The following is a 115,343-nucleotide window of genomic DNA, read 5'->3' on the forward strand; positions in this document are numbered from 1 at the left end:
AAAAGAATTGGTTGCGGGAGCCGGATTTGAACCGACGACCTTCGGGTTATGAGCCCGACGAGCTACCATACTGCTCCATCCCGCGTCCGTTGTTTAAAGCGCTTATGTTCTCATTAGTGGCACATGGTGCTACTGCTGAGGAATCATCACTGCTTCAAAGCGGGGCGAACTATATCGACAAGGATGCGCGAATGCAAGCAGGAATAACCTATTGTCGCCTAAGCGTTCATTAAAACAGCGAAATGCTGAGTGTTCATACGTATAAGGGGAATTATCATCGACAGTGTGCATAACTTTTTATCTTTTAATGTTTGGACAAGGTATAATGGCGAATTGATTTTTACAGTGTGTCTATCTATCCATGTTGAATTTTTTTGCTGCGGCCCCTAGAGGCTATGAATACGCATTATCGCTTGAATTAGCTGAACTTGGTGCAAGTGAAGTGAAAGAGAGCGTTGCGGGTGTCTATTTTTCAGCTTCACTCGAGCTTGCTTATCGCATTACCCTTTGGTCACGTGTAGCGAGCCGTATCATACTCGTTATCTATAAAGGCCCCTGCGAAACCCCTGAGCAGCTGTATAACGCTGCTTACTGCATCGATTGGCAAACGCACTTTTCAAATAAAAGCAGCTTCAACATCGACTTTCATGGTGTTGGTGGTTTTATTAAAAATTCACAATTTGGCGCGCTGAAAGTAAAAGATGCGGTAGTTGACCGTTTTAGAGATGATGGTTTGAATCGACCCGATGTTGCTCGTGTTGATGCTGATTTCAAAATTGATGCCCATTATCGCCGCGGCCAAATAACCTTGGGGATAAACTTCTCTGGTCCTGCGTTACATCAACGTGGTTATCGCGCGACAACGGGTGAAGCACCGCTAAAAGAGAACTTAGCCGCAAACATGCTGGTCAGAAGTGGCTGGACGCAATCAAAGCAAGATCTGCTTGACCCATTTTGTGGTAGCGGCACCATCTTAATTGAAGCGGCAATGGTCGCCTGTGATATCGCACCGGCTTTATATCGACAACGATTTGGTTTTCAAAAATGGCTGCGTCATCAAGACAAAGTGTGGGACGAGCTTCTGGAAGAGGCCAAAGCAAGAGCATCATTAGGTGTGAATCGCTGCGAAGTAAAATTCTTTGGTTCAGACATTGACTCACGCCTTGTGGCATTGGCAAAGCGTAATGCGCAAAACGCCGGTGTTGCCGAGTTGATTGAGTTCTCCGTTTCTAACGCGCTAGATGTTAAGCCTCCTGTGACCAGTGGTTATTTAATCACTAACCCACCTTATGGTGAGCGTCTCGGTACAGTGACCTCATTGCTGCAGCTTTATTATCAACTGGGTGATCGGTTTAAGAGTGAATTTGGCGGTTGGCAAATTGCCGTGCTTAACAGCGATATCGAGCTGTTATCTGCATTGAAGCTCAAAGCGGATAAGCAGATGAAGATGTATAACGGCGCATTAGAGTGTGCGTTCAACTTGTATACACTGCATGCCCAAAGCACACGACGTATTGATCCCAGTAAAGTGCTTCAGCAAGGCGGGGAAGTCAGTGAAGTTGCCACGTCATTTGCCAATCGTGTCAAAAAGAATTTTAAACAACTTAGCAAGTGGGCTAAAAGAGAGGGCATAGATAGCTATCGTCTTTACGATGCTGACATCCCTGAATACAACGTTGCTGTAGATATTTATGTTGATTATGTGGTTATCCAAGAGTACTCAGCGCCAAAGGATATACCAGAAGCCGTCACCAAACGTCGCTTAACTGATATTTTGTTGGTGTTGCCAAATGCTATTGGTGTGGATCCAGACAAGATTATCCTTAAGACGCGTGAGCGCCAAAAAGGGACCAATCAATATCAAAAACTCGATGCGAAAAAGCTAGAACTGCACACCTTAGAGTACGGTGCTAAATTCATTCTGAATTTGAAAGACTATCTCGACACTGGACTGTTCTTAGATCATCGTTTGACCCGAAAGTTGGTTGGTGAAATGTCAAAAGGTCGCGATGTACTGAACCTTTTTGCCTATACAGGCACAGCATCGGTACATGCTGCGCTAGGTGGCGCTAAGTCTGTAACCACTGTCGATATGTCAAATACTTATCTTAACTGGGCGCAGGAGAACTTTGCTTTGAACGGTTTGTCTGGTCGTCAGTATCAGTTTGTACAAAGTGATTGTTTACAATGGATAGCCAATAGCCAAGATAAGTACGATCTGATATTTATCGATCCGCCGACCTTCTCTAATTCTAAGCGCATGGAAGATTCGTTTGATGTGCAACGTGATCACGTGAGTTTGTTGACCGGATTGGTGAAATTGCTGGCTGATAAGGGCGAGCTGGTTTTTTCCAATAATAAGCGCAAATTTAAAATGGATATAGACGCACTGTCTGCGCTGGGACTGTCAGTTGAAAATATTGATAATAAGACGCTACCGCTAGACTACAAACGTAATCCCCAAATCCATAATACTTGGTTGATTAAGCATGCCTAATGAGGCGGCTTTTACCCTGTTTCACACAGATATGTGCCATCTGTGTGAACAAGCCCAAGAATTAATTGCATCATTAGGCATCATGTACAACACACAAGATATTTGTGAATCAGACGTTTTAGCTGAGCGATATGGGACCCGAATCCCAGTATTGATGCGCCAGCGTGATCATGCCGAACTAAATTGGCCGTTTGATATTGCACAGTTAACGCAGTTTATAGGAGCATAATTTGAGTCTCGTTCGTATTAACAATGGTTCATTGGCCTACGGTTATACGCCGTTATTACAAAAGGCAGATTTTACCATTGAGCCAGGAGAGCGTGTTTGTATTGTTGGCCGTAATGGCGCTGGTAAATCGAGCTTAATGAAAGTGCTTTGTGGTGAGGTATTACTTGATGAAGGTGAGTTTAATATCGCCAGTGACATCAAAGTTAGTCGCTTACAACAAGATCCACCGAAAGCAGAGAAAGGCACTGTATACGCCTATATTTCCGCAGGTCTGCAAGAGGTGGGAGAAAAGCTAGAGCGCTATCACCAGCTTTCACATGATGTAGGGACCGCTGCGCCAGATGAAATGGAACGCATGCTTAAGCAGATGGAGCGTCTTCAGTCAGATATTGACCACCTTAATGGCTGGCAACTTGATACACGTATTAATCAGACCTGTGAATTGTTAGCGTTGGATGCCGATGCTAATTTGACCAGTTTGTCCGGTGGATGGCAGCGTAAAGTTGCGTTAGCCCGAGCGCTCGTTAGTGAACCTGATCTATTACTCCTCGATGAGCCAACTAACCATTTGGACATCGACACCATTGAATGGCTAGAAGAGTTTTTGCTGAGTTATCGCGGTGCTATCGTATTTATCAGTCACGATAGGGGCTTTATTCAGCGTATGGCAACGCGTATTGTCGACCTTGACCGTGGTGTCGTGACTTCATGGCCTGGTAGCTACCAAACTTACTTAGATGGTAAAGCCGAGTGGTTGCGCGTCGAAGCCGAGAAAAACGCCCAGTTTGATAAGAAGCTCGCCGATGAAGAGGTGTGGATACGCCAAGGGGTTAAAGCTCGTCGCACCCGTAACGAAGGGCGCGTGCGTGCTCTTAAAGCCTTGCGTGCAGAGCGTATGGAGCGCATCAATCGCCAAGGCGGTGCAAAAATGGCCGTAGCAGACACCGAGCGCTCAGGTAAACTTGTTTTCGATATTGAAAATCTCAATTTTAATTTACCAGAGAAAAACCTAGTTAAAAATTTCAGCACATCAGTGATGCGTGGGGACAGAATCGCCTTAGTGGGCCCTAACGGTTGCGGCAAGTCGACGTTGATAAAATTGCTAATTGGACAACTCGAAGCGCAGTCGGGTGAAATAAAGGTAGGGACTAAGCTTGAAGTGGCTTATTTCGACCAATATCGTGAAGCGCTCGATCCTGAGAAGACCGTTGAAGATAACGTAGGTGAAGGCAAGAAAACAGTAACCATCAATGGTCAAGACCGCCACATCTTGAGTTATCTACAAGATTTTCTCTTTTCGCCAATGCGTGCACGTACCCCAGTTAAAGCACTATCGGGCGGCGAGAAAAACCGTTTGTTATTGGCGCGGTTATTATTGCGCCCTGCAAACCTCATCATTCTTGATGAACCAACAAACGATCTTGATATTGAGACCTTAGAGTTGTTAGAGTCACTGCTGACTGATTATCAAGGTACTTTGTTGTTGGTAAGTCATGACCGTGCCTTTATCGATAATACGGTAACCAGCTCTTGGTGGTTTACCGGTAACGGTGGCTGGAGTGAGTATGTTGGTGGTTATCAAGATGCCGTTTCTCAAGGAGCCAAATTTTATTCTGAGGAACCAGTTGCCACAAATGCTGTCCAACCTCAAGTTGCAGCGCCTGTTGCGCCGACAGTGGCCAAAGTAGAGAAGAAACTGTCGTATAAGTTGCAGCGCGAACTTGAAGCCTTACCTGCAAAAATGGAGCAATTTGAGGCCGATATTGAAACGTTACAACAGGTGATTAGTGAACCAGATTTTTATGCTCAAGAGCAAGATATTGTGAGCAGCCGTTTAAGCGAACTTGCTGAACTAGAACAGCAATTAGAAGTTTGTTTTGAGCGTTGGGAAGAGCTAGAAGCCCTCAAGTAAGCGAAATAATAATAGGAATTTAGTTAATGAAGTTGAAGTTTGAGAAAGCCTTGTCGTTAGTGGCTGTAGGAGTTATAGGCGCATTACAAACCGCTTATGCAGCACCTGTTTATGAGATCCAGAATATTGAAGACTATGATCTTAATGGCACCATTGAAGCCACGCGAAATGGTTACGGCATGTTCGTCAATCAGGACGAGAAAATGGTCGGGATCTCAAAGGGTAAAAAGAAGCTTGAGGTTAATGATGAAGATGGCGGTGTCATCGATATTGAGGATGGCATACCACCTGAAGAGCTAGTGAGTTATTCGATCAACAAGCCGATTTTGGCAAACAACTTTACTTTTATCGCTGACGGAAATGGCGCTGATGGCAGTTGGTTGCCGACATTTGAGTCTGTATTTGGCACCACTCCACCCAAAGATACCGATGAAGATGTGCCAGAGACGATCAACTCTATCAATGCTTATTACTATGGTATTAATAACGGTGGTAATAAAGTGGGGGCTTATACGGCTCCTGAGCAAAAAACAGAGTTTACTGGTGAGAGAAATTCAACGAACCAAGACCAAGAGTATTGGTATTATCGTGAGTTTGAAGAGCGTGGCTTTATTAAGACTGCCGCTGGTGCAGAGCTGCCGCTTGTGCCGCCTTATACGGTATACACCAAAGACGATACTAATGTCACGGTAGGTGGTGTTTCGGTCGCCGCCGCGATCAATGATAATAACCTTGTGACAGGTTATGCTACTACAGAACTGTCCAAGACGAGTCAAGCAAATGTCGATAAGTGTATTTCTGGTGAAGATTATCCAATAGATGTCTGTTTGCAAATAGCTCAATATCCAGACTCTAGGGGCTATAAGGGTATTTTGTATCAAACGCGTGCATTCTTGTGGCAGTTTGATGGTACCGATGTCACACCAACTGAGCTACCTTTAGGGCTGACGTCTACATCTGATACTGTGTTTACCGCGCAAGGGTTAGGGCTGAATAGTCAAGGCACAGTGGCAGGGCGTTCACATGTTTATCGTAATAACGATAAAGATAAACTTGCCTTTGACGCCGCCTATTGGACCAAAGCCGATGATGGTAGCTACCAGTATAATTGGGTTAAGATGAGTAACGATCAGTTGTCTTCTATCGCCTACGATATAAACGACAACGGTATTTTGGTCGGTAGTTACCGACAGTATTTAGAAGGCTATCCACGTGATAAGTTCTTCTATTTAGACACTAACGCTGAAAATCCAGAATACGTCACCCCTAATGACTTTTATGAGACTATTTCTGATCTGGGTTCTCGACCAAGAGATATTAACAATAAAAATCAAGTGGTTGGCTACATAGAAACCACCCATGAAAAAGAAAAGCCACGGGTGAAATCGGGTTTCTTATTTGATAAAACGACCGACGAGTTTAATGACTTAAATGATCTTTTAGTTTGCGAATCTAAGGGCTATGAGCAAGACTCAAGTGGTAATTGGATGCGTCATAGAGTCAAAGTCACTGACGGTACTGGCGAAGAATTAACATACAGTAGTGAGATCCGTATTGTTGAGGCAAACAGCATCAATGAAGAGGGCACAATTGTCGGTACAGCGTTTATTCGTAAGCCTTCTTATCAGTTTGATACAGACGGTAAGCTGATCATTGGTGAAAATGGTTTACCTCTGTTTGAATTAAATGCAAATGGAGAGCCTGTAACGTCGTACATTCCACGTATGGTGGTGCTAAAACCTTCAACATCGGGTGCGGCATGTACAGTTAAAGATGATGACAACTCAGGTAATGAAGATTACGTTCGCAAAGGTGCTGCCAGCTTTGCTTGGTTATTTGCACTGCCACTGATCTGGTTTAGACGTCGATTTTCGCGTTAATGCTAGTTAGAACTTATTGAACTAAAAATCGAGGTAAATGCCTCGATTTTTTTTAAATAATGAACTCATAAGGTTAAAAAATAACCGTCAATAATCACGATTTTTTGATTGATCTCGAGTAAAAAACGTTCTATTTCTATGAGTGAGGCTTCGGCTTCTAGGATTGAGAAACAGAGGATGCTTGCATGAAAAGACAAAAAAGAGATCGTTTAGATAGAGCTTTTTCAAAAGGATTTCAGGCTGGGATTGGTGGCCGCTCTAAGGAGAATTGTCCTTATTCAACGTTAGACTCTAAGTCACAGTGGTTGGGGGGCTGGCGAGAAGGTATTGATGGTCGTCTCAGCGGACTGTTTAATAAGTAATGCGAAGTTTGCCCTCATAAATGAGGGCATTTTTATGTAGGGTACAAAGTTAATGTGCGTTAAGCTATGGAGAAATTAGAAGCTTGAAGTGTCAGTGAAAATACCCACTTTCAAATCTTTTGCTGAATAGATTTCACGTCCATCAACTTCCATTACCGCATCAGCAATGCCCATAACAAGTTTTCGGTAGACTTTACGCTTAATAGTCAGCTTGTAAGTGACTTTTTTTGCATCGGGTAAGACTTGGCCTGTAAATTTCACTTCGCCAACACCTAGCGCACGTCCTTTGCCCTCAGCACCTTCCCAACCTAAGAAGAACCCAACAAGCTGCCACATGGCATCTAAACCTAAGCAACCAGGCATAACAGGGTCAGTTTCAAAGTGACAGGCGAAAAACCACAATGACGGATCGATATCTAGCTCAGCAACAATTTCACCTTTACCAAACTCACCGCCATCTTCATTAATTTTAATAATACGATCGATCATCAACATGTTGTCGATAGGCAGGCGAGGTGAGTTTGCGCCAAATAGGCTACCGTGGCCACAAGCCACTAAATCTTCTTTACTGAAACTGTTTGCTTTATTCATTATCCACTTCAACTCTAGCAATTTGAGCTGCCAAGATTAGCGAACACGTGTACGCTAAACAACTCCGATCAGCTAGAAAGTTTCAATTTATCGAGCCACTTGGCAAAAATGGAGCGATCGTCATCAGGGTAACCCGCCAGTCCTTCTAATCGAGCTTGCACTAGCCCATACAGGGTTTCATCGGGGAATTGACCATCTTCGTCAGCAATGCCTGCAGGGTGCTTCATGAGGATAGTCACAGCTTCATCAATATGCTCGACTTGATAGAGATGAAACTGTTTTTGGCTGATAGCATTGAGAACTTCACGTTTAAGATTCAGCTGTTGCACGTTGGATTTGGGTAATATCACTCCCTGAGAACCCGTGAGTCCCCGTCGTTGACATAGGTCGAAGAACCCTTCAATTTTTTCGTTCACGCCACCAATAGCTTGAACTTGGCCAAATTGATCAATAGCGCCAGTGGCAGCAATCCCCTGATCTATGGGTTGTTCTGCAATCGCTGACATTAGCGCGCAATACTCAGCCAGCGAGGCGCTATCACCATCAATCTCTTGATAAGACTGTTCAAAAACAATGTTGGCATTGAGGTGCAGTGGTGCATCTTTACCGAAAATACGGTACAAGCATGATGATAAGATCATTAAGCCTTTTGCATGGATGTTACCGCCTAGTTCTGACTTTCTTTCGATATCGGCAACTTCACCGTCACCATAGTGAACCGATGCGGTAATGCGAGCAGGTTCACCATAACAATACTCTGCTGCATCGAGTACGGTTAACCCGTTGATTTGGCCTATCATGGTGCCTTGAGTTGGCAGGTTGATAAAATTATCGTCGAAACTCTGTGCTGAAAGTTTTTGCGAGGCATTATGACGATGAGTTTGCTGTGTTAATGCATATTGAATGGCGGAATCATCGATGATGTCGGTGTCATTATAGGCGCAGGCTTGCTGTAATAGCTGAACCATGGGATCGGTCATTAATGACAGATGCTTTTGGTGGTCGGCTAAGCGTGAACTGAAAGCAAATATGGGGGCTAAAGCTGATTGGACTAAGGTGATATGACTCTCTTTTGCCAATGCAACTAACCACTCTAGGTAGTCATGCTCGGTATGCTCAGGCAGTGCTATCTCATCAACAAGTTCACCTAACAGAGGAAATGCTGAACTAAATGACCGCTCTTCTACGTAGGACACGCTATATAGTGCACTGCTACCCACCAAGACAATTTTGCAATTCAGTGGGATAGGTGGCAGTTTTGGGTGCACGGTATATTGTCCCGTGTTGGCAATACCGAGGATTAGTTCCCATAAAGGCTCTCGTTTCCAGAGCGATTCGGCGCAGATGAACAGATAGTGTGCGTTAGCTAATGCGCCCCCATGATAGGTCTCTTTACCATCAGATGATAGGTGACCAATAAGATCTCGGCGTTTAATATTGCCACTTAAGTATTGGTAGGTCGCGTTAGTTTCACTAATGCAGGCATCACTCGATTCACCTTGCCATAGTAACTGCTGTTTCTCAGCGTCAACTATTTGGTTTAGAAAAAGCTTTGCTGGTGCAGGCTGGCTTGCCACCAGTGCGGCAATGAGTGGTTGCCTGTCAATACTGCGTTGATCGGCCAAGTACATGTGCTGTCCTTGGGTTTTCGTTAGCAATGTAAAAGCATCTAAGGTTCTTGCTTGTCCTAATAGTCTCGCATTGGGGTCATAAGCGATATCTGCAATAAGGGGGATGGTAAAATCAGGAGACAGTGATGCGTTAGGAATTGAATTGGCGTTCATATGAGGGAGCTTTATTTAAACATCGTCAGATGTTAACACAAATTTACTGTCTCTCTATGTTGTTTATGCTTCAGCTGGAACTGTTAGGCTTGATTCGACGTCATCGATCCCGGTTTTAGATAACGTTTAGTTTGAATTATGTGCAGTTGAGGTGTTTTTTACTTTTAAGGGTTTACAAGTCTCCTCGATGCTTATAATATTCGCCGCGTTCGGAGAGATGGCAGAGTGGTCGAATGCACCGGTCTTGAAAACCGGCACGGGTTTATAGCCCGTCTAGGGTTCAAATCCCTATCTCTCCGCCACATTAAGACAAAGGGCTTCCAGTAATGGAAGCCCTTTTTCGTTTTAAGCTTCGACGTGAGCGACTTATCTCTCCTTGAGAATGGAGGTTGTTTGCACCTTGGGTTCCTCTTTGATAAATGCCTGTCCAATCAGCTTCACATTAAAAGGGCTACCAGCAGAGTTATCTTTGCTTTGCATTCTCACTCTGAATGAATCGCCGCTTAAGCTCATTTCCCCATCATAATAATTGTCATATCAGTGCAGTTAGCACGCTTGTTAATACTTTAGTCTACTTATTAACATTTTTGTCGACAATATAGCCGTTTAAAGTTGAATTATTGCCTATATCACTCTATATTGTCGACAACGTAAATAATTAGCTAGGTTTAACCATCTGATGACAAGCCCCGTTAAACAGCCCGTTACCGCAGCAGATAAGACCTTTTATCAACTCAGGTTAGATATCGTCGAAGGCGAAATTACGGCTGGCTCTAAGCTAAGTGAAACTGAATTGTCGACAAAGTATGGCGTCAGCCGCGCCGTGATCCGTGAAGCGATAAATCGGTTAGAGTCGTGTCATATTGTTGAGCGTAAAGCCAATGTTGGTGCAAGAGTCGTGGCGTTAACCGCTGACGGGCTTTTAGCGTTATACCAAGTACGAGAATCCCTAGAGGGTATGGCTGCACGATTAGCGGCAAAAAATATGACTGACGGTGAGATTAACGAACTGGAAGCCTTACTTAACAGCCACTTTAAAGATGTAAAACAGGGGGAGTCATACTATCAAGAGGCGGGTGATGTGGATTTTCATTATCGCATCATACTTGGCAGTAAAAATAAGCACCTTATCGCGATGCTATTTGATGGCATTTATCATTTAGTCCGCATGTATCGAGTGCAGCTGGGTATGGCTGGTCCGCGGGTAACAACCGCTTTTGATGAACACAAGCATATCGTACAGGCGATAGCTAACCGAGATGAAGAGTTGGCAGAGATGTTAATGCGTCGCCATATCATGTATTCAAAAAATAATATTCATAGCAAGCTTTCATAAATCAAACATTAAGAGGAATCGAGCATGAGCGCAGGTAAAAAGTTTCGTCAAGCGTTAGCCGACAATAAGCCACTGCAGATTGTAGGCACGATTAACGCCTACTCAGCCATGATGGCTAAACAGATAGGCCATAAGGCTATTTACCTATCCGGTGGTGGGGTGGCCAATGCTTCCTATGGATTACCTGATCTAGGGATGACCTCACTTAATGATGTGATTGTTGATGTGCAGCGAATTACCGCCGCTTGTGATCTGCCGCTTTTGGTGGATATCGACACGGGATGGGGTGGGGCATTTAATATTGCCAAAACTATCCGCGACATGGAAAAAGCGGGCGCAGCGGCAGTGCATATGGAAGACCAAGTTGCGCAAAAACGCTGTGGTCACCGTCCTAATAAAGAGATTGTGTCAACAGAAGAGATGGTGGATCGTATTAAGGCTGCGGTTGATGCTCGCACCGATCCCGATTTCTTTATCATGGCACGCACCGATGCATTTGCTCAAGAAGGATTAGAAGCGGCTATCACAAGAGCCAAAGCTTATATTACGGCAGGTGCCGACGGTATTTTTGCCGAAGCGGTACAAACTGAGGCGCATTATCGCGCTTTTGCCGAAGCACTGGATGTCCCGATTTTGGCTAACATTACCGAGTTTGGGCAGACTGAACTGTGGAATAAACAGCAGCTAGGAGACTGGGGAGCAGACATGGTGTTATACCCTCTGAGTGCCTTCAGGGCGATGAATAAAGCGGCTGAGAATGTCTATAACGCCATTCTCAACGATGGTGATCAAAAAGCCGTTGTCGACACCATGCAAACGCGTATGGATCTTTATGATTATCTTGGTTACCACGATTACGAGCAGAAGCTAGATAGCCTATTTGCTGAAGGTAAGAATAAGTAATACAACAGCAACAATGTAAACCCTACAACTTTAGCCTTGTGCTAGGGGCAGATAAAAATAATAGGAATAAGTTATGGTTGATAAGAAATTAAGTGGCGCAGGCCTTCGTGGTCAAAGCGCAGGTGAAACAGCCCTGTGTACCGTGGGAAAATCAGGTTCTGGTTTAACCTATTGTGGTTACGATGTTTCTGATTTGGCAGATAATGCTACTTTCGAAGAGGTGGCCTATTTACTCTTTAATGGTGAGTTGCCAACCGCTGCGCAGCTTGATAGTTATAAGAGTGAGTTAATGGTGCTGCGTGATCTGCCGCCAGCACTTAAAAAGGTGCTACAACTTATTCCTGCTGATGCTCACCCAATGGATGTGATGCGCACGGGGTGCTCATTTTTGGGTAATTTAGAGCCTGAAAATGATTTCTCTACGCAACATCAAGCGGCCAATCGCCTGCTAGCGGCATTCCCTGCCATCATGTGCTATTGGTATAAATTTAGCCATGATGGGGTTGAAATCGATTGTGTCACCGATGAGGATTCAATTGGTGGTCATTTCTTAAAACTACTTAATGGCACTAGCCCATCGGCGCAACATCGCCGTGTGATGGATGTGTCGTTAATTCTCTATGCTGAGCATGAATTTAACGCTTCAACCTTCACTGCCCGTGTTTGTGCTTCGACTTTATCTGACATGTATTCGTGCATTACAGGTGCTATCGGTTCACTGCGTGGCCCCTTACATGGTGGTGCTAATGAAGCCGCAATGGAGATGATTCAGAAGTTTAGTTCACCTGCCGATGCCAAAGAGCAGATGGCTGGCATGTTAGTGCGTAAAGAGAAGATCATGGGCTTTGGCCATGCTATCTATCGCGAGTCAGATCCGCGTAATGTCATTATCAAAGCTTGGTCGGAAAAATTGGCTCATGAGTTTGGCGATACCTCTCTTTATGATATTTCAGTGGCATGTGAAGAGTATATGTGGGACACCAAAAAGCTGTTTTGCAATGCCGATTTCTTCCACGCTTCGGCTTATCACTTTATGGGCATCCCCACCAAACTGTTTACACCAATTTTTGTCTGTTCACGCCTTACAGGTTGGGCGGCTCACGTGATGGAGCAACGTGCCAATAACCGTATTATTCGTCCTAGTGCGGATTATGTTGGTGCTGAGCCGCGTAAAGTTGTGCCGATCTCCGAGCGTTAGTCAGCCAGAGCAAGCGGCCTATGTTGTAGCGCTTGCTCCTTCTCTATGCACCAATTTGCCATGAAAATTATATTCAATGGATGATGTTATGAATACTACCCATCGTAAACCGCTTCCGGGAACCCAACTCGACTATTTCGATACGCGCAGCGCTGTTGATGCCATTACAGCAGGTGCCTACGACAAACTTCCCTATACCTCGCGAGTATTGGCAGAAAACTTGGTTCGCCGCTGCGATCCAGAAACACTCGACGCTTCATTAACCCAGCTTATTGACCGCAAGCGTGATCTAGACTTTCCGTGGTATCCCGCCCGCGTGGTGTGTCATGACATTCTCGGTCAAACTGCACTGGTTGATTTGGCAGGACTTAGGGATGCCATTGCTGAAAAAGGTGGTGACCCATCGGAGGTTAATCCTGTCGTTCCAACCCAATTAATTGTTGATCACTCCTTGGCGGTAGAGCATGCAGGTTTCGAAAAAGACGCCTTTGCCAAAAACCGAGCGATTGAAGATCGTCGTAACGAAGACAGATTCCACTTTATCAACTGGACTAAGAAAGCGTTTAAAAATGTTGATGTTATCCAACCGGGTAACGGCATTATGCATCAAATTAATTTGGAGAAGATGTCGCCGGTTGTGCAAACAGTTAACGGTGTAGCCTTTCCTGATACCTTAGTGGGTACTGACAGCCATACCCCTCATGTTGATGCACTTGGGGTGATCGCCATAGGTGTTGGTGGGCTCGAAGCAGAGAATGTTATGTTAGGTAGAGCCTCTTATATGCGTCTACCGGATATCATTGGTGTCGAGTTAACGGGGAAGCGACAGCTTGGTATTACTGCAACTGACATCGTTTTGGCCCTCACCGAGTTTTTGCGTGGTCAGAAAGTCGTCTCATCTTACTTGGAGTTCTTTGGCGATGGCGCAGCGGAGTTAACCTTAGGCGACCGGGCGACCATTTCCAATATGACGCCAGAGTTTGGTGCGTCGGCTGGCATGTTCTATATCGATCAGCAAACCATTGACTACTTGACGATCACTGGTCGTGACAGTGAGCAAGTTAAGTTAGTAGAGACCTATGCCAAACAGACTGGCCTGTGGGCTGATAGCCTTAAAAATGCTCAATATGAGCGTGTGCTAAAATTTGACCTGTCGACGGTTGTACGCAACATCGCGGGTCCGTCAAACCCCCATCGCCGTGTCGCCACCTCAGACCTTGCTGCACAGGGCATTAGTGGTGTGGTGGAAAATGAAGCGGACTTAATGCCTGATGGTGCGGTTATCATTGCCGCTATTACAAGTTGTACTAACACCAGTAACCCACGTAACGTGATTGCAGCAGCGCTATTGGCCAAGAAAGCGAATGAGCTGGGGCTAACCCGTAAACCTTGGGTGAAAACCTCATTTGCCCCAGGCTCTAAAGTGGCACAACTTTACCTGGAAGATGCCAAACTCTTAGGTGAGCTTGAACAGTTAGGTTTTGGTATTGTTGGTTTTGCTTGCACCACCTGCAACGGCATGAGCGGTGCGTTGGACCCTGCGATACAGCAAGAGGTGATAGAGCGCGATCTCTATGCGACGGCTGTTTTATCAGGCAACCGAAATTTTGACGGTCGTATTCACCCATATGCGAAACAAGCCTTCTTGGCATCACCACCATTGGTTGTGGCCTATGCCATTGCTGGCACGATACGCTTTGATATTGAAAAAGATGTATTGGGTACCGATGCGTCGGGCACACCGATACGCCTTAAAGATATTTGGCCGAGCGATGAAGAGATTGATGCGATTGTTAAAGCGAGCGTTAAACCTGAGCAGTTTAGAGAGGTCTATACGCCGATGTTTGACCTCAAAGTCGATTACGGTGAGCAGATTAGTCCACTCTATGATTGGCGCCCACAGAGCACCTATATTCGTCGCCCACCCTATTGGGAAGGTGCTTTGGCGGGGGAACGCTCACTTAAAGGAATGCGACCACTAGCGGTACTTGGCGACAATATCACGACTGATCACCTCTCACCTTCTAATGCTATTTTGGCAAGTAGCGCAGCGGGTGAATACCTGAGCAAAATGGGCTTACCTGAGGTTGATTTTAACTCTTATGCGACCCATAGGGGAGATCACCTGACGGCGCAACGTGCAACGTTTGCTAATCCTAAGTTACTCAATGAGATGGTGCAGAATAATGGCGAAATAAAGCAGGGCTCTTTTGCTCGTATTGAGCCAGAAGGCCAAGTTACGCGTATGTGGGAAGCGATTGAAACCTATATGGATCGCAAGCAGCCACTGATCATTGTCGCGGGTGCTGATTATGGCCAAGGTTCCTCAAGAGACTGGGCCGCTAAAGGGGTTCGCCTTGCGGGCGTTGAAGCGATTATTGCCGAGGGATTTGAGCGTATTCATCGCACCAACCTCGTTGGTATGGGGGTATTGCCGTTAGAGTTTGTTAACGGTGAGAACCGCCATACCTATGGTATTACTGGCAGTGAGACCTTCGATGTTGTGGGTGAACCCACACCTAGAGCTTTGCTCAAGGTGGTGATGAATCGTGCCAATGGTGAGCGTGTAACGATCCCGGTAACGTGTCGTCTTGACACTGCCGATGAAGTACTCGTCTATCAAGCGGGGGGGGTACTGCAACGCTTTGCGCAAGATTTTTTAGAAGCAAAAAAGGCTTGATAGCACTGTGCTGGCTGTTACGCCATGAGAGCCAGCACATAAAGCCCATAAAAAGGAAAGTGAAATGACTCAGCTAAAAATTCCTGCAACGTATATGCGCGGCGGCACCAGTAAGGGGGTGTTTTTTGCGCTCAATGATCTGCCTGCTGATGCGCAAACACCGGGCGAAGTAAGAGATGCCTTGCTACTGCGCGTCATAGGTAGCCCAGATCCCTATGGTAAACACACCGATGGAATGGGCGGTGCCACCTCCAGTACCAGTAAAACGGTGATTTTATCTAAAAGTGAAAAAGCCGATCATGACGTTGATTACCTATTTGGTCAGGTAGCTATCGACAAGCCCTTTATTGATTGGAGTGGGAATTGCGGCAACTTGACGGCTGCGGTGGGCGCTTTTGGTATCAGTAATGGCTTAGTAGATAAAAGCCGCTTACCAACAAATGGAATTGCCCAAGTACGCATTTGGCAAGTAAATATTCAAAAAACTATTATTGCTCACGTGCCAATGGTTGATGGCGCGGTGCGAGAAACTGGCGACTTTGAACTGGACGGTGTCACTTTTCCAGCGGCTGAAGTACAGGTCGATTTTGTTGACCCTGCCGATGGAGAAGGCGATATGTTCCCCACAGGTAACTTAGTTGACACATTAGATGTCCCCGGGATTGGTAGTCTATCTGTCACTATGATCAATGCGGGCATCCCCACCATTTTTCTCAATGCCGATGAAATCGGTTATCAAGGCACAGAGCTACAAGAAGCCATTAACGGTGATGAGAAGGCGTTAGCCATGTTCGAAACCATTCGTGCTCATGGTGCCTTGAAAATGGGGCTTATCGACGATATTGAACAAGCACAAATGCGACAGCATACGCCAAAGGTCGCATTTGTGGCGGGTCCGCAGGCCTACATATCGTCTAGCGGTAAAGCAATTGCCCAGACCAATATCGACCTGTTAGTGCGTGCGCTGTCAATGGGCAAACTACATCATGCCATGATGGGCACAGCCGCTGTAGCGATAGGCACTGCCGCAGCGATTCCGGGCACGCTTGTTAATTTGGCTGCGGGTGGGGGTGAGCGCGAAAGTGTGATCTTTGGTCATCCGTCTGGCACTTTAAAAGTGGGTGCTCAAGCGCATCAGTATAATGGGCGTTGGCAAGTAAACAAAGTGAGTATGAGTCGCAGTGCACGCGTGTTAATGGAAGGCTGGGTTAGGGTTCCTAATGCAATAAGTTAACTTGTGTTGTGGCAAAAAAGGATGCGTTAATGCATCCTTTTTTTATGCCTAGATTCGACAAGTGATGATATTTCTCAACAGCGGTCCTATAGCCAGCATTGCGCCTATTTCATTAACAATCCTATCACTTCAGTGGCCAGAATTGGCGGGGTTATGTCGCTTAGGTGCAATATTCAAAAATTATGGATTAGTAAAAGTTAACTTAATGTGATCGCTGGCACGCTATTAGATGATTTGGCGGTTATGTTTGTTTTGTATTGTGGAAAATCGAGTCGGCGTCATTGTGTTGCTCTAAGCGTTTAGAAGTATTGCTTTAGTTCTTTATTGTCTTTATGTCGCCACAATGCGTCAAAGGGTTTGGTATGTTGCTTGTTCTGTATCATGAACAAAAAGTGAAATAAAAGACTTATAAAATAAACATTTAGCTCACGTTTATTCATAAAAATGCCACAAATATGGGTATTATTTGCTATTATGTTTGTCAGCGAGATTATATCGTTCGCTATCAAAGAATATGATGGTTAATAAAAAAGATAATCTAGGGGTTGATGTAATGACAAATAAAATACTTAAAGGACTAGTCGCTACTGCAGTATTGGCAGCACTTGCTGGTTGTAATAGCAGCGATGATGATAAAGCGCCGACAACATGTGCCGAAGCTGGCGATGCGTGTACGACCTTTGCTGTTCTTCACACTAACGATAACCATGGCCGCTTTTTTGAAAATAAATATGGCGAATATGGTATGGCGGCTCGTAAGACGTTGATTGATCAAATCCGCGCTGAAGTTGAATCAAACGGTGGCGAAACGTTACTACTTTCCGGCGGTGATATTAACACTGGTGTACCAGAGTCAGATCTACAGGATGCACGTCCAGACTTCGTTGGTATGAACCTGATTGGTTACGATGCAATGGCTGTTGGTAACCATGAGTTTGATAACCCGCTATCAGTTGTAGATATGCAACGTGATCTTGCTGAGTTTCCAATGTTAGCCGCTAACATTTATGACAAAGAAACGGGTGAGCGCTATTTCGATGCTTATAAAGTATTCGACGTCAATGGTGTGCGTATTGCTGTAGTCGGTCTAACGACTGAAGATACGGCTAAAATCGCTAACCCAGAGTTTATTGGTGGCCTTGAATTTACCGATCCTAAAGAAGAGCTTAAGAAAGTTATTAAGCAGATTAAAGATGCGAATGAAGCTGATTTGATTTTTGCAACGACTCACATGGGTCATTATGCAGACGGTGTTAATGGTAACAATGCCCCTGGTGATGTTGCATTGGCTCGCGCTATGGCTGAAGGTGAGTTAGCTGCCGTTATCGGTGGTCACTCTCAAAACCCTGTTTGTATGGAAGGCAATGTCTACGACCCTGAATTTACACCTGGTGGAGAGTGTAAGCCCGATGTGCAAAACGGCACATTCATTATGCAGGCTCATGAATGGGGCAAGTATGTCGGTCAAGCTAACTTTGAATATTTCAATGGTGAGCTACACCTAGCAAGCTACAAGCTGATCCCTGTAAACTTGAAAGAGAAGAACGAAGCAGGTGATCGCGTTCATATTGGTGAGCCTATTACGCCAGACGCGACTGTGCTTGAAGTGATGCAGCAGTATCAGGACAAAGGTCAAGAAGAGCTATTAGAAGTTATCGGTTCTACCGATGATAAACTTGAAGGCGACCGTGGTGTTGTTCGTAATCAACAGACTAACTTAGGTCGTTTACTCGCTGAAGCTCAGCGCACGAAAGTGGCAGCAGACTTTGCGGTAATGAATTCGGGCGGTGTGCGTGATTCAATTCAACCTGGCGAAATTACCTATAAAGATGTTCTGACTGTGCAGCCATTTGGTAACTCTATCACCCTAAGCACATTGACAGGTGCTGAAGTAACCGATTATCTAAATGTGGTTGCAACGGTTGATGTAGGCGAGACAGGTTCTGGTGCATATCCACAGCTAGTTGGCATTAAGATGGATGTTGATTGTGAAGCTAAGACTGTAGCTATCAGCGACATCAATGGCAAAGGTTATGCCGCTGATGCGACATATACGTTCACGGTTCCTAGCTATAATGCTGCTGGTGGTGACGGTTACCCAGTACTGACGCCTGTGATGACTGGCTATGTTGATGCAGAGGTATTATATACTTACATTAAGAATACTGGTGACATCAAGGCTGCAGATTATGCGCCAGTTGCTGGTGATATTCAGTTCTTAAACAGTAAGAGCCCATTAGCTTGTAAGTTCTAAGCGACAAGATAAGTGTGCAAAAAAGGCAGCCAATAGGCTGCCTTTTTTTATGTCTGCTATATCTATTACCGTCTTACTCTTAGGTAAATAATTTAAAATTTTTCACTTTATGGGTTGAAAAGGATTTTCGCTATCCGCATATAGTGATTATGAGACGCTCGATGAGGTCTCTAAGTTAAATGAACATTCAGCGCCTTCGGGGCTGCAAGGTTTAACTCAACAATGACTCGGTGCGATACCCAGTAAACCAGATAAGTTTGCTATATCGGCCATTTAAAATTGATATTGCTTAATACAAGGATATACAGATGCGTAATTATGACTTAACTCCTCTATACCGAAGTGCCATTGGTTTCGATCGTTTAGCCCAGCTAGCAGAGCATGCTGCTTCGAACAAAGGCAATTCAGGGTACCCTCCTTATAATATCGAGCTGCTAGATGAACATAGATACCGTATTACCATGGCGGTGGCAGGATTCTCGATGCAAGAATTAGATATTACCAGTGAAGGTGACAAACTGGTTATCAAAGGGACTAAAGCCGAGCAAGATACCGAGCGTAAGTATCTGTATCAAGGTATTGCCGAGCGCGGTTTCGAGCGCACATTTCAGTTGGCAGATTATGTGACTGTGGTGGGTGCAGATTTAGAACATGGCTTACTTAATATCGATCTTAAGCGTGAGATCCCAGAGGCACTTAAGCCGCGTAAAATCGAGATTGGTACTACTAGGTTAATTGATGCCGAGTAATTAACTCAGCTAAACCCTGGATGAGAAAAGGAAGCGACCGCTTCCTTTTTCGTTTCTACGATGAGTCACGACACAGAATCATTCTTACTAAACGTGTCTGGCTCTATGTATATCTATCAGATAAAACAACTTTTTTTACATTCACTTTAATAATATTTATCCCCACTAAGTGGCATTAATCTATAATTTCATCCATGATGAAATGAGACTAAAAAGTAGGGGTAATTATTGGGTGCGCGGAACAATCCGATCTATTTATTTGCTTAGTTTAATCATCAGCGCTGGTGTAAATAGTGCCCGAGTGGTTGCTCAACCAGAGACTGAACAGTCGTTGGTGGCACAGCATTGGGTTGACTCTGAGTTACAGCCTTCCACTCTTTCACGGGATGAACAGTTAAGAGAACTGCAATGGTTTATCAACAGCAGTCTGCCTTATCAAGGCATGGAGATCCGTGTCGTATCAGAACGTATCTTGACCCATTGGTATGAAGCCAATGTGCTCGCAAAAGCTTTTTATGAGCTCACGGGTATAAAAGTGGTGCATGAGTTAACTGGCGAAGATGATGTCATACAAAAATTATCAGCGCAGATCCAAACCAATCAGAACCTCTACGATGCTTATATTAATGATAGCGACTTAATCGGTACCCATTTTCGCTCCGAACAGGTGGTGGCACTTTCTGATTTTATGGCCAACGAGGGTCAAGCTGTTACGCTTCCAACGCTTGATCTACAAGATTTCATGGGGATTAAGTTTACGACCGCACCAGATGGCAAGCTCTATCAACTTCCTGATCAGCAGTTTGTAAACCTCTACTGGTATCGCCATGATTGGTTTAGCAATGTCGCTTACCAACGCCAGTTTTTAGCTAAGTATGGTTATGCGTTAGGTGTGCCACAAAATTGGCAAGCCTATGAAGATATCGCAGATTTTTTTACTAATGATATTAAAGAGATTGATGGGAAACGGGTATATGGCCATATGGATTACGCTAAAACTGATCCCAGTTTAGGTTGGCGTATGTCGGATGCATGGCTGTCAATGGCGGGGGTTGGGGATGTAGGCTTGCCCAATGGGCTGCCCGTCGATGAATGGGGCATTCGCGTCGAAAACTGTCGACCTGTCGGTGCCAGTGTGAGTCGCGGTGGGGCATTAAATGGGCCAGCAGCTGTTTATGCGATCGATAAATTTGTCTCTTGGCTTAACTTGTATGCGCCACCAGAGTCGAGCTCACTGAATTTTACCCAAGCGGGTGAATGGCCGGGTAAGGGCGTGATTGCGCAGCAGATATTTTGGTACACCGCGTTTGTTGCCGATCTTACTGATCCGAGCCTTGCGGTGATGAATGAAGATGGTACCCCAAAATGGCGCGTTGCTCCTTCGCCTGTGGGTAAATATTGGCAAAAAGGGATGAAGTCGGGTTACCAAGATACCGGGGCGTGGACGCTTCTTAAAAATACCCCCTTAAAAAGACAGCAAGCGGCGTGGTTATATGCGCAATTTGTGGTGTCTAAAACAGTTTCGCTTAAAAAGACGTTAGTGGGTTTAACACCCATACGCCATTCAGATATACAGTCGGACGTCATGACGAAAAAGGCGCCATATCTAGGGGGGCTGGTAGAGTTCTATCGCAGCAATGCCCGAGAAGTTTGGACCCCGACAGGTACTAATGTACCTGATTACCCAGGGTTATCGCGTTTTTGGTGGCAGTACATTTCAAAAGTAGTGGAGGGGACGTTAAGCTCCCAGCAAGCGTTGGATCAATTTGCCACAGCTGTTGATAAACACCTGGATATGCTTTCAAAGCGTTCCTCTCACCCCTGTGCACCAAAACTGAATGATAAGCAACCGGCTCAATTTTGGTTGCAACAAAATGGCTCGCCTAAACCGGTGAATCTTGATGAGCCAAAAGGCAAGACCTTGCCTTTTGAGGAGGCAATAAATGCATGGTACTAGACGCATTGTTAACGCGTTGCTGTACTTGATTCTGGCAAGCTTTGCGGTGCAGGCTGAGCCCGTTAAGGTGCTTACCTATGATGTTGCTCCCTTTGCGTTTACAAATGGCGAGCAGAACCAAGGTTTGTTGATTGAAGTGCTTGATGAGCTGTTTAAGCGTTCAGAACTTGAGTATATGGTGCAGTTTCTACCGTTAAAGCGGGCCATCATTAGTGTCGAGCACGACAATAATACTTGTGTATTACCCATAGAGAGAAGTCAAGAACGTGAAGTCCATTTCCAATGGATAAGCCCGGTATTAGTGTCTCGTTATGGGCTGTTTGACTTGCCTGAGTCGCAGATCTATTTGACCACACTCGAGGATGCCAAACCTTATGTTATTGGCAGCTTTCTAGGAAGTGGTGTCGGTGAATATCTCAAAGACTTTGGTTTTCGGGTCGAGTTAACCTCGTCAAATCGTCAAAACGTCAACAAGTTACTGCGTAAGCGGATTCCTTTTTGGGCGGCTGAGTTAGTGAGTGCCAATCACTTAATGAAAAAAGCTGGGGTTAACTTGACCCCAGAGCTGGTGTTTTACACCTCGTTACGGGCGATGGCTTGCAATAAAGAGATGGATTTCAAAAAGGCTGAAGCGTTACAAGCGAGCTTGTTGAGCATGTATCACGATGGTTTCTTGACGGCACTCTATGCGAAATATGGCACAGAAATTTAAACCGCGAATCGCTTTCGTTTAAGAAGAGTTGGTTCGCGGTAAAAACTAACCTGTCAGTTACCGACTTACCCCTTGTTCAATGGCTTCTGCTAAATACTCGCTAAAATCATCACCATGATTGGCTAACATTTTTGGAAACATTGAGATGGGCGTTAGTCCTGGGAAGGTGTTAATTTCGTTTAATAAAATTTCATTCTCAGGCGTTAAAAAGAAATCAATTCTTGATAGATGACGTAGCTTCATTCCATCAAAGACCTTAATGGCATACTCGCGAATACGCTCTGCAATCTCGTCACTGACATCAGCCACGACTTGGGTGGTGGCTTGGCTATTGGCAGCATACTTTTCATCAAAGGTGTAAAAGGTGTCTGCGGAGCAGATCACTTCGCCCGGCAATGTGGCTACAGTTTCTCCACGATATTGGTATACCGCTACTTCTAACTCTCGAGCACGGATGGTTTTCTCTACAACAACATAAGGTGAAAAGCTAAATGCTTCGGTTAAAACAGCGCTAATATCTTGTTGTTGATCGACGCGGTAGCAGCCGACGGAGGAGCCTTGTGAAGCCGCTTTAACGAAGATTGAGCCCCACTGTTGAAACGCGGCTTCTGTCTGTTTAATGGCATTATCATCCAGCTGGTTTAAAAAGATGTAAGGCGTATTAGGGATCCCCAACGCGCTAAACCACATCTTTGCGGTGATCTTATTAAAACAGTTACTTGAGCCTTCAGAGTCACAACCAAAATAGGGTAATTTGATCAAATCAAAGTAGGATTGGATATCTCCGGTTTCACCAGGGAAACCATGGATACAGGGGATCACATAATCGACTGGCCATGGAGCGATGCTTTCATCGTCAAAGCGGATCACCTTTTGATTAGTGAGCTCGCAGGGCTGGTCCGTTTTGGTGCGATACTGCCCATTGCCATCTAGCTCAACTCGTAACACAGACACGTGAGGCAGTTTTGCTAGTGAGGTTTCGAAATAGTTAGCCGACAACAGTGAGATTGCATGTTCATCTCCACCGCCACCACACAAAAGCAATAGATTGGTCGGACGCATCTTTTCTCCATAATATCCAGTACATTTATACCCAAGGCCACTATGACGCGCTGAGGAATTTATGCAAGTTTTGCACGCTTACTTAGGTCTCAATTGCTGGTTTTCTATCCTAGGGAATAGGTTTTAGCTAACTTGCCCAAGGGGTCTCATAGATGGCTTGGTAAGTGTTTTGTTTTAGTAAGGTTACACCGACTGCACTAAGGAACAGGGTTTGCCCTGGTGTCAGTGCCTCCTGTGCATAAATGAAGTAGGCCGCTCGTTGACGTTGGGGATAAGCTTTAAAATATTTTGCCCGTTCAATCAGTAGCCAGCGAATAAATATTTCGCTACTTTCTAGCCCCAAACCGATAAACACCAAGTCATTGCTAAATAGGATCTGTAGCCAGGTTGAGCTGCCGTTCCAATGGCTGAGATCGTCATTGGCAAAGAGTCGTCCTTTGCCCCCTTTATGCAGCAGTGCCCGTGCTCGTTCGACCGACCCCATATAATGGCTTAGCCCAAGCCTTACGCTACGAGCATAACGTTGCATGCCGTTAATATGCCAAATTGCAAAGGCATTGGTGGGATCATCAAGGTTATGTGGTGCAAAATGGCTGCCCCAAGGATAGTAATCGGTAAATCGCTTAGGGTTGCTATGATATAAGTTGAGCCCCTGATCGGCACTGAGGGTTTCTTCAAAATTAGTGGTCAAGATAGGGGCATTGTGTGCCTTAGCCCATTCAACAATGGCGTTATGGTGAGCCGTGGGTTGCCAATCTGCCATCAATGCGCAAAATGCTTTTTGCAGCGATACATCTTCGCTGTGATTGATAAGCGTTAAAGAGTCGTAGAACTCTGTCAGGGAGATACCGTGCGGGATGTGGGTAACCGCGCTATCGGCGAAGGCTTGGTATAGTTGCAGTAGCATAGTATCCCACGCATTTATCGCGCCATCAGGTGCACCATAGCGGTTAATACCATTACCTATGATAAAGGCTGGTTTACTGCGTGGATTATTCCCGAACTGCGTCAGCAGCTCAGTTAATGTGCTTGGGTTCATGACTGCCAAAGTCTGTTAGCGAGGCCAGAGGCTCGCTGGGTTGCTTGAGCACAGGCTGCCTCAAAGATTTTTTGACTGCCTAAACAACTAAAATGGTTTTTGGCCCGAGTGATGGCCGTGTAGACCAGCTCTTTACTCAATAGCTGACGCTGTGCAGCGCTCGGTCGTGGAGGCAACACCAGTGCCACTTGGCTAAATTCGCTGCCTTGGCTCTTATGAACTGTCATAGCAAAGCAAGTTTCATGGCTAGGAAGCCTAGCGGGTAATACTTTTAACAGGCTTCCATCGGCTTGAACAAAATGGGCCATCAGCCGAGAGTGATTGGTTTCATCTGGCAAAATCACCCCAATATCGCCGTTAAATAGTCCCAAATTGTAGTCGTTGCTTTGAATGATCACTGGGCGTCCCGCATAAAATTCATGGCTTAGCGAAATAAGTTGCGCCTGGGCCAGTGCTTGGCTCACGCTGGCATTAATGCCTTCGACGCCAAATTCACCCACGCGCATGGCGCACAATATGCGGTATTGATTGAACCTGTCGATGATCTCACTGGGCGTATGGCAGCCACTTGCAATGGCTTTTAAATAGACACCGTAATGTTCAACACTCTGCGTAAGCAGTGCCTGCAACCCAAGATTCCCCTGAGGTGTGTCTTGGTGCTCAATCCATAAAAGCTCTTGATAGCCCTGTTGCCAAACGTGCAGAACAGCTTTCAGATCAGAGCGATTAACGGCGCCAGCAAGTAAGCCAATGCCGGCATCGCCTTGAAAACGGTGACTGTGCATTAACATCGCCAGAGCATCGCCAATTTGGGCATCGGGGCTGACAAAGGGGGTTAAGTCGCTAGCGGTCAATTGGCTGAGTAGCTTTTCTTTATCGGGGCTGTAGCGCATTCGCCATTGGCTAACGCCATCTGCAGAGACCTGTTTTAATCCTGCACAGATATCGGCAAGCACAGCGCCGGCTTCTACAGAAGCCAGTTGATCTTGATCGCCCAATAAAATCAAGCGCGCATGCTCGGGCAGGGCATCAAGCAGCTTATGCATCATAGGCAGGTCAACCATGGAGGCTTCATCGACGATCAATAGATCTAAACGCAGCGGATTATCCTTATGGTGCCTGAAGCGATGGGAGTTTGGGATCACGCCCAATAGACGGTGTAGGGTTGTCGCCTCTTCAGGTACTGCGGCTAACGCGGTTAATGATAGCGGATCGCTCTTTTGCCCAAGTTCAGTGGCTAAGCGTACTTTGGAAGCCTTTATCGATTCACTCAAGCGCGCAGCAGCTTTACCGGTTGGTGCCACCAATTTGATGGTCAATGTTTGCTGCTGGCAGAGTAACAATAATAGTTTGGTTACCGTGGTGGTTTTACCTGTACCTGGGCCACCCGTTATCACCGCCAGTTTGTGGCTGAACGCGGTGGCGGTGGCAATTTTTTGCCAGTCTAGTGCCTGGGCTGTTGGCGAAAATAATGCGGACAATAATGTTTGAGTGTGTGGGATATCGTCAACATCAATGGGAACACACAGCCTTTTTAGTTGCTCACTCACCTGATATTCAAATTGATAATAGCGTTGCAGGTAAAGGTTGTTTCCATCTAAAATCAATGGTTTACCTGTATCGCTTGGCGTGCCAACAGCGCTACTTTGGCTTAAGGCATCGACTAACTCTACAGTCGAACCCAATAACTGACACTGAGCAGTGACTTCAGCCAGAGGATTACTATTGTCGATGAGGTTAAGCGGTAGGCAAGTATGTTGTAAGGATAGCTGCCGGCTGAGTAGGGCGCAGATAAAGGTAAAGAGTGGCGTGCTGTCAGCATGCATAGCGCTCATTTCAAGGGCAAAATGCCTGTCAAGAGCGGTGAGTAGTCTTTGCTGCTCCCACTCTTTGAGTAAGCGCTCGAGCGGTTTATCTAATGCGATCATAATGGCTGCTCCACTTGAGTCGATGTATGAGCGCTAGTGGCCATATCGCTGGTGCTATATTCAAATAAGGCATCGAGTCGCTCAATTAACGCCAACGGTGGTTTATCGAAATAGACGCCTGATCGAGCGTGGTGGGCTGACATGCCACGTAGAAATAGGTAATAGCAACCGCCGAAGTGTTGCTGATAGTCATAATTTGGCATACGCATTTTTAAATAGCGATGCAGCGCTAAGGTATAGATGATGTATTGCAGATCGTATCTGTGGCTGCGGATCGCTTGATGCATAGCGTCAACCTGATAGTGATGAAAGTCATCGCCCAAGTGGTTAGATTTATAGTCGGCAATATAAAATTGATTGTTGTGCTCGAAGGTTAAATCGATAAAACCTTTGAGCATGCCTTGTAAGCTTTCAAACTCTAAACCCGCGCTGTAGCCAAATTCGGTCAATAGCTGATTAAGCTTGTTGGCGCTGAGCCGTGAAATGGGCAGATAGAACTCCATTTCCACTAATGTTTGCGTAGATGATAGGTCTGATAACCTAAGGCAAGCATTGCTATCAAGCGGTGCTGCCAGTAAATCAAGATACCAGTGATGTAGCACAGATTGCCACTGCTCATCGATAGCATATTTCTCCATTGCGCCGGGCAACTGGGTGCTCAAGGTGGTATCTGCGTCGGTAAAATCGATAAGTTCAAGAACAAGATGCAGAAAGCTACCAGCGTTTGCCCCACGCTCGAAAGTAAAGCGCGACGCGGCAGCGGGCTGCTCATCTCGAATAACGCTAACTTCAGGAAAGGTCTCATCATCACTGCCAGGCAGGACTCGCTCATGGGCGAGGTGTTTGACCAAGCCGGAGTAACTGCCCACGCGCCAAGGTATCATCGTCGGTCGCACTAAGGTTTTAGGTGCTAACTGCGTGGCGAGTTCATCGGTGAATTCGACGGGCTGGGCCTCTGCGATGCCGTCTATGGTGGTGACACTAATTGCATCACTAGCGAGCTTCAGTGCGTGATTCTGTAATTGTGAAAACTCACAGTTTTTATCTTCAATCCCCAGCAGGTAACCTATGGCCGTTTCATGAAGTTGACTGCTGATCCCCGCTTTTTTGGTGAACCTTGAGTGGTTAGCGATATACAAATAGCACGCCAGAACCGGACGAGTTAACGCTACGTAGAGAAGACGAAGATCTTCAGCTAGGGTTTCTCGTTTATGGTTTTCCCAGCCTTCGTCTGTTTGACCTATGTCCCATAGCAGTTGACCATCATGATGGTAGAGCATAGGCGAGGGCTTGCGTCGGTTGTCTCTGGCTAAGCTGACAAAGGGCACAAAGCAGACAGGATACTCGAGGCCTTTACTTTTATGAATGGTGACAATCTGCACCAAGTTTTGCTCACTCTCTAACCTAAGCTGTGACTCTTCCGTGCCCTGGTGCTCTATTAGTGCTTGTTCATACCAATTAACCAGAGCGCTTATCCCATCTAATTCAGTGGCTTTTTGCTGTAAAAGCTCGCCTAAGTGCCTGAAATCAGTTAAGCGTCGCTGACCATCTTGTTGTGTGAGAATTCGCTCAATTAACTTAGTCTCGCTGGCCATAGCCAAGAGGCAAGGCATGACGCCGCGTTTCAACCAAAGTTGATGCAATGCGTTAAACTGCTCTAGCAAGGTCTGACGGGTATCTTCATCTATGTTAAAACGATGAATCGCCTCGCAGTTATAACCTAGCAGATGAGTGGCCAGTGCACTGCGCAGGGTTCGCTCATCTTTTGGGTTAGCAATTGCGGTGAGGATAAGTGCGAGTTCTCTGGCTTCAAGTGTGGCAAAAACGCTATCACGGCTGAGAAATACCGCACCGATGTTACGCTCAGATAACGCTGTTTTAATATATGCGGCTTCATTTCTGTCCCGCACCAGTACAGCAATATCCCTTGCCTTCAATGGTTTATCGCAATTCAGGCATTGGCCTTGCTGGGCTTGGGTTAATAGCCGCACTATCTCATTGGCACAGTCTTGTGCGAGTAGTTTGCGAGCGCTGGCCTTATTGAGGCCTTTATCTGGGTCTTCACTGAGTAGTTTAATTCGCAGTGCACTGTTGTCGTGCTCTGCCTCAATGAGTTGTTTACTGATTGCAAAGGGCGATGGCGCGACTGAGTCAAAGGGAATGGCCTCACTGATAAAGGGATCTGAATGCTGCGAAAACAGCTGGTTCACACCCGCAATCATATTAGCGCTAGAGCGGTAATTGGTGTCTAAGCTGTAGTGCTCTTCGGTATTATTTCTGGCATTGATATAGGTATGGATATCGGCGCCGCGAAAGGCGTAAATGGCCTGTTTAGGATCGCCAATCATCAGCAGACTTAGTTTCGCTAACACCGTTTCATCTTGATCATAAATTTGACTAAAAATCTGATATTGCAATGGATCCGTGTCTTGGAACTCATCGATGAGCGCGACAGGAAAACGTTTACCAATACTGGTGGCCAGTGGTGTGGCACTGTCCATGGTTAATGCGTGCGCCAAGGTGGTGAGTAGATCATCAGGCGTAAGCAGGTTTCGTTCCTGTTTTTGCCGTGTAAATCGCGCTGAAATACCTTCGCGGGCGGTAAAAAGAAAGCTAGGTACCAACTGAGCGAGTAATTGGCTTAGACTTTCAATGTGAGCCAGTAACGGGGCTTCATCAGGTGTGGGTAACACGCCGCCTTTGTTAAGCTTTAGATTGTGCAAAGAGAGTGCATCGAGCACTTTAAGATCGGGCAGAGCTTGGCTATATTTGCCCCAGTTATCCATGGCATCAAGCATTGCGGCTAGCTTAGGGTAACCTTGGTCTTTTTTTCCAAAGCGGACACCGTTGAGAGGCAGTTGATGCAATAACGCTTCAATTGCCTCTCGCTCTCGCTGCCAAGTCAGCTTAAGCCGGCTTAAACTTTGGCTGACTTGCGCCGAGAGAGCAGCAAACTCGATGGGAGTTGGTGTGGCAATCGCTTGGCTTGCCCCCAGTAATGGCCGAAGCTGACTTGCTAATCCGTCTGGATCATTAAACTTATTTTGTATTACTTGTGCCAAGTAGCTGGGCAGCTGATAGCAGCTTTCACGCCAAAAATCGCGTACTGCATGGTGCAAAAACTCGCTGTCATCTAAGGTAAACTCTGACTCAAACAATAGCGACGATTCAAATGCCATATCAGCCAATATCCGCTGGCAAAAGCCATGGATAGTAAAAATTGAGGCTTCGTCTAAGGATTTGAGTGCCAAGTCTAAACGCTTGCGGGCAATGGCAAGTTCTGTTGTTGGGGTTTGTTGGTACAGCTGCTCAATGAGCTCATCATCGATGGCGAGGCCTATAAAGCGTTTGTAAGCCTGCTGGATTTTTTTGCGAATGCGATCCCTAAGCTCACCCGTTGCGGCGTTGGTAAAGGTAACCACCAAGATCTGCTCGCAGCTTAGCGGTGCCGGGATCTCGTGTCCCAGTAGTAAACGCACATAGAGGCCCGCAATGGTATAGGTTTTCCCCGTGCCCGCACTGGCTTCGATTAGCCGTTTTCCGCCAAACGGTAATGTTAAGGTATCTAATGATTTACTGTGCTGCATTACTGCCCCTCCACATAGCGGACTAACTCATTTAACGGTGCTTTGTGGTAAAGACTCAGCATGGGAGAGAGCAGTGTGGAACTGATCTCGCCAAAACCTTGAGCATCGAAATCATCGGGAAAGCGATAGAGGCGTTGGAAGTGAGGTTCTAACCCTTCACCGAGTTGACTCTGTTCATCAAGCCACTGTGTCTGTGCTGCCAGTAACTTCTCGTGATGATCGCCCTCAGCTTCTACATAGGCCAATGCGGTTCTGGGAATAAACATAAGCGGTACACTTTGTCCTTGATTGAAATAATCGACCCATATTTTCAGCTGATTGAGGGCTTGGTGCGGTTCAATGGCTGCAAAGGCATGAAAGTGGCCAATGTCGAGTAAGTAACTGGTTCTATTTTGTGTACTGGCTTGCGGCGTGGTGCAGGCATTGAGACACAGATGACGCAGATACACCCTAATAAGATCCCGGGCATTGGCAGTGCCAGGTCGATAGTTAACTAGCCCTTTTGCCGAAATGGCATCGATACGCCCCACTAATGTTTGTTGGGCGGTGTTGCCAAGCTCAAGCGTGATATCAACCGAGTGCGCCTTTTCACCTTTTAAATAAAGGGTTCGACCAATAACTGGTTTAATATCGTGCAAATATTGGTTTAGCAGTAGGTCATCAAAAGGTGCCAGTGGTAGTTGACCTGCCAGTTTTAATTTGTGCAACATCTGTGAGTCGGGTGATTCTTGCTGCTGGCGGATTGCATCGTCAATGAGGCCACTTTGCAGTTGGTAGCGTGACAGTGGATTTAAACTGAAGGGTTCATCATTATCATCGGCTTGAATCGAAAGATTGAGATCTAATTTAAGCGAACGGTTAAAAAAGTACTGTGCTGGGTTGCGGAAGAAACGGATTAACGCCGACAGTTCCAATTCGTTACTTTCTTGCTCATCGGTGAGAGTCAATGGTGCGTTGATAAACCCGGAGTCTAAATGTGGCTCGCCGCCTGCGATGGTTGGACACCATTGCTCGCTATAGCTTTGTTGCAGTGTACCGCCGTCTTGATAGAGACGCTCATCGAAAGGCTGCAGCGGTTGCATGATGATCAACTGCTCACTAACGGCTTGCTCAATTGCTTGGATATCGTTGATGCTGACCGTTTGCCTGTCAAAATAGCTTGGTAGATAGCACAGCTGGCAATACTCCACTAATTCTGACACTAACATCGAAGCGATACGTTCGCTATTATCTCGCTCACTGTGGCCAATATAACTGATATAGAGCTGTTCTCTGGTTGACAGTATGGCTTCTAAAAACAGGTATCTGTCATCGAGACGGCGAGAGCGATCGCCTTTTCGCGCGCCATATTGCGCGACTAAGTCAAAGCCGACTGGATGCTGTACGCGAGGATAGACACCGTCGTTCATTCCCAGTAAACACACAACTTTAAAGGGAATGGAGCGCATTGGCATAAGAGTACAGAAATTGACACTACCGGCTAAATAGCGCTGGCCTACACGGGACTCTGAAAGATGCGATACAAACCAATTTTGCAGTACATCTATGCTCAATTGGCCTTGATAGATGGCTTGTGAAACCTCTTCGTTGAGGCGACTTATCGCTGCGTGTAGGGTTTGTACCTGTTGCAGCTCTTCGTCGATGGGATCGTAGAACTGCTCCACTAACTGTTGCAGCTGTTCTATTCGTTCGGGTAACGGACTGCTGTCCTTGAGCTGTAACATAAACTGATCGAGCGCTTCAATAAAATTGAGGAGTTTACCCAATGCTTGGGCTGATTGTCCTTCAACGCCATCTAGGGCTAACTTGTCGTGGTAGACCGGAGCATTATCACTAAAGCTATAGCCTAAAATCAGGCGCTTGATACCAAATGACCACGCATTTTTCTCAAAAGGAGGCAGTTGTTGTGCTGTTCGACCTGCAGCATCCCGCCCCCAACGTACGCCAGCTTGTTCAAGCCAGCGACGAATCACGCTGAGTTCCTCATCATCGAGTTCAAAACGCCTCAGCACAGCTGGCACCTCTAAAATACTGATGATGTCAGTGAGAGCAAAACGGCTTTGGTTGATGGTCAGTAGTTTTAAGAAACTGCTGATCAGCGGCGATTCTTGAGCCGCGCCACGATCGGCTATTGCATAAGGGATATAATGGCTGCCTGTTTTAGCCGCAAAAACAGCATCTATATAGGGGGCGTATGCCGCAACATCTGGCATCATGATCACGATATCTTTAGGGGTGAGCACCTCTCCTGATGCGGCTGGTTTTGACAACATGGTCAGCAAGTGATCATGCAGGGTTTCGATTTCACGTAACGGGCTATGGCAGCTTCGCAGTGTAATTGAGTCATCAGTAGGCGTAAGGGGACGTCGGCCTTCGATACTAAGATAGAACTCGCCGTTAGGACCTAAACTCTCACCGCGGGTTTGCATTTCCAAAATATCATGTTGGATGCCACTGAGCAGGTTGTGGTGGCCTGGGTCCTCAAAGCACTCAAAACTAAAGTCGGTATTATCTTCCGGGAGTTCTAACATCAGGTCGAGCAGTTCACGCCCCATTTTACCATTATTAGCTAGCAGCGGGTTGCCGACCTCGAGTTTATCTTCCCAGTCCTGTGCCAGTTGATGCTTGTCTGCGTATTGCAGTGCCATGCGAGCCCTGAGCCTGGGGTCAACAATATCTCCCCAGTAGTGTTGGCAGGGGGAGAGGTTAAGCATGATGACATCGATACGTTTGGCGAGAAAAGCTATCACTTCAAGTGTTTGTGGTGCCATGGATGAGATACCAAACACAAATAGACGCGGCGGTAATCCATCCAGTGGACAATTTGGATCGTCGAGCGTATCGAATAGTGCCTGATGGAGATTGGCTCTGTGATAGGTACTTTGAGCTAATTGGTTGTGGTTGTAATGAATTAGCTCACGCCATAATACAGGTTGCCACGCTTGAGATTCGTTAAGGATTTCCTGTTTAGGCGGTAGGGTGTTTTCTCCCGCTTCCCAAGCTAAAATCCAGTCTGGACGATACACTAAGTACTGGTCAAAAATATCAGCAATTTGACCGCACAGTTGAAACAGCTTAAGCGAGGCGTGGTCGACGGTATGACTTTGCAGCGTATTGTTCTCTAAATAGTGCGCGAGTGGAGCATAAATCGGCTGGTGGATGAGCTGGGGCAACAAATCCATCAATTTCCACGTCATAGCTGCTTTGGTAAAGGCGTTCTCTTTGGGCACATCATTGAGTAGCGAGTGGCAAAGTTGCCAAATGAAACTTGAGGGTAAGGGAAATTCTAATGCGGCAGCAATATTGTTATGTTCAGCAATGGCTAGACGCAACCACGTGGACATCCCTGGACTTTGAACCAGTATCTGCTCTGGAGTTAATAGTGGCTGGTTTGCAATGGGCGTTTTAAGCTCATCCGCGAGCAGTTTTGCCAAAGATTCCATTCTATTTGATTGAACCAAGTAGAGCATAATGTGCCTTATCCGCGTTGCCTTTTATCCCGCTAAAGCCGATGTTCGATTAGGGACAAATTGTGATAAACCATTCTATGTGTTTCTTAGTTCATGTCCAATAAAAGCCATTAAAATGGCTGATTATTAGATGATTTTGCTGGAAAAAACATCATGGTGCTATCTTAGTTTTATTTAGACGTAATATGGCTATTCTAGCCTGATGTAAAGTTTGTCTATAGCGATTTAAAACCCTTTTTCGCCCAGCATCACTCAAAGGCTTGTACTTAAGAGTGATATAGCAATCGATATAGGGATTAAGGGTTTCTCTTAGGCCTGGATAGTGTTGCAATACCCGCTTGTAATAGTCACTTGGAGACTCATTGATGGGCCTAGAGACCCCTTTTTTAGCTAGCATGATGCAGATCTGTTCGAATCCCGCGACCACCTTATCTTGCTGCCGAGAAAAGTGCAGTAACCCTACACTGTAGGCGATTGCAAGACCTATTGTGGCTAAAATCACTAACATGAAAATGGCAAGCTTAGTGCTTGTTACATCCCCAAGTAGTTTTTTCAAGATCATGCTTTGCCTTTCATTATCAAAGCCCAACACCCATTTGCTCCAGTAATAATCGATACTAGCCAATGATAGTCTCAGGTTATTAAGCAGTGGATATTGGCGTAATCTGAGCGTACTAAATGGACTTTCTAATAGGTAGCTTTGCTGCGGGTTAAAGAATGCATCAAATCCATCGTCTATTCGTGAAGGTGCTATCATCGCTGTGGGATCGTAGCGGGTCCAGCCAGACTGGGGTAGCCACACTTCGACCCACGCATGTGCCATATATTGATAAACACTGAGATAACCAGCGGTTCGGTTCCATTCACCACCTTGATAGCCTGTCACTAGCCGCGCGGGGAGACCTGTCGTACGGGCCATAAAGGCAAATGCACTGGCATAATGCACACAAAAACCTGCTTTATTTTCAAACAGAAAATCATCCAACTGCTGCGGCCCAACTTGGGGGGGTCGTAGGGTATAGAAGTAGGGCGACTCATTAAAATAGCGCATCATGGCAGTTAACCGCGCCTTGGGTTCGGGGTGATCTTTTTTGAACTGCAGTGCCAATGCCCGGGTCTTTGGATTGCCTTTTTCGGGTAATGCAAGGTTAAGAGCTTTGACGTTTGGTGCTAAGCGGCGGTCGAGTATCGCTTCTTTAAAGGAGCTGACTCGGTATTCGAGTTTTTTGTCGACTCGCGATACCGCATATAAACGGCCATCGGGCAGGTTGAGGATATCAGCTTCACTGCTATAAGCGAGGTCCATACCATACAACCAATGTTGACGGCTGGGTTCAGTGATCACTTCATAACTAAGAAACGGGCCTTGGGGTGGTTTTCTGTTCGCGGCGGCGTTGGCCGCTCTTTCAATTTTTTTGATACTCTCATCTTGCGTCCAACGTTTGCCATCGTAATTCTCCATAACCAGTGCGCGCCAATACAGTTCTGCGTTGTTTGGTTGCTCGGCATCAAAAGTGACCCGAAACGCTAACGCCGTAGAGCGGGTTAACTGATCAATATCACCAAATGACACCTCATCGGAGAGCCCGGTCGTGGCATTGTTAGCTGAAGGAACTAGCCAAAGTGGCGGTAATCTTGGCAGTACGACAAACAGAAACAGCGCAAGGGGGAGACTTTGCAGCATTAGTTGTGTTCCGAGGCGCGCTGTACTGCGCAGCGAATCGCTATTTCGATAGAGGCTGACTAATACACAGGTATTGATTGTGGCGACTAAAGTGAGCTGTATCGTAAACCACAAGCTCTGTTTCTCAATAAACGTGATGGCGATGAGAAAATAGCCCACTAGCACCACTGCACGCACGTCTCGACGATCTCGCATCTCGATATATTTAAGGGCGTAACCTAAAATAAGCAAGTTAATTAGTCCATTAAGCATCCCTATTTGACTGGTAACTAGGGCAAGCGTAATGGCCGATGCCACCGCTAGCGCCGTGACGAGGTAGCGTGGCGGCTTAGCGACTTTTCCGCTGAAGATACCGAGTCGCCACAGTAAACAGATGGCACATATTCCCATACTCCATGGCGTCATTTTGTCATACAGGGGTAATAACACCAGTGTATTGACCACGAGTAGCCAGAGTAGGCTCTGGCGACCAATAATCTCCCCTTGTGCGTGACTCATCCGAGGTTGCCCTTAGTGCTAATGCGATCTATCGTCGCTATCGCTTTAAGCGATGCTAAACGGTGATGCTGGCCTGTTGCCGGCATATATGTTTGGTTTGGAAGCACTAATCCAAAGGCTTGTTCTTGCTCGCTCAATTGGTCAACAGACCAAGTTAATTCACTGAGTTGAAGTTCTAAATCCGGGTGTTTGTCATTAAACGTTAGCCAGGTTGGTGCACTGAGTGGCTGTTCAAACTCTTTAGTTAACATGCCGCGCCCCTGAGCGAGCTGTTTCCATGCAATTTGATGTAGAGATTCACCAAACACGTAGGGCTTTAATCCCTTAAACTCCTCTACACCTTGAGTTGACCGGCCTCGTAGGGGTTGTTCAGTTGTGCCATCTTGTAGATGTTGATGCAATTGCGTCACGCTAGCGATAGGTGTGGCGAAAACGATCTGAGCATTATCAAGATCGACATTTGACCAAGCTCGGCATAGTCCGAGTGGATAACGAGATTCAACTTTAAGCCTGCCGGGGTGAGTCCACCCTCGGCGTTGGCTGGCAAAGGGGACTAAGGTTTGCACCGCTTTATCGGTGACATTGGCGACAGTTTGAGTTTCGTTGTCGCCGTAAGACAGCGTAACTTGGTATTGTACCTGATTGGCACTGAGGTAAACCGGATAGAGTACGGTTTGCCCAGCGTAAACGTGAGGGCCTGTTTTTGCTTCTAGGGTCATTCCCGCTAAATTACGATAGCTATAAATAATGCAAGTATTAAATAGGCTCAATAGCAATAAGCTAAGCGCGATAACCAAGTTGTTTTGATAATTGGTACCAAATAGGAACAGCAGAACCACCAGCAGCAACCAGATAAGGCCAAAGCCTGTGGGCAAGATAAAGATGCTTTTGTGGGCTAATGTCACTCGATTTTGTGGCGGTAGCCGCCGAGATAACCAGCCTTTCCACCAGCGTTGGTAAACGGTGTCTGTTGTCTGGTTCAAGTCCATACTGGTCACAATATTGGATTAGTACTATTGAGTAGTTTATGGGACAGCGCTTCTCCCTGTTGCTGGCTGACATGACGTAGCCTGTGTTCGGCAACAGCAGGAAATACCGCCTGCACATCTTCTGGCACTATGTAGTGTCTGCCTGCAATGAATGCCCATGCTTTTGCTGCGTTGAGCAGTGATTTGCTGGCTCTAGGGGATAGCCCATAACCTTCGTTTAGTTGGCGAGACCCATTAATAAGCGCCAAGATGTAGTTGAGCAACGCGTCGGAGGCTTTTACATCCAATACTTGCTGCTGTAGATTTTTTAATGTCATCGGATCGATACACTGTGGCAGATGGTTGCCTTGCACAGTCGTGCCTTCCCCTTTAAGCATTGCCAATTCAGCTTCGCTGTCGGGATAGCCGATAGAGAGGCGCATCATAAATCTATCTAGCTGTGATTCAGGTAACGGAAAAGTGCCTGACTGTTCGCTTGGGTTTTGCGTCGCTATCACAAAGAAGGGACTCGGTAAGGGGTGTGTAATCCCATCAACCGTTATCTGTTGCTCCGCCATCGCTTCTAACAGTGCACTTTGAGTTTTAGGGCTAGCACGGTTGATCTCATCGGCTAGCACCATCTGCTTAAAGATAGGCCCTGGATGGAATACGAATTGAGATTGTTCTTTATCAAAAATGGATACCCCCAAGATATCCGCTGGCAACATGTCACTGGTAAATTGTACTCTTTGATGGCTCAGGCCCAGACTTTGCGCTAGCCCCTGGGACAGACTGGTTTTCCCCATGCCTGGAAGATCTTCAATCAAAAGGTGTCCCTTGGCTAAAATACAGGTGATGGCCAACTTTATTTGCTGTGGTTTACCTAACAGTACCTGTTCGAGTTGCGCTAATAACGCGGTTATCGCTTGGTGAGACATAACTGTCCTTGTAGAGAGTGAGCCAACATTTATCAATATTCATTATCTCGAGTATCGCTTAACTATGCGATAGAACGGCTGTTTTGGCTAGCCAATAATGGTTTCTGTGTTGTCGTGTGCCTTGATAAGTTGTTTCAAGGCGACCCTAGGTTTGGCTGTGACAAAGTCCGTTTTAAATAGAAAGCCTTGCACTAAGTCGACGCCCAGTTCCTGTGCAGTATCGAGCTGTTTTGCGGTTTCAATACCTTCTAAAATAGTCAATTTTCCCGCAAATTTACCGTACTGAACTAAGGATTGAATGAGATAACGTTGCTGGCTACACGCAAGTTGGTTAAGCCAACTCATATCAAATTTTAGGCAACTCACTTGGCTCATCAATGCAAGCGACAGCATGGCATGGGGGGCACCAATATCATCGAGAGCGGTGTTAATCTGAGATAGATGTAGCTGAGTGACCAGTTTTTCAGATTTTTGTGCATCGTTAACGCAGGTATTTTCAATAATTTCAACGGTAAGGTGCCTATGCGTGACAAACTCACGAATAAAAAGAGGAAGATTTTCAAGATCAACTGCGTGTGGGTCTAGGTTGACAAAAAGCGCCAAATTAGGATTTGAATGGGCAATTTGTAACTGTTTTGCCGCCAGTTCAACTTGGGTTAGCAACGCAGGGTGATGATGCAGTCGATCGAATACCTGATTGGGTGCAATAGGGTTGTTATTGGGTGTAACAAAACGAGCGAGTGCTTCGTAGCCGTAAATTGTCCCAGTTTTGGCATTAACCAAAGGTTGGTACTCGCATCCCATAGTGAGCATTGCAAGATCTGTCATGATGCGTCGCTGTTAATCTAAATGATAATTATTAACACTTACTGGGCTGTGATCAAGGAATCTTTGATAATCAGTGATCTAACTGCTGCTAATTTGCACTAACAGATCTCTGATTAAGTCGACATTAGTAACGAAATGCGAGCTCCTGCTCAGAAAACAGCTGTGGTGGTTGCTGTTGCTTGATTTGATAAATGATGCGATAACTCAGCACAGCTTGAACATACTCTCGAGTTTCAGTGAAGGGGATAGATTCGATAAAACTCATGACATCTAACTGACCATCACTGACTGCTAGCCAGCGTTTGACTCTGTGTGGACCTGCATTGTAAGCGGCGGTCGCAAGTACTCTATTGCCGTTAAATTGCTCAAGCAGGCGTTTGTAGTAGCGACTACCCAGTTGGGTGTTAATGTCGATGTCATACAGGCTCTTTTGACCACGGTATTTTAGTTTTGATTTTTTAGCGGTCTCCTTCGCTGTTGCAGGCATCAATTGCATTAAACCTCGTGCGCCAACACCTGACGTGGCCCACGGATAAAAGGCGGATTCCCTGCGGGCAATTGCTCTGATCTCATTAATATCTACATTGACCTGTTGGCTGGCTTGCTTAAAGGCTTTGTCCGCGGCATAGGGAAAACGCATCGTCATATCATTCCAAAGTTGTGCTTGAATGCTCGCTTGGACGCCTAAATCATGCCACTGGCGCGCTTGGGCGAGCAGGCCATATTGAGCCCTTACGGCTTTTGGATGGCGATTAAGCATTAATACCCATTCTGCACGAGCATCGATGGTTTTATCGATTGCGAGTAGCTCTTCTACGCGGGCTAAGCCTGCGTCATGGTCTAGGCTGGTGTATATTTCAGCATCTTTAAGGGTTGTCTGATGCCCCAGTTGAAACTCAAGGCTTAGGGTATCGGCGGCACTGAAGCCGTAAAAATTGCGTTGCTTTGCTAGGTTAGCTAACCCTTGCTGCGTTAAGGTGTTCGCGTGCTGCGGGTATTTTGTTAGCCAATATTGCCAGCGTGCCTTTTGCTGTTTCTCTGGTGTAAGTAAGGTGAGAAGCTGCGGTAACTTTTCTTTATCGGCTTGGCGAATAGCCCAGCGGAGTCTGAGTTCGACTAAATCATCGCTATCGAGCAGCGGTAGCATGCTATCGATAAAGCTTTGCAGTGAGTCCTCTTGTCGTATGAGGGCTCGTTTAATCAAATAACGACTTAGTTTTCGTCCTTGATGATCACTAAAACGGTCCGCTTTTTGATACATCAAGTAGAGTTTTACCGCTTTGTTAAGATCTTTTTTTGCTAGACGACGAATACCTGCATCGACAATATCGGCGTTAATATTTGCTTTAGCGAGAAACGGTTTACTGTGCCTTAAGGTTCTTGGGTCTTTATAAACACTGAGCAAGCGCTGCGCATCGCTTTTATGTGTGGTGACCTTTTTTGCCAAAAACTTGAGTAGCCCATATTCACCTGCATTGAAAGCCAATAACATACGTGACCAGATTAAGTCTTGAGTGCGGTAGCCTGCTTTTTCCCATTCCGTGAATAGAGGATCACATTCCTTGGGGCGTGAGCGTCCATGTAGCCAGAGTTTGCTAGCTCCTTTATAAGCCAACTCAAGCTTACCAGCGGTTCTTTGGGCCCGATAGAAATAGCATTGCAGTACTAAGTTGTTAGGTTCGTCAGGACTGATAAGCAAAAAGTCTTGCCAGCGCTTTTGTTTACCAGCAGCCATTAGATAACGATAACGTGCTGTTTGATATAAAGGCGTGTCTTGAAAAGAGGCGATTGCGGTTAATGCCGTGCTGCCATCTAGCGATAAAATATCATCAATATTGGCATGAAAATCCAGATAGGGCGTTAATGGATAGCCCTTGAGCGTGTGACGCAGTGATTGATAGTCAGCCATTCTTCCTTGTGATAACGCTTCTCTGGCTTCGAGGTACTGCTGTTGATGTGCGCTTAGCGCGGATGCACTGGCACTCGTGCTTATCAACATCGCTATAAACAGTTGTAAAACTCGATAAGCAAAAATGCGATATAACGGCAATGGCATTTTTATTAACTCCTAGTTAACTTTCCCTATTAAATGTGGCGACTCACCACCAGGTTAACATTCCTTTAATTCAGTTTTGTGTCAAACGCTTGATGCTCATCTAACGCTTTATCCACCAGTTGTGCATCAAGCTGTTTAGTGGTGACGACACCAAGTTGCTGCATCTGATGAGCTTGACGAAGCAAATTTCCTTTGCCTGTGCTCAACTTACCCATTGCATTTTGGTAGCTTTTATCCAGAGAGTCGATGGCGCGGCCCACTTTGTCCATATCCTCTATGTAACCACACAATTTGTCATACATTTTACCCGCTTGCTTGGCGATCCGCTGCGCATTTTGGTTTTGATACTCATAACGCCAGATATTATTGATTGTTCTTAAGGCGACCAATAGATTGGTTGGGCTAACCAACATTATGTTGTTTTCAAGCGCATAGTTAACCAAGCTAGGATCATGTTCAATCGCTAACAAGAATGCAGGTTCGAGTGGAATAAACATTAGCACATAATCGAGGCTTTTTAAGCCATGCAACTGCTGGTAGTCCTTTTGACTGAGCCCTTTAATATGGGCTCGAATAGATTGGCAGTGTTCTTTAATGGCTGTCAGTTTAATCGCTTCATCGTCGCTATTGAAATAACGCTCATAGGCAACTAGTGACATTTTGGCATCAATCACTACATCTTTGTTTTCTGGTAGGTGAACAATGACATCGGGTTTAAATCGTTTACCCTGATCATTTTTAAGGTCTTGTTGGGTATCATATTCATGACCTTCACGCAGGCCGCTTTCTTGCAGTACCCGTTCTAAGATCACTTCACCCCAATTGCCCTGTTGCTTGTTGTCGCCTTTTAAGGCTTTGGTTAAATTAATGGCGTCTTGGCTCATCTGTAAGTTTAACGCTTTTAGCGATTCTAACTGGTGTTTGAACGCACTGCGCTCAGCTTGCTCTACGGTATATGACTCTTGGACCTGCTGACGAAAGCCCTCTAATTGTTGTTTGAAGGGGGACAGTATATGGCCTAATTGTTGTTGACTCTGGCTCTGTAGCTTTTCGCTTTTGGCATCAAATATTTTGTTGGCGAGGTTTTCAAACTGCTCACTTAAGCGCGTTTCTGAGGCGTTAAGTTGGGCGATTCTATCCTCTAAGGCTTGCGCTTCTGCTTGATGTTTCACCATTAAGGTTTGCTGCATCGCATTGGATTTTGACAAGGCAAGTTGGGTTTCTAACTGTTTACGTTGTGTTTGCTGCAACAGCTCTTCTAAATCATTGCAGCGCTGGGCTTGTGCTTGGCTCATGCCCAATAATGTCATTTGATGATCTAATTTCTGCTGCAGTGCATAATTATCTTGTTGCTTGTCTTCTAATGCAGCTTGAGTTAGTGCTTGTTGTTGGTTGAGTGCTTCAATCGCAACGGCGTGCTCATCAATCTGTTGTTGCTTAAGCTGCTGCCATCTGCTGCGAGTGAGGCGTTGATTGATCAGCGCACCGATAAGAATGGAGAGAAAGGCGACACCGGCCAATGCAATGATTTCAGGAACGGATAAGGAAAGGGCAACAGGCATAAAAGCAACACCAGTAATTTAAGATGGGTTAAGCGTCTCATGGGACACCTTAGTGTTCAATAGGTCAAAGGGTGTTTGCTTAACTCTTATGCGTTAATTATTTTTTATGTGAAATTTTTTGGCTCTTCGTGCTATCTATTGAGGTATGAGTTAAGCAATCACAGAGGTGTGTGAGTGAAAAGCACTAAATTTGGCAAGATTAAGTCTGCTTCTAGCTGGAATGAAAAAGAAAACAGTGTCACCCCGGAGGGCGTGTTTAATGACAGACGTAACATCATTAAAGCCTTAGGGCTTGGTGCGATAGGTGCAAGTATCCCCGGACATGTTCAGGCCGGCCTTTTTGAGCTGTTTGGAGAAAACAAAGCCGTTGATCCTTTTGTGACCCAAGTGCTCGACTTCACCAAAAACAGTGCATTTGGGTTAAAAGAGACACTCACCCCAATGCAAAAAGTGATAACCCATAATAATTTTTATGAGTTCGGCACCAGCAAAACAGATCCTGTTGATAATGCACAAGGTTTTAAAGTTGATCCTTGGGTATTAAAAATTGAAGGATTAGTGGATAACCCGCTAACGTTAGATTTAGATGATTTGACTAAGCTGTTTGCGCTCGAGGAGCGTATCTACCGTTTACGTTGTGTCGAGGCATGGTCGATGGTTGTTCCTTGGGTCGGTTTCTCATTGGCCTTATTACTTAAAAAGGCTGGGGTTAAATCGTCGGCAACCCACGTGGCGTTTGAGACCTTGTTTGACCCTGACCAGATGCCTGGTCAAAAGAGCCGTTTAATGGGCGGTGGTATTCACTATCCTTATATCGAAGGGCTACGCCTTGATGAAGCCATGAACGATTTATCATTTATGGCCGTGGGGTTATACGGCAAAACGTTACCCGCACAGAATGGTGCGCCGATCCGTTTAGTCGTCCCATGGAAATACGGTTTCAAGAGTATTAAATCGATTGTCCGTATCCGAGTGATGGATAAGCAACCGCCTACTAGTTGGAATCAACTTGCTGCCAATGAATATGGCTTTTACGCCAATGTGAACCCCGAGGTCGATCATCCAAGGTGGTCTCAAGCAACTGAGCGCCGTATCGGTGAGGGCGGTATATTTTCAGCAACTCGGATAGCAACAAAGCCATTTAATGGCTATGGGGAGCAAGTTGCGCACCTCTATAAAGGTATGGATTTAAGTCGGTTTTATTAGGCTATGCAGGTCTGTCGAAGATAACCCTCAGGTTTTGTGATTGGAGTAGTTTGTCGTGCGTTTATCCTTAAAACACCTTCTGCCAATCAAGGTGATGCTTCACCTGTTGGCAATTTTACCCTTCTGTTATCTGTTGTTTACTGTGCTGAGTGAACGTGCTGGTGGTGATCCGGTGCAGTATATTATTCATTATACAGGGATGGGCGCACTCAACGCCTTAGTTGCGGTATTACTGGTATCGCCGATTGCCAAACGATTTAAACTCGGGGTATTGATGCAGACTAGGCGTTTATTGGGCCTCTATGTGTTTGGCTATGCGTCTTTGCATATTTTTTCATTCTTGAGTTTAGATCTGTTATTTGAATGGCAATTGTTAGCCAGTGAGATTGTTAAACGTCCCTATATTTTGGTTGGTGCATCGGGCTATCTGATTTTGGTGCTATTGGCTGTTACCTCATTTAACCGTATTCGGCGGAAAATGGGCCGAAGCTGGCAAAATCTGCATAACAGTATTTATCTACTTGCGCTGCTGGCACCCATTCATTTTTACTGGTCAGTAAAGTCTGAAGTTATTGAGCCTTCTATTTATCTAGGGATATTTATTTGCTTGTTGATTGTCCGTTTTAAGTCAGCCAAATTAGTTAAAAAGACTAATGTGGCTTCAAAGAAAGTGAAGGTTGTTTAGTGCACTATTTGCGCTTTCACTGAACTGGTAGCTATTACCAGTCGTAAGCTTTGCAAGGTACATGTTATCGTCCGCTATCTTAATGAGGGCTTGACGGGCGACATCATCATTGGGCAGCAGGGCGATGCCTATGCTGGCCTCAAGCCGAACTTGATGGCTAGGTAGGTTTAGGGGTTGCGACAAATTTTTCAGTATTTTGTCGCATACCAATTTAACTTCTAATAGCCCACTGATAGGCTCAAGCCAGATAACAAACTCATCACCACCTATACGGGCACAAATATCAGAACTTCTTACTGATTTGAGTAAACGCGCTGCACACTCGACTAAGACTTGATCGCCAATGTGATGGCCTAAAGAATCGTTAATCTGTTTAAATTTGTCCAGATCGATAAACAACAAGGCGGCATGAATCCCTGTTCTATGGCACCGAGCGATGGCTGTATCGATTTGACGCTCGAAAGCACTGCGAGAATAAAGTTGGGTTAGGTCATCATGCTCAGCGACGAATTTGAGTTTTTCGTGTTGTGCTTGAAGTTGCTGAGTTTGTCGCTGAACTTCAAACTGAAGGGCTTCTTTTTTTATGGTGGTTTCGTTGAGCCTTAATGTCATTTTATTGAATTGCTCGGCGACGTCAGACAGCTCATTGTCTTGCTGTATCATAATTTTTGTCTGCAGATCGCCTTTGCTGAGGCGCAGGATCCCTTTAGTTAACCTAAGAAGGCTTTGGTTAAAAACTTTTAAGGTTGCTTGGATTTGATGTAAAAGCGCTAACGAGCCTAACAATAGGATACAGATGGCAAAATAGAGAATAATTTTCTGCTGGTGGGCAACATGTCGAATCATTAAGCTTTGCGCACTGGTTAACTCCTCGCTCATGGCTTGTAAGGTCATATTAAATCGTGCCGTTAACATACCATTGGTGCTTGTGATACCGTGTTTTGTCGTGGTGGCGAGGCCTTTATCTGCGAAGGTAAGTAGTGCTCCTAAATTGTCATTCATCCTAATTAGATTGGTAAAAATAGAGGTGATTGCAATTTTTTTGAAGTGGTGAGTACTAAGTTGTTGACTGAGAATGTCGTGGGCAGCTTTTGTTTGTGTTAACGCTTCTTCATCTTGGAATTCTTGCAGTATCCACAGCCGACTTCGTAAGGTGTCTACTGCATTTTCTGTCTGCATAATATAATCCAAGCGATCAAAGTTAGCGTCTTGTAGATGCTTTAAGGCAATAAAAGTCGCAATGATTATGCTGGTTAATAGTAAACTGATTAACAGAATAATTTTCAAGCGCGTGTTTATCATGGTGAGTTAATCTTCCTTGCTACTCTCTAAGACATGACGTAATGCTTTATCATTGAGTAAAGTCCTAAAATCAGGCACAGATAGTGCTATGGTCTTCTCTCTAGCGACTGCCCAACGTCCTTGTGTTTGTAAGTTGGATAATAGAGAGTTGTTTAAGGATAGCCGAAACACATAGTCACTCCAGGTCCACTCCAACTCATTTAGCGGCACTTTCAAGTATTCACTAATTATCTGTTTCGCCTGCAAAGGATATTTGGCTATGAACAACTGCGCTTCATCTATCGCTTTTAACACCTTTACATGCTGTCGATAATGGCTTTGAGCATGTTGTTTTGTACTCACCAAGTTGAAAGAGAGGTTATAAGTCCCTTTACTTGGAAATTGATAAATTTTATCGGGATGAGCTCGGTTGAGTTGATACCCAAAGGGTTCCCACACCGAAATAGCATCAACGTCTCCAGCGATCAGCGCAGGCCCTAAGTCTTGTGGTGGCAAATAGACTTTTTCTATACTGAGATCATGTTGTCCAGTGATAATTAAAAATGCATCAACAAAAAACTCACTGGCACTGGCTTTGACCATCCCTATTTTACGATGATTAAGATCGGTAATCGCTGGTTTTTCATCTGTGCCATAAGTTATCAACTTTAGATCATTATCAGATTCAACAAAGCTAGCTAATAGGCGAAAGTCTTGCCGCTCAAAGCTGTTGAACATGACAACAGACTCCGAACTTGTCGCTAAGTCAGCTTGGCCCGTCATCATGGCTTCAAAACAGAGGTGCCCGCCTCGAAATGGCATCAGTTCAACATCTATTTTATGTTTTTTAAAAATCTCTAATTGGCGCGCGATAATAATCGGTGCACTTAATGGTGTCGTTGACATGGCAATACGTAGTTTATCTGTCGGTTCCATGTCTGCCGATTGGGATAGATAATATCCAGATCCAACGCCTCCGACGGCTAGGAGCAGAATAGCGGTGTAAATCGCAAGTTTTTTCATTAAACCCTTTGAGTATAAAGCGGATGTTGTTTTTTAAGTTTAGAGCGTTACTGTGATCTCGCTTAATTTTTTGTGCTTTAGCTATCACTAAATAGATATTACCGAAAATTGGTGGGTGATCTTAGGCAACGGATTACTGTTGGCAACCTTTGACAAAAGTAGCTTGATGAACAAGATTTAAAGGAATAGCGTCCTCAGCATGTATGGCGAGGTGGGAAGATGGAATCAATAAACAACTTGTTTAGAAAGATCAAAATATCTAGTCGGTTGATCGTGATGTTAGCATTAGCCATTGTCGCCACCATCATCATGTTTATGTTTGCGTTAACAAACATTGAGGGGTTATTGCTGGCGGAGAAACAAGCAAAATTGTCATCACTGTCTGATGTGGGGGAGAAGGTGATTGCTCGTTACTACGATAGTGCTCAGCAAGGGATGATGAGTGAAGATGAGGCAAAGACTGCAGCGATAAAAGCACTGGATATGCTGCGTTACAGTGGTAATGAATATTTTTGGACCTTAGATAGGCAAGGTAATATGGTCCAGCACGCTTTTGCTAAGAAGTTGGTCGGCACAAATGTACTTGGAATGAAAGATCCAAATGGTGTGCTGTTGTTTCAGGAGGTGGTGACTGGCACAGCAAATTCCGATTATGCACTAATTAACTATATGTGGAACAAACCTAATGCAACGGCACCCAGCCCGAAAATGAGTGTTGTTAAACGGTTTAAGCCGTGGGGTTGGATAGTAGGAACGGGCATATATGTCGACGATATTGATCAACAGATGACGGCGTTTGCGCTAAGCTATTTTGTTATCGCTATCTTAGTATGGCTACCCGTTATTCTGCTACTTTGGCTGATTTCACGAAGCATCTCTGCACCAATGAAACAAACCATCGCAGCGTTTGAGAATATAGCTAGTGGCGATGGGGATTTAACGCTACGGCTGAAAGCGTCTGGTAATGATGAACTGCAACAAGTCGCAGCCAGTTTCAATGCGTTTGTGACTAAAATTCAATCCTTAGTTACCTCAGTTTCTGCATCGGTAAGCCATAGTCGCGATCTCGCTGTTGGACTGGCCGATATCTCTGCTGAGGCAAGTACTGTCACTAGTAATATGCAGGCTGAAACCGAGAGTGTGGCGACAGCCATCAATGAGATGTCTATGGCGGCATCTGAAGTGGCGTCAAATGCACAACTTGCGGCCGATAGCGCAAGTGATGCAGACGGTCAAGCCGATAGAACCAACCAAGTGGTTGATAGTGCTGTCGCAAAAATCACCTCGCTATCACAAGAGTTAGAAGTCTCTTCGAGAGTGACCCAGGAACTACAGGTCAGTTCGAGCAAAATTGGTCAAATACTCGATGTTATCGTTGGCATTGCAGAGCAAACTAATTTGCTGGCGCTTAATGCGGCTATTGAGGCTGCGCGAGCAGGTGAAGCTGGTCGTGGTTTTGCTGTTGTGGCGGATGAGGTACGTACCCTGGCTAGTCGAACTCAAGAGTCAACCCAAGAGATCAATAGTATTATCGATGCAATTAGAGATGCGATAGAGAGCGTTAACAACTCGGTAATACGTGCTAAGGACCAATCGGCAGAAACGGTTTCAGAAACTGCCGAAGTGGTTGATTCATTGGGAATGATAAAGTCATCGATAAAACAGATCTCTGATATGAATATTCAAATTGCCGCGGCGACAGAAGAGCAGAGCGCTGTGATCGCCGAGCTTAATATGAACGTGACCAGAATCAACGATATCTCCCTCGAAAATCAACAAAAGAGTGTTCAAATTGGTGATGCCAGCGAGATGATTAAAGCCGGTTCTAGTGAATTAGAGACCTTAGTCTCAAGCTTTAAAGTGTAATGTAAATGGCCTGTTTCCTAGCGGAGTTGGGCCATTAACGTTTTTCGGCTTGCTGTTGCATGATAGCGACCACTTGGTCAAAGGTGATCTCATACTCCCGTGAGAGATGGATGATCTTAGTTCTATAGGTTTGCAACAGTTCTTGTTGACGCTGCTTATGTTTCTCATCATCGACAAGTTTATTGACCACCTCTTGTAATATGAGCAATCTTCTCAAATTATAATCAAGTGACGTTAAGTAGGTTTCCATCTGATTATGGGTGCGAGCTTGCTCTAGTCCGCTGGTATTTTTTTTGTCATAACCATATTTATCGAGTGCGGCAATTGCGTGATTTAATTCATCTGTCTGGTTCATTCTAAATCGCTATGGGTTGACGGATTAATCGGAACACCAGTATGAAATGGCATTAGGTTTTACTTAAGTGTCGATTATAGAGTGAGATCAAGGTGAGTAAAAGCAATTGATTTTTTATTCATCAATTTTTAATTTTTTTGACTATTAATTATAGTAAATTAGAGAGCGAACCCATTAATTTTGCCATGGAGGCATCTATGTTAGACCTACTTCCTGATCTATTCGATAACTATGAAGAGCAACTTCATTTACTTGCCCCTCATTACCAGCAATATGGGCATAAAAACATATTTTGGGGCGAAATTGTCACGGTTAAGTGCCATGAGGATAACTCAAAAGTTAAGCAGGTCTTAGCACAACCTGGTGAGGGTAAAGTGTTAGTGGTCGATGGCGGCGCTTCAAATCGGCGGGCATTGCTTGGGGATATGATCGCGCAAAGTGCTGTCGATAATGGTTGGAGTGGGATAGTGATCAATGGTTACGTTAGAGATGTGGCAGCACTAAAAACAATGCCTATCGGTATACAAGCACTTGGTGCTAATCCGATTAAAACAGATAAGCGCGATATCGGGGATGTTAATGTTACTGTCGAGATAGATCGCGTTATAATTAAACCAGGCATGATGCTGTATGCCGATGATAATGGTATTGCGGTCACCGATGAAGCATTGTCATTGTCACATCTTCTTTAAGTTGTTGGTATAACTCCAGATGGAATCTGTTATGAAAATAGTAAAATGGATACTTATTGCTTTTGTGTCGTTATTTATCCTATTGGTTGGATATTTAACCCTTGTTTTCGATCCGAATGATTTTAAGCCGCAAATTGTTGATGCGGTTAAAGAGCAAACGGGTCGTGAGTTGCGTATTAACCAAGATTTAAGTTGGACCTTCTTTCCTAGCATAGGTATTGCGCTGGGTGATATTAGCTTATCTAACCCTACAGGCTTTAAAAATAGCGATATGGTTAAGGTTAATAATATGGTTGCCGAAGTTGCGTTAATGCCGCTGCTAAGTAAGGAGGTTGAAATTTCACAACTAAACTTAGATGGCTTAACCGTATATTTAGACACCTATAAAGATGGTCGCACTAGTTTAGATGGATTAAATGGCAAAGAGGGCGCTAAGTCTGAATCACAAGCACCTGATCAAGCGGGCAGTGGTGCACAAATTAAGCGGTTAAATATTGGTGGCGTTACGATTACCAATACCCAGATCCACCTGTTCGATGAAGCCTCCACAACCACGCAGTTGTTTGTGCTTGAAAAATTTGCTCTTGGTGAGTTTTCGTTGGGACAGGTTGCTGATTTTTCTTATCGTTTTACCGCCACATTACCTGATATGTTTGTGAGCAGCGAAGGCGCTGGGCAATTGACCGTGGCAGAAAACCTGGCACAAATTAAAATTGAGAATTTTGCTATCAGCAACGACATTAAAGGTGAAGCGATACTCAATAAAGCGATGACAGTGGCACTTAAGACTAGCTTAACCTTGGATCTCAACCAAAAACAGGTGAGTGGTTTGCTGTCTGAGTTTTCTGCCATTGAGATACAAGCCAGTGGTAAGTTTGATGTTGATTATGGTGCCAAGGTGCCGGCTATTGTGGCGTCGCTTGAGTTGGGCGATATTGATTTAGATAAGTTGATGCCTAAAAGTGACACGGACCAGGAACAGACCACACAAACGGCTTCAGGTTCTGCCAAAGAGCCTGATCTGTCTGGAATGAAAGCGGTTAACCTTAAGTTTGACATGCGGATAAAATCGGTGACCGTGGCCAAACTAAAAACCACTAACTGGATGATGAAACTGGGGCTAAAAGATGGGGTGCTAGACTTAAGCCAACTTTCTGCCGATCTTTATCAAGGCAAGTTGCAAGCCAAGGCACAGCTAGATGGACGTCAGTCCGTTGCGAGTTATCGTTTTGACAAATCAATTTCCGGCATTCAGGTTCGACCGCTGTTGACTGATGCAGCTGGCGTTGACATGCTTGCTGGTACCACTAATTTCTCTGTATCGGGTTCAGGTAAGAGCTTAATTCCCGATAATATAAAGCGTAATTTAGTGGCAAAAGGACAATTTGAAGTGGCTGATGGAGCGCTGTATGGTGTCAATATTCCGCAAATGATCCGCGATGCACAGGCTAAATTAAGCGGTGATCTCAGTGCTAGTGGTGCTGGAGAGAAAAAAACCGACTTTACCAGCCTTACGGGGAGCTTCTCGATGGCAAAAGGGGTAGTAACAAATCCCGACTTAGCCATGGCCTCGCCGTTAATTCGTCTAGCAGGCAAAGGAACTGTGAATGCTATTTCTGAGGCGATTGATTACAAGTTAACCTCCTCTGTGGTTGGCTCATTAGAGGGGCAAGGCGGTGGCGAGCGTGATGCATTACAAGGTATTGAGATCCCATTTTCAATTACAGGTACTGCCACTGAGCCCAAATTTGGTCTAGATACTGAAGCACTTTTCGATGCCAAATTGAAGCAAGAAACAGAAAAGGCGACAGAAAAGTTAAAAGATGGCTTGTTTAAAAAGCTTGGTGGTTTCTAATGCGGAACAGGTTAAAACTATTGCTCCACTGTGCGGTGCTTTCTGCTGTGTCTGGTTGTAGTTCAACGACACTTTCTGCCGCCTCTGATGCTAAAAATGTGCCTAACGTGGTCAAGTCGAGTCGCTATGGTGACGATGATCATCGCATGGTTTTAGGTAAAGGTGCCGAACCATTAATGCCGACAGTGATCGATCCTGTCACGGTTGAGGGAGTGCTTAAAGGTCAGCTAAGCACTGTTGGTGTCGAGAAAGGCTTAAAAGTACTGTTAACCGTGACCAACCCCAAACCTTACGGCGTACCGATTCAGTATCGTTCGGGGAAAACTGCCGATCTTTGGGTGGTCGATTCGTCGGGTGGGCGGTTATGGGCTTGGTCAGATGGCATGATGTTCACTCAAGTCATACGCGATATTGTCGTTGGCGCGGGTGACGAGTTTACAGTGGCTTTTACGATAACAGCTGAGCAATTGACCCGTTTCCCTAAGGGGTGCCTACTCGTGGCTAAGTATGCGGGCGCTGCAACCGAATCAAGCCAAGTTGCCCTTGCTGATGTGATATTGCCGCTGCCTTAATTTGTTAAGCGTGAAAAAAAAGCGATGTCATGGACATCGCTTTTTTATTGCTGCGAAACGTTATGCGTGATGCTTTTTTACTTGAGCTTATACTCGCGTTCTGGTCACATCGACATATAGGGTTAGCTTTTGCCCCGGTTGTAAGTACTTTTGATTTGATAAAGCATTCCACTGTACTAGCTGCGCAACAGTGACCTTGAACTTACTAGCAATCCGAGCCAAAGAGTCACCAGAACGAACGGTATAATTGACGGTTCGGGTGATTTTGTTGCCGCTTGGCGCTGATTGCCAGATCACTAATTTCTGCCCAAGGTTAAGCGTATCTTTTGGCGCCATACCATTCCATCTGGCGAGACTCGATACTTTAACTTTGTGCTGCTTGGCAATTTTCCACAAGGAATCACCGCTAACAACCGTGTAGTAACTTTTTTGTCCTCGGCCACTGCTTGATTGACGCTTTTCGAGGCGTTGATTAGCAGACAGTAAATACTGTGAAGGGTCTTTGGCCGCAACAGGAATTAGCAGGTATTTACCAGCGATAATCCTGTTGTTTTTAATATCGTTTACGGCTCTAAGGGCCGAGGGTGTGGTGTTATAACGCTGGGCAATAAGACCTAAGCTATCACCGGAACGGATTTTATAGCGCTGCCATTTTAGCCTGTCTTTACTGTCACTATTAGCTAAGGCGATTGTAAACTGCTCCGCTTTGTCTACTGGCACCACTAAGTGATGGGGGCCATTTGGCGCAGTTGCCCATTGATTAAAACCAGGATTAAGCGAATGTAGCTCAGTTAGACTCATTTGTGCCATTTGAGCGGCAAGCGCTAAGTCAATTTGACTACCAATATCAATAACGGTTAGCTGTGGTTCATTACTGATGGGGTGCAGTGATATGCCATACGCGTCAGCATTTTTGATCACATCGGCCAGTGCCAGCAACTGTGGCACATAACGCTCGGTTTCCCGAGGTAGGTCGAGTGACCAAAAATCGGTGTGCTCGCCATTATTTTTATTACGTCTTACGGCATTGCGCACTCGACCTTCGCCGGTATTATAGGCCGCTATGGCATAAAGCCAGTTTTGATAGGTTTTACCATAGAGGTATTCAAGCATATCTAGCGCTGCGGTCGTGGCAGCAGGTACGTCGCGACGGCCGTCATACCACCAGTTCATCTCTAGACCAAAATGTTTCGCCATGGGGGCGGTAAATTGCCACAAGCCAGAAGCCGCACCATGAGAATAGGCAAATGGGTCAAAAGCACTTTCAACGATAGGTAACAGTGCAAGCTCAATGGGCAGCCCTCTGCGTTCAATCTCATCAACAATGAGAAACATAAAGGGGGTCGCGCGCTCGGATACGCGTTGCAGATGCTGTGGATGTTTAATGTACCAATCGCGATATTGATTCACCAATTTCTGATCGGGGATAGGCATTGCTAAACCGAGGCGAATGCGTTGCCATACATCGGTTATCTCAATGGGGGTTGGCGCAACAACTTCCTTGTCGATAGCGACAATCGTCTCAGGCGGCTTAATTGTGACAGGAGCCGGGGTTGGCTGCTCAGTCAAATTTTGACAACCAGCAAGCAGGGTCAATCCCCCTGCTATAAAGACAAAAGGTAAGCGCATCGAAAAATCCTCACAAGATGTCCCTCTATCAAAACCCATCAAAACAGGGGAAGGGGACTTAATTAGCGCGCTATTGTAAATGATTTATTAGAACTTGTCCTTCCATTGCCTCAGAAGCGTGAAACAGCGCTGCGTGCTATCAATGGCTTGTTGTGAATGACGAGCGACGCTAGCTTGTATCGCTTCGTTATCTGCGCGTAAAAATGGGTTGATGCTACGTTCTAGTCCAATAGAAGTCGGGAGCGTTGGTTTATCCTGTGCCCTAAGCTGTTGCGCCGCTTTAGTGTATTGGCTCAGAGCATTATTATCGAAGTCAACGGCCTGAGCGAAGGCCAAGTTAGCTAGAGTGTATTCATGGGCTGGGTAGACTAAGGTGTTTATATCAAGAGCGGCTAATTTATTGAGAGAGGCAAGCATCTGCTCTGGCGTACCTTCAAAGAGTCGACCACAGCCACCACTAAATAGGGTATCACCGCAAAAAAGATGGTCTGCGAACAAATAGGCGATATGGCCTAAGGTGTGGCCTGGGAGGTGGATAACTTTTATTGGTGTCGGTTCAAACGGCACGCTAATGGACTGAGTGCTTGGAGAGATAGGATGGGTTAAGCCCGTTATGTTTTCATTGTCGGGGCCGTATACTGTCAGACTATTGCCGTAATGTTGCTGTAGCTGAGCGATACCACCGGTATGATCGGCATGATGATGGGTAATGAATATGCCTGTCAAACTCATTTTATGCAGGTTAAGGTAGTTAATTACCGCGTTGGCGTCACCTGGGTCGACAACAAAGACGTGGTCGTTCTGCTCATGAGTGATTAGCCAAATATAGTTATCATTGAAGGCGTTGATGGGCGCAATATGATACATAGTCACCTGCATAAAAAGTTGTTTATTTAGTGCCTAGTTTACTGAGTAATACGGTTGCGTGTATAGCGCTTTAGGGCGCAAATGCTCTATGATGATCGCCTGTCAACAATAACTCGCTAGTGCATTGGAGATATCTGTGTCCCTTATTATGCCAACCAAGCCGATGGAATGGAAAGACTTGCCTAATGGTGAGTGGATCCAAGAGGCGGTCGAAGATAAGTTGGACCCATGGTGGCCTAAGGTCTTTGGCTATCATATGCTCAGTGTCGGTCCATTAAGTGCCACCCTTGAAAAGGGCTGTTTGCCTATTGGCAGACAGTTTTCGTTGGGCCCATGCAGCAACCAGAGCGTTATTGGCGACTTTAGTGAGTTACCCATACAAAATGGGGTGATTGATGCCGTGGTGTGTAGCCTTATTTTAGATTTTGAACACGATCCTTACAAAGTCCTGCGTGAAACTGACAGAGTGCTGATCGCTGGTGGTTATCTGTTTATTATTGGTTTTAACCCTTTGAGCCCAGCTTTTGTCGGCAAGTTGTTACCTCAATTTCAGCAGAAATTGCCTTGGAGTGGACGTTTTTTTCGCCCATCGCGAGTAAAAGATTGGCTGGGGTTACTGGGTTATCAAATCGTGGCTGATGAACGATTAGGGTATCATCACTTTTTAACTGAGATTCAATCAGATAGTATTTGGCAGCATGCATTACAGGCATGGTTGCCGGGAAGTGGGTCGCTTTATTTACTAGTGGCCAGAAAACTGGCAACACCACTAACCCCGATACGCGAGCGAAAACGCGTCCGTCAGCCAAAATGGTCGACGGCCCCTAGTGCGGGAAGAGCAGAACACCTCCACAATAATAATCAATAAAAGATCCGTATTATCGATGAGAATTACCCTTAAACAACTGGCTATTTTTGAAGCGGTCGCCAGAAGCGGTCAGGTTGCTAGAGCCGCCGAGATGATGAATTTGTCTGCACCAGCGACTTCCATGGCATTAGCTGAACTGGAAAAACAACTCGAGGCACGTTTGTTTGAACGTGTGGGTAACCGATTACGCCTAAATGCCCAGGGCAGCCTGCTACTGCCGTTAGCGACGGAGGCGATACACAAAGTTGAGCAGATTGAGCATCTGTTCTCCTCTCCTGAGGCTGAGCTTAGTGGCACATTAAATGTGGCGGCTAGTTCAACAATTGGCAACTATCTGTTAGCCAAAAGCGCGGTTGCTTTTTGTCAACAATATACCTCCTCGCTGGTCGATTTAAACATCAATAATACTCAAGCCGTGATCAATGCCGTGTTGGAGTTTAGCGCTGAGGTTGGCTTTATCGAAGGCCAGTGTTTGGACAGCCGGATTAAGGTAGAAGCTTGGCATAAGGATAAGTTACTGGTGTTTTGTCACCCCGCGCACCCTTTAGCAGGGCAACGGGTTGAGCCAAAAGCGTTAACCGGGATGAGTTGGGTGATGCGCGAAGCAGGATCTGGCACCCGTGATTATTTTCTTAATGCCGCGAATGCTTTAGATATGCAGCCCCAAGAAAAATTCAGTTTTTCTACCCCAGATGCCATTAAGCAGGCTGTCAAGCAGGGGGCTGGGCTGGCAGTTTTGTCTGAATTAACCTTAGAGAAAGAACTTAGCCGCAAAGAACTGGCAGTCATTGATGTAGCAGGTTTGACCTTAGAGCGGCAATTTTATCGCATTCGTCATAAGAGCCGGAACCCGACAGCGCTATGTGAGGCGTTCGATCATTTTTGCCAGCGTTTTCTTAATATTGCTCACTGAGCAGCAATGTAGCCACTATCTATTTGTTGTGGTTTAGCTTCTGCGGCTTCTCGCGCTAAGGTATCGCAACGTTCATTTTCGATGTGACCCGTATGCCCTTTAACCCAGCGCCAATCAATCTTGTGTCCTTGTGTCGCGTCATCGAGTCGCTGCCAAAGATCCACGTTTTTCACTGGCTGTTTAGCCGAGGTTAACCAGCCACGTTTTTTCCAGCCGTGGATCCATTGAGTGATGCCTTGGCGCATATACTGGCTGTCGCTGGTTAGAATAATATTGCATGGCTCTTTGAGCGCTTCTAAGGCGACAATCGGCGCTAATAGTTCCATGCGATTGTTAGTGGTCATGGCGTAGCCATCGGCCATCTCTTTGAGGTGTGATCGGTATTTCATTACGACACCGTAACCACCAGGACCTGGGTTACCTAAACATGAGCCATCAGTAAATATTAAGAGTTGTTTCAGTCCAGCCATCAAGTTGCTACCATAGCGATAAATGTGGGCAGTATACCCAAAATTACTAATCAAAAGCGTAACGGTTATGAATATTATCTCCAGTGCAAAACGTCAGGTCATTCTCGATACCGAAACCACAGGTATGAACCAAGGTGCCGGTGCTATCTTTTTTGGGCATCGTATTATCGAAATCGGCTGTGTCGAGGTGATTAATCGAAAACTAACGGGGCGACACTATCACGAATATATCAATCCTATGCAGTTGATTGATGAAGAAGCGATAACCGTTCACGGTATCACCAATGAGTTTGTCGCTGACAAACCGGTATTTGCACAAGTCGCGCAATCGTTTATTGATTTTATCGATGGCGCAGAAATCGTCGCACATAATGCTAACTTCGATGTTAGTTTCATGGATCATGAATTTTCCTTATTACAGCCTAAGGGGCCAAAAACCACAGATATCTGCGAGGTACTCGACTCGCTGGCTGTGGCAAAGTTTTTGCATCCAGGACAAAAAAATAACCTAGATGCTTTATGTAAACGATACGGCATAGACAACTCTCGGCGTGAACTTCACGGCGCACTGCTCGATGCTGAGATCTTGGCCGATGTTTATTTGATCATGACTGGTGGTCAAACCAAATTTGAATTGTCCAATGAGAAAGCCGGTCAGGAAGGTGGTGGTATTATGCGGCTCGATGCAAATCGTGCAAATCTTAAAGTGATCGCCGCATCGGCCGATGAACTAACTATGCATAGTGAAAGGTTAGATTTAGTTGAGAAATCAGGACAATGTATCTGGCGAGGATAAATGTCACCCAATGAATAAATGGCTCACGCAGGTAACCCTAGCGGTCGTAATGACAATCATGAGTGTAGGGCAGTTAAGTGCCAATGTCGTGCCTTATACTCAGGCTAGCGAGTTAAAGAATCGTTTTCGTATTGACCATATGGTGGAACAGTTAACGCTTTTCGTCCAGCGAGAGTATGGCAGTGCCCCGGTGGTTATCGTGCTCCCCGATGGGAGTAAGTGGCATTCATCTCGTCACCCTGAATCGGTGAAGTGGGTTGATGGGCTCAGCGGTGACATCATTACTATTGATAAGCCTATGCCTGGTCCGTGGCAGTTATTGGGGCGCGTTGCACAAGGTTCTACCATCCAGAAGGTGTCAGAGCTCCATATTGAGGTGGAACCAATGCCACAGCCACTCTATCAAGGTGAGCGTATTAAGGTGGTGGCCAGCTTGATGGGTGATGAGCAGCGTATGCGGATGCCCGGTCTGGATTACTTGGTCAATTGGACTGCCAAATTTGTGAGTGAACATCTGCCAGGCGATGAAAATTTTGCTGCGGGTACGCTGATTGTTGGCAGTTACAAAGACAATGGTGAAGCGCTCGATGAGTCACCTGATGATGGCGTATTTACGGGGAATATAAATCTTAATCACCCTTGGGGCCACTATCGTTTCGATGTGAGTGCTGCCAACAATGTGTTTAGTCGTGAAGTTCGTAGTGAGTTTGAGTTACTGCCTATGCCTATCTCAGTGGATATCATCGAGCCAGACGACCCATTAACAGGTCGTTGGCAGATAGAAGTTTTTGTGGATGACACGCAACTTAATCTCACGGACACTTATTTTGAGTTTGAGCTTGTCGGCCCTGCCGGCTTGCAGTTGACCATTCCTTTACGGGATTTGACCAGCACAAGAACACAATTAATGCTGCCTCAGGTGAGTGATTTTGGCAGTTATCGAATCAAAGGTGTTGCAGCGTCAACGGCGTTAGCTGGACGAGAAATTTTGTTAACCTTGCCTGAGCAGTTTTTCAATTTAGTACGTCCACCCGATCCTCCCCCGACGGCGGAGGAGTTAGCAGCCATTGCTGCTAAAAAGGCAGCTATTGCCGAGGCAAAAGCCAAAGAAGATGCCATGTTTTGGATCATTACCGTCAATGCTCTGCTCTTGGTGCTGGGAACCATTGCATTGCTAATTTGGCGTAAACGGCAAAATCTCAAGCAGGCACTAGCGGTGACGGCTGCAAGATTGGAAGAGGAGCGAGCCAAAGAGATGGGACCCACACTGGATGAGATAGATTTGACCATGCCAGAAGATATCCCAGAGACAGGAAAGGGTAAAAACGAGTAGGATAAAGTCTCGTTATTTGGGTTTCTAAATAGACAGTCTGGTTATTTTTTAACTAATTAGTTTGTTTAGGCAAAAAAGTTATTGACGAGGGTTTACCTGCTCAGTATTATCCTTCGCAACTTGATGTGGAGCGGTAGTTCAGTTGGTTAGAATACCGGCCTGTCACGCCGGGGGTCGCGGGTTCGAGTCCCGTCCGCTCCGCCACTCAAGTACCTAATTTAGATTGTTGCTTTTATAGTGATGATTAAAGTTTAGGAGCGGTAGTTCAGTTGGTTAGAATACCGGCCTGTCACGCCGGGGGGCGCGGGTTCGAGTCCCGTCCGCTCCGCCAAACAGATTAACCCTTGTCATCTGGCAAGGGTTTTTTTGTGGTCGAGATTTACTTTCTTCATGCAGTCCTTAGTCATTACTTATCCCGTCTTCTAGCATTAACTTTGTGGTATTCACTCGTTATATTTACTTCCAGCGATCATTTAGACCTATCCGTATTTTGACCAATTGCACTGCAATGGGTGCCATGAGGAATAAAGTTGCTATGCTAGGGAGTAGATTGGCAAAGTGTGCGCTTCTTTAATGAGGGACAAATGCACACATAGGAAATATATCGACAATGTGCGAACGCGCAAGCATGCTGTCATTAAAACTGTTTATTGATATTTAAGGATAAATATATATGGTTGAGCAGATCACTGCGATGCTTGGTTTAGTCGGTGTGTTGTCTATATTGTGCCAATGGTTGGGCTGGAAGCTTCGTACGCCGGCAATCTTACCGCTGTTGCTGTGTGGTTTATTGGTCGGGCCGGTATTTGGGGTGCTTAATCCCGATGCGATATTCGGTGATCTGCTTTTCCCAATTATCTCTCTTGGTGTCGCCGTCATTCTGTTTGAAGGCGCATTGACTCTTAATTTCTCCGAGATTAAAGACCATGGACGTATGGTTACTCACCTCGTGTCAATCGGCACGTTAATCACTTGGGCGATTATTGGGGTTGCGACCCATTTTATTATGGGCTTTGGCTGGGAGATGGCGATGTTATTTGGCGCCTTAGTGGTCGTGACTGGCCCTACGGTGATTGTCCCAATGCTCAGAAGTATTAAGCCTAAATCTCAACTCTCCAGTATATTGCGCTGGGAAGGGATAGTGATCGATCCCATTGGCGCCTTATTGGCTGTATTAGTGTTTGAGTACATCGCTGTTGCGGCCGAGCCAACTAGTCATATTCTTCATTCATTAGCGTATATGTTAGGGATTGGATTGGGTGTAGGTGCGCTTGCCGGGTATGGTATCGGACAGATCATTCGCAGAGGCTTGGTGCCACATTACTTAAAAAATACTGCCGTGTTGACCATTATGCTGGGGGTTTTTGTCGGCTCAAATCTCATTCAAGAGGAATCCGGTCTACTGACCGTAACTGTCATGGGGATTTGGTTGGCGAATATGCGCGGTGTCGACATTGACGATATTATTGAATTTAAAGAAACCCTTACGGTGCTGTTTATTTCCGGGTTATTCATTCTATTGGCGGCGAGATTAGACTCTCAAGCGCTGTTGCAATTGGGTTGGCAGGGGGTGGCATTACTTTTGGTGGTGATGCTTATTGCACGCCCGATAAGCGTGTGGTGCTGTGGTGTCGGTACGTCGTTAACGCGGGCTGACAAATGGTTTTTAAGTTGGGTTGCGCCGCGAGGGATTGTTGCAGCGGCAGTTTCTTCGCTATTTGCCATTAAACTGGAAAAACTTGGGATACCAGGTGCAGAGCAGATTGTTCCTTTGGTGTTTCTCATTATCATCGGCACTGTGGTTAGCCAAAGTTTGACGGCTGGCGCATGGGCGCGGTTTTTAGGCGTTAAAGCGGGGTCAGCGCAAGGATTGTTGATCTTTGGGGCTTCAAAGTTTTCCCGCGAGCTGGCGAAAGTCTTATTGAGTAAAAACATCCCGGTTATTCTCGCTGATAACAACTGGGACAACATCAGATTGTCACGTATGGATAATATTCCTGTCTATTTTGGTAACCCTGCTTCTGAGCATGCCGATAATGCTATCGATATGACAGGAGTCGGGCGTTTGTTAGTGCTATCACCTTATCGGCAGCTTAATCCGTTGGTGACGTTTCACTACCAAGACTTTTTAGGCAAAACTAAGGTCTTTGGCCTTAATAACAGTGAGGCAAACAGCGCACGTCACCAGTTGTCAGAGTCTTATCTTAAGCGGCTGTGTTTGTTTGGTGAAAATGTCTCCTATGCTCGTCTTGCCAGCACTATGGCAAAAGGGGGCGTAATAAAGAGTACCAATCTGACGGAAAGCTTTAACTTTGAACATTTTAAACAGCGGTATGGTGAAGGCGCCTTGCCACTTATCTACTTGCAAGATGGGCGAGTTAATTTAGTCACTGGAACACTTGAATCGCTTCCTAATGGCATTGAACTGATCAGTTTGCTATCGGTTGAAGCGCTAGCAGAGGCACAAGCCAGCGATGAGCTGAAAGCGCAGAAGGAACCAGATGTTGAGCAGCCAGTATTAAATGGCTAATCTCTTAAGTTATCTTTTGTGGTTGGAAAGGATTTCGTTGTTGAACAACAAGGCAGGCCGCCTGCCATCTTGCTTAAAGGTTTCGATGAATTATTGTAGTTCTGGGTTGTTGTTCAAAGGACTAAGCTGCCCCTTAACGCTTTGATTAAAATCATAAGCTTTGAAAGTATCATACATGTATAGCATGCGCGTATAGCAAACAGATGCTGGCAAATAGGCCGAAAAAAGGAGACCGTTAGGTCTCCTTTTTGTTTTACGGTTTACGCCGCTTGATGCTGAGTCTCTGGAGAGAGCATTTGAGCACGTAGCTCGACTGGATCGAAGTCATCGACATTAATCGACTTCATACGGCCGATTTCAGCGCGTTCTAGCAGGGCAATTTCATCTTCACTCAGAATACCTAGAGCTTTGCCTTCTGCGGCTAACTTATCTAACCACATGAAAGGTAAGCGTTTGCCTGCTGCTTTACAGATCTTGTCGTGCAGTGGCTCACAAGCCAAGATATCTTTAAAGGTTTGCTCCTGAATGCCCACAGCATTGAATTGCGATGGTGTCCAGAATTGGCCTTTGCCAAGGCGGTCACGGCTAGCACACGGGGTCTGCATAATTTTTGCGACCTTGTGGTCAAGCACATCACTAGGACGTTTGATTGGACGGCCGAATGGGAAGATGATAACGCGTAATAGCTTACCTAGACCCATAGGGAAGTTATCGAGTAGATCGTCTAACGAGTCTTGTAATTTGTACAAGGCATCTTCAACTGCCCATTGCAAAAGCGGAAGATCTTCAGTCTGACGACCTTCATCTTGATAACGCTTCAAGGTTGCTGAGGCAAGATAGAGCTGACTGAGCAGATCGCCAAGACGTGCAGAGATACGCTCTTTGCGCTTAAGGCCACCACCTAATGTTGCCATCGCTAAGTCTGACAACAGAGCAAGGTTGGCACTGAAGCGATTCATGTGCTGGTAGTAACGCTTAGTCTTGTCGCTGTATGGGCTGGTAGAGAATCGACTTGAGGTTAAACCAAGCCAGAAACTACGCACTAGGTTACTGGTGGTAAAACCAATATGGCCAAATAGCGCCGAATCAAAATCATTCAGTGCCTTGCTTGCATCGGGATCAAATGCTGATTCCATTTCGGCTAGCACATAGGGATGACAGCGGATTGCGCCTTGTCCATAGATGATCATTGAGCGAGTGAGAATGTTCGCGCCTTCGACGGTAATAGCAATAGGTGCCGCTTGATAGCCACGTCCTAAATAGTTGCCTTCGCCTAAACATACGCCTTTACCGCCGTGAATATCCATGGCGTCGATGACACAGCGCTGCATTCTGTCAGTGAGGTGGTATTTGACGATAGCTGAGATAACCGATGGCTTTTCGCCAAGGTCGATACCTGTGGTAGTTAATGTGGTGACGGCGTCCATTAGATAAGCGTTGCCGCCAATACGTGCCATTGGCTCTTCGATGCCTTCAAGCTTACCAATAGGCAACTTAAATTGGCGACGAATACGGGCGTAGGCGCCAGTAGCAACCGCAGCGGTTTTAACGCCACCAGCCGAGTTAGAAGGCAAGGTGATACCGCGGCCAACAGACAGACACTCAACCAACATGCGCCAGCCTTGGCCAGCCATCTCAGGTCCACCAATGATAAAGCTTAATGGCACAAATACCTCGTTTCCACGGGTTGGGCCGTTTTGGAACATACAGTTAAGCGGGAAGTGGCGACGACCTGTTTCGACACCAGGGACGTCAGTCGGAATGAGAGCACAGGTGATCCCAAGCTCCTCTTTATCGCCTAGGAGTTTGTCAGGATCTTGCAGTTTGAATGCTAGACCGAGTACGGTTGCCACAGGCGCAAGGGTGATGTAGCGCTTGTTCCAGGTTAGTTTCATTCCCAGCACTTCTTCCCCTTGCCATTGCCCTTTGCAGACAACACCAAAGTCAGGTATCGCGCCAGCATCACTACCAGCTTCAGGGCTAGTTAAGGCAAAACAAGGGACCTCTAAACCTTTTGCAAGGCGGGGTAGGTAGTGGTCTTGCTGTTCTTGAGTACCATAGTGTTGCAGTAACTCACCTGGGCCTAGTGAGTTAGGTACACCGACCGTTGAAGCCAGTTCGCTACTTAGGCCTGCTAATTTTTGTAACACGCGAGATTGTGCGTAAGCCGAGTACTCAAGGCCGCCATATTTTTTCTTAATAATCATGGCAAAGAAGCCATGGTCTTTTAGATATTGCCAAATTTCAGCAGGTAGATCGGCAAGTTGATGCGATACTTGATGCTCATTAAGCATTTTACACACTTCTTCAACTGGGCCATCTAGGAAGGCTTGCTCTTCAGCGGTTAAACGAGCAGCAGGGTAGTTATGTAATTTTTTCCAGTTTGGCTTGCCGGCAAACAGATCCGCTTCCCACCACGTGGTGCCTGCTTCGATAGCTTCTTTTTCGGTAGAAGACATCTCTGGCATGATCCCTTTATACAACTTAAGCAGCGGCCGAGTAATAAAGTTTTTTCTAAATGAGCTAATATTGAGTGGTAGTGCAATAGCTAGGAAAACAATCCAAGCGAGAGGAGAAATGGAACCAGATAAGGTGCCTGCTGCGATCACTATCGCGGCGATAATGCTTGAGGTGAGTAGGGATACTCTGAGATAGGCTAGCGCGCCTAACGTAAAGAGCATCACAAAAATCCAAAGTAAGGTAGTCACTGTTATTCTCCTTCAATTGCGACTGATAACCGACAGAGTCAGTATTTTTATATGACCATTATCACAATTATAGTTTGTGGTCAGACCTGTGTCGCATAAAATCTAACCCCATGTCGATTTTTATACAAGCTATTTTCAAACAATTGTTTAAAAAATTTATATAAAGCAGGATTCCACAATGCGCTTCAACTAGTTAGAATGAATTTACTTTGATGAGTGATGGATAAGGGTACTGTTTATATGTGTGAGTTGCTGGCCATGAGTGCTAACGTGCCAACAGATATCGTGTTTAGTTTTACAGGCTTAGCAGAGCGTGGTGGGGTAACTGGACCGCATGTGGATGGCTGGGGGATCACCTTTTATGAAGGTAAAGGGAGTCGTACGTTTAAGGATGCCTGCCCGAGCAGTCAGTCTCATGTGGCCAAATTGATCAAGTCTTACCCTATTAAAAGTGAAGTGGTGGTGAGTCATATCCGTCAAGCTAATAGAGGCTGTGTCTCGCTTGAAAATACTCATCCTTTTACACGCGAACTTTGGGGGCGTTACTGGACCTACGCCCATAATGGTCAGCTTAGTGATTATCAACAAAAATTTGCCGTATCTCGGTATCAACCAGTGGGTGACACGGATAGTGAGTTGGCATTTTGTTGGATTTTGGAACGAGTGGTACAGCAGTTTGGCGATCGGGAACCTGCAGATCTTAAACCGGTATTTTCCTTTGTGGCGCAGTTGGCTGATGAGATCCGTGCACTAGGTGTCTTTAACATGATTTTGAGTGATGGCGATCATCTGATGAGTTATTGCAGTAATAACTTGTGTTATATCACTCGCCGAGCTCCGTTTGGTAAAGCTAAGCTGATCGATACAGATGTAGTTATTGATTTCAACAAAGAAACTACTCCTAATGACATTGTCACCGTTATCGCTACTCGACCGCTAACCGATAATGAGCAGTGGCATATATTGAGCCCAGGTGAGTGGGAGCTGTTTTGTAAAGGTGAGCGATTAATCGCGGTATAGTGACCTTTACCGCTGTGCTTAAGCACTGAATGAAAGCCCCTGTTAAGGGGCTTTTTTGAGTGTCAAATTATTGCACTGACTCAATACGTTAAATTCATCGACAGCGCTTAATCGTTTTATGCTGAATCGGCTGGTGCAATGGCCGAGTTATAGAGCCTGTAAATAGGATTTTACTGCCGTTAACCGTACGGTAGCGCCACCGATTATGTCGAGAAACCCAAGCAGTGAGTGAGGCTTTTCGGCGCTTATCCACGCTGAACCAGTCGCGCCTATGGGAAGCACTGCCATGGTCTCTGCATCGATCTCTAAGATCACTGTTCTGCCTACAGGCGCTGCCCCTCGCTGAATATGCTGAGCTACTGATTGCTCTTGCGGTAGCAGACTGCCCTGCGCTTCGCCTGTAGCATTAACAACACTGTGTACGCGCGCCCTAAATATCTCTCCGGGATAAGCATGGACAAAAAACTCACTAAACTGACCTTTCTGTATATGCTTGTAAGCTTGATCTGGAATACGCATTTCGATAAATTTCTTGTTGATATCCCATAAGTGTAACGAGCCTATCCGAGAGCCGTCAGCAATATAAATATGAGTGACCATGCCATCGAAAGGGGCTGTGACAGTCAAACGAGCTAGCTCAAAGTTTAGATTATCCTGTTGGGCCTTAAGCCCTAATTTTTGGGCTTGCAATACTGCTAAATCGGCATTTAAGGTATCAACCAGATCGGCAGATTCTTCTAAGTCTTTAGGTGAAACATGTTCATTCATGCCTTGATGGCGAATGTGATTGCGCTTTGCTTGTGCTAATGCGACAAGTTTTGCATCTATGGTTCGGTCGATTTCGATTTTTGCCGATCTAACCTCTGACATCGCGGAAGTGATTTTATCGTCCTTCAGCTGATACAGAACGTCGCCTTTGGCAACGATTTGGTTATGGTCGATAAAGATCTTGTCGATCTGTTGACCAATTGCTGGTGATAATACGGCGTGTGGCGCTTTGACTGTGGTTGAATTAGTTAGATCCGCGGGTGAATAAAATCGATGCCTAAGAAAAAGTGTTAGGGCCAGCAGTATGCCGATTGACGTTGTAATAAAGTAATTACGTCCCGTTGGTTTTAATATCTTGAACTTAAATAGCAACCAGGTGATGAGAATATAGGGCAGCATGATCTCTTTCATAGTTTTGTCCCCCTAATCCAAAGCTGGACTTTGTCCCAATCGGTAACAATGGCCAAAACGGCTAATATCCACAGCGGTTTCCATATGAGCCCTAACACACATAACCAGAAAACTAACTTTGCCTGCGCTAAGCCTTTCTCTTTCGCTAGATGCTTTGGTATTGAGTGGATATGCCATAACTTGGCTGCTACCCAAACAATAATACCGAGGGTAATAAGTACCACAAACCACATAAATCCGATGGAATCTAGGAGTCGATACACAGAGGGTAAACTTTCATAGGTCAAACTGGTGCTGTGAATGTGCATTGATATAGCCTCTTAATTTGAATAGAGACGCATAACGCCTTGTGAGCCTGAGGCAATCATAACCAACGTCGTTATGATTTATTGGTATTTGAGATATGCTTCCTTTGCATTGTTGCTGTTGGCTTGTGCAGAGTATTACCGTTTGGTCGTTATGATAGGGTCGATAGGCCTCTACAGTCGTGACGCTCTAGAGCTCGATGGTGCTGTTTAATGGCATAAAAAAGCTGCTCGTTGAGCAGCCTTTATGGATAGGTTAATTCTTAAGGTTTGGGGGGCTGGGTGGCATGTGTCACGGTTGTCACCACTGGGGATTGAAACTGATAGTTAAGCAGTTTTATGTCGAGCTGCTTACTGCCTTTTTCAAAATGGGTCAGTCTCACGGGTAGGTAGCCCAATTCTGGAGACATCCAAAAGAAGGTTTGGCGCTTGGTGCTGTCTCTGACCACTTCGATTTTTACTGTGTCGTAACTGCCGCTCTCAATGGTCATCCGCTCCTTGCCAACGACCTTAAAATCGTATTCATCAATCTCACCACTTTTGAGCATTTTGTAATGCAGCGCAGTTTTACCAGCCATCATATCGAGACGAAATTGCAGTTGAGCCATGAGTGGATCATACAGATCTTCCGTATAGGGAAACTTAGCGCGCTCATCTTTGTAGCGGCTGTGGACTAACTTTTGGTCGATAACATAGGCCGATTGCTCCTGATAGTTGGATCCAGTTCCGGTTCTGTCATGGGTGTAGCGCATGGGAGTAAGTTGGTCACCTTTAATGGTAAAGCTGCTTTTTACTGTGCGCCTATCAGATAGCATTAATAAGCTCACATTGCTGTCAAAACGATACTGTACCTGATTGCCCTCTATTTCAGGGAGCTGAAAACGTGCCTTACCTAGCTCTATGCTGCCGTAATTGACTTGGTATTCGGCTATATGGGGGGTTAACGGCGTTTGCGCCGCATACAGTGGTAAGCTCAGGCTTAAAAGCGTCGACAGAATAATTAAAGGCTTCATCATTGACAAGGCGTTCTCCACTAGATCAAATTAAAATGGTAATTCAAAGACTAAAGTTGCGAGATTGGGCCGCCACTCGTAGTTCGACAATTTTATTTTGCCACAGTTCACTTCAATATCTTCGCTTCTCAGCTTTTGCATCTGCTCAATAAAGGGCTCGCTATTGGGGGCAAATGAAATCTTGCCTTGGCTATTGATAACACGGTGCCAAGGCAGTTGCAGCGTATCAGGTGCCATTTTCAAAGCTTTGGATACATACCTTGCTCGTCCGGGCAGACCAGCTAAATCGGCCACTTTTCCATAGCTACAGACTTTTCCTTGCGGAATGATGGCGACCACGTGCCAAATTTTTGCCATAGGCGAAAGTGCGGACGGTTCCATTATGGAACTCCTTTCTAAGAGCGAAGATAAAATAGTAACGGTAAATCGCAGAGCTGACCAGAATTAGTCGCCATAACAGGGTTAATATGGCCGAGAATGGTTACCTTTTTTAAGTAAAGGTTTTTGTTGTTATGGTATTGTAATATATAGAAAAAATCTTGAGATTGAACTGCGCGAATTGGATAATGGCATTTTTCATTTGAGATTGAGTATGTTGCCTCGTTTTTCTTTGGTTAATAGTCCGCTGATCGTTGGACTATTGTCTTCCTCTATGCTTTTCAGTTCTGTGGTGAATGCCATGCCAGATCGGCACATCGCCGATCCTTTAAATTTAAATACCGCTTTGGGTATGGGCCTAGACACTAATGGGCTCAATATCGGTGGTCAACTCGGTTTTGCGCAGCAACGTATAAATGCTACCTCCGCATTAGACGGTGATACCTGGCAAATAAACTATCTTTATTCACCGTTATCAAGTGGGCAAGGTTGGCATTTTAGTGCGGGGGTGGAGCATAACCATACTTATACTCAAGAGGGCAAGTTTAACCATTATCGCTATCGCTTAGGGGCGATCAACGAAACTAATTTAGCGGGTAATATCAAACTGTTTTCACAACTCTCGGCCGATTATGTGGAGATTGAGCAGCAGAGTCAGCTCAATAACGGTGGAGCTAACCTATCTTTTACCTTTTTGAAAGTATGGAATGAGCGTTGGTATAACCAACTGATTGCAAGAGGGACTATGGCGCTAGACGGTCATGATCGTTATCAGGCTGGAGCAAAAATAACACTCGGTTATCGCCTAAGCAGACAATGGTCATGGGAGTTAGCCTATCGCTACGATTTTGATAAAGTAGAGCGGGTCGAAAATGAAGAGACTAGTTGGGTATTTGGAGTGCGATCGCAATTTTAAATCGACACCGCTTATCTCATTTAGCGGTGTCGATTGGGTATTATTAGGCCGTTTGTGCAGTGTCTAATGTGGGCTGTTCCATCACGCCAAAGCGATGGAATAGCACTAACCCTAAGGCAGCAAGTACGCCAAGCCCGCCAATAATGTACCACATCAATGCTGGCTGATTAGCCTCTTTAGCTACCTCTGCGTAAAGGTATCCTGAGAGTGGACCGGCCAACAAAAATCCAATGGCTGATGAGACAAAGTAATAGCCCATAAACATTGCTTTTTTATCATGTGGGGCAAAACTGGCAACATATTCCTGACTTTTTGGCGAGGCAACCATTTCACCAATGGAGAACACCAATATCGAGGTGAGTACCATAGCGCCGCCCATTAACATGCCATGGGCAAGACCGCCTAATGCTGTGCCGAGTGCCAAAATTAAGGTGCCTGCCACCAGAACGGGGAGCGGACTGAACTTCTCTGCGATGCGACTGACGACTATCTGCATGAGTACGATAGAGAGAAAATTTAACCCAATAAGGTACTCTGGGTTTATCTGTCGATATTGGCTCGACCATTGCTCTGCATATTGCTGTGCTAGTGCGGGGGATTGTCCAATGAGTGGTAAGGCTTCATTGAGCACGTTGACTGGAACCATTACCTTGGTATGCACCAGTTCGAAATAGACTTGCTGTGCACTGATCACGCCTGCGAGGTGCTCGCCTGCTAAACGTTGCAGTTCGCTGTTAATAAGCGATAGATCGACTGGGGCAAAAAATGCCAACAGATCCGGCGAGCTTGCGAGTAACACCACGAGATCTTGGGTATCAACAAAGTCGCGAATATAGATAGGTAAAGTAATAAATATCTGTTGGTAGACCATCCAAAACCCTGACAATATCAATAAATAAGTTACAAATGGCTTATTACCTACAGTGATTTTTTGTTGATACCAAGGTGCATTGCGCTGATGGCTGGCGAGGTAGTTCCACAGTCCGTGGCCACTAAACCAAACCACATAGCTTATTAGGCAGGTTTGACCGCTAATCCACTTTGCGCCGTAAGACATCAAGATGATCAATGTGCCAAAGAAGAGGACGGCAAACCTTGCGTTACCTAATACATCCTGAATATCCTTTAACACTTGCGAGAGTGGCTTACCTTGTTGCTTATGGGGATCGGTAGGCTCTTGGTAAAAGAAAATAGCAGGAATAAAATTAAGCCCTATCCAGAACGCTGACATGATAAACACCCAGTCCCAGCTAATGGCGCGTACATAACCCGCAATAAAGGGGCCAAGAAATCCGCCAATGTTAACCATCATGTAAAAAATACCAAAACCTAGACCTCGGTTGGTATTGTCAGTGGTTCTGGCCACTGTGCCTGTCACCACAGGTTTAAAACAGGCTGCGCCAATCGCAACGCCCATAAAGGCGATAAAGAAGCCACTAAAGCTAGTGACTTGCCCAAGTAGGTAATAACTGGGACACATAATGCCGTAGGCGATTAGGAACATTTTTCGATAGCCATACCGATCGGCCAAGGCCCCGGTTAACACTGGAAACAGGTAGAGAAAGAAAGGGATCATTCCCTGTAACAGTCCTCGCTCTTGCTCGGTAAAGCCCAAACCTCCCTGATTGTGTGGTGAGGTCATGTAAAGTGATGACAAGGTAAAGAAGCCATACCACGCTAGCCGCTCGAAGATCTCCATTGTGTTGGCGACAAAAAATGTCTTGGGTAATGGGGTACGTTCTGTGGTCATCCTATTTTCCGTATATTGTATACATTCCGTGTTTTATGCTATCGGCTATTGGACGGGAACACAAGGTTGATCCATTAAGGGAGTAAAAAAGCTGTAAGGATAAAGTTGCCTTTACTTTGATTTGCGTCATAATAACGCAAATTTTTTACCACCAATAAAATCATGTCAGTACTGGATATTCTTACCATCCCCGATGAGCGCTTAACACGCAAAGCAACGCCTGTGAGTGACATCGCCGCAGTGCAATCTTTTATCGATGATCTTATCGAAACCATGTACCACACCGATGATGGTATTGGCTTAGCTGCGACTCAAGTCGGCAGTCCACATGCTATTTTGGTAATTGATCTGTCTGAAGATAGAGACGATCCTCTGGTATTGATCAATCCTGAATTTGTCGAACGTTCAGGCGAATATATTGGTGAAGAGGGCTGTTTATCCATCCCGGGGTACCGGGCAAAAGTGGCCCGTTTTGAAAAAGTGAAGGTCAGTGCCTTGAACCGTGAAGGCCAGCCTATTGAGATCGAATCGGATGAGTTTTTGTCTATTGTGTTACAGCATGAGATGGATCACCTTGATGGTAAAGTGTTTATCGAACATCTATCTAAACTAAAACAGCAAATTGCATTGAAGAAAGTGAAAAAGTATCGTTAACAATTATCGATGCTAGTTCGTATCATCTAACCACCTACAGCAGGTGGTTTTTTTATGGCATTCTCTGAGACCCAAGATGCTCGCCCTTGTGTACTGATCACTTATTGGGTCTGATATGAAAGTTAAAACAAGGCTGTGAACGGCAAAATAGCCCTGAAAAGTATTACCGTATTGCGCGCAGATAATCACTCCTTTTCAAGGACGACTTTAGCCTGAACTAGGGGCACAAACGTTACTCCATCTCTTAAACCAAGTTCAGGTTATGCTAAATTTACTACCCGCTAAACTGACTCTAAACTCTCTTTTAACCGCTATCTAACCGCCATTGTTCTCCCGATTGTCCCCCATATTGTTTGGTTATCGATCGCCGATCTTGGATGTAAACCTTGCGATCTCATCATTTATAAATATACTGTGTTTATATACAGTATTGCGCGGTGTTTGGACGTGATCAAAATGTCATGGTTACGTACCTTGTTGTTTGCCGTGCCGAGGCAAGGTTTAGATTTGATTGAGAGGTGAGGCTCATGGCGGCGTTAGAGCAAAATGTTAATCTCGCAGGAGCGAGTCAGAGTCGGCTTGAACTGTTACTGGAGCGGGACGATCTTTGGCGCGGCGATGCCCAGCATAGTGTTGCGGGAGTCGACACTGGCTTTGCGGGTTTAAATCAACACCTGTTTAATGGAGGGTGGCCGCCATCTGGCTTATGTGAGCTATTTCAGTCCAGTGAAGGTGTCGGTGAACTGAGCGTGTTACTGCCTTTAATTGCGAAAATCATCCCCTCGAACCCATTGAAAACCACTGCCATTGAAGGAGGTGCTTGGGTTAGTTTTGTGGCGCCCAAACACATCATTTATCCTGAATCGTTATCGATGCAAGGCATTGATGTGAGTCGTTTACTGTGGATTGATACGGCAGATAGAAAAGAGCAACTATGGGCATTAGAGCAGATATTAACCAGTGGTGCGTCACCATTAGTCTTGTGCTGGCTAGATAAGCTGAGTGTGACAGAGGCGCGACGCTTGCAGTTAGCGAGCGAAAAAGGTACTAGCTTGTGCGTATGTTATCTTCCCCAAAGTGCATTGCAACAAGCGCATCCGGTGCAGCTTCGTTTGCTACTTAATCGTGTGGGCGCTACGTCTCAGGGCGCAGACTTATCAACCAATGTGAGCATTATTAAACGTCGAGGTGGTTGGCCAGTGGCAGATTTTGAACTGCCTTTACTGCCGCCCTTTATGGCACAAAGTTTTGCATTCGACGCTATCGTTATGCCAGCTGCAGCATCAATGGCGAATGACAACAATGTGCTGCAAGGGCCGTGGTCAGCCTAATATGCAGTGGCTCGCTATTCACTATCCCAATTGGTTGCTGCAGTACCAAAGTTATCATCAGGGCTTAGCGCCTGCGCAGCCTGTTGCGCTCTATTGTCGGCAATCTAGTCAACTGCTATCTGTATCGGATTCAGCCGTGGAAGTGGGGCTTAAGCCTGGGCAGAGTGTCGCTACCGCGCAAGCATTATCCAGTGATTTACAGCTGATTGCCTATGAGGTTGCTATGAGCATCGAAGCGGCTGATTGGCTCTGTCATTGGAGCTATGATTACAGCGCAAGAGTCGTACCGCTGACCTGCCAGCATCACAGTAACTTGGGTATGGATCTGCACGTGCCAGACACCTTGCTGCTTGAGGTGGGCTCCATGGCACGAGTCTTTAGCGGATTACCACAACTGCTTGAGCAATATGCTACGCAAGCCCAGGAATACTCATTACAGTGGCAATTGGCTTTAGGTGATAACCCGCTTGGTACAGCACTGCTGGCCCACTCTGCGCCGCACTATGTTGCGCCACAAAGCGATGAGAAACCAGATGCGAGCTATTTTCAAGCTGCACAACAACTGGCCACAGGGCATCACATTAAGGCGCTAGCGGCATTACCAGTTAACGTATTACCGATCGCCCTAGAGTTACAGCTAGCTTGCGAGAATATGGGGCTAACTCACCTTGAATCACTCTTTTCGTTACCTAGAGCCGAACTTGGGGAGCGATTTGGTGATGAACTGTTGCAGTTGCTGGCTAAGCTTACTGGCCAGTTACCCCAACCACTGGCGTTTTATGAGCCGCCAGAGTGTTATCAACACAAACTGATCTTATCGTACGAAGTTGAGCATATCGAGGGGCTGTTATTCCCGCTTGGGCGCATGCTTAGTGAGCTCGCCAGCTATTTACTGCGCCATCAACGGGCGGTTTTATGCTTAAGGCTTAACTTTGAATATCGCGACAAAGCTTTGGTGCCGCTTATATTAACCATCAATTACCCTTTTGCGGAGCATCGCAGCGATGGCCTGCTGAAATTATGCCGTTTACAGCTGGAACGAATAGTGTTGAGTTCACCAGTGGTGAGCATCGCCTTGCAGTTGCAAGAGAGCGTGGTATTAACCTTTACACCGTCTGAGTGGTGGCAGGGCAATACCCAAGATGAAGGCAGCACTCGATTATTGGCAACCTTAGTGGCAAAACTGGGTCACGAGTCAGTTAAGGGTATTGCTTGTGTTGCTGCACGTTTACCTGAGGCGAGTTGGCAATCGCAACCGTTAGCACTGGGTCGTTCAGAGACCCTATGCGCCGAATCTCGGGCCAGCTATCAAGGAAAAACAGTCGCGATTAAGCAACAGCGTCAGCGAGCTGGACAAGTGGTTAAGGGTATCCATGATGGCCGTTTTAGGCCCACTTGGTTACTCAAGCAGGCCGAGCCGATAGCGTTAACGGATGTGCGCTTGTTAAAAGGCCCTGAACGTATTGCCAGTGATTGGCATGCAGTTGGCACCCAACGCGATTACTATATTGCCCAGCATAAAGATGGCGGCTTGTGTTGGGTGTATCGAGAAGTGAATGGGATATTTCTGCACGGTTGGTTTAGCTGATGTACGCAGAGCTCCATTGTATCTCAAACTATAGCTTTTTACGGGGGGCATCTCATCCCCATGAGCTGGTGGAGCAGGCAGCTTTGCTTGGTTATCAAGCCGTGGCATTGACCGATGAATGCTCATTAGCTGGCAGTGTAAAAGCCCATGAGGCGGCAAAAGCGTGTGGCGTCAAATTGATCCATGGGGCTGAGTTTCACCTATCTGAAGGGATCTTTGTATTACTCGCCACTAATCGTCAGGCGTATGCGGAGATAAGTCTGCTGATCACTTTAGGGCGTCGGCGGGCCGATAAAGGTGAGTATCATCTCACCTTGATGGATATTCTGGACAGCCAGCAGCAAAGCTTGCTGTTGTGGCAACCCTTTACGCTGGCGCAAGGGGATTTAGCCGAGCAAGTTCAAATGTATTCGGCAGAATCTCAATTACAGGCTTATGAACAAGCGCTGCTGACGATTGCTCAGCAACTGAAACATACCTTCAGCCATCGCTTGTATCTGTTGATGGAACGCCATTTAGTCCCTGGGGAATCGCTAAATCTGAATCTATGGCAAGCACTGGCAACGAGCCAAGGGCTCGACTGCGTTGCGGCTACAGGCGCACGTATGCATTGTGGTTCACGCCAGCGGCTATTGGATATATTAACCTGTATTGCCCACGGTACCCATGTTGATAATGCTGGAGAGCTATTGAGTGCCAACCGTGAGGCATCACTTACACCGCTTGAGTATCTTAATAAGCGCTACCCCAAGGCATGGCTCGCTGCCACGATCCAGGTGGCGAATCGCTGCCAATTTTCCCTAGATGAGCTCAAGTATGAGTACCCCGCAGAGGTAGTACCTCAGGAGATGAGTGCGAGTGACTACTTGGCTCAAGAGGTGGAGAAGGGCGCTAAACGTCGTTATCCCAATGGCGTTCCGAGTGAGGTTGAACAGCAATATCAAAAAGAGTTAATGCTGATACAAGCGATGAGCTATGAATATTTTTTCTTAACCATCTACGACATTGTCTGTTTTGCTAAAGCGCAACGAATTTTGCACCAAGGACGCGGCTCCGCGGCAAATTCGGTAGTCTGCTACTGCTTAGGGATCACCGAAGTCGACCCGACCAAAGTGAACATGCTGTTTGAGCGTTTTATCTCTAAAGAACGTAATGAGCCACCCGATATCGATGTCGATTTTGAGCATGAGCGACGAGAAGAGGTGATTCAATATATCTACCGTAAGTATGGACGCGAGCGCACGGCATTAGCGGCGGCAGTGATCAGTTACCGTTTTAAGAGTGCAATGAGTGATGTGGGTAAAGCGCTGGGGCTAGACAGTCAGCAGATTGAGGGGATGGTGAAAGGTATTGACCGCCGTGATCCTGATAATCACTGGATGAGTCAGTTAGCAGAGAAAGGTTTGGTGCCGCAAGAGGGGCATGGGCGTTACTTATTGCCTTTAGTTGAGCAACTGATGGGGTTCCCTCGTCATCTGTCCCAACATGTGGGAGGCTTTATCATCTCAGCTGGTCCGTTAGAGCAGTTGGTGCCGATTGAGAATGCTGCCATGCCTGAGCGGACGGTGATCCAGTGGGATAAAGATGATTTAGAGAGCTTAGGCTTATTAAAGGTGGATATTTTAGCCCTAGGAATGTTAACAGCGATTCGCAAAACCTTTGAGTTACTAAGCTGTGATGATCAACCATTTTCGATGAATGATGTGGTTTGGGAGCAGAACGAGGTTTACCAGATGCTACAGCGGGGTGACAGCATTGGCGTGTTTCAAGTGGAATCTCGGGCACAGACGGCTATGTTGCCGCGATTAAAACCACGCTGTTATTACGATCTGGTGGTGCAGATAGCCATTGTGCGCCCCGGACCTATTCAAGGCGACATGGTACATCCTTACTTGCGTCGCCGTGACGGACGCGAAGCGGTGAGCTATCCGAGTCCTGATGTGGAAGCTGTTTTATCTCGTACTATGGGAGTGCCTATTTTTCAAGAGCAAGTGATTCAACTGGCGATGGTGGCTGCAGGTTTTAGTGGGGGGGAGGCGGATCAATTGCGCCGAGCCATGGCCAGTTGGAAGCGTTCTGGCCAGTTACAACAATTTGAAGATAAACTAGTGAAAGGGATGGCGCAGCGGGGCTATAGCGAAACCTTCGCTGCCCAAATATACCGCCAAATAAAGGGCTTTGGTGAATATGGTTTCCCTGAGTCTCATTCTGCCAGCTTTGCGCTACTGGCCTATACCTCGGCTTTTTTAAAATATCATTACCCAGCGGCATTCTGCTGTGGCTTACTCAATAGCCAACCTATGGGGTTCTATAGCCCATCACAATTGATCCAAGATGTACAACGTCATGGCGTGATAGTGTTGCCTGTGTGCGTCAACCATAGTCAATGGGATTGCCAACTGGTGCAGCTCTCCACCGAGGTGTCCTGCTATGGGATACGTTTGGGTTTTAGAATGGTAAAAGGGCTTAAGCGTGCCGAGATAACAGAGCTGGTTAACGCGCGTCCAGATAACGGCTTTACCAGCATAGATGCGCTTTATAGACTGCAAGTTTCTCAGCGCTGTTTAACTTTGTTAGCGAGTGCCGATGCGATGGCGATGATGGCGGGGCATAGATATCAGGCTCGTTGGCAGCTATCGGCGTACCAACCGAGCTTACCGCTCTTTGATGACCTGCTTCAACAAACCGTGGTACAGCTTGCCGCGCCAACGGAGATGGCATCATTACTCAGCGATCAGAAGCACCTGGGCCTGAGCTTAGGGCGTCATGGTATGGCGCTACTTAGAGAGCAAGGACTGTTAGGAGGTTGTCTCACAGCAAAACAATTACTTAATTGCCGTCATGGTCAAGTCGTAAAAGTGGCTGGATTAGTTGTTGGCCGTCAGCGTCCAGGTACGGCTTCGGGCGTTACCTTTGTGACGTTAGAAGATGAAACTGGCAATATCAATGTCATCATATGGCATGCCACTGCGAAGGCGCAGCGTCAGCCTTTTTTGACATCAAAAATTTTAAAGGTAACGGGAGTTTTTGAAACTAACTCTGGGGTATGTCATGTGATTGCCGGTAGGCTAGATGATATATCTGAAGAGATGAATTATTTAGAGGTTAAAGGTCGACATTTCAGATAGAAGGCGAATAAGTTATACTCGTGTTCTTTATCTTAATGCTTAGGTTTTACTTGGTTTAATGCAGATCATTTTACTTACCCATGAACGAGAACTCAGCCGAGTAACCAATACTGGCAAGCTTGCGTTAGTGCATTTCCCACAATACTGTCGTAAGGTGATCTGGTCACGGGTCCAGCCTGATAAACCATTGCAATTAGCGTGTGAAACTGGAACGGCCATTTTACTTTTTCCTGCCTCTGAGGTGGCTGAAAAACCAGTGAATGGTTTTGATGATGAGATATCAGTGAAACAACAGAGTGGCAATAAATCTGTGCACCACTATGAGAGGTTAACGGATATTGATAGCCTTGCCCATAAGTCGATTGTTATCTTAGACGCTACATGGCAAGAGGCGCGTAAAATGATGCGCCAAAGCCCTTATCTGCAACAGGCGAGTAAACTAAGTCTGAGCACGACAGCACGGTCTCAATACCAGCTAAGGCGCAATCAGCTCGAAGGGGGATTGTGCACCTTAGAGTGTATTGCCTTACTGTTTTCCCATGCGGGAATGAGTGCAGAGGCTAAACGGTTACAGCAAGCGTTTGCTTTGCATAACGGATAGTTACCTTTAAGGGACGATAGATAATTAACCAGAACTCGGGATAATTAGATCACTGTGAGGTAAATGCATAGAAAGTGGCTTAAGGCACCACCCAGTACAAATAAGTGCCAGATGGCGTGATTATATGGGATACGTTTTACCACATAGAAGATCACTCCAACACTATAAAACAGACCGCCTATCAGCAGGAGACTGAATCCGAGTGGGCTCATAGCCGCGATCAAGTCGTTCATAACGAACACACACAGCCAACCCATCACTAGATAAAGAATAACGCTGAATACTTTGAAACGGTGAATAAACAGGGTCTTGAAAAGTACGCCACCAATGGCGATGATCCAGATCGCAGACAGAATCCAGTTTGTTTGACTGTTATTGAGTTCAATGAGCATGAGGGGCGTATAAGTACCTGCAATCAGCAGGTAGATAGCGCAGTGATCAGCGATTTTAAGCTTATGCTTTAAACCTACATCACTGACACTGTGATAGAGCGTCGAGCAGGAAAACAGGAGAATAATACTGCTACAATAAAGGATAACACCGAATAACTGTACAGGCGTAAGGGTATCAACACCTTTAATGATCGAAAAGATAAGCGCTATAATCCCCGCAATAATCCCAAGTCCATGGCTAATCGCATTGGCAAATTCCTCTCTACTGCTATAAGCAGGTTTTGCCTTAGATATTGACTTTTCGCTATTTATTACGATGGACTGGCTCTGCATAGTATCTTTGCTCATCTGGTTTGACCACAAAGTAGGAGTTTAACAGTTACAGCTTGCTAAATCTATATCCTGGCGTACACGTGTAAGCCTAGTTTTTGCCTAGTCAAAAAGATCTGGTGACCAGCCCACTATTACTAACTTAGTATGACTGATTTTGGCTGTTGATACTGCTCTTATCTTGCTGTTCAGTGGGGCCGTTGAACTTTTTTGTTTGTCTGCTTTCAAATTAGTCACGTTAAAAGGTGTTAGGCGTATCTAAGGAAAGATACATTGCGAGCAGACGCTAAGTTAAGTATTAAGAGACAAGGCTTGTTTCATCAAGCAGCAAATCGAGCATTCACGGCTACTCGAACCACTGTCGATGACAAGCATCTGATAAAATTCGACGCTGATCTCCGCTTTAAGCTTGAGATGGCAGTGCGCCAACATGGGAGCAGGCTAAACTCTCTACTTATTCCATGTGCTGGGGCATTGTTCGTTCACCTAGTTTTTCTACTGCTGATGCAACTTAGCTGGCAATCTCAAACGGATCCACTCCTTGCGCCGCAAAGCGCTAAGCCTGTTCCAATTAAGGCGTATATGTTTAGCCAGGCACATTTACAACAATTTGACGAAACTCGCCAATCAGAGAGCAACACTCTGGATAGTAAGGTGCTAAGCATTGATGTGCCTCAAGTGCGTATTAATACGCCAACGCCAGCAATGCGTGACACAGGGGGGCTACGCTCCCCAAGCATCGACGATGTCGCAGATGTCGCAGATGTGGTCACCACCGAGTCCAGTGTCGCTATTCATCCATCACAGGAAACAGATAATAATGCGGCAAACAGACCTTCGGTCCCTGAAGCTGAATCACTGAAGGGATCAATGCCTAGTATGAGCATTAATCAGATGACAGGGAGCTACCTAAATCGACAGCGTCAGAACGCTCTAGAACAGCTCATCGCTAAGCAAGCCAATCGTTATACTCAACCGCGATCATTGAGCGTTATGGATAGCGATATGGTAGAGCTGGTTTTGCCTCAAGTTGATGAGTTCAGCAATGCGCTGAGTTTAGATAGCCGAGTGGACCCCAATCGAATTGTGAAACATGGCGATACTTGTTATCGCATCGTATCGGTAGCGACGCAGATTAACCCCTATGCAGAGAATATAGGTTACCCGTTTAAATGTGGTGGCGATAACGTTAAGCAAGCATTGAAAAAAGCACTGGATGAAAGGTTAACTAAGATGGGGGTGAGTCAAAAAAGCCGCTAACACCCATCTCAATATTTGATTGGAAATCTTTAATTATCCGTTTATATGTACAGATTATTATTTTAGCTATTGTTTTTAAATGGCATATTTCTGATTTATTCCTATGATTTTTTTTGATTTCACCCTTGGTATTTAGTGCTTGTTTCGCTCGTAGGCTTGGGCTTATACTGGCTGCCTCTTGTCGGAGTGCCAATTGGCTGAGACCGTTTATTCGGGATCCGTTGAACCTGATCAGGTTAGTCCCTGCGAAGGAAACAAGCATAATCTTCATCTTTTTCTGTTCACTCTTTGCGAGCAAAAAAGGTGTCGTTGAGGCTAAATTTTACCACTGTTAAGTGGGATAAATCGCCTGCGCTATCAACTCTCATCTCTCCAGACAAGCAACTTCATTCTACTAAGAAAGTGAGATTGCTTATGTCAAATCGTCGTGAAACCCGAGCGCAAGCTCAACAATTTATTGATAATCTTAAACCGTTACAACACCCTAATTCAGACAAGATCTACCTTGTAGGCAGTCGTCCCGATCTGCGTGTCGGCATGCGTCAAATTCGCCAAGCTGATACCTTGATTGGTGGGGAGGATAATGCCCCAATTTTCGAGCCTAATCTGCCGTTAAACGTTTACGACTGTGCGGGTCCTTACTCAGACCCTACTGCGGATATTAATGTTCGTTTGGGCCTACCGAAACTGCGTGAGCCATGGATTATTGAGCGTCAAGATGTTGAACTACTAGCCAACGTGAGTTCAGGTTTTACCCAGCAACGCCTTGCTGACGAGGGCCTTGATCATCTGCGTTTTGATTCTTTACTTGCGCCGCGCCGCGCCAAAGCGGGCAAAACCGTGACGCAATTGCATTATGCCCGTCAGGGGATCATTACCCCGGAGATGGAGTATGTCGCCATTCGAGAGAACATGGCGCGCAGTGAGGTGAGCGACGAGATTTTGCAGCGCAAAGCCCCAGGCGAGAGCTTTGGCGCGGCAATTGGACCGGCGATCACAGCAGAGTTTGTGCGTGAAGAGGTCGCCCGTGGACGAGCCATTATTCCGTTAAATATCAATCATCCTGAAGCTGAACCTATGATCATTGGGCGAAACTTCTTGGTGAAGGTGAACGCCAATATTGGTAATTCTGCGGTGACTTCATCCATCGAAGAGGAAGTTGAGAAGCTGGTATGGTCGACACGTTGGGGCGCAGATACCGTGATGGATCTATCAACGGGTCGATATATTCATGAAACGCGAGAGTGGATCATTCGTAATTCACCAGTGCCTATTGGCACAGTGCCCATTTATCAGGCACTGGAGAAGGTTAACGGCGTGGCTGAAGCATTAACCTGGGAGGTGTTTAGAGACACCTTGATTGAACAGGCAGAGCAAGGGGTGGACTATTTTACCATTCATGCAGGTGTGCTACTCCGTTACGTACCTATGACGGCAAAACGTTTAACCGGCATGGTGTCTCGCGGTGGTTCCATCATGGCCAAATGGTGTTTATCTCACCATAAAGAAAACTTCCTGTATGAGCATTTTGAAGAGATTTGCCAATTATGTGCGGCATATGATGTGTCACTCTCTTTGGGGGATGGTATGCGCCCAGGTTCCATTGCTGATGCTAACGATGAAGCGCAATTTGCAGAGCTTGAGACATTAGGCGAGTTGGTTAAGGTTGCATGGAAATATGATGTGCAAACCATCATCGAAGGGCCAGGTCATATTCCGATGAACCTTATCAAAGAGAATATGGACAAACAGCTTGAGCTTTGTGACGAAGCGCCATTTTACACGTTGGGCCCACAAACCACTGATATTGCGCCTGGTTATGATCATTTCACCTCTGGCATTGGCGCTGCGATGATTGCTTGGTATGGCTGTGCGATGCTCTGTTATGTCACCCCTAAAGAGCACTTAGGCTTGCCAAACAAAGAGGACGTTAAGCAAGGGTTAATTACTTATAAAATTGCCGCTCATGCTGGCGATGTGGCCAAGGGGCACCCTAGTGCACAAATGCGCGATAATGCCCTGTCAAAAGCGCGTTTTGAGTTTCGCTGGGAAGATCAATACAACTTGGGATTGGATCCTGATACCGCTCGGGCTTATCACGATGAGTCCTTGCCGCAAGAATCTGCCAAAGTGGCCCATTTCTGCTCTATGTGTGGCCCTAAATTTTGCTCAATGAAGATCACCCAAGAAGTACGCGAATATGCAGCGGCTCAGGCCATTGAAGTAAAAGCAGCACAGGCATTTCCTAGCAGCGCTAATGAAGAGATTGATGCTGGTATGGCCAAGATGTCGACGCAATTTAAAAATGCTGGTGCCGCACTCTACCATAGCCCTAAGCCAGCAACGCTAGAAAGCTGCGAGGAGTAAAGATGGATAGCGTTATCAGTAAGTCCATTGTTTGGACTATCGCTGGCTCCGACAGTGGTGGTGGTGCTGGAATTCAAGCCGATCTTGCTACCATTAACGACTTAGGTTGTCACGGCTGCACTGTGATCACTGCGTTGACGGTACAAAATTCTGTTGCGGTTGAGCAGGTAGAGCCCGTCAGCGTTGACTTAATGCTGCAGCAACTTAATTGCTTGCTTAAGGATTTACCGCCTAATGCGATCAAGGTGGGCTTGCTCTGCAATCAAGCACAGATCAATGCGCTAGCCAATTGGTTAGCCATCATTTTAACTGACTATCAAACGCGTCATGGGGTGAGTATTGCAGTGGTTGTTGACCCTGTAATGGTGGCAAGTTGTGGCGATGCACTGGCTAATGGGTTAGATTTTTCGCCATTAACCGGGCTGATAACCTTGTTTACGCCCAATAGCGCCGAACTGTCAGTACTCATGAGGAAGCCGCTCAACACGCTTAGCGAAGTCAGCCTCGCGGCGACAACATTGGCCAGCACCTTAGGGTGTAACATTCTTGCTAAAGGGGGGGATAAAGGCGGCTTATGGCACAAAGATAGCGCAAAGGATCTTTATGTTTGCGCTGAGGTGGATAGGGTATCAGCACGACACCAACATCGACAATTTATGCTCAGCAGCCAGCGTGTCGACAGCCGTAATAATCATGGTAGTGGCTGCTCGCTCTCATCTGCCATCGCCGCAGCTATGGCAAAGGGCTATGTATTACATGATGCCGTGGTGATTGCTAAGGCCTATGTAACTGCAGGGATCCGTGATGGTTATCAGCTAGGAGATGGCCCCGGCCCATTGGCGAGAACCGGTTGGCCGAAGAGTCTTGAAATGTTTCCTTCGATTGCTTCATTCGATGATGGCCCCAGCTTACAAGCAGCAAGTGCCTTTAAAAAGCTAGACACATCGATTGGGGTTTACCCCGTAGTGAGCTCAATTGCAGTGTTGGAATCACTATTAAAGGCAGGTGCAAAAACGATACAACTTAGGGTTAAATCAGTTGATGATCCGCTCCTTGAGCAAAAAATCCAGCAAGCAATAAGTTTAGGGGAGACCTATCAAGCGCAAGTCTTTATAAATGACCATTGGCAACTCGCAATAACTCATGGCGCATCGGGTATTCATTTGGGACAAGAAGATCTCTACCACGCTGATTTAGCTGTGATATTACAGTCGGGTATCGCGCTCGGTGTGTCGAGTCATGGCTATTTTGAGCTGCTACTTGCCGCGCAGATCAAGCCATCCTATATCGCAGTCGGCCATATCTTTGCGACCACAACAAAGGAGATGCCCTCATTACCACAAGGGCTAGACAGGCTGAGGCACTACGCGGAACTGCTGGAGAACCATTTTCCAAGTGTTGCCATAGGAGGCATAGATATTAATAACCTGGCTGCCGTCAAAGCCACTGGTGTTAACAATGTGGCAGTAGTGCGAGCGGTGAGCAATGCACTATCGCCAGCTGACGCTTACCGTACTTTAAGCCAAGGCTGGGAGGCAATAAATGTCACTGAATGATGAGCAGTTTATTCACTATTCAAGGCAGATATTGCTGCCAGAACTGGGGGAGTATGGTCAAACGGCACTGATGAGCGCTCATGTTGCAATTGTCGGTATTGGTGGGCTAGGTAACTTATGTGCGCAATATTTAGCGGCTGCAGGGGTTGGGCGTCTTACCTTGATTGATGGAGATAGCGTAGAGGTGAGCAATTTGCCTCGCCAGCTTATTTTCGCCGCACGAGATAGTGGTAAAAATAAAGCTAAGGTTTGCGCCGATAAACTGCGTGCCGTTTATGCTGATTGTGATCTCATCGCAGCAGATTGCTTCATCGACAACGCCAACGCGAGCTTGCTTTTAAAGGATGCATCATTGGTGCTCGATTGCAGTGACAATTTTGAAACTCGTCAGCTTATCAACCTATGCTGTGTCCGCGACAGTATTCCAAGCGTTATCGCCTCAGCCGTTCATTTTAGTGGCCAGCTACTTACAGTGGATCTTGTTCGTTATCCCCAAGGGGGCTGTTACCACTGTTTGTTTCCCTGTGAGCTAAAAGTCAGTCAACGTTGCAGTACCACTGGTGTATTAGGGCCCATGGTTGGGGTAATGGCATCGATGCAAGCATTACAGGCGATAAAGCACATTGCCAAGATAACGCCTAACGCTGGCGAGCTGCTGCGTTTTGACGGCTTGTCAATGGTAACTCGCCACGCCACGCTTGCAAGAGATCCCTCATGCGCGGTTTGCCACACTAAAGTGAAGGAGAGAACAGATGAATCAAATTAACATCAAGGTGAACGGTGAGCCGTTTACCGTATCGAAGGATGAATCACTCGAGACATTGTTATTGTCTTACCAGGTCAACCTAAACAGTGTGGCGCTGGTTAGAGGGGGGCAAGTGGTGCCAAAAACCTTATGGGCAATCACTCCTTGTGAAGCCGATGATGAGATCGAACTGTTTGGCGTTGTCGCGGGAGGATAATATGTTAAAAATTGCTGATACCGTGTTTGACTCTCGTCTATTTACCGGGACGGGAAAGTACGCTTGTGCGAATACGATGCTTGCAGCTATTGAAGCCAGTCGATCACAACTGGTGACGATGGCAATGAAGCGACTCGACTTCCACTCAGGCAGTGATGACATATTAAGGCCTTTGCAAGGGAGCAATATCAAATTGCTGCCTAACACTTCGGGAGCAAGAAATGCCCAAGAAGCGGTATTTGTGGCGGAACTTGCGCGGGAAGTGTTGGGCACTCATTGGATAAAACTGGAGATCCACCCCGATCCAAAATATTTAATGCCCGATCCGATAGAGACCCTAAAAGCTGCTGAGACTTTGTGTAATAAGGGCTATGTGGTGCTGCCTTATGTGCATGCCGATCCTGTTCTTTGTCGGCGGTTGGAGGAGGTGGGCTGCGCTGCAGTGATGCCCCTTGGTAGCCCTATTGGATCTAATCAGGGGTTAGCCACGGAAACCTTCCTTAAGATCATCATTGACCAAGCAAAGGTGCCCGTGGTTGTGGACGCGGGGATCGGTACACCATCTCAGGCGATGCAGGCGATGGAGCTAGGTGCCGATGCTGTATTGGTGAACACGGCGATTGCGAGCAGCGCTGATCCAATCTTGATGGCGCGCTGTTTTGCCGAGGCCGTTGACACTGGACGCTCTGCATACTTAGCAGGACTAGGAAAAGTCAGTGCTGTTGCGCAACATACCAGTCCCCAGCAAGCGCCTTTAACAGCCTTTTTGGATTAGGAGCTAAAATGAGCTTTTATGAATGCTTACAGGCTCTACCAAGAGCGCAGTTGCAGATGTCACTTTATAACGCAACGGCTGCAGATGTCGAATCGGCGTTGTTGGGGTGTCAGGGCGATCTATCGGGTCTGTTAGCCTTGCTTTCGCCGGCGGCAGAGCCCTACTTAGAGCGGATGGCACAACAAGCGGCAGGGTTAACTCGTCAACGTTTTGGTAGAAATATTGGTATGTACCTACCTATGTATGTGTCTAACCTTTGTGCCAATGAGTGTGATTATTGTGGCTTTAGCATGAGCAACAAAATCAAGCGGAAAGTGCTCAATCACAGAGAGCTTGAGGCCGAAATGGCGGTGATAAAGTCACAGGGTTTTGACTCGATTCTAATTGTTTCGGGTGAGCATGAAACTAAGGTGGGAATAGATTATTTTGCCTCAATGATACCTGATGTTAAACGCCAATTTAGTTATGTTGCCATGGAGGTGCAACCATTGAAGGAGAGCGAATATCATGATTTAGTGGAACTTGGCTTAGATGCAGTGATGCTATATCAGGAAACCTACAATCCAATAACCTATCAAGCGCATCATACTCGGGGTAAAAAACAAGATTTTCAATATCGGCTTGAGTCGCCCGAACGTATTGCGCGAGCAGGTGTTGACAAAATTGGCCTAGGAGTGTTGTTAGGCCTTGATGATTGGCGCCTAGACGCTCTCTTGATGGGTCATCATTTGGACTATTTAGAAAAGCAGTTTTGGCGCACTCGTTACAGTATATCGTTACCGCGCCTACGTCCTTGTGTCGGTGGCATCGCCCCTAAGGTTGAGTTAACTGACAGAGGACTTGTGCAGCTGATTTGTGCATTTAGGTTGTTCAACGCAGAGCTTGAGATCAGCCTGTCTACCCGCGAATCAACGAGTCTTAGAGATAATTTATTAGGGTTAGGTATTACTCAAATGAGTGCGGGCAGCTCGACTCAACCTGGTGGTTACGTCAGTCCGGATACTGAACTGGATCAATTTGAGATTAGTGACGATCGTAGTGCAGAAGAAGTGGCTAATGTTATGAAGTCTCGAGGGTTTGTGCCAGTTTGGAAAGATTGGGAGCGTGGCTGGCGACCTACTCTGTCTGATTAGAACCGTATAAGCCTCGTTATTACTGTACTTTTAAGTAAATTTGGCCAATAATTGTACTAAATATGTGTATAGCGGATCGGAGTGCGTGGTATGGAAATTCCATCAAGTTTCTCATCTGGATTATCAGGGCTGCAAAGTGCTCAATCTGGGTTAACTCAAGCAACGGTAGATGTTGCAAAACTAGCACAGCCTGTTAATCAATCCACTGAAGCATTGCAATCAGAAACAGCACAGCCTGTGGAAGCGGTTGATAAAACCTCTGCGTTGGTTTCTGCAGTAGAAGCTGGCCAGCAAGGGGAAGCGGCAGTTGAAGTACTGGAAGTTTCAAATGAAACGCTAGGTACTGTGATTGATATAAAGGTATAACCTAGTGAATGGCGTTATCTCTGCGCCTTCATCATCGGTGAATCAGGCAACTGTTTCGCCGATTTCTGTTGTCAAAAGCAGTACAAGTTTTTCTCCTTCTCAGACAGCCACCGTGTCCAGCCCAAAGGGAAAGGCTGTCGCTGCACCACTCTCTACTCCTATATCTGTAGCATCGCTCTCTACCGCCGAGACTGGCGGTTTCACGAGTCCAGAGATCACTTCGGTTCAATCTGATATAGGCTCGACAAGTTTCAGTTTGTCCCAAGGGCCAATGAGTCTCGCAGGCTTAATTAACAGCGTGGCAAGTGGCGCATCTCAAGCGGAACCTCGCCCCAGTCAGTCGATATCTCCTAATGCTAATGGTGTTGGCCAAAGTCCACAAACAGACGTCCAATTAACGCCTACTGACAAGGATTTTGAGCCGATATTTGATAATCAAGAGGCAGCCGATAAGGACACTAATGCAGCTCAAGCTACTCAAGATTATTCACCTTTTGATGAGGAGCAAGATACAGATCGCAACTCAGATAGCCAAGCGAGTGACCGCGCGGAGGCATTGAGGCAGCAGATTGAGCTTGATACGCTAGCTAAACGTGATGCCGAGGTGAAAGCTCATGAACAAGCGCACGCCAACGTGGGGGGGAATTTTGCTCGCAGTCCTAGTTTTAAGTATGAGCAGGGCAGTGATGGAAAGCGTTATGCCGTAGATGGTGAGGTGGCGATTGATATCTCAGTGGTCTCAGGGGATCCGCTCGCAACAGTCAATAAAATGAAACAAGTTTATGCGGCCGCGATGGCACCTGCTCAGCCGTCAATGGCAGATATCCGTGTGGCAAGCGAAGCGCTGCGTAAAATGAATGAGGCGAAAAGCCAACTAGCTATAGAGCGGCAGGAGAAAGCCGTGACCGTCGCTGATATGGCGCCGCTGATCGGTGCGGAAAATGCTATTAAAGGGGTCGTTTTTCCGGAGCCAATACAAACTCAGATCGCTGGCAAAGTTGATGGAAATGGGCGGATCTCGGCTTCTAGAGTCGATTCACCATCAGGCCTAGATGACAATCGTTCGCCTTCTCGTAGCATTGAACACATTAGTCGACAAATTTTGGCATCTAGTCCGGCAGAGTAGTCAAACCATTATCAAGACCATGCCATTAGTGGTATGTACCAGTCTCAATCACAAATAAGTACGTCTAATGCGATTGATTTCACGGTCTGATTGATATCTATGTTCTACATATAAGCCTTATCTTTTCTAATTTCTCACTGTTTTTAATGTTGCGCCAAGATCAGCTGTTCTAGCAATTTTGATGCGGGTCCTTGGTTGTCGCGATTGGGCACGGTTAAGCTCAATACAACTCGCCGGTGACTACTGCCATTGAGGGTTAGTTGATGCAGTTTGCCCTGTTCAATAAGCGGGAAAACAAGATGCGTGGGTATCCAGCAAAAACCAAGCCCTTTATGGAGTATTGATAAAGCTTCATGAAAATTTGCTACCGTCCATCTACGCTCAGCCTTTAACCAGCCAATATCTATTTGGGATAGTTGGCCTGTATCTTTAATGACAATTTGCAAGTGTTCCGCTAAGGTGCGATCGTCGATTGGCGCAGTGAGCTGAGCCAAGGGATGCGAAGGGGGACAAACCAAGGTAAACTCTATTTCGGTGAGTGGTTCGGCCAAGAAACCCTTAGGTGTTGGGCTACCGACGATGGCGATATCGACTTTCTCTGCTTCGATTAACTCATGGGTTCCAGTGATCACAGAGTCTAAAATAGTGATACGAGTCCCGCGACTTAAGGGCTCAAATTCACTTAATGCATCGACCAATTTATCCATCGGATAGATGATCTCTCTGGCTATAACCAAGGTTGGTTCCCAACCCTTTTCTAAATTCTTGGCTAACTGTTCTAGCTCAGTGACGGAGCGCGTAATATGCCTAGAACGACGCAGCAAGACTTCTCCTGTTTTGGTTAAGTAGGCCTTTCGACCTCTAACTTCGAGTAGTGCAACCCCTAGTTGTGTCTGCAGTTTTGCGACAGCGTGGTTTAGTGATGATTGGCTTTTATTCAACTTATCAGCTGCTTGCGCGTATCCGCCGTAGTCAACCACAGCCTGTAAAATACGCCATTGTTCTAGTGTTGATTTTGACTGACTCATTAGCTATCCAGAGTAATGTGTGGCCAAGCGACTACTCGGCCTACATGATTAAGGTTTTATGCTTACCTGCTTAGGAAGATACTTTTTAGTTGCCTTGAGCTTATGGAAATATGGCCCTTGGTGCAGCGTTTCAGGCCAGTTAAGTAGCATCATGGCGAGGACGTTACGGTGCTCACCGAGTGCGAGATCTGGGTTACCACGTGGTGATGGGATCGTGGCGACTTTTGGGTCATATGCATTAATGATATGGGCTTGGGTCTTCTTAACAACAGGGTGATTTGAAAGCCCTGCTAAATGAAAGCTTATGCCCACCTCAGCGATAATATCATCTGTTGCGTCGGCAAGGATCCTGTCGATATTGGCGTCAAAATAGTCCAGAATCCAGGCAAAAGTCTGCTTGTCGACTTGATGTTGATAGTATTCACTGGCAGCAAAGATAAAGTGAGTCATGCCATAGATTTTGTTTCTAAACTGCTTTTTGTTTAGCTTTTTGTCACGACTATCAGGATAGACCTCGTTAAATGCTGTTTTGTACTCTTCAATGTAATCACCCACACCGAGTTGCTTGGCCCAATAAACATAGTTAATAAGCTGTGCTGCCCAAGCCTCTATCATCGCCTTATCGGTAAGGCCCGGTTTTAGATCGGTATTTTTGAGAGCTTTGGTAAGCTTTTCATGGCATGGACCCGTTAAGCCAAATTCATCGATTCGGCTAGAAAATCTCAGTAATACATCCGTATAGAAGAGGAACTCAGGGAAAGGTTTAAGGGCCTTTTTGCGTGCCTTAGCGCGTGGACCTTTACCCAGTACTACAATAGCAGCTTTAGCCTCTTGCTCAATAAAGCCCGGCTTATCTAACTGACAGGCATAGTAGGCTTGTGAGTCGACTACCGCATAAAGATCAACGAGTGCCGAATTGGCATATTGTGTATCACCAGTCATACGGTAGAGCCTTATACCATAATGCCCCTGTACGCGCGGTGGCAGTTGATATAGGTGTGATTCTAAACTTTGTTGTATACCATCGCGGACTTGTTCTAAGTCATTTGCTTTGACCTCAGCACTGGCGTAGCCAGAGCCTAAAAGAAGACTCAGCGCCGTCGCGGCGGCGATCGCACCTATTGACTTAGGTAAGTGGGTTAGCTTGAACATATAAAATCCTATCAATCAAAGAGGTTGTGGAGAGTGATTTACCCAACACTTGTGTTAATTGCTCATTCAAGGAGAGATGATCTTCATTTATCAATAATAGTGAGAATGTCTCTGGTATTGTGTGTTGATGCTTGCTGGTGACATAGAGAAACTGTCCTAAACTCTGTTGCCATAGCGCTTGATAATAGAGCGGCCCTTGTTTGGCAATACCACTAAAACTGTAGATCGCATCGCTAGCTTCTGGCCAGTGGTGGTTAAAGCTTAAGTAAAATTGGTTATTTAAATTTGTGTATAACGCGTTACTCGGTATTTGATAAGCGTTGAGCGCCAATTTACTGCGAAAGACTTTCTGTTGAGTTGCGAAGGTTTGTAATATCGCTTCGCGGCTGGATTGAGTTAGTGTTGGTAGTAAAGTCTCGCCTAAATATTGTGCCAACCAATGTTGTGCGATAGCACTACTATCTTGGGTTTCGCCTAGCGTATTGACAAGATAATAGCGACTTCCATGGCTAAATTGGGTGATAATTTTACTCATTTCGGTCAATAGCTGCTGCTGATCGCGATAACTATCAAGGGTTATAGGTAAGCGTAAAGAGAATTGGCCAAACTGCATTCCGACAACGGTTTGTCGTATTCTGGTTGCGCGAATTTGTGCGCCATCCATGAAGTAGATGTCGCCCAATAAACGTTCTCCATGCCATAGCCGATGTAGCTGAGGCGTAATGATTTCGGCGCGCAGGTCAAAGATTGCTAAAGCTTGGTATAGCTGGTTAATAAATTGATCACTGGTTTGTTTAGTGACGCGCGTTTTGGGCGCGTTTGCCAATGTGCTGCCAATCTCCCATGGGGAAAGCGTTACATGGGTCATGCCATCGAGATACTGCTTGAGTAACTTAGGTGTTGCGAGCAACTGGCCACTGAGTGCATCGCTAGCATGATCGCTAAACCCGCGGGTTTGTGCCAGATGATTTTGGCTATCGATCAGCTGTCGTAGGGCGGCGTGGTTTTTACTTTTAGCACGGGTTTGGTAGGCCTGCCACACCAACTGTTTGCAATGGGTGTCTTGCTGTTTAATTAAATATGAGGCAATTGACTGATTAAACGGTTTGTCAGTGCTCTCAAAACTTGGCGCCAAGTTAAGTTGGCATAGCGTGTCACCAAAATCGAGGGTTAAGCCTTGCGATTTAAGGCCGTGCAGAATCGTGGCTTGAGCGGAATGTTGCTGGGCCTTTTGCGCAAGAGTATGTTGGTGAAGAGAGAGCTGAGTCAGACGGCTGTGCAATCTTTGATGTGCGGGCTCTGCTGATGATGCAAGGGAGCGTTCAATATTGATCAGCGCGGGGCTTCTTAGCAATTGAGACATCTCATCGGCTAAGTGCAGTTGACATTGGATAAGCATCTCATTGTCGTCGCTATTTAACGTAAATTGCCGATAGTAATTAACCCTATCTTTTAAATTAAACAACCCAAGTGTTGCACGCTCGAGTGCGATCGCTTGATTTGCCGCATCATTCGCCGCAAAAGCGGTTGCCGTTGGCAACTCAAATTGCACACATTGCTGGCTTAGAAGGGCGATAGGCGAGGCGGCTTGCGCCGCCAAATGCAGACTAGCTGCAAGCGCTATGGCTAAAATGCGTTTTAGCATAGGCGACACGCTCTTCAACGGACATTGATTTGTTTTTCATCTGTTCGACATGGCGCAGGTGAGGCAAAATACCTCGACCATTGGCGATTTGAATAGCCAGCCCTGGTCGAGCGTTGAGCTCTAATAGCAAGGGTCCAAGTTGTTGATCCAGCACCATGTCTGTACCTAGGTAACCTAACTCACTCATCTCATACGCTTTCGATGCGGTATGAAGCAAAGTATCCCAATGAGGCACAACAATATCTGTCAGCTTTTTATCTGTGTCCGGATGGAAATCAATGGGTTTATCAAATTGAACCGCATGAAGCCCTTTACCGGTGGCAATGTCTAATCCCACGCCGACAGCACCTTGATGTAAGTTTGCTTTGCCGTCAGAAGCTGCGGTAGATAGACGTAACATTCCCATCACAGGAAAACCTTTAAAAACAATAAGCCGTATATCAGGTACGCCTTCATAGGAGTAGCCGTCAAAGACAGGATCAAATTGAATTAGCCCTTCAACAATAGCGACATCAGGCTTACCACCCAGTGAAAACAAGCCACTGAGAATGTTTGATACATGTCTGTCAATCTCACTGGGTGTGACCTCATTGCCATTGGGTTTAAAATAGTGGCCATTATCCACCTTAGTGATCACTAAAATCCCTTTTCCTCCCGATCCCTGTGAAGGTTTGATAACAAAGCCATCTTTGTTATTGACCATTTCAGGGATGTGAGATATCTCATGCTGTTGGCATACCGTACCGATCAGCGCTGGCACAGCAATATTATTTGCTAGTGCTAGTTGTTTGGTGGTCAGTTTATCATCCACACGTTTGTAATATTTACGTGGGTTGTAACGTCCAATAAAGTCTATATTGCGTTTGTTCATGCCCAAGATACCTTGGGCTTTGAGCGCCTGAGGGCGCGCGAGAAACATGACTACTCTCCCGCCAATGGCTTAAAGCGCTTAAGTTCTAATAACTTGTAGCCAGTGTATTGGCCCATTAATAGCACCATCGCTAAAATCACTAAGTGAATGCCGAGGAAATTAAATACCCAATGCTGTACCCACGTTGCGCTCATGGCAAGATAGGCTAGGGTTGCCACAAACAAACTGCCTCCGCCTTGTACCACGACCTCTTTTGCGCCTTCCTCTTCCCATAGGATTGACATTCTTTCGATGGTCCATGCCAGAATGATCATCGGGAAAAAGGTGATGGTTAAGCCTTCACTCAAACCGAATTTATAGGAGAGTAAGGTGAAGAGGCCGATAATGCCGATCACCACAATAATGACTGCCGATATTCGCGAGATCAGTAACAGGTTCAGTTCTGATAGATAGGAGCGGATCATTAAGCCAAATGCAACAATAAGTAAAAAGCCAACTAAGCCCGTTAAGAGCGTTGTTTGGATAAAGGCGAGGGCGATAAGCACTGGCATAAAGGTACCAGAGGTTTTGATCCCAATAATCACCCTTAAAAATACCACCATCAATACACCGATAGGAATAAGTAAAATCCCCTTAAACAGGCTTTGCTCTTCTAGCGGCAACTGATACAAAGAGAAATCTAAGGCGTCTTTGTTTTTTAACACATCAATAGAGGTGGCTAATGCTGAACGTGTGTCCTGCAACATTGAGAAGCTGACCAGCGAATTGACACCACCTACGACATCTAAGGTTGATTTCCCGGTTCTGTCCCATATCAGTAAATTGTCAGGACGGCCTTGGCTACCATCTGCTGGGTTAAACAGTAACCACTCTCCTTGATGATAGACTTCAACAAATGTTGTTAGCTGCTGACGTCGGCGTTGATCTTCCAAAAATAGTCCATTGACCTTTTTGGCTGGGATCCCTTTGCTATTGAGCATTTGTACAAAGAGATTCGCGGCAGAGTTGCCAGACAAGAGTAGTTCGATATTTTGACTGCGATCAGAGGCATTAAAGCTTTTGTTTAGCTGTTGTGCAAAAGACAAATTGGTTGCGCTACGAGACCAGACTTCATCCATTATCTGCTCTGCAGCGGCTTTCTCTGTAGCCGGCCAATTATACTCCACCGCCTCAGGTTCGGCCTGGGCAATTACTTGGGTTTTTCCTGTAGGGACCAAGGTGACTTTATAATACAGGTCTTGTTGACCACGAGCTTGCCTTACTGACCAAGTCGCATGTCGACCAGAACTGTCATTGGCGATAGTTAAACCGTAGCCTGGAGAGGTCGCATTTTCTACTAGAATTTCAAAGGCGGGATCATTAGGCAGAGAAAACTTAACTTCTGCAGGTTCACCCGTGCCCTGAAAGCTTACTTTAGCATCTACGGCCCAACTCTGTACTTGTTCGCCAGGTAAAAAAGGCACATTGTGTTCTATGCCTCGATACACACTGGCAGCGACTCCCGCTAAAAATAGCAGTGCGACTAAGATGTAAAACGGTTTTCTAGAATGCATTGAAGACATATCCTATTTTAGTTTGCTGTCACACTGAGTTATTTTTTGCTATGGATGAAGGTTTGCGCCACATCAACGACCGCGATGTCTTGCATAAACTTACGACCTAACAAGAGTTGATATTCGAGATGGCTGCGGTCGACCAGATTTAAATCAGTCTCCGCTTTATACTTACCTATCTGTAGATGAGCGTGGATTACGGGACGGCGATCACTTTTCTCGTCAGAGTCTTGTTTAATGCGGACAAATCGTTCGACTTTAGATTCAAATGTTTGCGGTGTTTTGTCACTGCCTTGGGTAAATACGTCAAACCTTACCCACTGCTTGCCGTCACGTTCAAACAAGATGATGTTGTGTGCATCCAATGACGATGACTCTGCCCCCGTGTCGATACGGGTTTCAAAACTGGCTTTGATTTCGTCGATGAAGACATGTTCCACGGCGCCCAGCACGAACTTATCACCAATAGGTGATGCCTTACACTCAACAGGTACCTCGACGATTTTCTCTTCAGCGGGCTGTTGAGCAGCGGCCACGGCGATGGCAAGGGTATCTATTTGTTGACTTAATGCTGCAATAGATTGATTTTGATTTTGTTGGTTAGTGTTTATGAGCTGTTCAATATCAGCGCGCTGCTGATTTAAGCTCGCACTAAGGGTTGAAGTATCAACTGGTTGAGGTTTGTCTGCGCTATTTGTTGCTGCGCAACCGACAAGTGCAGTGGCAATGGTCAGGGCGATAATCTGCTTTAACATAGTGCTTCCCGTTTACTATTTCAATTAGATCAAATCTTTATTGGGTTGATTTTTGGTGGCCACGAAGGTTGCACGTTTAGGCGCTGGGTATCCTTCGACAGTGAGACTGATGTCACTAGGGTCTAAATAATCGACCAATGACTCATTGGGCATCCAAGGTGTACTGCGCTGCTCTGCAAGTGAGGTGACATCAATATCGACACATTTCACATCCACGAAGTCGGCTTTTTTCAGCCATGCTTCTAACGCTTTAGCCGATGGTAAAAACCAAACGTTATTCATTTTCCCATAGCGATCACCAGGAACCAGAACCGTGTTTTCATCACCATCGACAACTAAGGTTTCCAACACTAACTCTCCACCTGCACGCAGTTGATCACGCAGTTGCAATAGATGATCAATGGGTGAGCGACGATGATAGAGTACGCCCATTGAGAATACCGTATCAAAGGCATCTAATGGTGGCAGTTCTTCGATACCGAGTGGTAAAAAGTGCACTGGATGTTGATCTCCAGCGATGCGCTTTACCGCTTCAAACTGGCAAAGAAACAGCGGTGAAGGGTCGATGCCGACGACATGTTTAGCCCCATCGCCAAGCATACGCCACATATGATAACCACTGCCACAGCCTACATCTAATACTGTGCGATTATTAAGTGGCGAGATATGAGGCTGTACTCGATCCCACTTCCAATCTGATCGCCATTCGGTATCAATATGAATACCGTGCAGGGAATAGGGGCCTTTTCGCCAAGGTTTAAAGATTTTCAGCAGATTTTCTAGCTTCTCTTTTTCACCAGGGGTTAATTGCTCGCCACTGCCTACCATCACATCGGTACTGAAATTAATGGTATCAGGTAGTGGATAGTGTAATTTATTGAGCACTTTTTCCCATTTAGGTAGGTCACCGTGTTTATTCTCACGTTGCCAGTTACCTAATATGGCTGGCAAGGTTTCTAACCAATGCTGCAGACTCGAGTCTGCGATATGTTTGTAAAAAGAGCTAAAGCTGATCACTTGATTGCCACCATAGATGCAAAATTAAAACACTGGAACCATACGCTAAAATGACTGAAACCTTGTTCTCTTAGACGCTGTTCATGTTGAGGTAACGAGTCGGGTTTCATTACGTTTTCGAGCGAACTACGCTTTTGGCTAATCTCAAGTTCGCTGTAACCGTTGGCTCGTTTGAAATCGAGATGCAGTTGATCGAGTAATGACTGGACTGGTGCATCTTCAAACGTGAGTTTTTCTGATAACACTAATAGCCCCCCGGGCACTAAGCCGTTGTGGATTTTTTTCAGTAGCATCTCACGGTCATCGGGCGCTAGGAACTGCATGGTGAAATTAAGTACCACCATTGACGCATTTTCAATATTAATGTCTCGTATGTCGGCACACACTAAATCGACCGGCGTATCACTGACATATGCGCTGAGGTTTTGGGAACAACGCTCAACCATTGATTCACTATTGTCCACCGCAATGATACGGCAGTTGCGGCCATCGATATGGCGACGAATATTCAGTGTCGCAGCGCCTAAGGAACAGCCTAAATCATAAACATGACTCGACGGTGTCACGAATTTATCGGCAAAGTCACCTAATGTATTGATTATTTGTCCGTAACCCGGCACGGAACGTTTAATCATGTCATTAAACACACCGGCAACTCGATCATCAAATTGAAAGTCGCTAATATTTTCACAAGCTTGGGCGTAAATAGTGTCTTGAGATGAGTTCATCAGAGTTTTTTTAATAAAATCAATTTTTCATTTTAGCGAATGATAACAGTTAGCAGCAAGTGTAGTACTGGAAATTATGGATAAAATTCTGTCTAATAGCCTAATTACAACAAAAAATTTACAGCGACATGACGTTCTAGGAATAATCATTGAACTCACTTATTCGTTTTCTTATCGGTTTAACTTGCTGCTTTTCATTTTTACTTGCGGCGGCCGAGAGTCAGAAGCCATTAGTTTTAGTCATGGGGGAAGACAGTTATCCCTATCAATTTGTAAGTGACAATGGCGAGCCTAAGGGCTTACTTGTCGACCTATGGCGAGAGTGGGCTTCGCAGACCCACACTCCCGTCGTATTTGTTGTCCGTCATTGGAAAGATTCCTTAATCCAACTTGCCGAGGGTGATGCCGACATTCATTTGGGAATGGGGATCACCGATGAACGTCGGGAGCTGTTCGATTTTGCCAGCCCCATAACTTCTGTTAGTACCTATCTCTATTTACGTAATAATTTGAAAGATAAAACCGCCTTTTCGCAGCTGCTTCCATACCGTATTGGGGTTGTACGAGGATCTTCACATCAATCGATACTCAGTCAGCAGGTAAATGGCCTTGCGTTTAGCGAATATAGCAGTCGTGCTGCTTTGATGGATGCCGTCCTAAATGGAGAGGTTGATATTTTTGCTGGGATGGAAGGTTACCTAAAAGATTCAGTGGTGAGCAGAGCGGTATTAGAAGCATTCCCTTTAGACAATCGTATATTAATTAAGAAGACGGCTATCGTACCTGCGGTGACGAAGGGAGATAGCGCTCTGCTAGAGAAGATTAACACTGGGATGTCGGAAATTAGCCAAGAGAGCTTGGAGCATATAGAGAAAAATTGGCTTGGTTACAGCCGTGATACCAGAACGTTAGTCATAGCAACCACAAATAACATTGAACCATTTGTTGATATCGGTGGTGATGGTCAACCCCATGGTATGTATATCGATATTTGGAATTTGTGGTCTAAAAAAACCGGCATACCCGTTGAGTTTAAACCAGAGAGCATGGCTAATGCGCTTGATGACTTAAAGTATAACCGTGCCGATTTTCATATTGGGTACCCTGAAAGCGATACCATGAAAACTAACTATCATCGCGCCCAATTGCTCTATCAGGTGAAGAGTCGCTTATTCAGCTTTAAACAGCCACTCAGTGATTTGGCGGCCTTGGATGGTAAAATTGTCGGTGCGGTGCCAACGGCTCCCTATATCGATAAATTAAGGGCAGCATTACCAGAGGTGGAGTTGAAACTGTATTCGGGTGTGGACCAGATGATTGAAGCTGCGCAGCAAGGGCATATTAGTGCGTTTGTCGCTTCTTCGGCTTGGACGCAACATTACCTACTCAAAGCGGGCGCATGGGCTGACTTCCATCTTTACCGCCCGCTCTATTTTACGACCGATATCTACGCACTCACTCGCAATGAAGATAAAGGACTTGCACAGCGTATCTCAGCGGGTTTCGAGCTGATAACCCCGGCAGAATTAGGCAGGATAGAAGCTAAATGGGTCATAGATAGTGATGATCATACTGTGGCCGATGCACATCAGCCGCTTAAACTGTCGGCAGAGGAACAAGCCTATTTAGCCAGATTGCCCGCACTAAAAATGGGCTTTTTACAGTCTTGGAAACCGATGGAGTTTGAAGATAAACAAGGCCTGTTTGCGGGGATAAATAGCCAAATAAGTGAGCAGATAGCTACAGCGTTAAACCTGAAGCTTAAACCTGTGATGTTTACTGAGTGGAATGCGTTATTGACGGCATTAAAACGCGGCGACATCGATATTGCAGGCAGTGTCGCACAGACGCCTGACAGGGAAGCCTCTCTGTTGTTTTCTGAGTCTTACTGGCCGTCACCTTGGGGGTTGGTTACTAACTTAAATCAAGTGACCGCATTTAATTTGGCACAACTCAGCGGTAAACGTCTGGCTATCGTCGAAGACTATCATTTGGTCTCAAATTTAGTGAGTAAAGATTATGGTATCGAGTTGGTGTTAGTGCCCAATACCCGTGCAGGTATCGATGCGGTTGCTCAAGGGAAGGCCGATGGCTTTATCGAAAAAGTCATCAACATGTCAGTCGCATTAATGGATGACGACTATCACTCTCTTAAAATGTCGGTACTGGCAGACTTTTCGGAGGAGCAGAGTCATTTTGGACTGCATCCAAGCTTAAAACCTTTGGTACCGATCTGGGATAAAGCGATTTCACAGATTAGCGTGGAGATGCAACAAGCGATTTATCAACGCTGGCTGGGTAACAATGAACAAGGACACAGTGCGCAACTGACATGGCGCAGTAGCTTTTATCTGTTACTCTTGCTTAGTGGGGTGCTTATCGCCCTGGTCAGCTGGTTTGCGTTTCAGCGTGGCGCTCGTCGCCATAACGGCTTGCAGCAACAGATCGTTAAATTGGGACATTTTGATACGTTGACAGGGCTGCCCAATCGCACTTTGCTGGACGACAGATTAGAACAGTCAATGTTGCTTCATCGACGCGAGATGCAGCCTTTTGCCGTGTTGTTTATTAGTTTCGATAATATGCATACGGTTAATCAGCAATATGATCATCAAATTGGCGATCAAGTGCTAAAGCTAGGTACGAGCAAGCTTAAAAAGATGATTAGAAAGTCTGATACCTTAGCGCGCTTTGGCGGCAACGAATTTGTGTTAATCCTTAATCGACCCAAAGACCTCGACAAAGTCTGTCAGGTGGCCGATGGCATGATTAGCGCCTTTGCAGCACCTTTTGCCATCAATGGCGATCATGTGGCACTATCGGTCAGCATAGGGATAGCTATGTACCCCAATGAAGGGGATACTGTGGTTGAATTACTTAAAGTAGCAGACAAGCATATGGCCAGAGCCGTCGCTCAAGGTGGCAATTGTTATCGAAGCGCGTAAATCGCTATATTAGATAACGAATTGCTGGTTATTTGCCCAACCTATTAATTGACTTCCCCATAACGGGATGAAGTTGTTTTGAAATCGGCAATATTTCACTATAATGCCGCTTTTGTCATGTATTGAATATTCCCAAGCACGGCTTTGTGGATGAAAGGAAAGGGTTAGATGCGCAGTCATTATTGTGGAGACGTCAATCGGTCTCACGTTGGAGAAGAAGTCACTCTAGTCGGTTGGGTAAATCGAAGCCGAGATTTAGGTGGTGTAGTCTTTTTAGATTTACGCGACCGTGAGGGGATTATCCAGGTTGTTTACGACCCAGATTTACCTGAAGTGTTCGATATCGCCAGCACACTACGTGGTGAGTTTTGTGTGCAAGTGACGGGTCTTGTCCGTGCTCGCCCAGACAGCCAGATTAATGACCAGATGCGCACCGGTGAAGTGGAAGTGTTAGGTAAAGCGTTAACTATCCTCAATGCTTCATCGCCGCTACCGATCAACATGGACAAAAACCAGCACAACACTGAAGAGCAGCGTTTGAAATATCGCTATCTTGATCTACGTCGTCCAGAGATGGCGGATCGTATTATTTTCCGCTCAAAAGTGACTAGCGCTGTACGTCGTTTCCTTGATGGTAACGGTTTCTTAGATATTGAAACGCCAATCTTGACCAAGGCCACACCTGAAGGTGCACGCGACTATTTGGTGCCTAGTCGTACATATAAAGGGCAGTTTTTTGCGCTACCACAATCACCACAGCTGTTTAAACAGTTATTGATGATGTCAGGGTTTGATCGTTACTACCAAATCGTTAAGTGTTTCCGTGATGAAGACTTACGTGCTGACCGTCAACCTGAATTCACCCAGATTGATATCGAAACCTCATTCATGACTTCGCAACAGGTGATGGACAAGACCGAGGAGATGGTACGCGGCCTCTTTAAAGAGTTGCTTAATGTTGACTTAGGCGAGTTTCCTAAGATGACATTTGAAGAAGCGATGCGCCGTTTTGGCTCAGATAAGCCAGACTTGCGTAACCCGCTTGAGTTGATCGATGTTGCCGATTTAGTCAAAAATGTTGACTTTAAAGTGTTCCAAGAGCCAGCCAACGATGTCGAAGGCCGTGTAGCTGTGATCTGTGTACCTGGTGGTGCTTCGCTTTCGCGTAAGCAACTCGATGAGTATGGCAAGTATGTCAACATCTATGGTGCTAAAGGCTTAGCTTGGATGAAAGTTAACGAGCTAGAAAAGGGCCTTGAAGGAATTCAGTCTCCTGTACTCAAGTTCCTGAGCGAAGAGGTTGTTAATGGCATTTTGACCCGTACCAGCGCAGCTAATGGCGATCTGATACTCTTTGGCGCAGATAAAGCCAACATAGTCGCTGAAGCAATGGGCGCGTTACGCCTTAAAGTTGGTGAAGACTTTGACCTGCTGCAAGGTGACTGGAAGCCACTTTGGGTTGTTGATTTCCCAATGTTTGAGCGCACCTCTGACGGTGGACTGCATGCTATGCATCATCCATTTACCGCGCCAAGTAATATGTCGCCAGCAGAACTTGAAGCCAATCCAACTGCCGCTATCTCTGACGCTTACGACATGGTGCTTAATGGTTGTGAACTCGGTGGTGGCTCGGTTCGTATCCACAACAGTGAGATGCAATCTGCGGTATTTAGAATTCTAGGGATTAATGACGAAGAAGCTCAAGAAAAATTTGGCTTCTTACTCGAGGCACTTAAATACGGTACGCCTCCGCATGCCGGTTTAGCGTTTGGTTTGGATCGGATCATCATGCTAATGACTGGCGCGAGCTCAATTCGTGATGTCATGGCCTTTCCAAAAACCACGACTGCGGCATGTCCGTTAACCAATGCACCGGGTTTTGCTAACCCGCAGCAACTGGAAGAGCTGGGTGTGAGCGTTATCGAAACCAAACAAGGTGACGCAGAGTAAAAAGTACAATTAAAGCCGAGCATACTAGCTCGGCTTTTTCGAGTTAATCTCGAATAAGGAGTAACACATGGCAGGTCATAGTAAATGGGCCAACATCAAACACCGTAAAGCGGCTCAAGACGCCAAGCGCGGTAAACTCTTTTCTAAGTTCATTCGTGAGCTCACCGTTGCAGCGAGAGAGGGCGGTTCAGACCCTGATGCAAATCCAAGACTACGTGCGGCAATCGACAAATCACTCTCCAACAACATGACCCGTGATACGGTTGAACGTGCAATTAAGCGCGGTGCGGGTGAGTTAGATGGTCAAGTGCTTGAAACGATAATGTATGAAGGCTACGGACCTGGCGGTACAGCGGTAATGGTTGAAACCATGACCGATAACCGCAATCGTACCGTTTCTGGTGTGCGTAATGCCTTTAGCAAATCTGGTGGCAATTTAGGCACTGATGGCTCAGTCGCCTACCTATTCGAAAAGCGTGGCGTTATCTCTTATGACGAAGGTAGTGACGAAGATATCATTATGGATGCGGCGCTTGATGCTGGTGCTGATGACGTTGTGACAAACGAAGATACCTCTATTGACGTCTACACCACCCCAGACACCTTTGGTGCAGTAAAAGATGCCTTAGATGCAGCGGGCTTAGACTCGATTAATGCTGAGGTCACCATGATCCCATCAACCAAAGCAGATTTGGATGCCTCTACCGCCCCTAAGTTTCTGCGTTTGATTGATAACTTAGAAGATCATGATGATGTGCAAGAGGTTTATCATAATGCTGAGATCTCCGATGAGATCATGCAAGAATTAGAGTAGGTCTGCGAGACTTAATGACAATCATATTGGGTGTCGACCCTGGATCACGGATCACAGGTTATGGTGTGATCAAATGCCAAGGTAGGCAGCAGATTTATCTTGGTAGCGGCTGTATTCGTACTTCATCAGATGATCTTCCTTCTCGGCTTAAAGTGATCTTTGACGGTATCAGTGAAATCATTCGTCAATATCAACCCGATGAGTTTGCCATTGAACGTGTGTTTATGGCTAAAAATGCTGATTCGGCGTTAAAGCTGGGCCAAGCAAGAGGAGCCGCCATTGTCGCTGCCACCAACGCGGATTTGCCCGTGGCTGAATACTCAGCCACTCAGATTAAAAATGCCGTCGTGGGAACTGGTCGCGCGCAAAAGTCTCAAGTGCAGCATATGATCCAGCAGATCTTAAAATTACCTGCGGCGCCTCAGGCCGATGCTGCCGATGCTCTCGGTGTTGCCGTTTGTCATTTTCACACCTATCAAAGCCTTATTGCCATGGGTGGTAAAGCGAATTCAAGAACATACGGAAGATATAGATGATTGGTCGACTTCGAGGTTTATTAATTGAAAAGCAGGCTCCAGAACTGCTGATTGAAGTGAATGGTGTTGGCTATGAGTTACAGATGCCGTTAACCAGCTTTTATGAATTACCAGACCTTAACCAAGAAGCGGTGATCTACACCCATTTTGTGGTGCGTGAAGATGCACAACTCCTGTATGGATTTGTCACAAAACAGGAGCGAGCCCTGTTTCGTCTGTTGATTAAAACGAATGGTGTTGGGCCTAAACTGGCGCTAACCATTCTTTCTGGGATGACCGCGGCAGAGTTTGTCAAATGTGTGGAACACGATGATATCGCGACCTTAGTGAAGTTACCTGGTGTGGGTAAGAAAACCGCTGAACGTCTGCTCGTTGAGATGCGCGATAAATTAAAGAGTCTAATGGAAGCGTCGGTGGGGTCAGAGCGAGAGTTTGTACTGCAATCTAATTATGCGCCCGCACCGCAAGTGAATACCGCTGAAGAAGATGCAATAGCGGCATTATTGGCACTAGGTTACAAACCTGCACAGGCAAGCAAAGCCGTCTCAGGGGCATACCTAGAAGGCATGAATTCAGAGGCGCTAATAAAAGCGTCGCTGAAATCTATGCTGTGAAGCGGTAGAGTGAGGAAAAAATGATAGAAGCCGATCGACTCGTCCATGCGCAGCCTCAAGGCATTGAGGAACGTGACGAGCAAATAGATAGAGCGATGCGTCCCAAGTTGCTCGACGAGTATACTGGGCAAGATGACACTCGAGCGCAATTAAAAGTGTTTATCGAAGCGGCGCAGAAGCGCGGCGAAGCGTTAGATCACATGCTGATTTATGGCCCACCAGGCTTAGGTAAAACAACATTGGCAATGATTGTTGCTAATGAGATGGGTGTTAATATCAAGTCAACCTCTGGTCCGGTACTCGAAAAAGCCGGTGATTTAGCTGCGTTGCTAACGAATCTTGAAGAGGGAGATGTATTATTTATCGATGAGATCCATCGTTTAAGTCCTGTCGTCGAGGAGATCCTTTATCCAGCAATGGAAGACTACCAATTGGACATCATGATTGGTGAAGGCCCTGCAGCTCGTTCGATTAAGCTTGAACTGCCACCCTTCACATTGATCGGTGCAACGACACGGGCTGGCGCGTTAACCTCTCCGTTGCGTGCAAGATTTGGTATTCCGTTGAGATTAGAATTTTATAATGTGAAAGATCTCAGCAGTATCGTGACGCGATCGGCCAATGTGCTTGGGTTACCCATTGATGGGCCTGGCGCATTAGAGGTCGCACGTCGCTCTCGCGGCACACCGCGTATTGCCAATCGTCTGCTCAGAAGGGTGCGAGATTACGCTGAAGTTAAGCATGATGGTGAAATCGACAAACGAGTCGCTGATAGTGCGTTAGACATGCTTGATGTCGACGCTGAAGGGTTCGATTATATGGATCGCAAACTACTACTTGCAATTATCGACAAATTTATGGGTGGACCTGTGGGCCTAGATAATCTGGCCGCAGCCATTGGTGAAGAGCGAGAAACCATAGAGGATGTATTAGAACCCTTTTTAATACAGCAAGGGTTTATCCAACGAACGCCTAGAGGCCGTATCGCTACTCAACGAGCCTACCAACACTTTAATTTAATCAAGCCTGAGTAGCTGCATAGCTTATTTGTTCACATCTAATTATGTCTGCAAAGTCTATTTAATTTAGGCTTTGCGCTTGTATTTTTAAACCTGACTATACACTGATTATTAATTTTCATTTTATCTTTATGATGCATCCTGTATCAGTTGTTATTATTGGGTTAGTTGCTTTGCCTTTTTGTTTATTGCATTTCTTTTCGTTATAAGTTTTAAACTACCGTTATTATAAATAAATCAAAGTTTAATCTTCATTAATTAGCACAGGGTATAAACACTTTATTCTGATTGGTAAGCGGTTGCTGAAAAGCGCTCCTAATTTTTGACTTGTTATTTTTAGGCATAGTTACATAAATGTCACACTTATAGAGTGCTTCTATCAAATCGCGGCTCATTTTTATGTATCATATTGTATCTTATTGGTTTTCGTTTCAATTGCGTAACCTTTTCTGGCTTTAGGATAAGTAGCCTTGTATATATTTCACTCATAATGAGTCTGTTGACCCATAGGTCTAACAGTCATTACAACTGAAAATATGTGATGGATGTCACATAGCTTGAATTTGTGTGCGTTGTATTTATGTTGCGTTTGTAACGGTATGATTAGCTGGCTTGGGGATAAATATATAGTGATATTCTCTAGGTATTCAAATTATGTCGATGTTCACAGGTTTTTTGTATTTACGTTGTTAACTGTTATGTCATGTTATTTAACTCACCATTATCATTGGTTAATTATTTAGTGGATTGACTGATTTAAAGTGAAACTTCAGTATCAATTTCAGCGCTTACAAATAAAAGTAGAGCGTAAAATAATAACATTGAGTAAGGGAGTTAAATTTACATGGTAAAAACAACAAAGTTGGCCTCGGCTATAAAGTTGAGTTTGATAGCCTCAATATCGAGCAGTGCCTTTGTCGTCTCTCATAATGCGATCGCTGAAGAAGAAAGTGCCACGTTTGAGCGAATTGCAGTGACAGGCTCCCGTATTCAACGTCAAGATATGGAAACTGCATCGCCAGTGACAGTCATTGACGCCAGTGCGATACGAGCAGAAGGTTACAATTCAGTCGATGAGATTTTGCAGGCTCAACCAGCGATGGCTGGTATGGCAGCCGGGTCAACGACGAATAACGGTGCGGATGGGGTTGCGCAGGTTGACCTTCGTGGCATGGGGTCAAGTCGTACCTTGGTTCTATTAAATGGGCGTCGTATGGTGAACTCAGGATCGGGGGCTGACAGCGCCGTGGATTTGAATACGATTCCTGTGGCGATGATTGCCCGCGTTGAGATCTTAAAAGACGGTGCCTCAGCGGTTTATGGTTCAGATGCCATTGCCGGTGTTGTTAACATCATTACAAAGAAAGATTTTGAAGGGTTTCAACTTGATGTCAATGGTGGTGTGACGGATAAGAGCGATGGTGAAAATCTTGAACTGAGTGCCTTGTACGGTTTCAATACCGATAACGGTAACTACACGTTTGGTGTTGCTTACTCTGACCGCGGCGGTGTCATGCAAAAAGACCGAGATTGGGTGGAAGAGGGGGCAAGTAGCTTCGTACCTGGCGGCTCTTTGGGTGGCAAAGTACAAGATGAAAACGGTGATTGGGTTGCACGTACGGAAGGCTACGATTACACCCAAGATAGTTGGCTACAGACACCAAGTACTCGCTATAGCTTCTTCGCCAATGCCACTCAAGAGCTTAGCAACGATATTATTTTCACCGGTGATGTACTGTATACCAAACGTCAGTCAGAGCAGATGATGGCGCCTCAGCCTGCCTCTGTAATGCTTGATGTATGTACGCCTAGCTCAACAGGTAACTGTATTACCTTAACCGATGAGATGCTTGCTGGCGGTATATCAGCTGATGATCAAGGTAAAGTTGAGTACCGTCGACGTATGACAGACGCAGGCAACCGTATCTATGAGCAAGACACAGATACGCTGCGCATCTCTGCAGGCCTTGCAGGGGTGCTGGATGTACATACCGGGATCGATTGGGATGTTGCTTATACTTACGGTAAAAACAAAGCTGAAACTTGGGTTCATAACTCAATTAATGCATCAAACATGGAGCAATCTATGTATGACAATCAAGATGCATGGTTCAGTGGTGATCCACTGTCAGACGCGATTGTTAATGACATCAGTTATCTAGAAAGTACAACTGGTGGTAACGAACAGCATATCGTATCGGGTGTTATTAGTGGCGAGGCATTTGAATTAGATGCAGGGGCTGTGGCTTATGCTATCGGAGCTGAATATCGTCATGACAGCGGTTACTATAACCCTGATCCAGTGATTGTTGCGGGAGACGGCACTGCAGCGCAGCAAGACCCAACAGATGGTAGCTACAGTGTATTCTCGGTATACCAAGAAGTTAGCGTCCCATTTACCGATAAGTTAACGGGTGAGTTCGCGCTGCGTTTCGATGATTACTCAACCTTTGGTAATGCATCGACTTGGAAAATCGGTCTAACCTATGAAGCGACAGATGATCTAATGCTTCGTACTGTCGCGGCGACAGGTTTCCGGGCTCCAAATGTGAGCGAGCTATATGGTGGTAACGTTGGTTCATACGATTATTTAGATGATCCGTGGGGTAATGAGCAAGATCCGCAAATCTTAGTTAACTACACCTCAGATCCCGACTTGAAGGCTGAAAGTTCTGAGTCCTACACAGCTGGTCTAGTTTATTCACCAAGCTACATCGATGGTATGTCTGTGACTTTAGATTACTGGCGCTTTAAAATCACCGATGCAATCTCTCGTCTAGATGTTCAAGCTGGTCTAAAGGCGTGTTATGAAGGTGATGCCACAGCGTGCGAAACCTTTAAAATTGGTGCCAATGGAGATTTGACAGAGTTAACCAATCCGCTGACTAATGTGGGTTATCAAGATACCAGTGGTGTTGACTTTAACTTGGCATATCGTTTCGAAGGTTTAGGGTTAGATTGGAAAGTCAGCAATGATTTGACCTATCTACTTAACTTCGAGCAAGATGGCGTTGACTACACGGGTACCATCGGTGGTATGTTCGGTGGCTACGCAGAAGTGAAAAATAACTTTAGTGTACAAGCGAGCCAAGGTGATTGGAGCCTAATGTATTCAAATCGCTACATCGGCGAAATGAATGACATTAACTATGGTGATAAAGCAGAGTCTGTGCTTTATCACAATATTTCAGGTTTGTACCACTTCAATGACAGTGTCACCGCAACTTTAGGTGTCAAGAACCTAACAGATGTTGAACCTGTCATGGTTGCGAGTGGCAATGAAGCTGGTACGGTTCCTGAAGTGTATGACACCCTTGGACGTCAGTTCTATGGTGGTGTGACGGTGAAGTTCTAAGCCTATCTCTATAAAGTAATAAAAAAGCGCCATCTGGCGCTTTTTTATTACCCAAGTTAAAACCTAACCTAGGCCTTGTTGGGCGGATTTCATCTGAATGAATTCGATTTTGTAGCCATCAGGATCTTCAACAAAAGCGATTTCAGTCGAGCCGCCGGCGACGGGACCGGGTTGACGGGTAACCTTGCCGCCTGCCGCTTCGATGGCAGCACAGCGACTATAGATATCTTCCTCGCCAATGGCAAGGTGACCAAAGGCACTACCAAGATCGTACTGGTTTGTATCCCAGTTGTAGGTAAGTTCAACCACCGCAGCACCGCTGTCTTCATCGTCAAAACCAACAAAAGCAAGGGTATAGCGATATTCAGTATTTTCAGAGCGGCGCAGCAACTTCATGCCTAAGATCTCGGTATAAAAATGGATACTGCGCTCTAGATTGCCAACTCGTAGCATGGTGTGGAGTAATTGAGCCATGAAGACCTCTTCTGTTGCGATAGAAATGAGGAGGCATTATACCCATGTATTGGCCGATAGTTGCACTCAATAACATATTTTATATAGCAAAGTGCCTGATATGGCTTAGGAAAACAGTATTATCTATGACCATTATATTTGACAAAATAAGTCTATGACGTGCCTCACACTTTATGCTTTAAATCATGGAGTTAAATTAGGAGATACGGATAATGGAACCATCAACATCGAGGAGTTTACTATGTCTTACGAATTAAAAATGGCTGTAGGTTTGGCTATCACGATTGCAGCATTTCTTTCTATATTTTTTGTGTGTTTGTTTTAAGCTAGGTAAACGAAAACAGTTTTTGTCTAGCGCCTTAACAGAAGCTCGTTAAAAACTGTTTGATAACAGTGTACTGAGTGTTAGTGATGTCGAACGGCGCACAGAAGCACTAAAAGAGCTACTATTGTGGCTTTTTTAGTATTTACATCATTGAGCATTTGGCTATGTAGCTTAGCTCAAGATCGTTTTCAAATCAGGCTATTTGGGGTTTACAGAGCTTCAACTAATACTTTCAGTTCCTGCCATAAACTTCTTGACGCTATCGCTTGTTCTCGCATTTTTTTGAGAGTTTGTTGTGAATACCAATGTCCATTCTTTATCACTGCGCTAGGTTCTTTTAACAGGCTTAAGTCATCTATTGGGCTAGATTGGGTATAAATAAAGTCAGCTTGTAAGCTCTCACGAATGTGGCCAATGTTGTGTTCAAGCTTGAGCGCTCGTGCGGGGTTGATAGTGGCTGCAGCGAGTACTTCAAAAGGTGAAAGCCCCGCTTGGAGGAGGAGTTGGATCTCTTTGTGTGTTGCGAGTCCATGTGGTGACAATAGTACGCCAGAATCGGAACCAACCAGCAATGGTATGCCGCTCTGATGTAGTTTTTGGGTAATAAAGATCAAGAAATCTAACACTTTTTGATTGTGCTTTGCCATGTTTTCAGAGGCCGTTAACCAGCGTTCAACCTGATTGTTTGACGTTTCTAAGGCAATAATATCTGAAGTGTATTCAGGGTTTGTTTTAGCCAAATAGGGCGCTTTTTCTTGACTGAGTTGAGTGAGCTGCGCATAGATGTTTAACGTAGGCGTTACCGGTACACCAGTTGCCTTTAATTCAGCGACCACCTCAGGGAGTAACTCGGGAGCAAATTGGTAATTTAGGGGACCTTGATAGATATCCTCGACATGTTCAAGAGATTGTAAACCACTCAACGAGCCTGTCACCATATCGCCCGACCCGTGAGGGCCGTGTTTAGCGATGGGCATATTGAGTTGCCGCCCCTGTGCAATGATGGCCGTTAATGTTTCTTTACTTAAATTCCCATAGGCTTTGATGAGGTCATAGCCTTGCTCAATATATTGGGTTACAGCTTGTTTTGCTTGCTCTGCGGTATGCACTGAATGATGTAAATATGCATCGTCATAGGCAGATATAATTGGGCTACTTACGGTTGAAGAGCTACCTATCAGGTGTCCTGCGTTGACTTGTTCTCGCCAGTTTAGGTGAGCTGGGATGCCGTTCATGACCCTTACGTGAGTAACGCCATGACTGAGGGTTAATTGGTAAGCGGCTGTTTCATACATGTGAACATGCATATCGATAAGACCTGGGGTAATGAAACCACCCTTACCATCAATATGAGTTAACCCTGAGTATGTATCATGACGATTTGGGTTAATAATGGCATTGATTCTACCGTCTATGACGATGATATTTTTTCTCGATAGCACTTTTTGTTGAACAACATCAACTACGTTGATATTTGTTAGCACAAAGCTGTTGTCTACGTGATGGTTAGCGTCCTGCGGTTTAACGCCTGTGCCACAGCCAATGAGGATACTGGACAGGACTGATATCGTTAGTAAGATTCTCATGGTGTAATTCCTTATGGTTCGATAATCATAAGGTAAACAGAGCGGAAGTTTTAAACGCTTAAGATCAAGACATTAGACGTCTATGATCGTGATGTTAGACTGACATATTCATTTTATACTCGCTGGGTGTTTTCCCTGTGACTTGTTTAAACACTTTATTGAAGGAAGCTTTGGAGCTAAACCCGGCTTTAACAGCCACATCCAAGATTGATTGGTTTGGTTGCCTTACGAGTGATTGACAAACATGCTCAACGCGGTATCGATTGATATAGTCATTGAAGGAAGTCTCAGCACATAAATTGATGGCCCGAGAGATATCTCGACTTTGCAAGCCTGTTAGCTCGCTTACTTGATTTAATGTTAATCGGGGTGTGAGAAACCATTGATTCGTTGTGAGTAACTTATCTAGCTCTGAAAAGACGCTTGTGTATTCACTCTTTTCATCGGGTAAGTGTCGCTGCGTTAATTTACTTGTTGCCTCAGCTTTTATTGGATGCTGCGGCAGGCGACGTTGTTTTGACAGCATATAAATCATCACCATGATCGCAACTAGCCAGATGAGGGTATTTAAGCCTTGCCCAAGTAGGTTGAGTTCATAAGAAATCATATGCTGAGTATTGAGCCGTATCAGATCTATCAGGGTAAAAGCAGAGGTGAGTAAGACTATTCCGACCAACCAGTTAAGCGAGTATTCATCGGAATCAGAGCGTTGTTCATCAAGCAAACGTTTAAACTTTAACAGAATAAGCACTGATAAGAGTGCGTATGCTAGACGCCAGAGAGTGCCGAGCGCAATAATTGCCTGCACGTGATGGGTAAACATTAAAAAGGGAATCACTGGCAGTAAATGTGCCCATTCATAAGGTTTGAGCGTTTTATTTACGATGAGTTTGATTGCCAAATAGTTAGCTGGGCCAAACAACATAATAAATATGGGGCTAACTAAGTAAACGTCTCGGGTTAGGCCAGTCTCTTCAAAGATGTTAATGAGTGATGCAAAGGCGATGAGCCAAAGTACGAATGAAACGCCCCTGAACTCATTAGTTCTCCACAGAAGTAGACCTCCTAATACACCGACGGTAATGGTTCCGGCTTGAAACAAGTTAACAATGTTCAGTTGCTCCATTAGGTATCCCATTGACTAACGGTCGATAGATAGACTTAATCGTGATGTGTTACACCATAGACAGCTTTGTGCGGGCATCTGATTAAGTCACTATTTTAATGCACGAAAGATCACTCTGTTTTTTCTTTAAATTCACATAACTCTTCGATAAGGCAACTCCCGCAGCGTGGCTTTCTTGCGATACAGGTATAACGGCCATGCAAAATAAACCAGTGATGTACGTCGACTTTAAATTCGGCGGGGACAACTTTTAACATCTTTTGCTCGACTAAATCGACATTTTTGCCCATGGCAAATTTAGTTCGGTTTGCGACACGAAAAATGTGGGTATCTACGGCGATAGTCGGCCAACCAAAGGCGGTATTAAGTACGACGTTGGCGGTCTTTCTACCGACACCGGGTAGTGACTCTAACCCCTCTCTATTTTCAGGTACTTCGCCATTGTATTTTTCAATTAAGATTTCACAGGCTTTAATTACGTTAATTGCTTTATTGTTATATAAGCCAATGGTTTTAATATAACTTTTGAGCCCCTCTACGCCGAGATCAAAAATAGCTTGCGCGGTATTGGCGACAGGGAATAGCTTATCGGTTGCTTTATTCACGCTAACGTCAGTTGCTTGTGCTGATAAGGTTACAGCGACCAACAGCTCAAAGGGCGATGAAAAGTTAAGCTCGGTTTCAGGCTTAGGGTTATTATCCCTAAGGATGGTTAAAATCTGACGACGCTTCTCTGTATTCATCGTTTAGCTCACCTTAGTAATGCGTGCGCGAGTGACCGCCGGTTCTGGATTGGCTGGCATGGTTCGTTGTGCTAATTTGCTGTCGATGACATTTTTGATTGCTATTAAAAATCCCATCGCAATAAAGGCTCCGGGTGGCAGCATGGCAAGTAAAAAGTTGGTGTCTACCTGCCAAAGATGGATGGTTAGTCCTTTAGCCCAGTCACCTAATAAGAGGTCGGCTCCATCAAACAAAGTGCCTTGTCCTAGTATTTCACGACAAGCGCCAAGTACCATGAGCACTAAGGTGAAACCTATGCCCATCATTACGCCGTCGAATGCAGCTTTAGCGACGTTATTACGTGACGCAAAGGCTTCAGCACGGCCGATAATTACGCAGTTGGTAACGATTAGCGGCAGGAAAATACCCAACGAAAGATAGAGGCCGTAGGCATAGGCGTTGATCAATAGTTGTACACAGGTCACGAGAGCTGCAATGATCATGACAAACACTGGAATACGGATCTCTTTAGGTACATAGTCTCTAACCAGAGAGACCAAAATGTTCGAACCAATCAATACCAACATGGTCGCAAAGCCAAGACCAATTGCATTAGTCAGGGTTGCGGTAACAGCCAATAGGGGGCATAACCCTAAAAGCTGGACTAAACCTGGATTGTTTTTCCATAAGCCTTGCCACGCAATTTCACGATAATCACTCATAGTTGACCTCACAGTTTGCAGGGCGGTTCATCAACTCTGCCTTATTGGCATTAAAGTAGAGTAGGGTACGTTTTATCGCGCCAACATAGGCTCTTGGCGTGATGGTGGCACCGGTAAATTGGTCAAATTGGCCACCATCTTTCTTAACGGCCCAACGTTTATCTTGCGCACTTGTTATCGACATCTGATTAAAGGCTGTCACCCACGAAGATTTACGTAGGTCAATTTTATCGCCTAAACCAGGCGTTTCATTATGGTTTAAGGTGCGAACGCCAAGCACTTCGCCTAGGGTATTGATGGCAACGATGATTTTTATCTTACCGTTATAGCCATCAGGGGCGACGGTTTCCATGGCAATGGCAACACCTTCACCTTTGAGTGTAGCGATATAAGCGGGCAGCGGTTCATCGACACCAAGCACCTGCTCGTCGTGGATTAAGATACAGTGTTCAATCAATGCATTGTCATGTATTGAGTCTGGAATTATTTGATGCAAGGTCCGCATTAACTCAAGATCTTGTTGCGTCTTAATCCGCTCAAAGGTGAATTGATTCACGCTCGCCACTAGCGCCGTGCAAAGCAGGGCGAATAGGGCTAGCAAGCTACCATTTTTGGTTATAGAACGTTTCAATTTTCACTCCTGCCTAGGGTTAGTGGCTAGACCGATGACCATAGGCTCGGGGTTTAACATAGTAGTCGATAAAGGGAGCACATAAGTTGGCTAACAACACCGCAAACGCGAAGGCGTCAGGGTACCCCCCAAAGCTGCGGATAACGTAAACCAGCACTCCAATGAGTGCGCCAAAGATTAAGCGGCCTCTCGGGCTAGTCGCTGCGGTGACAGGATCTGTCGCGATAAAGAACGCCGCCAGCATAGTCGCACCAGAAAAGAGATGCAGTAGCGGACCTGTGTGAGTGTCTGGGCTTAACAGATAACCGACTCCAGCGCAGACAAATAAACTACCCAGTATACCGATGCTAATATGCCAACGGATCACCTTCAGCTTTAGCATCATCAATCCACCAAGCAAGTAGGCCACATTTATCCAGGCCCAGCCCACGCCAAACCCGTCAGAAAATGAGGGTAAGGTTAAAGCTTCATCAATGGTTAATCCTGTTGATAGACTTGTTTTAATTGCATCAAGTGGGGTGGCCATTGACACGCCGTCAAAGCCCGCACGGTAGGCTAAAATCTCCTGGCTGCTGGCGCCTTGAAAGATAATCTGCAAACTGCTTAACAAACTCACATCATTGAGCGCAGCGCCAGTAGGGGCGACCCATGTTGTCATCTGTAATGGGAAGCTAATGAGTAGCATGACGTAGGCAGACATGGCTGGATTAAAAATATTATTGCCTAAGCCACCATAAAGATGTTTAACGACGACAATCGCGAAAATGGCGCCAATTGTGGTTATCCACCAAGGTGCTAGCGCGGGAACAGCTACACCAATCAATAAGCCGGTTAATGCCGCACTATTATCACTTAAGGTGGGCCATACTTGACGCTTGCGGCTGGTTAATACTGCAGCTTCTGCTGCCATGGCGACGGCGATCGCCAACATTAATTGAATAATGGCGCCCCATCCGAAAAAGTAACATTGTGCAAGTACACCCGGTACGGCGCAAAGCATCACTTTTAACATGACCGACTTGGTTTGGGCGCTTGTATTTAAATGGGGCGATGACGCCAATTTAAATGCCATGGTTAATCCTTGTTCTGGTCATTGGTAAGCATAGATTCTTGTGTCAATTTTTTTGCCTTAGCTTTTGCTACGGCGGCCGCGATTTTCGCCTTCTTAATCTCTGCTGGCGACGCTATTTGAGCTTCATCGGCCTCGCTGGTAGCACTTTTTTGACTCTTGGCGTCAGCCAATGTCACACCGTCTTCTGGCGCACTATCTGGCCCAATGCTAGCCTCTGTTGGCGCGTGCTCTTGATTAGTCAAGGATTGCTGCGCGAGCTTTTTCGCTTTAGCTTTGGCAACGGCAGCAGCGATTTTAGCTTGTTTTTGCTGAGCGGGTGTTAACGAAATATCTGCACTTGAACCGTCTGTAGCGCAGTGCGCTGTCAATGCCGAGGTATGGGATGTTTCGGCGTTAGCACTATCTGCGTCAGCACTTTGTGCTTGTGCGCGCTTCTTTGCTTTAGCTTTGGCAACGGCTGCCGCAATTTTTGCTTTTTTAGCCTCATCAGCCGATATCGTCTCTGGCTGGGCATCCAAAACAGGCGCAGCAGCGTCGCAGGCATCACTATTACGACTTTCTTTTGCCTTTGCTGCTTTTTTAGCTTTTGCTCTTGCGATGGCGGCAGCGACTTTTTCTTGCTGGGTCGTTAACCCTGGTTCCTCGTTTGTTGCTGTTTGTTGCGCCTTCTTGGCTTTAGCCCTTGCAATTGCTGCGGCAACCTTCTCTTCTCGCGGATCAGGCGTTTCAGTTGCTGGTTCCTTTACTGGGGCTATGCTTTGAGCCAGCTTTTTAGCTTTAGCGCGCGCAACGGCTGCAGCCACTTTTTCCTGTTGCGTGGGCACACTGTTTTCAGTTTGCTCTACTGTTTTAGTCTGCTTCTTTGCCTTGGCTCTGGCGATGGCCGCTGCCACTTTATCTTGCGGTGCATCGCTAACATTTTCTGTTTGCGTGGCAGCTTTTTTCGCCTTGATCCGTGCCATCGCTTCTGCAACAGCATCTTTATCATTGTTAGACATAGCGGCTTTGCGTTTGTTTGCCGCTTG

Annotated in this window: 90 protein-coding genes, 4 tRNA genes and 1 riboswitch (1 of these 95 only partly in view); of the genes, 51 read left to right on the forward strand and 43 right to left on the reverse strand. The window is 45.8% G+C overall.

The genetic code is table 11. The features are described 5' to 3' along the window. Positions 1 to 8 precede the first annotated feature (8 nt). Positions 9 to 85: transfer RNA gene (locus L876_RS0117260), tRNA-Met, on the reverse strand. Positions 86 to 361: 276 nt separating this feature from the next. Here L876_RS0117260 and rlmKL point away from each other — a divergent pair. The 5 genes from rlmKL to rmf all read left to right on the forward strand — a co-directional run bounded on the left by rlmKL (position 362) and on the right by rmf (position 6,880). After that, positions 362 to 2,497 carry a bifunctional 23S rRNA (guanine(2069)-N(7))-methyltransferase RlmK/23S rRNA (guanine(2445)-N(2))-methyltransferase RlmL gene (gene rlmKL, locus L876_RS0117265; protein ID WP_028764945.1) on the forward strand — a complete coding sequence of 712 codons (2,136 nt, stop codon included), beginning with the start codon at positions 362 to 364 and terminating at the stop codon, positions 2,495 to 2,497. Then, complete coding sequence (locus L876_RS0117270; protein ID WP_028764946.1) at positions 2,490 to 2,726, forward strand: glutaredoxin family protein; 237 nt, start codon at positions 2,490 to 2,492, stop codon at positions 2,724 to 2,726. The genes rlmKL and L876_RS0117270 overlap by 8 nt, the downstream gene beginning before the upstream one ends. A 1-nt stretch (position 2,727) precedes the next feature. Then, a complete protein-coding gene (locus L876_RS0117275; protein ID WP_028764947.1) occupies positions 2,728 to 4,638 on the forward strand; it encodes an ABC transporter ATP-binding protein in 1,911 nt (636 codons plus the stop codon). Positions 4,639 to 4,664: 26 nt separating this feature from the next. Next, positions 4,665 to 6,518, forward strand: coding sequence for a DUF3466 family protein (locus tag L876_RS0117280; protein ID WP_028764948.1), 1,854 nt, complete (start codon positions 4,665 to 4,667; stop codon positions 6,516 to 6,518). A 185-nt stretch (positions 6,519 to 6,703) separates the two neighbouring features. Next, the gene (rmf, locus tag L876_RS0117285) at positions 6,704 to 6,880 is read left to right on the forward strand and encodes a ribosome modulation factor (RefSeq protein WP_028764949.1); all 177 of its coding nucleotides are present in this window, start codon (positions 6,704 to 6,706) and stop codon (positions 6,878 to 6,880) included. Positions 6,881 to 6,955: 75 nt separating this feature from the next. Here the strand turns inward: rmf and fabA are convergent, their stop codons facing one another. Together fabA and L876_RS0117295 are read right to left on the reverse strand one after the other, a co-directional pair. Beyond that, complete coding sequence (fabA, locus tag L876_RS0117290; protein ID WP_028764950.1) at positions 6,956 to 7,471, reverse strand: bifunctional 3-hydroxydecanoyl-ACP dehydratase/trans-2-decenoyl-ACP isomerase; 516 nt, start codon at positions 7,469 to 7,471, stop codon at positions 6,956 to 6,958. Positions 7,472 to 7,539: 68 nt separating this feature from the next. Next, on the reverse strand, positions 7,540 to 9,255 hold the full coding sequence (locus L876_RS0117295) for a S16 family serine protease (protein WP_028764951.1): 1,716 nt from the start codon (positions 9,253 to 9,255) through the stop codon (positions 7,540 to 7,542). A gap of 211 nt (positions 9,256 to 9,466) precedes the next feature. On the opposite strand from L876_RS0117295, the gene L876_RS0117300 reads away from it, so the two are divergent. The 10 genes from L876_RS0117300 (at position 9,467) to L876_RS22020 (ending at position 22,278) form a co-directional block, all read left to right on the forward strand. Next, positions 9,467 to 9,557, forward strand: a tRNA-Ser gene (locus L876_RS0117300). A 377-nt stretch (positions 9,558 to 9,934) separates the two neighbouring features. Beyond that, entirely contained in the window at positions 9,935 to 10,591 is a 657-nt protein-coding gene (locus L876_RS0117310; RefSeq protein ID WP_028764952.1) for a GntR family transcriptional regulator, read from the forward strand. A gap of 24 nt (positions 10,592 to 10,615) precedes the next feature. Further along, positions 10,616 to 11,494: a methylisocitrate lyase gene (gene prpB, locus L876_RS0117315; protein WP_028764953.1), complete on the forward strand. Its 879-nt coding sequence runs from the start codon at positions 10,616 to 10,618 to the stop codon at positions 11,492 to 11,494. 73 nt (positions 11,495 to 11,567) lie between these two features. Then, positions 11,568 to 12,692, forward strand: coding sequence for a bifunctional 2-methylcitrate synthase/citrate synthase (gene prpC, locus L876_RS0117320; RefSeq protein WP_028764954.1), 1,125 nt, complete (start codon positions 11,568 to 11,570; stop codon positions 12,690 to 12,692). Between the two features lie 76 nt (positions 12,693 to 12,768). After that, positions 12,769 to 15,372 carry a Fe/S-dependent 2-methylisocitrate dehydratase AcnD gene (gene acnD / locus L876_RS0117325; RefSeq protein WP_037429147.1) on the forward strand — a complete coding sequence of 868 codons (2,604 nt, stop codon included), beginning with the start codon at positions 12,769 to 12,771 and terminating at the stop codon, positions 15,370 to 15,372. Between the two features lie 64 nt (positions 15,373 to 15,436). Beyond that, positions 15,437 to 16,606 carry a 2-methylaconitate cis-trans isomerase PrpF gene (gene prpF / locus L876_RS0117330; RefSeq protein ID WP_028764956.1) on the forward strand — a complete coding sequence of 390 codons (1,170 nt, stop codon included), beginning with the start codon at positions 15,437 to 15,439 and terminating at the stop codon, positions 16,604 to 16,606. Between the two features lie 553 nt (positions 16,607 to 17,159). After that, the gene (ushA, locus tag L876_RS0117335) at positions 17,160 to 18,860 is read left to right on the forward strand and encodes a bifunctional UDP-sugar hydrolase/5'-nucleotidase UshA (RefSeq protein WP_028764957.1); all 1,701 of its coding nucleotides are present in this window, start codon (positions 17,160 to 17,162) and stop codon (positions 18,858 to 18,860) included. A gap of 308 nt (positions 18,861 to 19,168) precedes the next feature. Further along, the gene (locus tag L876_RS0117340; protein ID WP_028764958.1) at positions 19,169 to 19,609 is read left to right on the forward strand and encodes an Hsp20 family protein; all 441 of its coding nucleotides are present in this window, start codon (positions 19,169 to 19,171) and stop codon (positions 19,607 to 19,609) included. Positions 19,610 to 19,811: 202 nt separating this feature from the next. Then, positions 19,812 to 21,566: an ABC transporter substrate-binding protein gene (locus L876_RS0117345; protein WP_051413171.1), complete on the forward strand. Its 1,755-nt coding sequence runs from the start codon at positions 19,812 to 19,814 to the stop codon at positions 21,564 to 21,566. Next, a complete protein-coding gene (locus L876_RS22020; protein ID WP_051413172.1) occupies positions 21,553 to 22,278 on the forward strand; it encodes a substrate-binding periplasmic protein in 726 nt (241 codons plus the stop codon). The genes L876_RS0117345 and L876_RS22020 overlap by 14 nt, the downstream gene beginning before the upstream one ends. A gap of 57 nt (positions 22,279 to 22,335) precedes the next feature. Here the strand turns inward: L876_RS22020 and L876_RS0117355 are convergent, their stop codons facing one another. The 11 genes from L876_RS0117355 to rmuC form a co-directional block, all read right to left on the reverse strand. After that, positions 22,336 to 23,340 (reverse strand): D-alanine--D-alanine ligase, encoded by a 1,005-nt coding sequence (locus L876_RS0117355; protein ID WP_028764961.1) that lies wholly within the window; start codon positions 23,338 to 23,340, stop codon positions 22,336 to 22,338. A gap of 127 nt (positions 23,341 to 23,467) precedes the next feature. Continuing rightward, positions 23,468 to 24,379, reverse strand: coding sequence for a hypothetical protein (locus L876_RS0117360; RefSeq protein WP_037429150.1), 912 nt, complete (start codon positions 24,377 to 24,379; stop codon positions 23,468 to 23,470). Next, the gene (gene recD, locus L876_RS0117365; RefSeq protein WP_028764963.1) at positions 24,376 to 26,307 is read right to left on the reverse strand and encodes an exodeoxyribonuclease V subunit alpha; all 1,932 of its coding nucleotides are present in this window, start codon (positions 26,305 to 26,307) and stop codon (positions 24,376 to 24,378) included. Before recD ends, L876_RS0117360 begins: the two co-directional genes overlap by 4 nt. Then, positions 26,304 to 29,894, reverse strand: coding sequence for an exodeoxyribonuclease V subunit beta (gene recB, locus L876_RS22025; protein WP_037429153.1), 3,591 nt, complete (start codon positions 29,892 to 29,894; stop codon positions 26,304 to 26,306). Before recB ends, recD begins: the two co-directional genes overlap by 4 nt. Continuing rightward, positions 29,894 to 33,364, reverse strand: coding sequence for an exodeoxyribonuclease V subunit gamma (gene recC / locus L876_RS0117375; RefSeq protein ID WP_028764964.1), 3,471 nt, complete (start codon positions 33,362 to 33,364; stop codon positions 29,894 to 29,896). The genes recB and recC overlap by 1 nt, the downstream gene beginning before the upstream one ends. Positions 33,365 to 33,515: 151 nt before the next feature. Continuing rightward, on the reverse strand, positions 33,516 to 35,546 hold the full coding sequence (locus tag L876_RS0117380; RefSeq protein ID WP_028764965.1) for a transglutaminase TgpA family protein: 2,031 nt from the start codon (positions 35,544 to 35,546) through the stop codon (positions 33,516 to 33,518). Beyond that, on the reverse strand, positions 35,543 to 36,535 hold the full coding sequence (locus L876_RS0117385; protein WP_051413173.1) for a DUF58 domain-containing protein: 993 nt from the start codon (positions 36,533 to 36,535) through the stop codon (positions 35,543 to 35,545). The genes L876_RS0117380 and L876_RS0117385 overlap by 4 nt, the downstream gene beginning before the upstream one ends. A 5-nt stretch (positions 36,536 to 36,540) precedes the next feature. After that, the gene (locus L876_RS0117390; protein ID WP_028764967.1) at positions 36,541 to 37,452 is read right to left on the reverse strand and encodes an AAA family ATPase; all 912 of its coding nucleotides are present in this window, start codon (positions 37,450 to 37,452) and stop codon (positions 36,541 to 36,543) included. An 87-nt stretch (positions 37,453 to 37,539) separates the two neighbouring features. Continuing rightward, the gene (locus L876_RS0117395) at positions 37,540 to 38,280 is read right to left on the reverse strand and encodes an EAL domain-containing protein (protein ID WP_028764968.1); all 741 of its coding nucleotides are present in this window, start codon (positions 38,278 to 38,280) and stop codon (positions 37,540 to 37,542) included. 124 nt (positions 38,281 to 38,404) lie between these two features. Beyond that, the gene (locus L876_RS0117400) at positions 38,405 to 40,336 is read right to left on the reverse strand and encodes a transglycosylase SLT domain-containing protein (protein ID WP_037429157.1); all 1,932 of its coding nucleotides are present in this window, start codon (positions 40,334 to 40,336) and stop codon (positions 38,405 to 38,407) included. A 65-nt stretch (positions 40,337 to 40,401) separates the two neighbouring features. Then, positions 40,402 to 41,898 (reverse strand): DNA recombination protein RmuC, encoded by a 1,497-nt coding sequence (rmuC, locus tag L876_RS0117405; RefSeq protein ID WP_028764970.1) that lies wholly within the window; start codon positions 41,896 to 41,898, stop codon positions 40,402 to 40,404. Positions 41,899 to 42,072: 174 nt separating this feature from the next. On the opposite strand from rmuC, the gene msrP reads away from it, so the two are divergent. Both msrP and msrQ read left to right on the forward strand, forming a co-directional pair. Then, the gene (msrP, locus tag L876_RS0117410) at positions 42,073 to 43,104 is read left to right on the forward strand and encodes a protein-methionine-sulfoxide reductase catalytic subunit MsrP (RefSeq protein ID WP_037429159.1); all 1,032 of its coding nucleotides are present in this window, start codon (positions 42,073 to 42,075) and stop codon (positions 43,102 to 43,104) included. A gap of 55 nt (positions 43,105 to 43,159) precedes the next feature. Further along, on the forward strand, positions 43,160 to 43,789 hold the full coding sequence (gene msrQ, locus L876_RS0117415) for a protein-methionine-sulfoxide reductase heme-binding subunit MsrQ (protein ID WP_028764972.1): 630 nt from the start codon (positions 43,160 to 43,162) through the stop codon (positions 43,787 to 43,789). Here msrQ and L876_RS0117420 read toward each other — a convergent pair. Then, the gene (locus tag L876_RS0117420) at positions 43,766 to 44,968 is read right to left on the reverse strand and encodes a GGDEF domain-containing protein (protein WP_162149009.1); all 1,203 of its coding nucleotides are present in this window, start codon (positions 44,966 to 44,968) and stop codon (positions 43,766 to 43,768) included. The genes msrQ and L876_RS0117420 overlap by 24 nt on opposite strands. A 129-nt stretch (positions 44,969 to 45,097) precedes the next feature. Further along, on the reverse strand, positions 45,098 to 46,093 hold the full coding sequence (locus L876_RS0117425) for an ABC transporter substrate-binding protein (RefSeq protein ID WP_028764974.1): 996 nt from the start codon (positions 46,091 to 46,093) through the stop codon (positions 45,098 to 45,100). A 219-nt stretch (positions 46,094 to 46,312) separates the two neighbouring features. Here L876_RS0117425 and L876_RS0117430 point away from each other — a divergent pair, with 219 nt between their 5' ends. Further along, on the forward strand, positions 46,313 to 47,959 hold the full coding sequence (locus L876_RS0117430) for a methyl-accepting chemotaxis protein (RefSeq protein WP_028764975.1): 1,647 nt from the start codon (positions 46,313 to 46,315) through the stop codon (positions 47,957 to 47,959). 34 nt (positions 47,960 to 47,993) lie between these two features. Here L876_RS0117430 and L876_RS0117435 read toward each other — a convergent pair whose 3' ends face one another. Further along, positions 47,994 to 48,314 (reverse strand): hypothetical protein, encoded by a 321-nt coding sequence (locus L876_RS0117435; RefSeq protein WP_028764976.1) that lies wholly within the window; start codon positions 48,312 to 48,314, stop codon positions 47,994 to 47,996. 197 nt (positions 48,315 to 48,511) lie between these two features. Between L876_RS0117435 and L876_RS0117440 the strand changes: the two genes are divergently transcribed. The 3 genes from L876_RS0117440 to L876_RS22030 are packed head-to-tail and all read left to right on the forward strand — an operon-like array spanning position 48,512 to position 51,433. After that, complete coding sequence (locus L876_RS0117440; protein WP_028764977.1) at positions 48,512 to 49,006, forward strand: putative 4-hydroxy-4-methyl-2-oxoglutarate aldolase; 495 nt, start codon at positions 48,512 to 48,514, stop codon at positions 49,004 to 49,006. 31 nt (positions 49,007 to 49,037) lie between these two features. Further along, positions 49,038 to 50,861 (forward strand): AsmA family protein, encoded by a 1,824-nt coding sequence (locus L876_RS0117445; protein ID WP_028764978.1) that lies wholly within the window; start codon positions 49,038 to 49,040, stop codon positions 50,859 to 50,861. Then, the gene (locus L876_RS22030; protein ID WP_051413174.1) at positions 50,861 to 51,433 is read left to right on the forward strand and encodes a BsuPI-related putative proteinase inhibitor; all 573 of its coding nucleotides are present in this window, start codon (positions 50,861 to 50,863) and stop codon (positions 51,431 to 51,433) included. The genes L876_RS0117445 and L876_RS22030 overlap by 1 nt, the downstream gene beginning before the upstream one ends. A gap of 87 nt (positions 51,434 to 51,520) precedes the next feature. Here the strand turns inward: L876_RS22030 and L876_RS0117455 are convergent, their stop codons facing one another. Together L876_RS0117455 and gloB are read right to left on the reverse strand one after the other, a co-directional pair. Next, on the reverse strand, positions 51,521 to 53,062 hold the full coding sequence (locus L876_RS0117455) for a lytic transglycosylase (protein WP_028764979.1): 1,542 nt from the start codon (positions 53,060 to 53,062) through the stop codon (positions 51,521 to 51,523). Between the two features lie 87 nt (positions 53,063 to 53,149). Beyond that, entirely contained in the window at positions 53,150 to 53,929 is a 780-nt protein-coding gene (gloB, locus tag L876_RS0117460) for a hydroxyacylglutathione hydrolase (protein WP_028764980.1), read from the reverse strand. 148 nt (positions 53,930 to 54,077) lie between these two features. Between gloB and L876_RS0117465 the strand changes: the two genes are divergently transcribed. Further along, entirely contained in the window at positions 54,078 to 54,797 is a 720-nt protein-coding gene (locus tag L876_RS0117465; protein ID WP_156029451.1) for a class I SAM-dependent methyltransferase, read from the forward strand. A 16-nt stretch (positions 54,798 to 54,813) separates the two neighbouring features. Then, positions 54,814 to 55,710, forward strand: a complete 897-nt coding sequence (locus L876_RS0117470) for a LysR substrate-binding domain-containing protein (RefSeq protein ID WP_028764982.1) — start codon at positions 54,814 to 54,816, stop codon at positions 55,708 to 55,710. On the opposite strand, the gene rnhA is transcribed toward L876_RS0117470, so the two are convergent. Beyond that, positions 55,704 to 56,180 carry a ribonuclease HI gene (gene rnhA, locus L876_RS0117475; RefSeq protein ID WP_028764983.1) on the reverse strand — a complete coding sequence of 159 codons (477 nt, stop codon included), beginning with the start codon at positions 56,178 to 56,180 and terminating at the stop codon, positions 55,704 to 55,706. The two genes, L876_RS0117470 and rnhA, sit on opposite strands and share 7 nt — an antisense overlap. 67 nt (positions 56,181 to 56,247) lie before the next feature. Between rnhA and dnaQ the strand changes: the two genes are divergently transcribed. From dnaQ to L876_RS22035, 5 genes are all read left to right on the forward strand, one after another. Continuing rightward, a complete protein-coding gene (dnaQ, locus tag L876_RS0117480; RefSeq protein ID WP_028764984.1) occupies positions 56,248 to 56,976 on the forward strand; it encodes a DNA polymerase III subunit epsilon in 729 nt (242 codons plus the stop codon). 49 nt (positions 56,977 to 57,025) lie between these two features. Beyond that, on the forward strand, positions 57,026 to 58,309 hold the full coding sequence (locus L876_RS0117485) for a TIGR03503 family protein (protein WP_248674659.1): 1,284 nt from the start codon (positions 57,026 to 57,028) through the stop codon (positions 58,307 to 58,309). 127 nt (positions 58,310 to 58,436) lie between these two features. Then, positions 58,437 to 58,513: transfer RNA gene (locus tag L876_RS0117490), tRNA-Asp, on the forward strand. A gap of 50 nt (positions 58,514 to 58,563) precedes the next feature. Continuing rightward, positions 58,564 to 58,640 (forward strand) — tRNA-Asp (locus tag L876_RS0117495). 342 nt (positions 58,641 to 58,982) lie between these two features. Then, complete coding sequence (locus L876_RS22035; protein ID WP_051413175.1) at positions 58,983 to 60,839, forward strand: cation:proton antiporter; 1,857 nt, start codon at positions 58,983 to 58,985, stop codon at positions 60,837 to 60,839. Between the two features lie 260 nt (positions 60,840 to 61,099). Here the strand turns inward: L876_RS22035 and fadE are convergent, their stop codons facing one another. Beyond that, the gene (gene fadE, locus L876_RS0117505; RefSeq protein ID WP_028764986.1) at positions 61,100 to 63,547 is read right to left on the reverse strand and encodes an acyl-CoA dehydrogenase FadE; all 2,448 of its coding nucleotides are present in this window, start codon (positions 63,545 to 63,547) and stop codon (positions 61,100 to 61,102) included. Between the two features lie 240 nt (positions 63,548 to 63,787). Between fadE and L876_RS0117510 the strand changes: the two genes are divergently transcribed. Next, positions 63,788 to 64,567: a class II glutamine amidotransferase gene (locus L876_RS0117510; RefSeq protein WP_028764987.1), complete on the forward strand. Its 780-nt coding sequence runs from the start codon at positions 63,788 to 63,790 to the stop codon at positions 64,565 to 64,567. A gap of 147 nt (positions 64,568 to 64,714) precedes the next feature. Here L876_RS0117510 and L876_RS0117515 read toward each other — a convergent pair whose 3' ends face one another. From L876_RS0117515 to L876_RS0117530, 4 genes are all read right to left on the reverse strand, one after another. Further along, a complete protein-coding gene (locus L876_RS0117515; RefSeq protein WP_028764988.1) occupies positions 64,715 to 65,746 on the reverse strand; it encodes an HlyD family secretion protein in 1,032 nt (343 codons plus the stop codon). Next, complete coding sequence (locus L876_RS0117520; protein ID WP_028764989.1) at positions 65,743 to 66,054, reverse strand: hypothetical protein; 312 nt, start codon at positions 66,052 to 66,054, stop codon at positions 65,743 to 65,745. Before L876_RS0117520 ends, L876_RS0117515 begins: the two co-directional genes overlap by 4 nt. A gap of 260 nt (positions 66,055 to 66,314) precedes the next feature. Further along, the gene (locus tag L876_RS22040) at positions 66,315 to 67,064 is read right to left on the reverse strand and encodes a DUF3108 domain-containing protein (RefSeq protein WP_081730744.1); all 750 of its coding nucleotides are present in this window, start codon (positions 67,062 to 67,064) and stop codon (positions 66,315 to 66,317) included. A 30-nt stretch (positions 67,065 to 67,094) separates the two neighbouring features. Next, on the reverse strand, positions 67,095 to 67,445 hold the full coding sequence (locus tag L876_RS0117530; RefSeq protein WP_028764990.1) for an MGMT family protein: 351 nt from the start codon (positions 67,443 to 67,445) through the stop codon (positions 67,095 to 67,097). Between the two features lie 298 nt (positions 67,446 to 67,743). Here L876_RS0117530 and L876_RS0117535 point away from each other — a divergent pair, with 298 nt between their 5' ends. Next, entirely contained in the window at positions 67,744 to 68,358 is a 615-nt protein-coding gene (locus L876_RS0117535; protein ID WP_156029448.1) for a hypothetical protein, read from the forward strand. 43 nt (positions 68,359 to 68,401) lie between these two features. Here L876_RS0117535 and L876_RS0117540 read toward each other — a convergent pair whose 3' ends face one another. Then, positions 68,402 to 70,108, reverse strand: coding sequence for an MFS transporter (locus tag L876_RS0117540; protein ID WP_028764992.1), 1,707 nt, complete (start codon positions 70,106 to 70,108; stop codon positions 68,402 to 68,404). 162 nt (positions 70,109 to 70,270) lie between these two features. Here L876_RS0117540 and def point away from each other — a divergent pair, with 162 nt between their 5' ends. The 5 genes from def (at position 70,271) to L876_RS0117565 (ending at position 77,410) form a co-directional block, all read left to right on the forward strand. Further along, on the forward strand, positions 70,271 to 70,762 hold the full coding sequence (def, locus tag L876_RS0117545; protein WP_028764993.1) for a peptide deformylase: 492 nt from the start codon (positions 70,271 to 70,273) through the stop codon (positions 70,760 to 70,762). Between the two features lie 527 nt (positions 70,763 to 71,289). Continuing rightward, positions 71,290 to 72,093, forward strand: coding sequence for a translesion DNA synthesis-associated protein ImuA (imuA, locus tag L876_RS0117550; protein ID WP_028764994.1), 804 nt, complete (start codon positions 71,290 to 71,292; stop codon positions 72,091 to 72,093). 1 nt (position 72,094) lies between these two features. Next, complete coding sequence (locus L876_RS0117555; RefSeq protein ID WP_156029449.1) at positions 72,095 to 73,681, forward strand: Y-family DNA polymerase; 1,587 nt, start codon at positions 72,095 to 72,097, stop codon at positions 73,679 to 73,681. Then, positions 73,681 to 76,809, forward strand: a complete 3,129-nt coding sequence (locus L876_RS0117560) for an error-prone DNA polymerase (RefSeq protein WP_028764996.1) — start codon at positions 73,681 to 73,683, stop codon at positions 76,807 to 76,809. The genes L876_RS0117555 and L876_RS0117560 overlap by 1 nt, the downstream gene beginning before the upstream one ends. 58 nt (positions 76,810 to 76,867) lie before the next feature. Continuing rightward, the gene (locus L876_RS0117565) at positions 76,868 to 77,410 is read left to right on the forward strand and encodes a tRNA-uridine aminocarboxypropyltransferase (RefSeq protein WP_028764997.1); all 543 of its coding nucleotides are present in this window, start codon (positions 76,868 to 76,870) and stop codon (positions 77,408 to 77,410) included. Between the two features lie 44 nt (positions 77,411 to 77,454). Here the strand turns inward: L876_RS0117565 and trhA are convergent, their stop codons facing one another. Continuing rightward, positions 77,455 to 78,135 (reverse strand): PAQR family membrane homeostasis protein TrhA, encoded by a 681-nt coding sequence (trhA, locus tag L876_RS0117570; protein ID WP_028764998.1) that lies wholly within the window; start codon positions 78,133 to 78,135, stop codon positions 77,455 to 77,457. Positions 78,136 to 78,405: 270 nt separating this feature from the next. On the opposite strand from trhA, the gene L876_RS22350 reads away from it, so the two are divergent. From L876_RS22350 to L876_RS22060, 9 genes are all read left to right on the forward strand, one after another. Then, positions 78,406 to 79,392 (forward strand): hypothetical protein, encoded by a 987-nt coding sequence (locus L876_RS22350; protein ID WP_028764999.1) that lies wholly within the window; start codon positions 78,406 to 78,408, stop codon positions 79,390 to 79,392. Positions 79,393 to 79,564: 172 nt separating this feature from the next. Beyond that, positions 79,565 to 79,663, forward strand: a riboswitch (TPP riboswitch). 143 nt (positions 79,664 to 79,806) lie between these two features. Further along, positions 79,807 to 81,759 (forward strand): phosphomethylpyrimidine synthase ThiC, encoded by a 1,953-nt coding sequence (gene thiC / locus L876_RS22055; RefSeq protein WP_037429169.1) that lies wholly within the window; start codon positions 79,807 to 79,809, stop codon positions 81,757 to 81,759. A gap of 2 nt (positions 81,760 to 81,761) precedes the next feature. After that, entirely contained in the window at positions 81,762 to 83,315 is a 1,554-nt protein-coding gene (thiE, locus tag L876_RS0117590; RefSeq protein WP_028765000.1) for a thiamine phosphate synthase, read from the forward strand. Then, positions 83,302 to 84,081: a HesA/MoeB/ThiF family protein gene (locus L876_RS0117595; RefSeq protein WP_028765001.1), complete on the forward strand. Its 780-nt coding sequence runs from the start codon at positions 83,302 to 83,304 to the stop codon at positions 84,079 to 84,081. The genes thiE and L876_RS0117595 overlap by 14 nt, the downstream gene beginning before the upstream one ends. Continuing rightward, positions 84,068 to 84,277 (forward strand): sulfur carrier protein ThiS, encoded by a 210-nt coding sequence (thiS, locus tag L876_RS0117600; protein ID WP_028765002.1) that lies wholly within the window; start codon positions 84,068 to 84,070, stop codon positions 84,275 to 84,277. The genes L876_RS0117595 and thiS overlap by 14 nt, the downstream gene beginning before the upstream one ends. Before the next feature lies 1 nt (position 84,278). Then, positions 84,279 to 85,052: a thiazole synthase gene (locus L876_RS0117605; protein ID WP_028765003.1), complete on the forward strand. Its 774-nt coding sequence runs from the start codon at positions 84,279 to 84,281 to the stop codon at positions 85,050 to 85,052. 8 nt (positions 85,053 to 85,060) lie between these two features. Next, positions 85,061 to 86,185 (forward strand): 2-iminoacetate synthase ThiH, encoded by a 1,125-nt coding sequence (gene thiH, locus L876_RS0117610; protein WP_028765004.1) that lies wholly within the window; start codon positions 85,061 to 85,063, stop codon positions 86,183 to 86,185. Between the two features lie 90 nt (positions 86,186 to 86,275). Beyond that, on the forward strand, positions 86,276 to 86,551 hold the full coding sequence (locus L876_RS0117615; RefSeq protein ID WP_028765005.1) for a hypothetical protein: 276 nt from the start codon (positions 86,276 to 86,278) through the stop codon (positions 86,549 to 86,551). 4 nt (positions 86,552 to 86,555) lie between these two features. Then, entirely contained in the window at positions 86,556 to 87,677 is a 1,122-nt protein-coding gene (locus L876_RS22060) for a putative metalloprotease CJM1_0395 family protein (protein ID WP_051413179.1), read from the forward strand. Positions 87,678 to 87,820: 143 nt separating this feature from the next. Here L876_RS22060 and L876_RS0117625 read toward each other — a convergent pair whose 3' ends face one another. The 8 genes from L876_RS0117625 to cmoA are packed head-to-tail and all read right to left on the reverse strand — an operon-like array spanning position 87,821 to position 96,426. After that, positions 87,821 to 88,705, reverse strand: coding sequence for a LysR family transcriptional regulator (locus tag L876_RS0117625; RefSeq protein WP_028765006.1), 885 nt, complete (start codon positions 88,703 to 88,705; stop codon positions 87,821 to 87,823). Positions 88,706 to 88,753: 48 nt separating this feature from the next. Next, positions 88,754 to 89,857, reverse strand: coding sequence for a DUF3541 domain-containing protein (locus L876_RS0117630; protein ID WP_028765007.1), 1,104 nt, complete (start codon positions 89,855 to 89,857; stop codon positions 88,754 to 88,756). Then, positions 89,832 to 91,502 carry a hypothetical protein gene (locus tag L876_RS22065; RefSeq protein WP_051413180.1) on the reverse strand — a complete coding sequence of 557 codons (1,671 nt, stop codon included), beginning with the start codon at positions 91,500 to 91,502 and terminating at the stop codon, positions 89,832 to 89,834. Before L876_RS22065 ends, L876_RS0117630 begins: the two co-directional genes overlap by 26 nt. Next, the gene (locus L876_RS0117640; protein WP_028765008.1) at positions 91,465 to 92,421 is read right to left on the reverse strand and encodes an alpha-L-glutamate ligase-like protein; all 957 of its coding nucleotides are present in this window, start codon (positions 92,419 to 92,421) and stop codon (positions 91,465 to 91,467) included. Before L876_RS0117640 ends, L876_RS22065 begins: the two co-directional genes overlap by 38 nt. 2 nt (positions 92,422 to 92,423) lie before the next feature. Then, a complete protein-coding gene (locus L876_RS0117645; protein ID WP_028765009.1) occupies positions 92,424 to 93,926 on the reverse strand; it encodes an inactive transglutaminase family protein in 1,503 nt (500 codons plus the stop codon). Between the two features lie 38 nt (positions 93,927 to 93,964). Continuing rightward, positions 93,965 to 94,681, reverse strand: a complete 717-nt coding sequence (locus L876_RS0117650) for an ATP-dependent zinc protease family protein (protein ID WP_028765010.1) — start codon at positions 94,679 to 94,681, stop codon at positions 93,965 to 93,967. A gap of 24 nt (positions 94,682 to 94,705) precedes the next feature. Further along, positions 94,706 to 95,698 (reverse strand): tRNA 5-methoxyuridine(34)/uridine 5-oxyacetic acid(34) synthase CmoB, encoded by a 993-nt coding sequence (cmoB, locus tag L876_RS0117655; RefSeq protein ID WP_028765011.1) that lies wholly within the window; start codon positions 95,696 to 95,698, stop codon positions 94,706 to 94,708. Next, on the reverse strand, positions 95,695 to 96,426 hold the full coding sequence (cmoA, locus tag L876_RS0117660) for a carboxy-S-adenosyl-L-methionine synthase CmoA (protein ID WP_028765012.1): 732 nt from the start codon (positions 96,424 to 96,426) through the stop codon (positions 95,695 to 95,697). The genes cmoB and cmoA overlap by 4 nt, the downstream gene beginning before the upstream one ends. A gap of 149 nt (positions 96,427 to 96,575) precedes the next feature. On the opposite strand from cmoA, the gene L876_RS0117665 reads away from it, so the two are divergent. From L876_RS0117665 to L876_RS0117695, 7 genes are all read left to right on the forward strand, one after another. After that, entirely contained in the window at positions 96,576 to 99,371 is a 2,796-nt protein-coding gene (locus L876_RS0117665) for a transporter substrate-binding domain-containing protein (protein ID WP_037429174.1), read from the forward strand. A 168-nt stretch (positions 99,372 to 99,539) separates the two neighbouring features. Next, positions 99,540 to 101,321 carry an aspartate--tRNA ligase gene (gene aspS / locus L876_RS0117670; protein ID WP_028765014.1) on the forward strand — a complete coding sequence of 594 codons (1,782 nt, stop codon included), beginning with the start codon at positions 99,540 to 99,542 and terminating at the stop codon, positions 101,319 to 101,321. A gap of 67 nt (positions 101,322 to 101,388) precedes the next feature. Next, the gene (locus L876_RS0117675; protein ID WP_028765015.1) at positions 101,389 to 102,135 is read left to right on the forward strand and encodes a YebC/PmpR family DNA-binding transcriptional regulator; all 747 of its coding nucleotides are present in this window, start codon (positions 101,389 to 101,391) and stop codon (positions 102,133 to 102,135) included. A gap of 14 nt (positions 102,136 to 102,149) precedes the next feature. Beyond that, positions 102,150 to 102,671 carry a crossover junction endodeoxyribonuclease RuvC gene (gene ruvC, locus L876_RS0117680; protein WP_028765016.1) on the forward strand — a complete coding sequence of 174 codons (522 nt, stop codon included), beginning with the start codon at positions 102,150 to 102,152 and terminating at the stop codon, positions 102,669 to 102,671. After that, positions 102,668 to 103,285, forward strand: a complete 618-nt coding sequence (gene ruvA, locus L876_RS0117685; protein ID WP_028765017.1) for a Holliday junction branch migration protein RuvA — start codon at positions 102,668 to 102,670, stop codon at positions 103,283 to 103,285. Before ruvC ends, ruvA begins: the two co-directional genes overlap by 4 nt. A 20-nt stretch (positions 103,286 to 103,305) precedes the next feature. Beyond that, entirely contained in the window at positions 103,306 to 104,319 is a 1,014-nt protein-coding gene (gene ruvB, locus L876_RS0117690) for a Holliday junction branch migration DNA helicase RuvB (RefSeq protein WP_028765018.1), read from the forward strand. 829 nt (positions 104,320 to 105,148) lie between these two features. Next, a complete protein-coding gene (locus L876_RS0117695) occupies positions 105,149 to 107,659 on the forward strand; it encodes a TonB-dependent receptor plug domain-containing protein (protein ID WP_028765019.1) in 2,511 nt (836 codons plus the stop codon). Positions 107,660 to 107,722: 63 nt separating this feature from the next. Here L876_RS0117695 and gloA read toward each other — a convergent pair whose 3' ends face one another. From gloA to rsxC, 8 genes are all read right to left on the reverse strand, one after another. Next, a complete protein-coding gene (gloA, locus tag L876_RS0117700) occupies positions 107,723 to 108,133 on the reverse strand; it encodes a lactoylglutathione lyase (protein WP_028765020.1) in 411 nt (136 codons plus the stop codon). A 534-nt stretch (positions 108,134 to 108,667) separates the two neighbouring features. Next, complete coding sequence (locus L876_RS0117705; RefSeq protein ID WP_028765021.1) at positions 108,668 to 110,044, reverse strand: amidohydrolase family protein; 1,377 nt, start codon at positions 110,042 to 110,044, stop codon at positions 108,668 to 108,670. Between the two features lie 94 nt (positions 110,045 to 110,138). Beyond that, a complete protein-coding gene (locus L876_RS0117710; RefSeq protein WP_028765022.1) occupies positions 110,139 to 111,170 on the reverse strand; it encodes a helix-turn-helix domain-containing protein in 1,032 nt (343 codons plus the stop codon). Between the two features lie 110 nt (positions 111,171 to 111,280). Further along, a complete protein-coding gene (gene nth / locus L876_RS0117715; RefSeq protein WP_028765023.1) occupies positions 111,281 to 111,913 on the reverse strand; it encodes an endonuclease III in 633 nt (210 codons plus the stop codon). Between the two features lie 3 nt (positions 111,914 to 111,916). Then, on the reverse strand, positions 111,917 to 112,615 hold the full coding sequence (locus L876_RS0117720; RefSeq protein ID WP_028765024.1) for an electron transport complex subunit E: 699 nt from the start codon (positions 112,613 to 112,615) through the stop codon (positions 111,917 to 111,919). After that, positions 112,608 to 113,246, reverse strand: a complete 639-nt coding sequence (gene rsxG / locus L876_RS0117725; RefSeq protein WP_028765025.1) for an electron transport complex subunit RsxG — start codon at positions 113,244 to 113,246, stop codon at positions 112,608 to 112,610. Before rsxG ends, L876_RS0117720 begins: the two co-directional genes overlap by 8 nt. Positions 113,247 to 113,265: 19 nt before the next feature. Further along, positions 113,266 to 114,318: an electron transport complex subunit RsxD gene (rsxD, locus tag L876_RS0117730; protein ID WP_028765026.1), complete on the reverse strand. Its 1,053-nt coding sequence runs from the start codon at positions 114,316 to 114,318 to the stop codon at positions 113,266 to 113,268. 2 nt (positions 114,319 to 114,320) lie between these two features. Further along, positions 114,321 to 115,343 carry the end of an electron transport complex subunit RsxC gene (gene rsxC, locus L876_RS0117735; protein WP_028765027.1) on the reverse strand. The gene runs 1,458 nt beyond the window's last position, so 1,023 of the gene's 2,481 nt are visible here — the last part of the coding sequence; its start codon lies off the right edge, out of view; the stop codon is at positions 114,321 to 114,323.

This window comes from Shewanella colwelliana ATCC 39565, from assembly GCF_000518705.1.
Lineage (GTDB): Bacteria > Pseudomonadota > Gammaproteobacteria > Enterobacterales > Shewanellaceae > Shewanella > Shewanella colwelliana.

Bases quoted from the DNA above. Each gene is read 5' to 3' on its own strand.
- rlmKL (WP_028764945.1), top strand. From the start codon at position 362: ATGTTGAATTTTTTTGCTGCGGCCCCTAGAGGCTATGAATACGCATTA.
- L876_RS0117270 (WP_028764946.1), top strand. From the start codon at position 2,490: ATGCCTAATGAGGCGGCTTTTACCCTGTTTCACACAGATATGTGCCAT.
- L876_RS0117280 (WP_028764948.1), top strand. From the start codon at position 4,665: ATGAAGTTGAAGTTTGAGAAAGCCTTGTCGTTAGTGGCTGTAGGAGTT.
- rmf (WP_028764949.1), top strand. From the start codon at position 6,704: ATGAAAAGACAAAAAAGAGATCGTTTAGATAGAGCTTTTTCAAAAGGA.
- fabA (WP_028764950.1), bottom strand. From the start codon at position 7,471: ATGAATAAAGCAAACAGTTTCAGTAAAGAAGATTTAGTGGCTTGTGGC.
- L876_RS0117295 (WP_028764951.1), bottom strand. From the start codon at position 9,255: ATGAACGCCAATTCAATTCCTAACGCATCACTGTCTCCTGATTTTACC.
- L876_RS0117310 (WP_028764952.1), top strand. From the start codon at position 9,935: ATGACAAGCCCCGTTAAACAGCCCGTTACCGCAGCAGATAAGACCTTT.
- prpB (WP_028764953.1), top strand. From the start codon at position 10,616: ATGAGCGCAGGTAAAAAGTTTCGTCAAGCGTTAGCCGACAATAAGCCA.
- prpC (WP_028764954.1), top strand. From the start codon at position 11,568: ATGGTTGATAAGAAATTAAGTGGCGCAGGCCTTCGTGGTCAAAGCGCA.
- acnD (WP_037429147.1), top strand. From the start codon at position 12,769: ATGGATGATGTTATGAATACTACCCATCGTAAACCGCTTCCGGGAACC.
- prpF (WP_028764956.1), top strand. From the start codon at position 15,437: ATGACTCAGCTAAAAATTCCTGCAACGTATATGCGCGGCGGCACCAGT.
- ushA (WP_028764957.1), top strand. From the start codon at position 17,160: ATGACAAATAAAATACTTAAAGGACTAGTCGCTACTGCAGTATTGGCA.
- L876_RS0117340 (WP_028764958.1), top strand. From the start codon at position 19,169: ATGCGTAATTATGACTTAACTCCTCTATACCGAAGTGCCATTGGTTTC.
- L876_RS0117345 (WP_051413171.1), top strand. From the start codon at position 19,812: ATGAGACTAAAAAGTAGGGGTAATTATTGGGTGCGCGGAACAATCCGA.
- L876_RS22020 (WP_051413172.1), top strand. From the start codon at position 21,553: ATGCATGGTACTAGACGCATTGTTAACGCGTTGCTGTACTTGATTCTG.
- L876_RS0117355 (WP_028764961.1), bottom strand. From the start codon at position 23,340: ATGCGTCCGACCAATCTATTGCTTTTGTGTGGTGGCGGTGGAGATGAA.
- L876_RS0117360 (WP_037429150.1), bottom strand. From the start codon at position 24,379: ATGAACCCAAGCACATTAACTGAGCTGCTGACGCAGTTCGGGAATAAT.
- recD (WP_028764963.1), bottom strand. From the start codon at position 26,307: ATGATCGCATTAGATAAACCGCTCGAGCGCTTACTCAAAGAGTGGGAG.
- recB (WP_037429153.1), bottom strand. From the start codon at position 29,894: ATGCAGCACAGTAAATCATTAGATACCTTAACATTACCGTTTGGCGGA.
- recC (WP_028764964.1), bottom strand. From the start codon at position 33,364: ATGCTCTACTTGGTTCAATCAAATAGAATGGAATCTTTGGCAAAACTG.
- L876_RS0117380 (WP_028764965.1), bottom strand. From the start codon at position 35,546: ATGAGTCACGCACAAGGGGAGATTATTGGTCGCCAGAGCCTACTCTGG.
- L876_RS0117385 (WP_051413173.1), bottom strand. From the start codon at position 36,535: ATGGACTTGAACCAGACAACAGACACCGTTTACCAACGCTGGTGGAAA.
- L876_RS0117390 (WP_028764967.1), bottom strand. From the start codon at position 37,452: ATGTCTCACCAAGCGATAACCGCGTTATTAGCGCAACTCGAACAGGTA.
- L876_RS0117395 (WP_028764968.1), bottom strand. From the start codon at position 38,280: ATGACAGATCTTGCAATGCTCACTATGGGATGCGAGTACCAACCTTTG.
- L876_RS0117400 (WP_037429157.1), bottom strand. From the start codon at position 40,336: ATGCCATTGCCGTTATATCGCATTTTTGCTTATCGAGTTTTACAACTG.
- rmuC (WP_028764970.1), bottom strand. From the start codon at position 41,898: ATGCCTGTTGCCCTTTCCTTATCCGTTCCTGAAATCATTGCATTGGCC.
- L876_RS0117420 (WP_162149009.1), bottom strand. From the start codon at position 44,968: ATGCAGACAGAAAATGCAGTAGACACCTTACGAAGTCGGCTGTGGATA.
- L876_RS0117425 (WP_028764974.1), bottom strand. From the start codon at position 46,093: ATGAAAAAACTTGCGATTTACACCGCTATTCTGCTCCTAGCCGTCGGA.
- L876_RS0117430 (WP_028764975.1), top strand. From the start codon at position 46,313: ATGGAATCAATAAACAACTTGTTTAGAAAGATCAAAATATCTAGTCGG.
- L876_RS0117435 (WP_028764976.1), bottom strand. From the start codon at position 48,314: ATGAACCAGACAGATGAATTAAATCACGCAATTGCCGCACTCGATAAA.
- L876_RS0117440 (WP_028764977.1), top strand. From the start codon at position 48,512: ATGTTAGACCTACTTCCTGATCTATTCGATAACTATGAAGAGCAACTT.
- L876_RS0117445 (WP_028764978.1), top strand. From the start codon at position 49,038: ATGAAAATAGTAAAATGGATACTTATTGCTTTTGTGTCGTTATTTATC.
- L876_RS22030 (WP_051413174.1), top strand. From the start codon at position 50,861: ATGCGGAACAGGTTAAAACTATTGCTCCACTGTGCGGTGCTTTCTGCT.
- L876_RS0117455 (WP_028764979.1), bottom strand. From the start codon at position 53,062: ATGCGCTTACCTTTTGTCTTTATAGCAGGGGGATTGACCCTGCTTGCT.
- gloB (WP_028764980.1), bottom strand. From the start codon at position 53,929: ATGTATCATATTGCGCCCATCAACGCCTTCAATGATAACTATATTTGG.
- L876_RS0117465 (WP_156029451.1), top strand. From the start codon at position 54,078: ATGCCAACCAAGCCGATGGAATGGAAAGACTTGCCTAATGGTGAGTGG.
- L876_RS0117470 (WP_028764982.1), top strand. From the start codon at position 54,814: ATGAGAATTACCCTTAAACAACTGGCTATTTTTGAAGCGGTCGCCAGA.
- rnhA (WP_028764983.1), bottom strand. From the start codon at position 56,180: ATGGCTGGACTGAAACAACTCTTAATATTTACTGATGGCTCATGTTTA.
- dnaQ (WP_028764984.1), top strand. From the start codon at position 56,248: ATGAATATTATCTCCAGTGCAAAACGTCAGGTCATTCTCGATACCGAA.
- L876_RS0117485 (WP_248674659.1), top strand. From the start codon at position 57,026: ATGACAATCATGAGTGTAGGGCAGTTAAGTGCCAATGTCGTGCCTTAT.
- L876_RS22035 (WP_051413175.1), top strand. From the start codon at position 58,983: ATGGTTGAGCAGATCACTGCGATGCTTGGTTTAGTCGGTGTGTTGTCT.
- L876_RS0117510 (WP_028764987.1), top strand. From the start codon at position 63,788: ATGTGTGAGTTGCTGGCCATGAGTGCTAACGTGCCAACAGATATCGTG.
- L876_RS0117515 (WP_028764988.1), bottom strand. From the start codon at position 65,746: ATGAAAGAGATCATGCTGCCCTATATTCTCATCACCTGGTTGCTATTT.
- L876_RS0117520 (WP_028764989.1), bottom strand. From the start codon at position 66,054: ATGCACATTCACAGCACCAGTTTGACCTATGAAAGTTTACCCTCTGTG.
- L876_RS22040 (WP_081730744.1), bottom strand. From the start codon at position 67,064: ATGAAGCCTTTAATTATTCTGTCGACGCTTTTAAGCCTGAGCTTACCA.
- L876_RS0117530 (WP_028764990.1), bottom strand. From the start codon at position 67,445: ATGGAACCGTCCGCACTTTCGCCTATGGCAAAAATTTGGCACGTGGTC.
- L876_RS0117535 (WP_156029448.1), top strand. From the start codon at position 67,744: ATGCCAGATCGGCACATCGCCGATCCTTTAAATTTAAATACCGCTTTG.
- L876_RS0117540 (WP_028764992.1), bottom strand. From the start codon at position 70,108: ATGACCACAGAACGTACCCCATTACCCAAGACATTTTTTGTCGCCAAC.
- def (WP_028764993.1), top strand. From the start codon at position 70,271: ATGTCAGTACTGGATATTCTTACCATCCCCGATGAGCGCTTAACACGC.
- imuA (WP_028764994.1), top strand. From the start codon at position 71,290: ATGGCGGCGTTAGAGCAAAATGTTAATCTCGCAGGAGCGAGTCAGAGT.
- L876_RS0117555 (WP_156029449.1), top strand. From the start codon at position 72,095: ATGCAGTGGCTCGCTATTCACTATCCCAATTGGTTGCTGCAGTACCAA.
- L876_RS0117560 (WP_028764996.1), top strand. From the start codon at position 73,681: ATGTACGCAGAGCTCCATTGTATCTCAAACTATAGCTTTTTACGGGGG.
- L876_RS0117565 (WP_028764997.1), top strand. From the start codon at position 76,868: ATGCAGATCATTTTACTTACCCATGAACGAGAACTCAGCCGAGTAACC.
- trhA (WP_028764998.1), bottom strand. From the start codon at position 78,135: ATGCAGAGCCAGTCCATCGTAATAAATAGCGAAAAGTCAATATCTAAG.
- thiC (WP_037429169.1), top strand. From the start codon at position 79,807: ATGTCAAATCGTCGTGAAACCCGAGCGCAAGCTCAACAATTTATTGAT.
- thiE (WP_028765000.1), top strand. From the start codon at position 81,762: ATGGATAGCGTTATCAGTAAGTCCATTGTTTGGACTATCGCTGGCTCC.
- L876_RS0117595 (WP_028765001.1), top strand. From the start codon at position 83,302: ATGTCACTGAATGATGAGCAGTTTATTCACTATTCAAGGCAGATATTG.
- thiS (WP_028765002.1), top strand. From the start codon at position 84,068: ATGAATCAAATTAACATCAAGGTGAACGGTGAGCCGTTTACCGTATCG.
- L876_RS0117605 (WP_028765003.1), top strand. From the start codon at position 84,279: ATGTTAAAAATTGCTGATACCGTGTTTGACTCTCGTCTATTTACCGGG.
- thiH (WP_028765004.1), top strand. From the start codon at position 85,061: ATGAGCTTTTATGAATGCTTACAGGCTCTACCAAGAGCGCAGTTGCAG.
- L876_RS0117615 (WP_028765005.1), top strand. From the start codon at position 86,276: ATGGAAATTCCATCAAGTTTCTCATCTGGATTATCAGGGCTGCAAAGT.
- L876_RS0117625 (WP_028765006.1), bottom strand. From the start codon at position 88,705: ATGAGTCAGTCAAAATCAACACTAGAACAATGGCGTATTTTACAGGCT.
- L876_RS0117630 (WP_028765007.1), bottom strand. From the start codon at position 89,857: ATGTTCAAGCTAACCCACTTACCTAAGTCAATAGGTGCGATCGCCGCC.
- L876_RS22065 (WP_051413180.1), bottom strand. From the start codon at position 91,502: ATGCTAAAACGCATTTTAGCCATAGCGCTTGCAGCTAGTCTGCATTTG.
- L876_RS0117640 (WP_028765008.1), bottom strand. From the start codon at position 92,421: ATGTTTCTCGCGCGCCCTCAGGCGCTCAAAGCCCAAGGTATCTTGGGC.
- L876_RS0117645 (WP_028765009.1), bottom strand. From the start codon at position 93,926: ATGCATTCTAGAAAACCGTTTTACATCTTAGTCGCACTGCTATTTTTA.
- L876_RS0117650 (WP_028765010.1), bottom strand. From the start codon at position 94,681: ATGTTAAAGCAGATTATCGCCCTGACCATTGCCACTGCACTTGTCGGT.
- cmoA (WP_028765012.1), bottom strand. From the start codon at position 96,426: ATGAACTCATCTCAAGACACTATTTACGCCCAAGCTTGTGAAAATATT.
- aspS (WP_028765014.1), top strand. From the start codon at position 99,540: ATGCGCAGTCATTATTGTGGAGACGTCAATCGGTCTCACGTTGGAGAA.
- L876_RS0117675 (WP_028765015.1), top strand. From the start codon at position 101,389: ATGGCAGGTCATAGTAAATGGGCCAACATCAAACACCGTAAAGCGGCT.
- ruvC (WP_028765016.1), top strand. From the start codon at position 102,150: ATGACAATCATATTGGGTGTCGACCCTGGATCACGGATCACAGGTTAT.
- ruvA (WP_028765017.1), top strand. From the start codon at position 102,668: ATGATTGGTCGACTTCGAGGTTTATTAATTGAAAAGCAGGCTCCAGAA.
- ruvB (WP_028765018.1), top strand. From the start codon at position 103,306: ATGATAGAAGCCGATCGACTCGTCCATGCGCAGCCTCAAGGCATTGAG.
- L876_RS0117695 (WP_028765019.1), top strand. From the start codon at position 105,149: ATGGTAAAAACAACAAAGTTGGCCTCGGCTATAAAGTTGAGTTTGATA.
- gloA (WP_028765020.1), bottom strand. From the start codon at position 108,133: ATGGCTCAATTACTCCACACCATGCTACGAGTTGGCAATCTAGAGCGC.
- L876_RS0117705 (WP_028765021.1), bottom strand. From the start codon at position 110,044: ATGAGAATCTTACTAACGATATCAGTCCTGTCCAGTATCCTCATTGGC.
- L876_RS0117710 (WP_028765022.1), bottom strand. From the start codon at position 111,170: ATGGAGCAACTGAACATTGTTAACTTGTTTCAAGCCGGAACCATTACC.
- nth (WP_028765023.1), bottom strand. From the start codon at position 111,913: ATGAATACAGAGAAGCGTCGTCAGATTTTAACCATCCTTAGGGATAAT.
- L876_RS0117720 (WP_028765024.1), bottom strand. From the start codon at position 112,615: ATGAGTGATTATCGTGAAATTGCGTGGCAAGGCTTATGGAAAAACAAT.
- rsxD (WP_028765026.1), bottom strand. From the start codon at position 114,318: ATGGCATTTAAATTGGCGTCATCGCCCCATTTAAATACAAGCGCCCAA.